89 protein-coding genes are annotated in these 105131 nt (G+C 70.9%); 31 read left to right on the top strand and 58 right to left on the bottom strand.

Annotation, left to right across the window (positions count from 1 at the left end; all coding sequences use genetic code 11):
* On the bottom strand, positions 1-152 hold a 152-nt coding region (locus H180DRAFT_RS22640), incomplete at its 3' end, for an IS110 family transposase (protein ID WP_139151427.1).
* 206 nt (positions 153-358) lie between these two features.
* Between H180DRAFT_RS22640 and H180DRAFT_RS30830 the strand changes: the two genes are divergently transcribed.
* From H180DRAFT_RS30830 to H180DRAFT_RS22600, 9 genes are all read left to right on the top strand, one after another.
* On the top strand, positions 359-481 hold the full coding sequence (locus H180DRAFT_RS30830) for a hypothetical protein (protein ID WP_302622451.1): 123 nt from the start codon (positions 359-361) through the stop codon (positions 479-481).
* 12 nt (positions 482-493) lie between these two features.
* Complete coding sequence (locus H180DRAFT_RS22635) at positions 494-1510, top strand: pyridoxal-phosphate dependent enzyme (protein WP_055487947.1); 1017 nt, start codon at positions 494-496, stop codon at positions 1508-1510.
* 95 nt (positions 1511-1605) lie between these two features.
* Positions 1606-2451 (top strand): Rossmann-like domain-containing protein, encoded by an 846-nt coding sequence (locus tag H180DRAFT_RS22630; RefSeq protein ID WP_055487946.1) that lies wholly within the window; start codon positions 1606-1608, stop codon positions 2449-2451.
* Entirely contained in the window at positions 2448-3761 is a 1314-nt protein-coding gene (locus H180DRAFT_RS22625; protein ID WP_055487945.1) for an MFS transporter, read from the top strand. The genes H180DRAFT_RS22630 and H180DRAFT_RS22625 overlap by 4 nt, the downstream gene beginning before the upstream one ends.
* 50 nt (positions 3762-3811) lie before the next feature.
* A complete protein-coding gene (locus H180DRAFT_RS22620) occupies positions 3812-4948 on the top strand; it encodes a FecCD family ABC transporter permease (RefSeq protein ID WP_079100325.1) in 1137 nt (378 codons plus the stop codon).
* Entirely contained in the window at positions 4948-5760 is an 813-nt protein-coding gene (locus tag H180DRAFT_RS22615) for an ABC transporter ATP-binding protein (protein WP_055487944.1), read from the top strand. The genes H180DRAFT_RS22620 and H180DRAFT_RS22615 overlap by 1 nt, the downstream gene beginning before the upstream one ends.
* Complete coding sequence (locus H180DRAFT_RS22610; protein WP_055487943.1) at positions 5739-6746, top strand: ABC transporter substrate-binding protein; 1008 nt, start codon at positions 5739-5741, stop codon at positions 6744-6746. The genes H180DRAFT_RS22615 and H180DRAFT_RS22610 overlap by 22 nt, the downstream gene beginning before the upstream one ends.
* A gap of 201 nt (positions 6747-6947) precedes the next feature.
* Positions 6948-8384, top strand: coding sequence for a PepSY-associated TM helix domain-containing protein (locus H180DRAFT_RS22605; protein ID WP_055487942.1), 1437 nt, complete (start codon positions 6948-6950; stop codon positions 8382-8384).
* Positions 8385-8836: 452 nt separating this feature from the next.
* Positions 8837-9505 (top strand): PE-PGRS family protein, encoded by a 669-nt coding sequence (locus tag H180DRAFT_RS22600; protein WP_254666148.1) that lies wholly within the window; start codon positions 8837-8839, stop codon positions 9503-9505.
* A 181-nt stretch (positions 9506-9686) separates the two neighbouring features.
* On the opposite strand, the gene H180DRAFT_RS22595 is transcribed toward H180DRAFT_RS22600, so the two are convergent.
* On the bottom strand, positions 9687-9974 hold the full coding sequence (locus tag H180DRAFT_RS22595; protein WP_055487940.1) for a zf-HC2 domain-containing protein: 288 nt from the start codon (positions 9972-9974) through the stop codon (positions 9687-9689).
* Positions 9975-10023: 49 nt separating this feature from the next.
* Between H180DRAFT_RS22595 and H180DRAFT_RS22590 the strand changes: the two genes are divergently transcribed.
* The gene (locus H180DRAFT_RS22590; RefSeq protein WP_254666147.1) at positions 10024-10686 is read left to right on the top strand and encodes a sigma-70 family RNA polymerase sigma factor; all 663 of its coding nucleotides are present in this window, start codon (positions 10024-10026) and stop codon (positions 10684-10686) included.
* 108 nt (positions 10687-10794) lie between these two features.
* On the opposite strand, the gene H180DRAFT_RS22585 is transcribed toward H180DRAFT_RS22590, so the two are convergent.
* The 4 genes from H180DRAFT_RS22585 to H180DRAFT_RS22570 all read right to left on the bottom strand — a co-directional run bounded on the left by H180DRAFT_RS22585 (position 10795) and on the right by H180DRAFT_RS22570 (position 15406).
* Positions 10795-11238 carry a PIN domain-containing protein gene (locus tag H180DRAFT_RS22585; RefSeq protein WP_055487938.1) on the bottom strand — a complete coding sequence of 148 codons (444 nt, stop codon included), beginning with the start codon at positions 11236-11238 and terminating at the stop codon, positions 10795-10797.
* Entirely contained in the window at positions 11235-11495 is a 261-nt protein-coding gene (locus H180DRAFT_RS22580) for a ribbon-helix-helix domain-containing protein (protein WP_055487937.1), read from the bottom strand. The genes H180DRAFT_RS22585 and H180DRAFT_RS22580 overlap by 4 nt, the downstream gene beginning before the upstream one ends.
* Positions 11496-11776: 281 nt before the next feature.
* Positions 11777-13126 (bottom strand): class I SAM-dependent RNA methyltransferase, encoded by a 1350-nt coding sequence (locus H180DRAFT_RS22575; RefSeq protein WP_055487936.1) that lies wholly within the window; start codon positions 13124-13126, stop codon positions 11777-11779.
* Positions 13127-13312: 186 nt separating this feature from the next.
* Positions 13313-15406, bottom strand: a complete 2094-nt coding sequence (locus H180DRAFT_RS22570) for an APC family permease (RefSeq protein ID WP_055487935.1) — start codon at positions 15404-15406, stop codon at positions 13313-13315.
* Between the two features lie 78 nt (positions 15407-15484).
* Here H180DRAFT_RS22570 and H180DRAFT_RS22565 point away from each other — a divergent pair, with 78 nt between their 5' ends.
* Positions 15485-16153: a potassium channel family protein gene (locus H180DRAFT_RS22565; protein WP_055487934.1), complete on the top strand. Its 669-nt coding sequence runs from the start codon at positions 15485-15487 to the stop codon at positions 16151-16153.
* Positions 16154-16187: 34 nt separating this feature from the next.
* Positions 16188-16856, top strand: a complete 669-nt coding sequence (locus H180DRAFT_RS22560; RefSeq protein ID WP_074466938.1) for a potassium channel family protein — start codon at positions 16188-16190, stop codon at positions 16854-16856.
* Positions 16857-16916: 60 nt separating this feature from the next.
* On the opposite strand, the gene H180DRAFT_RS22555 is transcribed toward H180DRAFT_RS22560, so the two are convergent.
* The 5 genes from H180DRAFT_RS22555 to H180DRAFT_RS22535 all read right to left on the bottom strand — a co-directional run bounded on the left by H180DRAFT_RS22555 (position 16917) and on the right by H180DRAFT_RS22535 (position 20387).
* The gene (locus H180DRAFT_RS22555; protein ID WP_055487932.1) at positions 16917-17834 is read right to left on the bottom strand and encodes a DUF3159 domain-containing protein; all 918 of its coding nucleotides are present in this window, start codon (positions 17832-17834) and stop codon (positions 16917-16919) included.
* 3 nt (positions 17835-17837) lie between these two features.
* Complete coding sequence (locus tag H180DRAFT_RS22550; protein WP_055487931.1) at positions 17838-18248, bottom strand: OB-fold nucleic acid binding domain-containing protein; 411 nt, start codon at positions 18246-18248, stop codon at positions 17838-17840.
* 219 nt (positions 18249-18467) lie between these two features.
* A complete protein-coding gene (locus tag H180DRAFT_RS22545) occupies positions 18468-19253 on the bottom strand; it encodes a DUF3710 domain-containing protein (protein WP_055487930.1) in 786 nt (261 codons plus the stop codon).
* Between the two features lies 1 nt (position 19254).
* Positions 19255-19776 (bottom strand): dUTP diphosphatase, encoded by a 522-nt coding sequence (gene dut / locus H180DRAFT_RS22540; RefSeq protein ID WP_079100320.1) that lies wholly within the window; start codon positions 19774-19776, stop codon positions 19255-19257.
* Positions 19773-20387, bottom strand: coding sequence for a PaaI family thioesterase (locus tag H180DRAFT_RS22535; protein ID WP_055487973.1), 615 nt, complete (start codon positions 20385-20387; stop codon positions 19773-19775). Before H180DRAFT_RS22535 ends, dut begins: the two co-directional genes overlap by 4 nt.
* Positions 20388-20497: 110 nt before the next feature.
* Here H180DRAFT_RS22535 and H180DRAFT_RS22530 point away from each other — a divergent pair, with 110 nt between their 5' ends.
* Positions 20498-20977: a DUF3093 domain-containing protein gene (locus tag H180DRAFT_RS22530; RefSeq protein WP_055487929.1), complete on the top strand. Its 480-nt coding sequence runs from the start codon at positions 20498-20500 to the stop codon at positions 20975-20977.
* Positions 20978-21043: 66 nt separating this feature from the next.
* Here H180DRAFT_RS22530 and H180DRAFT_RS22525 read toward each other — a convergent pair whose 3' ends face one another.
* The 4 genes from H180DRAFT_RS22525 to H180DRAFT_RS22510 all read right to left on the bottom strand — a co-directional run bounded on the left by H180DRAFT_RS22525 (position 21044) and on the right by H180DRAFT_RS22510 (position 24569).
* The gene (locus tag H180DRAFT_RS22525; protein WP_254666146.1) at positions 21044-21844 is read right to left on the bottom strand and encodes a hypothetical protein; all 801 of its coding nucleotides are present in this window, start codon (positions 21842-21844) and stop codon (positions 21044-21046) included.
* Positions 21845-21875: 31 nt separating this feature from the next.
* A complete protein-coding gene (locus tag H180DRAFT_RS22520; protein ID WP_016470291.1) occupies positions 21876-22175 on the bottom strand; it encodes a DUF4193 domain-containing protein in 300 nt (99 codons plus the stop codon).
* Positions 22176-22626: 451 nt separating this feature from the next.
* Positions 22627-23910 (bottom strand): sensor histidine kinase, encoded by a 1284-nt coding sequence (locus tag H180DRAFT_RS22515; RefSeq protein ID WP_055487928.1) that lies wholly within the window; start codon positions 23908-23910, stop codon positions 22627-22629.
* Between the two features lie 5 nt (positions 23911-23915).
* The gene (locus H180DRAFT_RS22510) at positions 23916-24569 is read right to left on the bottom strand and encodes a response regulator transcription factor (protein WP_055487927.1); all 654 of its coding nucleotides are present in this window, start codon (positions 24567-24569) and stop codon (positions 23916-23918) included.
* Between the two features lie 335 nt (positions 24570-24904).
* Here H180DRAFT_RS22510 and H180DRAFT_RS29945 point away from each other — a divergent pair, with 335 nt between their 5' ends.
* Complete coding sequence (locus H180DRAFT_RS29945; RefSeq protein WP_165434865.1) at positions 24905-25078, top strand: hypothetical protein; 174 nt, start codon at positions 24905-24907, stop codon at positions 25076-25078.
* Positions 25079-25241: 163 nt separating this feature from the next.
* On the opposite strand, the gene H180DRAFT_RS22505 is transcribed toward H180DRAFT_RS29945, so the two are convergent.
* Both H180DRAFT_RS22505 and H180DRAFT_RS22500 read right to left on the bottom strand, forming a co-directional pair.
* On the bottom strand, positions 25242-26051 hold the full coding sequence (locus H180DRAFT_RS22505) for an inositol monophosphatase family protein (RefSeq protein WP_055487926.1): 810 nt from the start codon (positions 26049-26051) through the stop codon (positions 25242-25244).
* A 77-nt stretch (positions 26052-26128) separates the two neighbouring features.
* A complete protein-coding gene (locus H180DRAFT_RS22500; protein WP_055487925.1) occupies positions 26129-27292 on the bottom strand; it encodes a ferrochelatase in 1164 nt (387 codons plus the stop codon).
* Positions 27293-27456: 164 nt separating this feature from the next.
* Here H180DRAFT_RS22500 and H180DRAFT_RS22495 point away from each other — a divergent pair, with 164 nt between their 5' ends.
* Positions 27457-28815, top strand: a complete 1359-nt coding sequence (locus H180DRAFT_RS22495; protein WP_055487972.1) for a D-arabinono-1,4-lactone oxidase — start codon at positions 27457-27459, stop codon at positions 28813-28815.
* Positions 28816-29430: 615 nt separating this feature from the next.
* Positions 29431-30495: a septation protein SepH gene (sepH, locus tag H180DRAFT_RS22490; RefSeq protein ID WP_055487971.1), complete on the top strand. Its 1065-nt coding sequence runs from the start codon at positions 29431-29433 to the stop codon at positions 30493-30495.
* Between the two features lie 133 nt (positions 30496-30628).
* Here sepH and H180DRAFT_RS22485 read toward each other — a convergent pair whose 3' ends face one another.
* Complete coding sequence (locus tag H180DRAFT_RS22485; protein WP_055487924.1) at positions 30629-31471, bottom strand: sulfurtransferase; 843 nt, start codon at positions 31469-31471, stop codon at positions 30629-30631.
* A gap of 191 nt (positions 31472-31662) precedes the next feature.
* Here H180DRAFT_RS22485 and H180DRAFT_RS22480 point away from each other — a divergent pair, with 191 nt between their 5' ends.
* Positions 31663-32496: a VOC family protein gene (locus H180DRAFT_RS22480; protein WP_055487923.1), complete on the top strand. Its 834-nt coding sequence runs from the start codon at positions 31663-31665 to the stop codon at positions 32494-32496.
* 21 nt (positions 32497-32517) lie between these two features.
* Here H180DRAFT_RS22480 and H180DRAFT_RS22475 read toward each other — a convergent pair whose 3' ends face one another.
* From H180DRAFT_RS22475 to H180DRAFT_RS22460, 4 genes are all read right to left on the bottom strand, one after another.
* On the bottom strand, positions 32518-33186 hold the full coding sequence (locus H180DRAFT_RS22475) for a thymidine kinase (RefSeq protein WP_055487922.1): 669 nt from the start codon (positions 33184-33186) through the stop codon (positions 32518-32520).
* An 82-nt stretch (positions 33187-33268) separates the two neighbouring features.
* The gene (locus H180DRAFT_RS22470) at positions 33269-34462 is read right to left on the bottom strand and encodes an alkaline phosphatase family protein (RefSeq protein ID WP_055487921.1); all 1194 of its coding nucleotides are present in this window, start codon (positions 34460-34462) and stop codon (positions 33269-33271) included.
* Positions 34462-35046, bottom strand: coding sequence for a DUF5998 family protein (locus H180DRAFT_RS22465; protein WP_055487970.1), 585 nt, complete (start codon positions 35044-35046; stop codon positions 34462-34464). Before H180DRAFT_RS22465 ends, H180DRAFT_RS22470 begins: the two co-directional genes overlap by 1 nt.
* A 28-nt stretch (positions 35047-35074) precedes the next feature.
* Positions 35075-38137 (bottom strand): bifunctional acetate--CoA ligase family protein/GNAT family N-acetyltransferase, encoded by a 3063-nt coding sequence (locus tag H180DRAFT_RS22460; RefSeq protein WP_055487920.1) that lies wholly within the window; start codon positions 38135-38137, stop codon positions 35075-35077.
* A 136-nt stretch (positions 38138-38273) separates the two neighbouring features.
* Between H180DRAFT_RS22460 and H180DRAFT_RS22455 the strand changes: the two genes are divergently transcribed.
* A complete protein-coding gene (locus H180DRAFT_RS22455; protein WP_055487919.1) occupies positions 38274-38558 on the top strand; it encodes an HPr family phosphocarrier protein in 285 nt (94 codons plus the stop codon).
* 286 nt (positions 38559-38844) lie between these two features.
* Here H180DRAFT_RS22455 and H180DRAFT_RS22450 read toward each other — a convergent pair whose 3' ends face one another.
* The 3 genes from H180DRAFT_RS22450 to H180DRAFT_RS22440 all read right to left on the bottom strand — a co-directional run bounded on the left by H180DRAFT_RS22450 (position 38845) and on the right by H180DRAFT_RS22440 (position 43051).
* Complete coding sequence (locus tag H180DRAFT_RS22450; protein ID WP_055487969.1) at positions 38845-39663, bottom strand: M23 family metallopeptidase; 819 nt, start codon at positions 39661-39663, stop codon at positions 38845-38847.
* Between the two features lie 611 nt (positions 39664-40274).
* Positions 40275-41645 carry a M16 family metallopeptidase gene (locus H180DRAFT_RS22445; RefSeq protein ID WP_055487968.1) on the bottom strand — a complete coding sequence of 457 codons (1371 nt, stop codon included), beginning with the start codon at positions 41643-41645 and terminating at the stop codon, positions 40275-40277.
* Positions 41646-41704: 59 nt separating this feature from the next.
* Positions 41705-43051 carry a M16 family metallopeptidase gene (locus H180DRAFT_RS22440; protein WP_055487918.1) on the bottom strand — a complete coding sequence of 449 codons (1347 nt, stop codon included), beginning with the start codon at positions 43049-43051 and terminating at the stop codon, positions 41705-41707.
* A gap of 296 nt (positions 43052-43347) precedes the next feature.
* Here H180DRAFT_RS22440 and H180DRAFT_RS22435 point away from each other — a divergent pair, with 296 nt between their 5' ends.
* Positions 43348-45792: a DNA gyrase/topoisomerase IV subunit A gene (locus tag H180DRAFT_RS22435; protein WP_055487917.1), complete on the top strand. Its 2445-nt coding sequence runs from the start codon at positions 43348-43350 to the stop codon at positions 45790-45792.
* A gap of 104 nt (positions 45793-45896) precedes the next feature.
* On the opposite strand, the gene H180DRAFT_RS22430 is transcribed toward H180DRAFT_RS22435, so the two are convergent.
* Positions 45897-47144 (bottom strand): CobW family GTP-binding protein, encoded by a 1248-nt coding sequence (locus H180DRAFT_RS22430; protein ID WP_074466937.1) that lies wholly within the window; start codon positions 47142-47144, stop codon positions 45897-45899.
* 406 nt (positions 47145-47550) lie between these two features.
* On the opposite strand from H180DRAFT_RS22430, the gene H180DRAFT_RS22425 reads away from it, so the two are divergent.
* The gene (locus tag H180DRAFT_RS22425) at positions 47551-49230 is read left to right on the top strand and encodes an ATP-binding protein (protein WP_055487967.1); all 1680 of its coding nucleotides are present in this window, start codon (positions 47551-47553) and stop codon (positions 49228-49230) included.
* A gap of 73 nt (positions 49231-49303) precedes the next feature.
* Here H180DRAFT_RS22425 and H180DRAFT_RS22420 read toward each other — a convergent pair whose 3' ends face one another.
* The 4 genes from H180DRAFT_RS22420 to H180DRAFT_RS22405 all read right to left on the bottom strand — a co-directional run bounded on the left by H180DRAFT_RS22420 (position 49304) and on the right by H180DRAFT_RS22405 (position 54879).
* On the bottom strand, positions 49304-50164 hold the full coding sequence (locus H180DRAFT_RS22420) for a glycoside hydrolase family 16 protein (RefSeq protein WP_055487916.1): 861 nt from the start codon (positions 50162-50164) through the stop codon (positions 49304-49306).
* Between the two features lie 289 nt (positions 50165-50453).
* Positions 50454-52040 carry a solute symporter family protein gene (locus H180DRAFT_RS22415; RefSeq protein ID WP_055487915.1) on the bottom strand — a complete coding sequence of 529 codons (1587 nt, stop codon included), beginning with the start codon at positions 52038-52040 and terminating at the stop codon, positions 50454-50456.
* The gene (locus tag H180DRAFT_RS22410; protein ID WP_055487914.1) at positions 52037-52585 is read right to left on the bottom strand and encodes a DUF485 domain-containing protein; all 549 of its coding nucleotides are present in this window, start codon (positions 52583-52585) and stop codon (positions 52037-52039) included. The genes H180DRAFT_RS22415 and H180DRAFT_RS22410 overlap by 4 nt, the downstream gene beginning before the upstream one ends.
* Before the next feature lie 146 nt (positions 52586-52731).
* Entirely contained in the window at positions 52732-54879 is a 2148-nt protein-coding gene (locus tag H180DRAFT_RS22405; protein ID WP_055487913.1) for a DNA gyrase/topoisomerase IV subunit B, read from the bottom strand.
* 425 nt (positions 54880-55304) lie between these two features.
* Between H180DRAFT_RS22405 and H180DRAFT_RS22400 the strand changes: the two genes are divergently transcribed.
* Positions 55305-55532, top strand: a complete 228-nt coding sequence (locus H180DRAFT_RS22400) for a DUF7455 domain-containing protein (RefSeq protein ID WP_055487912.1) — start codon at positions 55305-55307, stop codon at positions 55530-55532.
* Positions 55533-55749: 217 nt separating this feature from the next.
* On the opposite strand, the gene H180DRAFT_RS22395 is transcribed toward H180DRAFT_RS22400, so the two are convergent.
* From H180DRAFT_RS22395 to H180DRAFT_RS22365, 7 genes are all read right to left on the bottom strand, one after another.
* Positions 55750-56583 carry a S1 family peptidase gene (locus H180DRAFT_RS22395; RefSeq protein WP_079100317.1) on the bottom strand — a complete coding sequence of 278 codons (834 nt, stop codon included), beginning with the start codon at positions 56581-56583 and terminating at the stop codon, positions 55750-55752.
* A 170-nt stretch (positions 56584-56753) separates the two neighbouring features.
* Positions 56754-58376 (bottom strand): RNA polymerase sigma factor, encoded by a 1623-nt coding sequence (locus H180DRAFT_RS22390; protein WP_175437810.1) that lies wholly within the window; start codon positions 58374-58376, stop codon positions 56754-56756.
* A 403-nt stretch (positions 58377-58779) separates the two neighbouring features.
* The gene (locus tag H180DRAFT_RS22385) at positions 58780-59772 is read right to left on the bottom strand and encodes a FadR/GntR family transcriptional regulator (protein WP_074466936.1); all 993 of its coding nucleotides are present in this window, start codon (positions 59770-59772) and stop codon (positions 58780-58782) included.
* A 133-nt stretch (positions 59773-59905) separates the two neighbouring features.
* On the bottom strand, positions 59906-62677 hold the full coding sequence (locus H180DRAFT_RS30975) for an ABC transporter ATP-binding protein (protein ID WP_055487909.1): 2772 nt from the start codon (positions 62675-62677) through the stop codon (positions 59906-59908).
* Between the two features lie 122 nt (positions 62678-62799).
* Positions 62800-63552, bottom strand: coding sequence for an NUDIX hydrolase (locus H180DRAFT_RS22375; RefSeq protein WP_055487908.1), 753 nt, complete (start codon positions 63550-63552; stop codon positions 62800-62802).
* A 105-nt stretch (positions 63553-63657) separates the two neighbouring features.
* Positions 63658-65652, bottom strand: coding sequence for a glycogen debranching N-terminal domain-containing protein (locus H180DRAFT_RS22370; protein WP_254666145.1), 1995 nt, complete (start codon positions 65650-65652; stop codon positions 63658-63660).
* 293 nt (positions 65653-65945) lie between these two features.
* Complete coding sequence (locus H180DRAFT_RS22365) at positions 65946-67196, bottom strand: DUF4192 domain-containing protein (RefSeq protein WP_079100323.1); 1251 nt, start codon at positions 67194-67196, stop codon at positions 65946-65948.
* A 140-nt stretch (positions 67197-67336) separates the two neighbouring features.
* On the opposite strand from H180DRAFT_RS22365, the gene H180DRAFT_RS22360 reads away from it, so the two are divergent.
* Positions 67337-69529: a RecQ family ATP-dependent DNA helicase gene (locus tag H180DRAFT_RS22360; RefSeq protein ID WP_055487907.1), complete on the top strand. Its 2193-nt coding sequence runs from the start codon at positions 67337-67339 to the stop codon at positions 69527-69529.
* A gap of 71 nt (positions 69530-69600) precedes the next feature.
* Here H180DRAFT_RS22360 and H180DRAFT_RS22355 read toward each other — a convergent pair whose 3' ends face one another.
* The 5 genes from H180DRAFT_RS22355 to H180DRAFT_RS22335 all read right to left on the bottom strand — a co-directional run bounded on the left by H180DRAFT_RS22355 (position 69601) and on the right by H180DRAFT_RS22335 (position 73513).
* On the bottom strand, positions 69601-70023 hold the full coding sequence (locus H180DRAFT_RS22355; protein ID WP_368073140.1) for a hypothetical protein: 423 nt from the start codon (positions 70021-70023) through the stop codon (positions 69601-69603).
* 276 nt (positions 70024-70299) lie between these two features.
* Positions 70300-70995 (bottom strand): ribonuclease HII, encoded by a 696-nt coding sequence (locus tag H180DRAFT_RS22350; protein ID WP_055487906.1) that lies wholly within the window; start codon positions 70993-70995, stop codon positions 70300-70302.
* A 279-nt stretch (positions 70996-71274) separates the two neighbouring features.
* Positions 71275-71928 (bottom strand): histidine phosphatase family protein, encoded by a 654-nt coding sequence (locus H180DRAFT_RS22345; RefSeq protein WP_055487905.1) that lies wholly within the window; start codon positions 71926-71928, stop codon positions 71275-71277.
* A 28-nt stretch (positions 71929-71956) separates the two neighbouring features.
* Positions 71957-72565 carry a YdbC family protein gene (locus H180DRAFT_RS22340; protein WP_074466933.1) on the bottom strand — a complete coding sequence of 203 codons (609 nt, stop codon included), beginning with the start codon at positions 72563-72565 and terminating at the stop codon, positions 71957-71959.
* 84 nt (positions 72566-72649) lie between these two features.
* A complete protein-coding gene (locus tag H180DRAFT_RS22335; RefSeq protein WP_254666144.1) occupies positions 72650-73513 on the bottom strand; it encodes an SDR family oxidoreductase in 864 nt (287 codons plus the stop codon).
* Between the two features lie 264 nt (positions 73514-73777).
* On the opposite strand from H180DRAFT_RS22335, the gene H180DRAFT_RS22330 reads away from it, so the two are divergent.
* On the top strand, positions 73778-74260 hold the full coding sequence (locus H180DRAFT_RS22330) for an HIT family protein (protein WP_055487903.1): 483 nt from the start codon (positions 73778-73780) through the stop codon (positions 74258-74260).
* 290 nt (positions 74261-74550) lie between these two features.
* On the opposite strand, the gene H180DRAFT_RS22325 is transcribed toward H180DRAFT_RS22330, so the two are convergent.
* Positions 74551-77439 carry a vitamin B12-dependent ribonucleotide reductase gene (locus tag H180DRAFT_RS22325; protein WP_055487902.1) on the bottom strand — a complete coding sequence of 963 codons (2889 nt, stop codon included), beginning with the start codon at positions 77437-77439 and terminating at the stop codon, positions 74551-74553.
* Between the two features lie 139 nt (positions 77440-77578).
* Positions 77579-78190: a transcriptional regulator NrdR gene (nrdR, locus tag H180DRAFT_RS22320; protein WP_055487901.1), complete on the bottom strand. Its 612-nt coding sequence runs from the start codon at positions 78188-78190 to the stop codon at positions 77579-77581.
* 436 nt (positions 78191-78626) lie between these two features.
* Between nrdR and lexA the strand changes: the two genes are divergently transcribed.
* Positions 78627-79439 carry a transcriptional repressor LexA gene (lexA, locus tag H180DRAFT_RS22315; RefSeq protein ID WP_055487900.1) on the top strand — a complete coding sequence of 271 codons (813 nt, stop codon included), beginning with the start codon at positions 78627-78629 and terminating at the stop codon, positions 79437-79439.
* Positions 79440-79536: 97 nt separating this feature from the next.
* Here the strand turns inward: lexA and H180DRAFT_RS22310 are convergent, their stop codons facing one another.
* From H180DRAFT_RS22310 to H180DRAFT_RS22295, 4 genes are all read right to left on the bottom strand, one after another.
* Positions 79537-81588, bottom strand: coding sequence for an ATP-dependent DNA helicase (locus H180DRAFT_RS22310; protein WP_055487899.1), 2052 nt, complete (start codon positions 81586-81588; stop codon positions 79537-79539).
* A gap of 52 nt (positions 81589-81640) precedes the next feature.
* A complete protein-coding gene (locus H180DRAFT_RS22305) occupies positions 81641-83485 on the bottom strand; it encodes an IucA/IucC family protein (protein ID WP_055487962.1) in 1845 nt (614 codons plus the stop codon).
* A gap of 241 nt (positions 83486-83726) precedes the next feature.
* On the bottom strand, positions 83727-84344 hold the full coding sequence (locus H180DRAFT_RS22300; protein ID WP_254666151.1) for a GNAT family N-acetyltransferase: 618 nt from the start codon (positions 84342-84344) through the stop codon (positions 83727-83729).
* Between the two features lie 250 nt (positions 84345-84594).
* On the bottom strand, positions 84595-86856 hold the full coding sequence (locus H180DRAFT_RS22295; protein WP_254666143.1) for an IucA/IucC family protein: 2262 nt from the start codon (positions 86854-86856) through the stop codon (positions 84595-84597).
* Between the two features lie 315 nt (positions 86857-87171).
* Between H180DRAFT_RS22295 and H180DRAFT_RS22290 the strand changes: the two genes are divergently transcribed.
* Together H180DRAFT_RS22290 and H180DRAFT_RS22285 are read left to right on the top strand one after the other, a co-directional pair.
* Complete coding sequence (locus H180DRAFT_RS22290) at positions 87172-88392, top strand: trypsin-like serine peptidase (RefSeq protein ID WP_079100315.1); 1221 nt, start codon at positions 87172-87174, stop codon at positions 88390-88392.
* A 187-nt stretch (positions 88393-88579) separates the two neighbouring features.
* Positions 88580-89773 carry a trypsin-like serine peptidase gene (locus H180DRAFT_RS22285; RefSeq protein WP_055487898.1) on the top strand — a complete coding sequence of 398 codons (1194 nt, stop codon included), beginning with the start codon at positions 88580-88582 and terminating at the stop codon, positions 89771-89773.
* A 138-nt stretch (positions 89774-89911) separates the two neighbouring features.
* Here H180DRAFT_RS22285 and hflX read toward each other — a convergent pair whose 3' ends face one another.
* The 5 genes from hflX to H180DRAFT_RS22260 form a co-directional block, all read right to left on the bottom strand.
* Positions 89912-91423, bottom strand: coding sequence for a GTPase HflX (gene hflX, locus H180DRAFT_RS22280; protein ID WP_055487897.1), 1512 nt, complete (start codon positions 91421-91423; stop codon positions 89912-89914).
* A gap of 258 nt (positions 91424-91681) precedes the next feature.
* Positions 91682-93178, bottom strand: coding sequence for a M1 family metallopeptidase (locus H180DRAFT_RS22275; protein WP_079100314.1), 1497 nt, complete (start codon positions 93176-93178; stop codon positions 91682-91684).
* Between the two features lie 110 nt (positions 93179-93288).
* Positions 93289-95523, bottom strand: coding sequence for a RelA/SpoT family protein (locus tag H180DRAFT_RS22270; protein ID WP_055487896.1), 2235 nt, complete (start codon positions 95521-95523; stop codon positions 93289-93291).
* Between the two features lie 210 nt (positions 95524-95733).
* The gene (dapF, locus tag H180DRAFT_RS22265; RefSeq protein WP_055487957.1) at positions 95734-96603 is read right to left on the bottom strand and encodes a diaminopimelate epimerase; all 870 of its coding nucleotides are present in this window, start codon (positions 96601-96603) and stop codon (positions 95734-95736) included.
* Positions 96604-96651: 48 nt separating this feature from the next.
* Positions 96652-97032 (bottom strand): hypothetical protein, encoded by a 381-nt coding sequence (locus H180DRAFT_RS22260; RefSeq protein WP_055487956.1) that lies wholly within the window; start codon positions 97030-97032, stop codon positions 96652-96654.
* 598 nt (positions 97033-97630) lie between these two features.
* On the opposite strand from H180DRAFT_RS22260, the gene H180DRAFT_RS22255 reads away from it, so the two are divergent.
* Positions 97631-97909, top strand: coding sequence for an ANTAR domain-containing protein (locus H180DRAFT_RS22255; protein ID WP_254666142.1), 279 nt, complete (start codon positions 97631-97633; stop codon positions 97907-97909).
* Positions 97910-98117: 208 nt separating this feature from the next.
* Here H180DRAFT_RS22255 and H180DRAFT_RS30595 read toward each other — a convergent pair whose 3' ends face one another.
* Complete coding sequence (locus tag H180DRAFT_RS30595) at positions 98118-98246, bottom strand: LPFR motif small protein (RefSeq protein ID WP_254666141.1); 129 nt, start codon at positions 98244-98246, stop codon at positions 98118-98120.
* A gap of 179 nt (positions 98247-98425) precedes the next feature.
* On the opposite strand from H180DRAFT_RS30595, the gene H180DRAFT_RS30825 reads away from it, so the two are divergent.
* Positions 98426-98557: a hypothetical protein gene (locus H180DRAFT_RS30825; RefSeq protein ID WP_302622453.1), complete on the top strand. Its 132-nt coding sequence runs from the start codon at positions 98426-98428 to the stop codon at positions 98555-98557.
* A 449-nt stretch (positions 98558-99006) separates the two neighbouring features.
* Positions 99007-100239 (top strand): phospholipase D-like domain-containing protein, encoded by a 1233-nt coding sequence (locus tag H180DRAFT_RS22250; RefSeq protein ID WP_055487894.1) that lies wholly within the window; start codon positions 99007-99009, stop codon positions 100237-100239.
* A 90-nt stretch (positions 100240-100329) separates the two neighbouring features.
* Here the strand turns inward: H180DRAFT_RS22250 and H180DRAFT_RS29290 are convergent, their stop codons facing one another.
* Positions 100330-100770, bottom strand: a complete 441-nt coding sequence (locus H180DRAFT_RS29290) for an ANTAR domain-containing protein (protein ID WP_107097735.1) — start codon at positions 100768-100770, stop codon at positions 100330-100332.
* Positions 100771-100932: 162 nt separating this feature from the next.
* The gene (miaA, locus tag H180DRAFT_RS22240; RefSeq protein WP_055487955.1) at positions 100933-101880 is read right to left on the bottom strand and encodes a tRNA (adenosine(37)-N6)-dimethylallyltransferase MiaA; all 948 of its coding nucleotides are present in this window, start codon (positions 101878-101880) and stop codon (positions 100933-100935) included.
* Between the two features lie 243 nt (positions 101881-102123).
* Here miaA and H180DRAFT_RS22235 point away from each other — a divergent pair, with 243 nt between their 5' ends.
* Positions 102124-102348, top strand: a complete 225-nt coding sequence (locus H180DRAFT_RS22235) for a hypothetical protein (RefSeq protein ID WP_055487892.1) — start codon at positions 102124-102126, stop codon at positions 102346-102348.
* A 41-nt stretch (positions 102349-102389) separates the two neighbouring features.
* Positions 102390-102614 (top strand): antitoxin, encoded by a 225-nt coding sequence (locus H180DRAFT_RS22230; RefSeq protein ID WP_055487891.1) that lies wholly within the window; start codon positions 102390-102392, stop codon positions 102612-102614.
* Between the two features lie 122 nt (positions 102615-102736).
* Here H180DRAFT_RS22230 and H180DRAFT_RS22225 read toward each other — a convergent pair whose 3' ends face one another.
* The gene (locus tag H180DRAFT_RS22225; protein ID WP_055487890.1) at positions 102737-103453 is read right to left on the bottom strand and encodes a class III extradiol dioxygenase subunit B-like domain-containing protein; all 717 of its coding nucleotides are present in this window, start codon (positions 103451-103453) and stop codon (positions 102737-102739) included.
* Positions 103454-103537: 84 nt separating this feature from the next.
* Positions 103538-105052: a tRNA (N6-isopentenyl adenosine(37)-C2)-methylthiotransferase MiaB gene (miaB, locus tag H180DRAFT_RS22220; RefSeq protein ID WP_055487889.1), complete on the bottom strand. Its 1515-nt coding sequence runs from the start codon at positions 105050-105052 to the stop codon at positions 103538-103540.
* Positions 105053-105131: the final 79 nt, after the last annotated feature.

Here is a 105131-nt window from a genome sequence, read left to right as displayed (position 1 = left end):
AGGATTTCGCCGAGCGCGGTCAGGACCGCCGACTCGTCGTTGTCGATCTTCTTCGACCACAGCGTCGCACCGGTCTCGTCGACTACCGCCGCCCAGTGATGCCCTTTGCCTGCATCGATGCCGGCCCAGACCTGGGCCCGTCGCCCGTTCACTCGCCCCTCCTCAGTTCCAACAGCACACCGTTGGCCCGAGGAACACCCCGCTGTCATCTCCGTAATCAGCGACCGAAACACACATCTCAATCAGCAGCCAGGGCGCCCGGGAGGACCGGGCGGCCACTCCTGCGAAGCCACTGAAGGCAAGAAGCCATAAGCCACACCCGGCCCTCCTGGGCCGCCCAACAACTTACGGAGGAGCCATGCGGGAGCAAGGCCGCACGAAGACAGCACTCTCCGCCGGCGACCCGGCCGGGACCAGGGCATGGGCTCTCCAGGAGGTGCCGCCGTTCCTGTCCGGGCTGCGCCGGAACGCAGCGGTCTGACAGGGCCTGCGGATGCATCCACACATTGCGGAAGCGATGAAGCAGCCCGATCTGATCCGCGTGCAACAGGATCTGATCTGCCTGCGTTTCGAGACGATGAAGATCTATTCGGCTCTGGGGGCGGTTCGCCATCTGCTCGACTCCGGGGCCGTGAAGCAGGGCGACACGCTCATCGACAGCTCCAGCGGCATCTACGCGCAGGCGCTGGCACTCGCCTGCCACCGCTACGGGCTCAAGTGCCACATCGTGGGCTCCACGACCGTGGACCGGACGCTCCGGGTGCAACTGGAGATTCTCGGCGCCACCCTGGAACAGGTCGAGCCGTCGAAGAACCTGAGACTGGACCAGGAGCTTCGGGTACGCCGCATCGCAGAGATCCTCGAGGACAACCCGACCTACCACTGGATGCGCCAGTATCACGACGCAGTCCACTACTACGGCTACCGCGACGTCGCCGAGGTCATGGACGGGGAAATCCCGCCGGGCGCGGTCACGTTGGTCGGCGGCGTCGGCTCCGGGGCATCGACGGGCGCCCTCGCCACGTACCTCAGAGAGGCCGGCCGGGATGTGTCCGTGGTGGGCGTACAGCCCTTCGGCAGCGTCACGTTCGGGTCGGAGAACGTCTCGGACCCGGACATGATCATCGCAGGCATAGGCAGCGCCATAGAGTTCCGGAACGTCCGGCACGAGCTGTACGACCGCATTCACTGGGTCAACTTCGAATGCGCCCTGTCCGGTTCTGTCGAACTGCTGCGAAGCACCGGAATATTCGCCGGGCTGTCAGCCGGTGCGGCATACCTGACCACTCTGTGGGAGCGGAAACGTTGCCGCAGAAACGGCTCGCCGACCTACGTGTTCATCGCGGCGGACACAGGTCACCGCTATGTCGACAGTGCCTTCGCCCAGCACCGCAGGGCCCAGGACATCGACACCCTCGCACCCCACGAGATCACGTCCCTCGACGAGCTGAGGCATCCGTGGTCGACGGCCTCGTGGACCGGTATCTCCGCTTCGCAGCACGGCAGTTGACGCGTTCGCGCACAGCACCTGGCGTCTGCCGGGAACGACCGGCTCCTGCTCGGAGGACAGAGCATCCACCCACCACTCGACGAGAGAACCGAGAAATGCCGAACCCGAAGCCGCACACCGTCACGGAACTGACCGAGGGAGTACTGGAGGGCGCTTACGGTCCCGATCCGAAGAATGTGACCGTCACCAGCGCATTCTGGCTCTACCACACCACGCGCCTGGCGGGCGGCGAGGTCACGTACCACAACCACTATCTCCTGCTGCGCGCCGGTGAGAGCTTCGGCGCCTGCTCCTTCGAAGCGGGTGAACTGAGCCCCGATTTCTGCGAGAACGCCTCCGGTTTCCCACTGGAGAGACTGCTGCGCAGCGAGACGACGCCGGTGCGTATCGCCGCACTGGATGCCTACCTGTCCAACGTGCGACCGCACCGGGACGCCGCCGATGCCGAGCCGCTCATCCTGCCGACCGGAACCCCGGAACTGAGGGCACGGGCGCGCGACGCCGCCATCGCCGGGCTCCTCGACGTCGAACCGGGCGCCAAGGTGGCTCTGATCGGTGTGGTGAATCCGCTGATCGAAGCGATACGGGAGCGGGGCGGCGTCTGCCTGCCCTGCGACCTGAACCTTCGCACCACGCAGTGGGGCGAGCCGGTATCGGACGACATGACCGAGGTCCTGGGGCGAGCTGATGCCGTGGTGGCCACCGGCATGACGCTCAGCAACGGCACGTTCGACCTGATCCTCGAACACTGCAGGCTGCACGACATCCCGCTCGTGGTCTACGCGCAGACCGGCAGCGCCGTCGCCCGCGCGTTCCTTACCGGCGGCGTCACCGCCCTGTCAGCCGAGGCCTTCCCGTTCTCGCAGTTCAGCGCCGACGCGACCGTCCTGTACCGCTACCGGGCCGACAGCTCCGCGCCGGCACTCGAGGAGGCATCGTGAGCGCCGGCGCCGGGACTTCACACATGAGGCGCGAGGAGTCCGGAGCGGGTGAGCACCTTCCGAGCGACCTGAACATGACGCGTGCGCTGTGGCCGATCCTGCTGGCCTCGGCGGTCGGGCTGCTGCCGTTCACCGTCTTCAGCACCTATCTCGTCCCGATCGCGGACGAGTCCGGGAGCAGCGTCGCGGCGATGGGCGGGCTCCGCGGACTCGGCGGGCTCGCGGCGCTGCTGGTGGGTACGGCACTGGCACCGCTGATCGACCGCGTTCCGAAGGAGTGGGCGGCTGCCGGCGGGCTCGGAGTGCTTGCGGTCTCGACCGCGCTCGGCGCGAGTGGCGAGTACCTGCTTCTCGTGGCGTTCTGCCTGCTCGTGGGGGCGGGGACGGCCGTACTCAACCCGGCTCTGACAGCGGCGGCGGCCGACCGGTTCGGTTCCGGGAAGGCGGCCGGCAGAGCGGCGACGCTGGTCACGGCGACCCAGTCGATGACGGCGATGCTGGCGGCGCCCCTGATCGCGCTTCCGGCGGTCTTCTGGGGGTGGGAGGGAGACCTCCTGGCGGTCACGGTCGCCTCGCTGCTGCTCGCGGCGATCCTGCTCTCCCGGCGCAGCCGCTCCCACGTCGAGGAGGAGGAAGAGGCCGACGGCGGGGGGAAGTTGAGCTACCTCGCCTCCTTCAGGGCCCTCGCTGCGGTGCGGGGCGCGGTGCCCCTGCTGCTGATCTCCTTGCTCCGCACGGCCGTGTTCATGGGGTATCTGGCCTACCTGGCCGCGTACTACGACAGCCGCTTCCAACTCGGCCCCGGTCTTTTCTCGTTGGTCTGGACGCTCAGCGGTGCCTCGTTCTTCGTGAGCAATCTCCTCACGGGACGGCTCACGAACTCGGCCCGGCCGCGGGTGCGTACGGAGCACTTGCTCATCCTCGGCCTCGTCGTGGCTCTGGCCTCCGTCGTCGGGTTCTACTTCACACGCCGGCTTCCGTCCGCTCTCGTCCTCACCTCGCTCCACGCGGCGAGTCACGCGGTCGTCGCCGCCTGCGCCGTGAGTCTGCTCGTGCGGCGCTGCGGGGCGCTGCGCGGTTCCGCGCTGAGCATCAACGCCGCGGGGATGAGCCTGGGCGTCTTCGCGGGGGCGTCCCTCGGCGGCGTCGGTCTGGGTCTCGCCGGTTATCCCGGGGTCGCTCTGGTCTTCGGCGCGCTCGTGACGGCCGCGCTGGGTGCCGCGTTCCTGGTCTCCCGTCTGCCCGGCGAACACATCGGCGCGGACGGCGGGGAGAACGCCGGTTCGTCCGGTACGTCAGGAGCCTCGTGACCGGCTCACTCCCCATGAACACGGCCTCTGTGTTCCGGAAAGGACTGCGCATGCACCCGTCCGCCCCCTCCGCGCCGCCGGGGAGCAGTGGCGCACACACGGACGAGAGCGCGCGCGGCGCTGCGGGCGCCCCTGGTCCGGGGCCGTCGTCCCCGCGACGGGGTCTGACCGCGGCCTGCGTCGCTCTGTTCGTGGTGCTGCTGGTCTCCGTCGTGGTGGCGATCGGTCTCGGGTCTGCGGTGATCCGGCCGGGCGAGACGGCCCGCTACCTTTGGGCGGCCCTCAGCGGCGGGCAGATCGGCGCGAGCGAGGCGACGACCTATCAGATCGTCTGGGAGATCCGCACTCCCCGAGTGCTGCTGGCCGCGCTGGTCGGGGCCGGTCTGAGCACCGCGGGTGTGGCCATCCAGGCGATGGTGCGCAACGCGCTGGCCGACCCGTACGTGCTGGGCGTCTCCTCAGGGGCGTCCGTCGGCGCGGTGGGCGTCACCGTCACCGGCGGGCTCGCCGGTCTGGGGGTCCACGCCATGTCGGCCGGTGCCTTTCTGGGAGCGCTCGCGGCTTCGGCCCTCGTGTACGGAGCAGCGGCGAGCCGGGGCGGGCTCTCGCCGCTGCGGCTCGTCCTGACCGGCGTCGCCATGGCACTCGGCTTCCAGGCCGTCATGAGTCTGATCATCTACTTGGTCCCCAACAGCGAGGCCACCAGCACGGTCCTGTACTGGACGATGGGCAGCTTCGGCGCCGCCACGTGGGCCGCCCTGCCCGTCGTGGCCGCGGCGGTGCTGCTCGGGGTGGTCGTGCTGAGGCGCTTCAGCCGCGCGCTGGACGTGATGGCGCTCGGCGACGAGACCGCGGCGAGCCTGGGTGTCGACCCCGACCGGCACCGCAAGGGGCTCCTGGTCCTCGTCTCGCTCGTCACCGGCGCGATGGTCGCCGTGAGCGGTGCCATCGGCTTCGTCGGTCTGGTCATGCCTCACCTGGTCCGCATGGTCGTCGGAGCCACCCACGCACGCGTACTCGCGGTCGCTCCTCTCGTGGGAGCGGTCTTCATGGTTTGGGTGGATCTGGTGGCCCGGACTCTCGTCGCCCCGCGGGAACTTCCCCTCGGCGTCATCACCGCGCTGGTCGGCGTCCCGGTGTTCGTCTCCTTGATGCGCCGCAGGGCCTACATGTTCGGAGGCCGCTGATGGACCTGACACTCGACCGGCTCTCGGTCGTCACCGACGGCAGGAAACTCGTGCACGACCTCTCCCTGGACGTGACGGACGGGCGGTGCGTCGGTCTCGTCGGACCGAACGGAAGCGGCAAGTCCACCGCGCTGAAGTGCATCTACCGGGCGCTGCGCCCCAGTTCCGGGACGGTGTGGATCGGTGAGCAGGAGCTGTCGTCGCTGAGCATGCGGCGAAGTGCCCGGCTCGTCGCCGCCCTCGCCCAGGACGGGGAGGTCGAACTCGACTTCACCGTCGAGGAGATCGTCGCGCTGGGCCGTACACCCCACATGCGGGGCAACCAGGTGCTCGGCGACAGGGAGCGGGAGCTGTGCGAGCGGGCCATGGAACAGCTCGGCATCGCTCACCTGGCCGGGCGCGGCGTCATGACGCTCTCCGGCGGCGAGCGGCAGCGCGTTCTCGTCGCCCGTGCTCTCGTCCAGGAGCCTGCGGTCCTCGTCCTCGACGAGCCGACCAACCATCTCGACGTGCGGCATCAGGTGGAGTTGCTGTCGCTGCTGCGCGGCACGGGCCTGACCACGTTGATCGTGCTGCACGACCTGAACCTGGCCGCCGCCGCATGCGACCGCATCGGTGTCCTCTCCGAGGGACGTCTGGTCTCCACCGGAACTCCGGAGAAGGTCCTGACCCCCCGGCTGGTTCACGACGTCTTCGGCGTCCGCACCACCCTCGTCAGCCACCCGCTGACCGGAGATCCGCAACTGCTGTATTCCCTCAGCCCTTCATCACCGAATGGAAGTGACACGTCATGCCCGTCATCCGGCCACTGAACAACGCGCGGCGGCACGCCGTCATCGGATCGACCGCCGCCGCACTCCTCCTCAGCGGTTGCGGCGCCGACGTCGCGACCGGCGGGAAGAATTCGGAGAAGGTCACCGTCAAAAGGTGCGGAGAGCCGGTCGAATACACCGTCCCGAAGCGCGCTGTCGCCTACGAGGGAGGAAGCGCCGACAAACTCTTCAGTCTCGGGCTGACGAAGCACGTCCACGGCTACGTGATGCCACCGGCGAACCCTCCCGTGAGCGAGTCGCCATGGGCGTCCGAATACGCCGAGGTGAAGAAGCTCAGCGAAGATCTCCTCAACAAGGAACTCGTCGCCGACGCCAAGTCGGACTTCGTGGTCGCCGGCTGGAACTCCGGCTTCAGCGACCAGCGCGGTATCACCCCACAGATCCTGGACAAGCTCGGGATCCAGAGCTTCATGCACACCGAGAGCTGCTACAACTACCCCGGTTTTCCCGAGAAGAAGAAGCCGTTCGAAGCCCTCTACACAGACCTGGAGCGGCTCGGGAAGATATTCAGGGTGGAGGAGAAGGCGAAGAAGGTCGTCGACGAGCTGCGGGAGCGGGAGAAGGCCGTGGCTTCGAAGGCACCGAAGGGCGACCCCGCCCCCGTCTTCCTCTACGACTCGGGTACCGACCAGCCCTTCACGGCAGGCAACCAGGTCCCGCCCGACGACATCATCAAGAAGGCCGGCGGGAAGAACATCTTCTCCGACCTCGACGAGCGCTGGACACAGGTGAACTGGGAGAGCGTCACCAAGGCCCGGCCGGAGGTCATCATCATCCTCGACTACGGTGACAAACCCGCCGAGAAGAAGATCGAGTTCCTCAGGAAATCGCCGCAGACCAAGGAGTTGCCCGCCGTGAAGAAGAACAACTTCTTCATCCTCGACTACAACGAGGGCATCAGCGGCCCGCGCAACATCGACGGCCTGGAGAAGTTCGGCGAATACATGCGGAACCTGGAACGCTGACTCCACGAACCCCTCCCCCTCGTTCCGCATTTCTTCGCGGTTCCGTGGCCGCGAAGATGCGGACGGCGGCGCCGGGGCCGGCAGCGCGTGCGAGGGGTCACATCCTTCGAGCAGGCCGCGCGGGAACCGGGCCGTCGCTCCCGCCGACTACCTGCCCGCACCCCCGCACCGGGGGCCGACAGGAGCAGGGAGAGGAAGACCATGGTGAGCAGCACGGCTACTTCGCCGCGGGTGGAGGAGTCACCTTCCGGGGCGCCGGCAACAGACACGGCGGGCACATGGGCGGGAATACGGGCGCTGTTGCTGCGCCTGCACTTCTTCGCTGGAGTCTTCATCGGTCCGTTCCTGCTTGTCGCGGCCGTGACCGGTCTTCTCTACACGGCGACACCCCAGTTGGAGAGGGCGCTGTACCAGCACGAGTTGAAGGTGGCCCCGCGAGGTGAACCGGACTCGCTGAAGGTTCAGGTGGCCGCGGCGAAGAAGGCCGTACCGGACGGCACCCTGGTCTCCGTGACGACCGGGCCGGGCCCCGATGACAGTACGCGGGTCGTCTTCGAGGAGCCGGGGCTGGAGGAGGGGTACACGCGGACCGCCTTCGTCGATCCCTACGACCACTCGGTGCTGGGCACGCTGGAGACCTTCGGGCAGTGGCTTCCGGCGCGCGCCTGGTTCGACGATCTGCACCGCAACCTCCACCTGGGCGATCTCGGACGCAACTACAGCGAGATCGCGGCGAGTTGGCTGTGGGTGGAGGTCGCCGGCGGGCTGGTGCTGTGGATCGGGGCGCGGCGCTCGCGCCGCAGGCTGCGCCGCACGCTGCTTCCCGAGCAGTCGGCGCCCGCGGGACGACGGCGGGTGAGGTCATGGCACGGAGCGGTCGGACTCTGGGCGGCCGCAGGCCTGTTGGGGCTGTCGGCGACGGGTCTGACGTGGTCCGCATACGCGGGAGCCAACATCACACAGCTCCGGGAGCAGCTGAACAGCCCTACGCCGACGGTCGCGGCCGGCGTGCCGAAAGCGCAAGAACACGACCACGGCCACGGCCACGGAGCGGGAGCGGGAGAGGCGGGCGGCCGGGACATCGGCATCGACGGCGCCGTACGAGCGGCGCGCGAAGCCGGGCTCGGCGGCGTCCTGGACATCACGCCCCCTGCCGGCAACGGCAGTGCGTACGTCGTGAAGGAGAACACCCGCTCCTGGCCGGAGCGGCAGGATTCGGTCGCGGTGGCACCGGACTCCGGCGAGATCACCGCGACTCTCCGCTTCGACGACTACCCCCTGCTGGCGAAGCTGTCCCGCTGGGGCGTGGACGCGCACATGGGCCTGCTGTTCGGTCTGGTCAACCAGATCGTGCTGGCCGTGCTCGCCCTCGCGCTGATCGGAATGATCTTCTGGGGCTACCGGATGTGGTGGCTGCGACGGCCCATGCGCAGCAGCGCTTCCTCCGGGCGGCTGCCGCGAGCGGGACGTGCTCCGGCGCGCGGAGCGTGGCGCCGGCTCCCGGGAAGGGTGCTTGCCCCCGCCGTCGCCGTGACCGCGCTCGTGGCGTACTGGCTCCCGTGGTTCGGCATCCCGCTGCTGCTGTTCCTGGCCGTGGATCTCCTGGTTGGGCGGGTGCGCCGCGACCGGGAGGCGTGATGCGCGCCCGGTCTGCGCCGGGTACTCACCGGCGCGCCGACGATCCTGGCGGGTCCACGCGCCGTGGCGGGCCGGCAAGCCAATATCCGTACTCCTCACCTGAGTTGCCGGGGTGGGGCACGGTCGGACCCGCCACGCTGCGTCCCGTCGCATCCCGTCCCTTCCCCGGCGATCAGCGTGAACGCCGAGGACGTCGGGGTCATGTTCCGTCACAACAGCCGGTCATCGGGTGCGGCGGAATGCGGGACACGGAACGAGACGCGCCAGGGGACGGCCGCCGGCCGCGCGTTCACAGCTTCTGTCCGTGAGTGAGCGGTTTTCGGCCGTCCATGTCCGGCCCGCTGAGCGGGTGCGACGATGGGCGGACCATGCATGCGGGAAGCGTCCTCAGAGTGCTGCGCGCCGGAGCGTTCGCGGCTGTCTGTGCGGTGCTCGCGGCGACCGGACATGCGATGACGTCCGGACATACGGTGCCGGCCTGGATGCTCGCCGTCGGCTGGGCCGGCACCGCCGGCGTCGCCTGGTTCCTGACGGGCAGGGAGCGCGGGCCTCTGCTCGTCGGCGCCCTGACGGTCTTCACGCAGTTCTTCCTGCACACGGCTTTCTCGCTGGGCCAAGCCACGACGCCTCAAGGGGCCCCTTCGTCCGCACATGCCGCACCCCCCGGGTTGCACGCAACGCGCGGGACGGGCGGGACGCACGGGTCGCACGGCATGCACGCGACGGACGGACAACTGGCCGGTCACGCCCACGACATGAGCCCGCACATGCAGCACGGGACGGCGAGTCACGCGCCGCCGGCAACGCCCGGTTCCGGAGGGGACGTTCCGGCCCCGCTCCACGGCGGACACGGCGACTCGACCGGTATGCTCGCCGCCCACCTCCTCGTGGCGCTGCTCAGCGCCTGGTGGATGTGGGGCGGAGAGCGGGCGGTCTTCCAGCTTCTGCGTGTGGCGTCCGCGAAGTTCTTCGGGCCGCTCCTGACCACTCCCGCACTTTCCCTGCCGGCGCCGATTCCCGTACTGCGGCCGGGCCGCCCGGAACGGCGGCGCGCTCCGCGGCAGTTCTTCCTGAGTCACGTCATCTGGTTGAGAGGTCCGCCGGGCGGCCGGGCTGTCTGACGACAGCACGGCCGTAAGCCCGGCCGGCGCCTGCCCGCAGGCGCCGGGCGCGGGATCGTTCACCGGCTGACCGGACACGGCAGCCGGATCACCCGAAGGACGTCAGACGATGACCCCTGTGCGCACGCGGGCGCCCGGACCCCCCGGGACCCCGCCAGACACCACTCGGAAACAGCTCCGTTCAGCAGGCCCGCCGGCCAGGACTCCCCGAAGCCGGACCGGGACCGTCGAAGCTGCCTCCCGGCGACCCCGGGTGCGGGGCCTGTCCCCCGCACCCGGAGCTCCCTGTGACGTCACCCGGCACGTCGCCGGTGACGTCCCGTCGCAGCCGGAGCGCCTTGACCTCCCACGCCCGGCAGTCGGCGCATCCCGTCAGGTGCTCCTCCAGTCTCCGCCCGGTGACACCGGGAGGCAGGTCCTCCTCGTCGAGCCGGGCGGAGAGGGCGGTGCGGGCGCGGGAGCAGAGCATGCGCCCATCCTCCTCGGTCCGCTCCGGTGGCGGGGAGGGGAGCCGTACGGTGGCTGACGACACGGAAGCGACGGCGTGGGCGCTGGCCGCCCGCTCCGGAGACGAGGAGGCGGCGCAGGAGTTCGTCCGGGCCACGCAACTCGATGTCCGCCGGTTCGTCACTCACCTCAGCGGCGACGCCCAGGCCGCGGACGATCTCGTCCAGGAGACCTATCTGCGCGCGCTGCGGAGTCTGCCGGGGTTCGAGGGAAGGTCCTCGGCCCGTACCTGGCTGCTCACCATCGCCCGCCGGGCTGTGGCCGACCGCATCCGCGCCGGCTCGTGCCGTCCCCGGCTCTCGGCCTCGGACGACTGGGAGACGGCGGTGGAGAAGGCTCAGCCGCGCGGGCTGCCCGGATTCGAGGAGGGAGTGGCGCTGAGCGAACTGCTGGCAGTCATCGACGGCCGGCGCCGCGAAGCGTTCGTCCTCACCCAACTCCTCGGACTCTCCTACGCGCAGGCCGCAGCGGTGATCGGCTGCCCGCTGGGCACGGTGCGCTCACGCGTCGCGCGGGCGCGCGAGAGCCTGATCTCCCTTCTGGAAGAGGCGGAGGCGGACCGCCCGGCCGGGGACGCCACCGTCACCGGCCGGCCCGCAGGGCACGCGGAACCGGGTGACGGCCGGGTCGAACCGGGTGACGGCCGGGTCGCCCTGGCGGGTTCGGCGGCTTGACGGGATGCGGCGGCCCTTGAAGGCGCATCGTTGCGCGTCCGGGGCCGCCGCCTCTGCATCCCCGGCGCCTGCCGCTCTCCGCGGCCGACCCGGAACTGGACGGTCCGCTCAAAGGGGCAGATCGTCGGGCAGCAGTCGGAACGCCTTGTGACGACCGAGGGGGCGCACGGCGCGGAAGTCTCGGCGATCGAGGGTGAGGACGGCGTCGGTGTCGTAGTCGGCGGCGAGGGCCACGTTCACGGCGTCCGCCAGGTCCAGGTCGAGACTGCTGTAGCGGGCGCGTACGGACTGAGCGGCCCCGAGGTGATCTTCGGTGATCTCGGGAACGACGACGCGACCACGACGCATCCAGTGCCGGATGTCATCGACCGCGCTGAGTGCCGCCTCCCTGCCGAGTTCGCGAGTGGCGACGTGATCGATCTCGGCGAGCAGCAGTGGAGACATCACCAGCAGACCCGCAGCCATGATCGCCTCGCCGGCCGGCCGACGCTCCGGATGGGTCGAGTCGAGCGCGGCCAGCAGCCCGGACGTGTCCGCGATGACGATGATCACGCGGCTGATCCGGCCTCGCTCTCACGGACAGCGGCGTCGGCGACGGCGTTGCGCACGTCGCGCTTCGTGGGCGTACGGCCGGATCCCTCGAACGTACGGGAGAAAAGCGGCTCGTCCCAGACGCGGTTCGCCATGGCCGCGAGGTGGATGCCCTGGCGGATGATCTCGGCCTCGCTGATCCCCCGCCGCTTCGCCGCCTCCTTGATGATGGCGAGGTCTTCCGGGTCGGCGTAGACGTTGGTTCGCTTCATGGACATGTACCAAGCCTAGCGCATGTACCACGCTGATGTATGTCGCCGGAAGCGACCCCACTGCCTCTCACGCAAGCTCGGCAGGGGGCGCGCCGACGCCCCTGCGGACGCACCTTCACCGGCTGCGGCCATCCGGCTCCCCAGCGAGAGCCGCGGTGACACCGCTGTCCGCCCGGTCATTTCGTCAACACAGAACTGCAGGTCACATCGATTTCGTAGATGGACCGCCATCCGCCCGTCGAGCTTCCGGAACCAGGCCGCCGGCACACAGACCGCGAACCCGCAGTTCACGCGCCCTTCCCCAGCGGCTCCAGGATCGCCACACACTCCATGTGGTGCGTCATCGGGAAGAGGTCGAAGGCGCGCAGGAAGCGCGGCACGTAGCCGGCGTCCCTGAAGTAGGCCAAGTCCCTCGCCAGCGCTGCCGGATCACATGCCACGTAGCCGATCCTCCGCGGCCCCAGGCCGGCGATGTGGCGCACGGTCTGCCTGCCCGCGCCCGCACGCGGCGGATCCAGCACGACCAGGTCGGCCTCCGTGATTCCCGTGCGCGGCAGCACGGACTCGACCTTGCCCTGCTCGATCCGGACCCGGGGGAAGTCCGCCAGGTTGTGCCGGGCGTCCTCCACGGCGCGCTTGGACGACTCGATGCCGAGGACGGCGCCGCTCTCACCGATGCGGTCGGCGATCGCGCCCGCGAAGAGGCCGACGCCGCAGTACAGGTCGAGCGCCATCTCGCCCTTGCGCGGGGTCAGTCCGCGCATCAGGGCGTCCACCAGCAGCTCCGCGGCCTGCGGGTGCACCTGCCAGAAACCGCCGGCGCCGATGCGCCACGTGCGGTGGTCGGCCCGCTCGCGCACGAAGTCGCGGCCGTGCACGCGGTGCAGGCGTCCCTTGTCGCTTCCCTTCTCCCCCACCCTCAACACCGAGACGGGACGGTCCAGTTCGACGATGGGGAGCCGGCCGCCGGGCTTCGGCGTGAGGACCACCTGCCGGTCCTGCGAGCCGGTGGCGGCGGTCGCCTCGATGCCCGCGATCTGCGGCCACTCGCGCCGCTCGACGCCGAGTTCCTCGACTCCGGGGGCGGCGATCAGGCAGTGGTCGACGGGCTCGACCTCGTGAGAGCGGTGCCGGCGCAGCCCCACGCGTCCTTCGCCGTCCACGGCGAACTGCACGCGGGTCCGCCACCCCGGCACCTCGCCCGCGGGAACCTTGTCCCCGGGCGCCGGTTCGACGGTGCCGTCCCACGAGACGTCCTCCGGCGTCAACTGGGCCAGCCGCCACAGCTGTTCGGTCAGCACCTCGCCCTTCAGGCGCCGCTGCGCCCCGGGCTTCACGTGCTGCCAGTCGCAGCCGCCGCAGCGCCCCGGACCGGAGAAGGGGCAGGGTGCGGGGATGCGGTCCTTCGCGGCCTCCAGCACGCGCACGGCGTCCGCGCGCAGGAAGCGGGAATCCTCCCGGCCCTCGGTGACGCGGGCGACGACGCGCTCTCCGGGCAGTGTGTGCCGTACGAACAGCACCCGCCCCGCCTCCGTACGGGCCACGCAGTGGCCGCCGTGTGCGACGGGGCCGATCTCGACCTCGTACTCCTCACCGACCAGCGTGGGAGCGGGAGCGTCTGCGGGGGCATCGGGCATGGCGGGTGAACTCCAGAGGTGCGGAATCGCGGCGGCTGGCAGCGGATCGTGTGGTCGGTACGTCGGGGCGGTCGGGGATTCCGTGCGGGCACGGCCCGAGCGGTGGTTGCGCCGCATCGTGGGCGGAGCGGTCCTCGGCAGGCCCTCGGCCGAGGCCGGCAGCCTGTCCGGTGCCGACCGTGCAGTCTACTTCCCGTTCCCGCCCGGCTTCCCGGCGCGCGGGCCCCCGCCGCCACCGTTCCTGCCCCTGCCGCCGCGGCTCCCTCCCGGCCGCGCCGCCGGCCCCCTCCGCACGGCGCCCGGTGCGCTCCACTCGGCTCGCTTCCTGAGGCGCTTGCGCGCCAGTTCGGACGACTCCAGCTGCCAGGGCACGGAGGTCACCATGACTCCGGGTGTGTAGAGCAGCCGGCCCTTCAGGCGCAACGCGCTCTGGTTGTGCAGCAGTTGCTCGTACCAGCGGCCGACGACGTACTCCGGGATGTAGACGCTGACGAGGTCCCGGGGGTTCTCGGTGCGCAGCCGCTTCACATAGTCGACGACGGGCCTCGTGATCTCGCGGTAGGGCGAGTCGAGGATCTTCAGCGGGACGTCGATGCCGGCGTCCTCCCACTCCTTGCGAAGCGCTGCCGTCTCCTGCGCGTCCACGCTGATGGTGAGGGCCTCGAGGGTGTCCGAGCGCATCAGCTTCGCGTACGCGAGTGCGCGCAGCGTCGGCTTGTGCGTCTTGGAGACGAGCACGATGGAGTGCACGCGGGAGGGCCGGACACGCTCCTCCTTGGGATCGTCTGCCGCGAGTTCCTGGCCGACGAGGTCGTAGTGGCGGCGGATGGCGGTCATCACGCCGTAGAAAAGCAGCATCCCCAGCAGCGAGACCCAGGCGCCGTGCGAGAACTTCGTCACCAGCACGACGACCAGGACGAGCCCGGTGAAGAAGGCCCCGAACGCGTTGATGCCGCGGGCGCGGTGCATGCGTCGGCGCGCTGCCGGGTCGGTCTCCTCGGCCAGCAGCCGGTTCCAGTGCCGCACCATGCCGGTCTGGCTGAGCGTGAAGGAGACGAAGACGCCGACGATGTAGAGCTGGATGAGGCGGGTGGAGTCGGCGTCGTAGATCACGACGAGTATGGCTGCGGCGCCCGCCAGCATCACGATGCCGTTGGAGAAGGCGAGGCGGTCGCCGCGGGTGTGCAACTGCCGTGGCAGATAACGGTCCTGGGCGAGGATCGAACCGAGCAGCGGGAAACCGTTGTACGCGGTGTTGGCGGCCAGGAAGAGCACGAGGGCCGTCGCGGCGGCGAGGAAGACGAACGGCAAGGTACCGCTCCCGAAGACCGCGGCCGCCACTTGCGTGATGACGGGGTCCTGGTTGTAATCCGAGCCCGCCGGGCTGCCGTTGATGAGCAGGTCCGACGCCGGGTTCTCCGCCATCTTCACGTCGGTGGCCAGCGCCAGGGCGATGATGCCGGCGAACATCACGGCCGCGATGAGGCCCATCATGGCGAGGGTGTTGGCAGCATTGCGTGACTTGGGCCTGCGGAAGGCCGGTACGCCGTTGCTGATCGCCTCGACCCCCGTGAGGGCCGCACAGCCGGAGGAGAAAGCGCGCAGCAGCAGGAAGGCGAGGGCGAACCCCGCGAGCCCGCCGGGCTCTTCGGTCCTGATCTCGAAGTCGGCCGTGGGCGCCCGCATCTCATGGTCCAGCACGGCCCCGCGTATGACGCCCCAGACGATCATCCCGATCACGCCGGCCACGAAACAGTAGGTGGGGACGGCGAAGAGCTTGCCCGACTCCCGTACGCCGCGCAGGTTCATCAGCGTCAGCAACACGATGGTGAGCACGGCGACGAGGGTCTTGTGCTCGACGACGAACGGCACCGCGGAGCCGAGGTTCTCCACCCCGGAGGAGATCGACACGGCGACGGTCAGCACGTAGTCGACGAGCAGGGCACTCGCAACGGTGAGGCCGGCCCGGCGCCCCAGGTTCGTCGTGGCGACCTCGTAGTCACCGCCTCCGGACGGGTAGGCCCGGACGTTCTGCCGGTACGAGGCGACGACCGTGAACAGCAGGATCACCACGGCCAGGGCGATCCACGGGCTGAAGTGGTACGCGGAGATCCCCGCCACCGAAAGCACGAGGAGAACCTCTCCAGGTGCATAGGCCACCGACGACAGCGGGTCGGAGGCGAACACGGGCAGCGCGATCCGCTTCGGCAGCAGTGTCTGCGCGAGCCGGTCACTGCGAAGCGCACGCCCGAGCAGAAGCCGCTTCGGTAGATGGGTCATCCTTGGCACGGGGAGGATCGTATGCGGTCAGCCGTGCGATCCTGAGACGGCCCGCTGTATGTGACGAGAGGGACGGGCGTGCATGTTGTGATCATGGGCTGCGGCCGGGTTGGCGCCGAGCTCGCGCAGGCGCTGGAGCAGCAGGGCCACACCGTCGCGGTAGTGGACCAGGACCCGACAGCCTTCCGCCGGCTGGGCTCGGGCTTCGGCGGGCGCAGAGTCTCCGGGGTCGGCTTCGACCAGGACACCCTGCGCGAGGCCGGGATCGAGGAGGCAGGGGCGTTCGCCGCGGTCAGCAGCGGTGACAACTCCAACATCATCGCCGCGCGGGTGGCGCGGGAGATGTTCGGCATCGAGCACGTCGCGGCGCGCATCTACGACCCGAAGCGGGCCGAGGTCTACCAGCGCCTCGGCATCCCCACCGTGGCCACGGTGCGCTGGACGGCCGACCAGATGCTGCGCCGGCTGCTCCCCTCCGGTGCGGAGCCGCTGTGGCGGGATCCCAGCGGCGGTGTCCAGCTCGCGGAGGTGCACACGTCCCCGGACTGGGTGGGCCACCGGGTCAGCAGACTCCAGGAGGAGGCGGGGGTCCGCGTCGCCTTCCTCACCAGGGTGGGTGAAGCGATGCTGCCGACCTCGCAGACGGTGCTGCAGGAAGGCGATCTGGTGCATGTGATGATGCGCTGCGATCAGATCGACGAGGTGGAGGCCGTCTTCGGGACAGGCCCCGAGGAGGGGCGCTCGTGACCGGCGTACGCACATCGAACAGGGGACTCGGCCGATGAGGGTAGCTATTGCGGGGGCCGGTGCCGTGGGCCGCTCGATCGCGGGCGAGCTGCTGGAGAACGGCCACGAGGTGCTGCTCATCGACAAGGCGCCGACGGCGATCTCGGTGGAGCGCGTGCCGCAGGCGGAGTGGCTGCTGGCCGACGCCTGCGAGATCACCTCGCTCGACGAGGCCGCGCTGGAGCGCTGCAACGTGGTGATCGCGGCCACCGGTGACGACAAGGTCAACCTGGTGGTCTCGCTCCTCGCCAAGACGGAGTACGGCGTTCCGAGGGTCGTCTCGCGGGTCAACAACCCGAAGAACGAATGGCTGTTCAACGAGTCGTGGGGTGTCGACGTAGCCGTCTCGACGCCGCGTCTGATGTCGGCCCTCGTCGAGGAGGCCGTGAGCGTCGGCGACCTGGTGCGGCTGCTGCGCTTCTCGCAGGGCGACGCGAACCTGGTGGAACTGACGCTGCCGCCCGAGGCGGCGCTGGCCGGGACACGTGTGGGCGATGTGACGTGGCCCGAGGACACCGCTCTGGTCACCATCATCCGGGGCAACCGGGTGCTGGTGCCGGACGGCGACGACGCGCTGGAAGTGGGCGACGAGCTGCTGTTCGTGGCGGCTCCGGCACGCGAGGAACAGCTGGAGGACCTGCTCTCGATGCGTGTCGGCGGGTAGCCGCCGCGCGACGGAGCGCCGCGCGGCGGACTTCCGCAGCGGAGGACGCCGCGAGTCGCCTCAGCGGCGGTGCCGTCCGGCCTGGCCGGGGCGGCGGCCGTCGGTGCCGGAGGGGTCGTCACGGAGCCGTTCGGAGTCCGCGAGCAGCGCGCGTGACGCGTCATCGGCGAACTCCCCGCCGGTCGTGCCGAGCGTGCTCCGCTGGGCCTGTTCCCGCTCGCCCCGCTGCTCGCGTTCCTGCTCGGCCTTCTCCTCCGCCTCCATCTCCGCGATGACGTTGATGGGGGCGGGCGCCTTGGCGAGGAAGATCCACGTCAGATAGACGGCGAGCAGGAACGGCGGGATCTTCAGCGCCATCGTCACCCAGCCGAACTTCGTCGTGTCCCCCCACAGATACAGCGGGAAGAGGACGGCGCACTTGCCGAGCAGGATGAGGCCCCATGCGTAACTGGCCTTCGTGTACGCCTTCTTGCGGCCCGGATTCCGCTTGCGCCAGGAGAGGTTCTCCTTGAAGACCGGCCCCAGCACCAGGCCCAGCAGGGGCACACCGGCCGCGGCCGTGACGAGGTAGGCGACCGCCAGCCCGAGCGTGTAGAACATGCCCGGCAGATAGAAGTCCTTGGCGTTGCCGGTCATCATCGCGAAGAGCACGCCGAAGGCGACGCCGAAGACTCCGCTGAAGGCGTGCTTGACCGTGTCACGACGGACCAGCCGCGTCACGCCCAGCACGGCCGAGATCGCCAGGGCCGTCAGCGCCGCGGCGTGGATGTCCTTGTTGACCGTGTAGATCGTGATGAAGACCAGACCCGGAAGGGTCGTCTCCACCAGTCCGCGGAATCCGCCGAAGGCTTCGAAGAGCGCTGCTTCGGTGACGGCGCGCGAGGCAACCGCCTCTCCGTCGGCCCCGGTTCCGGAATCGGGACCTGTTCCGGTCCCTGCTCCGGTTCCGTCCGCGGTCGGCTTGTCGAGAGGGGTCACCCACTACTCCTGTCCGATGGGTCGCAGCTCGTACTTGGGGTTGAACATCACCGGCCGGCCGTGGTTCATCGAGATCCGCCCCCATGCGGTGAGGCCGCGGCCGGGTTCGATGCCGGCGATGGCACGGCGGCCCAGCCAGACCACGTCGAGAGGCGCGGACCCGTCGAACAGCTCCGCCTCCAGCGTCGGCACCCCGGCCCGTGGGCGCAGGGTGACGGTGCGCAGCGTACCTGTCACGCGCACGATCTGACGGTCCCCGCAGGCAGCGATGCGGGTGCAGCCCGTGCTGTCGGCCTCCTGCTGCAACTCCTGCGAGTGCAGTTCCTCCTCGGAGGAGGACAGCCGTTCCAGAAAACGCTTGAACCGCCCGCCTCCACCGCGCTGTGCCTTGTCTGCTCGGGTGGCGCCAGTCATGTTGCCAGCGTACCGGTGCGGGCACCCTGCGACAGCGGCTGATCCAGTACGGCGAAGACCGGCAGGGCTCCGCGGAGACGGGCCGGGCGCGCGTCGAGCCCGTCGGGCCGGAACAGCAACGCCCGGGGTCCGGGAAGACGCCACGTGCGCGACGAGCCGCCGGCGGCCCGCTCTCGGCGGGCACGCACGGCGGCTCGTCCACGTCTGCGAATCGTGGGGTCAGCGCACCTCGGTGATCTCGGGGCCGCGCTGCAGCTTGTCGAGGCCGCCCGCGAAGCGCGAGCCCTCCTCGACGGTCTCCTGCTGGACCCCGTCCGGCACCATCTGCGCGTCCTCGGGGAGCTTGAGGACGATCGGGTCGCGGGGAGCCATCGGGGACTCGCCGCGGACGATGACCGTGTCCCGGAAGACCTGCTCCAGCAGTCCGCCCATCTGCGGCTGCACCGCGCCCTGGCCGGAGATCACCCCGCGCAGGAACCAGCGCGGGCCGTCGACGCCGACGAAGCGCACGACCTGCACTCCGTTCGTCCCGTCCGGCAGCTGCACCGGGACCTGGGCGCGCAGCTCCCAGCCCAGCGGGCCCTCGACCTCGTCGATCACACCGCCCTGCTTGGTGATGCCGGTCGCGATCTCCTCGCGTACCTCTTCCCACAGCCCCTCGCGCTTGGGAGCGGCGAAGGCCTGCAGCTGGAGGGCGCTGTCCTGGACGACGAGCGTGGCCGCGACGATCGACTCTCCCGCGACCTCGACCCGGAGTTCCATGCCCTCCACGCCCGGCACGTACATGCCGCCGAGGTTGACCCGGCCGTTGCCGGGGTCGGAGACCTCGCTCACGTCCCAGGGGCCGTCGGGACGTGGCGCCGGCGGCAGCTTCACACGCGTCGCTTCGGCGTCCGCGACCGCATCGGCGGGAAGGGGCTCCTCTCCGTCCTGCGGGTACGAGCCGAAGTCGTCGGAGGTGCCCGTCTCAGGCTCTTCGCTCTTGTTGCGACGACGTCGGAACACGTCACTGTCCTCTCAGGTCGGAATGCCGGTCGGCTCCGACCGGAACGTTGTCATTCTGATGTGCGGCGGCCTGGCTGTGACCGCCTGTGGAGCCGAATCCCCCCGCGGCCCGCGCCGAGCCCGGCAACTCCGCCACCTCGTGGAAACGCACCTTCTCCACCTGCTGGACGACGAGTTGGGCAATGCGGTCGAGACGCTCGAACCGCACGGTCTCGCGCGGATCAAGATTGGCCACGATCACCTTGATCTCTCCACGGTACCCGGCGTCGACCGTTCCGGGTGCATTGACCAAGGAGATGCCCCGGCGAGCTGCGAGGCCCGAGCGCGGGTGCACGAACGCCGCGTAGCCCTCGGGCAGAGCGATGGAGATCCCCGTGGGCAGCACGGCGCGCTCCCCCGGCGCCAGCTCGGCCGCTTCGGTGGTCACCAGGTCGCAGCCCGCGTCTCCGGGATGGGCGTACGCGGGGACCGGGACGCCGGGGTCCAGACGCCGCAGCATGACGTCGACGGGCGGGCGGCTCACGGGTTCACCTCGAACGCCCGGGCCCGCCGTACCTGGTCGGGGTCGGCCATGGCGGCCTGGATCTCCTCGTCGCGCCCGTGGTCGGTGAAGTGCTCCACCTGCACCTTGACGAAGAGGGCCTCGGCACGGACGGCGACGGGGCCTTCGGGGCCGCCGATCCTGCCCGTCGCCGTGGTGAAGACCTTCCGGCCCTGCACCGCGGCGGCGGACGCGCTGAGATGGAGCACGGTGCCGACCGGGACCGGGCGGACGAAGTCCGTCTCCAGGCGTCCCGTCACCATGATCGTGTGCATGAGCCAGCCGAGCGAGCCCATCGTCTCGTCGAGGGCCGTGGACAGGACGCCGCCGTGCGCAAGGCCGGGAGCGCCCTGGTGCACGGGACGGACTGTGAACTCGGCGGTGACGTCGACGCCTTCGCCCGCTCTGGCCTCCAGGTGGAGGCCGTGCGCCTGTTCGGCGCCGCAGCCGAAACAGTGCCCGTAGTGGGAGCCCAGCAGCTCCCCGGGCGCCGGTGCGTCGGGGTGTCGTACCGCTGCGCCGGCCTCGGGCGGCGGCGTCAGCGATGTCTTCGGCGGATCGGGCCTGCCCGGGGTCCCGGGGGCGTTCCGCAGTGGGGCTGTACTCACGTGTGCAGACCTTACCGCCGAGTTGCGCCCGGGTGACGCCGAAGAGACGCGGATCCCCGGCCCGGTGCCCGCATCGCCCGTGACAGGCTTGGCACATGGTTGCTCAGGATCGGCCCTACGACGAACGCCTCACAGCTCCCCGCTCCTGGTGGCTCATCGCCGGCCTCTTCGGCCTCGGGGGCGCGCTGACGATGCTTCCCCTGGGAGTTCTGCCGATGCTCGGCGGGCTGGCGGTGGCGGGCGTTCTCGCGGCGGTGGCGGTCAGTTCGTACGGCTCCGCGCGCATCCGCGTCGTCGCGGATTCGCTGGTCGCGGGCGACGCACGCGTGCCGCTCTCCGCACTGGGGACCGCGCACGTGCTGGACGAGGAGGAGGCCTTCGCCTGGCGCACGCACAAGTCGGACCCGCGCGCCCACATGCTGCTGCGCAGCTACATCAGGACCGCGGTGCGTGTGGAGGTGACGGACCCGGCCGATCCGACGCCGTACCTCTATCTCTCGACTCGCACCCCGCGGAAGCTGGCCGACGCGCTCGCGGCGGCCACCGCGGGACCGCGGCAGACCGCACCCGAGTGAGGATTCCGCCGGCGCGGCGGACGGGCGGGAGGACGGCTCGATGTGAGCACGGCCCGGTGGGACGGTTCAGCGGGGGGACGGGGGCAGTGCGGTCCAGCCGCCCGGTCCCAGGCCGTCGGGGTCTTCTCCGGCGCCGGGCGGCAGCGCTTCCCAGCCGTTTCCGGCGGCGCGCAGGTCGGCGCGGATCTTCTCGGCGATCTTTCGGGTGTCCCGGCTGTTCATCACGGCGCCGACGGCCGCGCCGACCATGAAGGGCGTCAGGTTCGGCAGATTGCGTACGGTCCGCTTGAGCAGCTGCTGCCTCAGCTCACGCTTCATCTGGCCGCCGAGGGCGGCGTTGAACGTGGTGGGCCTGGTGATGTCGATACCGCGCTCGGACGTCCACGCTCCGATGCAGGCCGCCGCCCGCTGCTTGACGTTGCCGGGCAGGCGGTGTCCGTACACCTCGTGGAGCTCCGCGATGAGCTTCAGTTCGACGGAGGCGACGCCGACGATCTCGGCGGCCAGCTCGGCGGGCATCGCCGGCGGCACCGGCAGCATCGCCGCGGCGCCGACTCCGGCACCGACGGTCGCCGAGCTGCGCGCGGCCCCGGCGACCAGCTTGTCCGCGATCTCTTCCGGCCCGAGGCCGGGAAACTGCTTTCGCAGAGTCTCCAGATCGCGCACCGGAATACGGGGCGCGACGTCGATGACACGGTCGGCGACGAGCCCGAGGAAGGCCCGCACCTTGCCGCGCTGCTCCGCGTCGTCTCCCGCGTCGCCGCCCCCCTTGCGCGGCCACGGGAGACGGGGCCGCTGACGGGACTTCGCGGGTACAGGCACGAGCGAGGTCCGCTGGTCAGGCTCGCCTCGCTCGTCGTCACGCATGTGGTCCGCCACTACGGCAGCCCCGCCCCACTCACGCCGCGCAGTCGCGGCAGATCGGCTGGCCGTTCTTCTCGGCGGCCAGCTGGGACCGGTGGTGGACGAGGAAGCAGCTCATGCACGTGAACTCGTCGGCCTGACGCGGCAGGACGCGTACGGACAGCTCCTCGTTGGAGAGGTCCGCGCCGGGCAGCTCCAGGCCTTCGGCCTGCTCGAACTCGTCCACGTCCACGTTGGACGCCGACTTGTCGTTCCGCCGGGCCTTCAGTTCCTCGATGCTGTCTTCGTTGACGTCGTCATCGGTCTTGCGTGGGGTGTCGTAGTCCGTAGCCATTTCGCTCTCCCCCTCTGGGTTTCTGTGGTGTCTCAGCGCTCGTAACGCATGAGAGGCCGGAGATGTGCCCGACCTGAGGCGGAGATTTTGCCTCACATCAAGGTCTGTTACTCAATCGACACCCAACCGCGCCCCTGAAGAGGTGATCGCGTCAGTTGCCGAGGAGACCTTAAACGGTCCCCTGCTCGCGCTGCGCGCACGCACCCCGGGTACTGCCCACGATTCCCACCTGCGGAAACCCGGATTTTCCGGTAATTCTTCCCTTTCGAGGTCACCCAGGGTGGGCCCCGGGAAAATCGCGTGTGTGATCGATCACAGACAGGGCTGGTGCGCGCCACGGGACAAAATTCCGCATACGGCGAACCCGGGCGGTTACCCTCCCGGATCCGGCCCCGGTCTGCGCCGGTACGGAACTCCGTCGCGCCTCCGGAGTGCCCCGGAGGACCGCCCCTCACACGGGGAGCACGACGCGCAGCGCAAGACCGCCCTCCTCCCGCCGCTCCGCCGTCACCGTGCCCCCGTGGGCCCGGGCCACGGACCGCACGATCGAGAGGCCGAGGCCCACCCCCTTGTCGCTGCCCGTACGGTCGCTGCGCAGGCGCCGGAAGGGCTCGAAGAGGTTGTCGATCTCGTAGGCCGGCACGGCCGGGCCCGTGTTCTCGACGAGCAGCATCCCGTGACCGGGCAGCGCCTCGGTCGCGACGGAGACCCAGCCGCCCTCCTGCTGGTTGTAGCGCACCGCGTTCTGCACGAGGTTCAGGGCGACGCGTTCGAGGAGCACGCCGTTGCCCTGCACGTACACCGGGTGCCGCACCCCGCGCAGCTCCACGCCCTTGTCCTCCGCCTCGGCACGCACCTGCTCCACGGCGTGAGCGGCGACCTCGGAGAGATCGACGGGCTTGCGGTCGACGATCTCGTTCTCGCTGCGTGCGAGCAGCAGCAGCCCCTCCACCAGCTGTTCGCTGCGCTCGTTGGTGGCCAGCAGGGTCTTGCCGAGCTGCTGCAGCTCCGGCGACGCCTCCGGGTCGGAGAGCTGGACCTCCAGCAGCGTGCGGTTGATCGCGAGCGGGGTGCGCAGCTCGTGGGAGGCGTTCGCGACGAAGCGCTGCTGGGCGGTGAACGCCCGGTCGAGCCTGTCCAGCATGTCGTCGAAGGTGTCCGAGAGCTCCTTCAGCTCGTCGTCGGGGCCCTCCAGCTCGATCCGCTTGTGCAGGTCGGAGCTCGCGACCTGGCGGGCGGTGCGGGTGATGCGCCCCAGCGGCGAGAGCACCCGCCCCGCCATCACGTACCCGAAGGCGAAGGCGGCCACCGCAAGGCCGAGCAGAGCCATCAGCGAACGCTGGAGCAGCTCGTCCAGCGCGACCGCACGCTGCGCGTCGGTGCACTCGCCGAGCCGCTGCATGAACTGCTCGCTCGGCAGCGTGCCCGTCAGGCCGGGGCAGCTGTCGGAGGTGAGCTGGGCGTTGGCGTTGAGGATGCGGAAGGGCAGCTTGCTGCCCTCGTGAAGAGCCTGGGCGGCGAGCAGATAGATCAGCGTGAGCAGCACCATGCCCGCGATGAGGAACATGCCGCCGTACAGCAGCGTCAGCCGTATCCGGATCGTCGGACGCAGCCACGGGTACGGGCGCGAGGGCTCGCCCGGATCCCACGTGGGCTTCGGCGGCGCGGGGGCGGGGGCCCCGGGCGGCTGCCGGCGGGGCTCGGCCGGGTCGGAGGGGGTCGTCGAGGCGGCCATCGCGATCAGATCCGGTATCCGGCGCCGGGGACCGTGAGGATCACCGGGGGCTCGCCGAGCTTCCGGCGCAGCGTCATCACGGTGACCCGCACCACATTGGTGAAGGGGTCGGTGTTCTCGTCCCAGGCCTTCTCCAGCAGCTGCTCCGCGGAGACCACGGTGCCCTCGCCGCGCATCAGCACCTCGAGAACGGCGAACTCCTTCGGGGCAAGCTGGATCTGCGCACCGTTGCGGAAGACCTCCCGGCGGTTCGGGTCGAGCCTGATGCCGGCGCGCTCGAGCACGGGCGGCAGCGGGGAGGTGGCGCGGCGGCCCAGGGCCCGTACGCGCGCCACGAGTTCGGTGAAGGCGAACGGCTTGGGCAGATAGTCGTCCGCGCCGATCTCCAGGCCCTCGACGCGGTCGCTGACGTCGCCCGACGCGGTGAGCATCAACACCCTCGTGGGCAGTCCGAGATCGACGATGTTGCGGCAGACGTCGTCGCCGTGGACGAGGGGCAGGTCGCGGTCGAGGACGACGACGTCGTAGTCGTTGACGTCGATGCGCTCCTGGGCCGCCGCTCCGTCGTAGACCACGTCGACGGCCATGGCCTCCCGGCGCAGCCCGGTCGCGACGGCATCGGCGAGCAGCTGCTCGTCCTCGACGACGAGTACCCGCACGGCACCCTTCCTTCCTGGTACTGAACCCGTCCGCGATCGTGCCGCGGTGGGCCGGCTTGTTGCTGCAATCCTGCCGCGTACCTCGGTAAATCGTCGGTAAGAGCCGCTTCGCGGAGGGCCCGTGAGATTTTTCCGGCCTTGAGGTTTCTCTGAGGTTGCAGAGGGGGAGGACGAGGGGCACACCCCGCGATCACGCCCTGTAGGCGGCTAGCCACCCGACCGGAGACCCGGACGCCCGGCTGCCGACCGTCCAGCCAGGGAGCACGTCGTGATCATGATCGACAGAACCCTCGGCACACATCCCCGTGCCACTGACCCATGACGAGGGGGCGCACATGGACGCGTTCACTGCCGGACTTCTGCAGCGCATACAGAACACCGAGACCGACCTCAGCCGCGCTCGTGAGTCGGGCGACGACTTCCTCGTGGACGTCGAGCAGTCGGAACTGGAAGACCTCCACCGCATCGCCGCCGAGCACGGTGTGCAGATCGGCGCCAGCACGGTCTGAGCGCCCCGGGTCGCGCGGAGAGCGATACGCCCGCTCCAGGCCGCCGGCCGGATCCCGACCACGGAACTGACGGAACTGTTGTGAGCCCCGGGGCCCCGCCCCGGGGCTCACTCGTGTGCTGCCCGCACCTCGCGCGCCGGCGGGGCGGGGCCGCGGCGGACCGTCAGTCGTGCCAGGCGCCGAGGCGGTCGAGCAGCGGCTGGAGGATCTCGAAGACGCCGGGAGAAGCCGCGACGGCCAGTTCACCGTCCGGCGGCAGTCCGGGGCGTCCTCCCGTGCGCGCTCCGGCCTCCCGCGCGATGAGGTCGCCCGCGGCCAGGTCCCAGGCGTGCAGGCCGCGCTCGTAGAAGGCGTCGAGCCGCCCGGCCGCGACGTCGCACAGGTCGACGGCGGCGGAACCGGAACGGCGGATGTCGCGCACGCGCGGGATCAGCCGGCGCACCAGGTCGGCCTGCGCCGCGCGCCGTTCGGCCACGTAGTTGAAGCCGGTGGCGACCAGCGCCTGGTCGAGCGGCGGCGCGGGACGGCACCGGAGGGGCCGGGCGTTGCAGAAGGCGCCGTGACCGAGCGCCGCACGGAAGGTCTCGCGGCGCGGCGGCGACTCGACGACGCCGACAACGGTCTCGCCCTCGAACTCCGCGGCGATGGAGACGGCCCAGCCGGGCAGCCCGTACAGGTAGTTGACGGTGCCGTCGAGGGGGTCGACGATCCAGCGGACACCGCTGGTGCCCGGCGAGGACGCGCCCTCCTCACCGAGGAACCCGTCGTCGGGGCGGCGTTCCGAGAGGTACCCGGTGATCAGCTTCTCGGAGGCCAGGTCCATTTCCGTGACGACGTCGACGGAGCTGGACTTCGTCGCCGAGACCTCGAGGTCGGCAGGGCGTCCGTCGTTGAGGAGGGCACCGGCCCGGTGTGCGGCCTCCAGGGCGAGTTCGAGGAGTTCGGCCTTGAGCTGGTCGACCTGGGCGCTCACGTTTCTCCTTGCCTCGGGGGCTCTCGTCTGCTTCGTCGCATGTCTCCACCGGTGCTTCTGCTCGCGGGGTGCGGGCCCTACGCGTAGGGGCTGTCCGCGCCCGCCGCGGCGGGCTTGGCCGTCCTGCCGCGGCAGCAGTCCACGGGGCACACGTCGTGGCTGGGCCCCAGACTGCCGACGGCACACCGTTCGGGCCGCTCACCACGCTCGGTCGCTGCCCGCTCCAGGACCAGTTCCCGTACTGCCGCCGTGAAACGGGGGTCCGCACCGACGGTCGCGGAGCGGGCCACGGGAAGCCCCAGCGAAGCGGCCTTGGCGGTGGCCTCGGTGTCGAGGTCGTAGAGGACCTCCATGTGGTCGGAGACGAAGCCGATCGGCACCATCACGGCGGCGGGCGCGCCGTCCGCGTGGAGGGTCTCCAGGTGGTCGCAGATGTCCGGCTCCAGCCACGGCACCCGGGGCGGGCCGCTGCGGGACTGGTACACGAGCTGCCAGGGGCGGTCGGCGCCGGTCCGCTCCGCCACGTCCGCGGCCACGAGGCGGGCGACCTCCAGGTGCTGCGCGACGTACGCGCCTCCCGGGCCGTGGTCCTGGGGCGGCCCGGAGGTGTCGGCGGCGGCGGTCGGAATGGAGTGGGTGGTGAAGGCGAGGTGCGCGCCCTCGCGCACCTGGGCGGGGAGCGTCTCCAGCGCGGCGACGACGCCGTCGGCCATGGGCTCGATGAAGCCCGGATGGTTGAAGAAGTGGCGCAGCTTGTCGACGCGGGGCGGCCGTAGCCCTTCCCCTTCGAGGGCGGCGATCGCCTCGGCAAGGTTCTCGCGGTACTGGCGGCAGCCCGAGTACGAGGCGTAGGCGCTGGTCGCGAACGTCAGCACGCGGCGGCGGCCGTCGCGCGTCATCTCGCGCAGGGTGTCGGTCAGGTACGGCGCCCAGTTGCGGTTGCCCCAGTAGACGGGGAGGTCAACCCCTTGCTCTGCGAAGTCCTTGCGGAGGGCGTCCAGCAGGGTGCGGCACTGGGCGTTGATGGGGCTCACGCCGCCGAAGAGGAAGTAGTGCTCGCCGACCTCGGCGAGGCGTTCGCGCGGGATGCCGCGCCCCCTGGTGACGTTCTCCAGGAACGGAACGACGTCGTCGGGCCCTTCCGGACCTCCGAACGACAGCAGCAGCAGGGCGTCGTAGGGGCGGGCGTCGGCGGGACGGGCGGAGCCGGCCGGGTCTGCGGCATCGAGCGCTTCGGACATGTCCCGATCCTCCCATCCGGGGAGTGCCGGGGGCCGTCCCGGCTCCCTCGCCCCCGGGTGGAGGCACAAAGTTCCGGCCGGCGGGCACGGGCGGGCGCCCCCGGAGGAACGGGCCGCGAACCGTGAGTATGATCCGATGTCACTGCGAGAGGGGGCACGGCCTGATGAGCGCGCAGCCGACGAGCAGCGGCCGGGGCGGCCGGACGGCACACACGGACCGGGGCACCCGCACGACGTGGCGCAACTGGGCGGGGAACGTCGCCATGGCTCCCGCCCGCACCGTCGCCCCCTCCACCACCGAGGCGCTGGCGGAAGCGGTGCGCCGCGCCGCCGAGGACGGCCTGCGGGTCAAGGCCGCAGGCACGGGGCACTCCTTCACCGCCGCGGCCGTCACCGACGGGATGCTCATCCGGCCCGAACGCCTCGTCGGCATCCGCGGGTTGGACCGTGACGCCGGCACGGTGACGGTGGCCGCCGGCACCAGCCTCAAGCACCTCAACGAGACGCTGGCCGCGGCCGGGCTGTCGCTGACCAACATGGGCGACATCATGCAGCAGACGGTCTCCGGCGCCGTCAGCACGGGAACCCACGGCACCGGCCGCACATCGGCCTCGCTGGCGGCACAGGTCACCGGGCTGGAGATGGTGTGCGCCGACGGCTCGGTGCTGCGCTGCTCGGAAGAGGAGAACGCGGAGGTCTTCGCCGCGGCCCGGCTCGGGCTCGGTGCGCTCGGAGTGATCAGTGAGCTGACCTTCTCCGTGGAACCGGAGTTCCTGCTCACCGCGCGTGAGGAACCGATGTCCTTCGAGAAGGTGACGAGCGAGTTCGATCAACTCGTCGCCGAGAACGAGCACTTCGAGTTCTACTGGTTCCCTCACACGGACAACTGCAACACCAAGTGCAACAACCGCAGCGACGGTCCGGTGCGGCCGCTGCCCCGCGTGCGCGGATGGATCGACGACGAACTGCTCTCCAACGGCGTCTTCCAGGGCATCTGTTCTCTGGGGGCCGCCGCGCCCGTGGTCGTCCCGTCCATCGCCCGCGTCTCCAGCAAGGCGCTCTCGGCGCGTACTTACACCGACATTCCCTACCGGGTCTTCACCAGCCCGCGGCGTGTGCGCTTCATCGAGATGGAGTACGCGCTGCCGCGCGAGGCGCTCGTGCCGGCCCTCTGGGAGCTGAAGCAGCTCGTCGAGCGTTCGCGCCTTCACATCAGCTTCCCCGTCGAGGTGCGCACGGCCCCCGCGGACGGCATCCCGCTCTCCACGGCTCAGGGGCGTGAGACGGGATACATCGCAGTGCACATGTACCGGGGTTCGCCGCACGAGGCTTATTTCACGGAGGCCGAGCGGATCATGACCGCCCACGGCGGACGCCCGCACTGGGGCAAGCTGCACTCGCGGGACGCCTCGTATCTCGCCGCGTCATATCCGCGTTTCGGGGAATTCACCCGCGTCCGCGACAGGCTCGACCCGGACCGCGTCTTCGGGAACGACTATCTGCGGCGGGTGCTCGGCGAGTGACGCTGCCCGGTGCGGGGGCCCGGCCGGGGGCGCGGAAGACGGCGGTCCTGTTCGGGAGGGGGAGCACGGCCCGCTCCCGTTCGCCGGTGCTCTGCCTCTGTCCGCCCCCGGCGCACCCCCGCGCAAAGAGGGGCCTCGCCGATGCGTCCGAAGTCGTCGCCGGTACGGGGGACTTGCTGTGCTGACCTGTCAATATGCGGCGCTGCGCGATTCGTTCATAAGGCGCGCCCAAGTGGGCAATATACGAAGGGAATGGCTCCGCTCCGGGCGGTTCTGTGACTCTTGCCACCCGCGGACGGCCTTTCCTGGCTTGTCCGGACCTTCAAATCCCCTTCCCCGCGAGCAATTTGAACGGCGCGCCGGTCCACCCCCGTGGCCCTAATGGAGTAGTGTGACGAGCCCTGGCCTCGGCTCAGACCCGGCTCAGGCAGCACAGGTGACGAGGACGGTCACTATGCGTTGCGAAGTGATAACCGTGCCGCAGGCGGCTCCGGGAAGGTCCCGGTCGTCGGACAGGTCGGCAAGGTTGTGGCAGGCCGCACACGGGCAGGCCACATTCGTCCAGCGGGAGCAGCGACGCACGTGATGTCGGCAGGCACCACCCGGGAGGTTCACATGCCCGAACTGCGTGTCGTGGCCGTCAGCAACGACGGCACACGTCTGGTGCTCAAAGCTGCCGACAGCACGGAATACACGCTTCCGATTGACGAGCGGCTGCGGGCGGCCGTACGCAACGACCGCGCACGCCTCGGCCAGATCGAGATCGAGGTCGAGAGCCACCTGCGGCCCCGTGACATCCAGGCGCGCATACGGGCCGGTGCCTCCGCTGAGGAGGTCGCTCAGCTCGCCGGGATCCCCGTCGACCGGGTGCGCCGTTTCGAGGGCCCCGTGCTCGCCGAGCGTGCGTTCATGGCGGAACGCGCACGCAAGACGCCGGTGCGCCGCCCCGGGGAGAACGCCGGTCCGCAGCTCGGAGAGGCCGTGGCCGAGCGGCTGCTGCTGCGCGGCGCCGACAAGGACGCGGTGCACTGGGATTCCTGGAGACGCGACGACGGCACGTGGGAAGTGCTGCTCGCCTACCGCGTGGCCGGCCAGCCGCACTCCGCGACGTGGACCTACGACCCGCCGCGGCGCCTTGTGCAGGCCGTCGACGACGAGGCGCGCTCGCTCATCGGCGAGACCGACGACACCCCGGAGCCCAGCACTCCCTTCGTGCCGCGGATCGCGAGGCTGCCCAGGGAGCGGAGCGACAAGAGCGACCGCGTGGACACCGACACCGGCGCCTTCGCCGGCGATGCCGACGCGGACGGCGAACCGGACTCCCTGACAAGCCTGTTGGAGGCCGTGCCCAACTTCCGCGGCGACCTGGTCGTGCCGGAGCAGCAGAGTGCGCCGGCGTCCGCCGTCCACGGCTCGTCCACGTCGGAGACGGACAACGCCTCCGACGACGACCGCGAGACCGACGAAGAGGAAGAGCCTGTCGAGCCTCCGGCCACGGCCGCCGGCGCCGGCTCGGCGTACGCGGACGTGCTGATGCCGCGTTCGGTCAGCGCGCACCGGGACCGGCTGAAGGGGAACACCGACCGTCAGGCCGAGGCGGACGGTGTGCGTCCCGGCCGCCGTGCCGCGGTGCCCAGTTGGGACGAGATCGTCTTCGGCACCCGCCGCAAGAAGGACTGACGCGCACGGCGCACCGGAGCGCCCGGTCAGCGGCCGCCGCACTCGGCGGCCCCTGTCGGGCGCTCCGGCCGTTCCGCCCGCCCCACCCGTTCACGCCCCGCCTTCACCGGGCCGTCGTCAACAGGTCCGCGGTTCAGCCCGGTTCGGCGCCCGTGGCGACCGGGCGGGCCGGGTCCGCGGACCATTCGCTCCACGAACCCGGGTACAGAGCCGCGTCGATTCCCGCCACGGCCAGCGCGAGGATCTGGTGTGCGGCCGAGACGCCGGAACCGCAGTAGACGCCGGTCTCGGTTGCGTCCGTGACACCCAACTCACGGAAGCGGCTGCGCAGTTCCCCGGAGTCACGCAGCAGCGGGGCACCCTTCTCCCCTGCCTCCGTCACGTTCTGCGACGTCGGCGCCGACACGGCACCGGGGATGTGCCCGGCGACCGGGTCGACCGGCTCCACCTCGCCGCGGTACCGCTCGGCGGCACGGGCGTCCAGGAGCACCCCGCGCCGCGCCAGTGCCGCCGCCCCGTCGGCGTCCAGCACTCGCAGTGCTCCGGGGCGCGGGACGAAGTCGCCCTGCTCCGGTGTCACTTCGCCCCTCTCCAGCGGCCCGTCCCACGCGGCGAGGCCGCCGTCCAGCACGCGGACGTCCCCGTGCCCGGCCCAGCGCAGCAACCACCACGCACGGGCCGCGGCCCAGCCCGTTCCACCGTCGTAGACGACGACGGGACGGGTACCCGACACACCGGCACGCCGCATGACCGCCCCGAACACCTCGGGTTCCGGGAGCGGATGGCGGCCGGAACCGCCGGGCGGGCCGGCCAGTTCGGAGTCCAGGTCGACGTAGGCCGCTCCGGGCAGGTGGCCCGCCTCGTAGTCCGGCCTGCCGTTCGGGCCGCCGAGCTGCCAGCGCACGTCGAGGAGCACAGGAGGTTCGTCGCCGGTGAGTTCGTGCGCGAGAGCTGATGCGGAAGTGATCGCTGTCATCCCGCCATTTTCACTCACGCGTGCGGAACAGACCGCTGCGAAAGGGGAATTACCGGCGGTGTCGGGGACGATGACGCCACAGGTGATGGGAGCATCGGTAAGCGGCACGGAAGGGTACGGAATCCGAAGCGTTACATCGCAGCCAATACACGACGTGGCCACATCGACGATGGTCATGAGGGAGACAGCGCATGACGGAATCAGTCACTCGGCACACACAGCCGAGACAGATGCCCGGCACACCATGCTGGGCCAGTCTGCTGGTGCAGGAGCTGGCCAGGAGCCAGGAGTTCTACCACCGGCTGTTCGGATGGGAGTTCTACTCCGGGCCGCGCCAACCAGGGCCCTACGTACGGGCGTTGGCGGACGGCCACGAAGTCGCGGGCCTCGGGGAGATCGTGCCCGGACGGCGGCTGAACGTCGCCTGGCTGCCGTACATGGCGAGCGACGACGCCGACGTGACCGCCGGTCTGATCCGCGAACGGGGCGGCACGGTGGCCGTCGGACCGCTGGACGCGGACGACGCGGGCCGCATGGCGATCGCGGCCGACACCGCGGGGGCGAGCTTCGGCGTGTGGCAGCAGGCCTCGCAGCCGGACAGTCTGGCCCCGGCCGCCACGGACGTGACGGGAGCACCCGTCTGGTACGAGCTGATCACCCGTGAGTCCTCGGCGGCCGGCAGCTTCTATCCGGCCGTCTTCGGATACGAGCCCGCCGGCGGCGGCTCGGGGAACGGCGACGGCGACGGCGATGGGCCGCACGACCCGGACGGCCGGGACTACGTGACGCTCCATGTGAACGGGGAGCCCGTGGCGGGCATCCACGGCGTCGGGCAGGCGCTCCCCCGCGACCGCGGACCGTACTGGAAGACCTACTTCGCCGTTGCCGACGCCGACGCCACCGCTCGGCGCGTCGTCGAACTCGGAGGCTCCGTCGTGCACTTGCCGGCCGACACCCCGCACGGCCGCGTCGCCACCGCGGCCGACCGGGAAGGCGCGCAGTTCAGCGTGATCGCGCACCCCTGACGGCCGGGGTGGGGGCGGCCCCTAGGTGACGTGCGGCGTGGCGGGGGCGTCGATGGGAAGCACGTCCGGGGACAGCGCCCCCGCCCCCGCCGCGGCGGCGGTGAGCCGGCGGCGGTGGTGACGGCGGCACAGGACCTCGTAGCCGACCTCGCCCGTGGGATCGCCCACGTCGCCGACGACGACCTGCGCGCCCTCGACGACCATCTTCCCCCCGACCGTACGGGCGTTGTGGGTAGCCCGGGCTCCGCACCAGCACAGCGCCTCGACCTGAAGCACCTCGATGCGGTCGGCGAGTTCCATCAGCCGCTGCGAGCCGGGGAAGAGCCTGGTGCGGAAGTCCGTCGCGATGCCGAAGGCGAAGACGTCCATGCCCAAGTCGTCGACGATGCGGGCCAGTTGGTCGATCTGGTCGGGGGTGAGGAACTGCGCCTCGTCCACGATGACGTAGTCGGTGCGGCCGCCGGCGGTCAGATGCTTCACGAGATGGACGTGGAAGTCGAAGCCGTCCCTCGCCTCCACGGCGTCGGTGACGAGCCCCAGCCGGGACGAGAGGCGCCCCTCCCCCGCACGGTCGTTGCGGGTGAAGATCATGCCCTGAAGGCCGCGAGTGGAACGGTTGTGCTCGATCTGGAGAGCCAGTGTCGACTTGCCGCAGTCCATGGTTCCGGAGAAGAACACCAGCTCTGGCATGGAGACGTCGGCCTTTCTGCTCGGGCGGGCAGGTCGGTGTGTGCTCGTACGGGGCCGGGAGCGGGCGTACGGGCGGCTTGGGTCACGTACGGACTTCGAGGAGCGGGACGAGCTGTTCGGCAGGGGTGGCGGAGCCGTGCATCCCGATGAGCGCGGACTCCTTCGGCTCGCGCTCGGTGGCCACGACGGCGGAGTGCCCGCTCATCGCGGCCACGACGTCGCCGATGCGGGCGTGCACCCGATCGTCGATCCGCGGCCCGAACCACCCCAGTTCCACGGCCTCTTCACGGGTGGCGACCCACGCGTGCCCCGCGAGCACCTCGCGCCAGACCGACGCCACGTCGCGTGCGGCTCCGGGCACGGCGTAGAGGTGGCGCATTCTGCCCTCCCCGCCGAGCTCGGCGACGCCGGCGCTCAGCTCCCAGTCGTCGTCGACGTCGAACCGCGCCTGCGCAGTGAGCGGGACGTCGACCATGCCGTGGTCGGCGGTGACGTACAGCACGGAACGGGGCGGCAGTTGCTCGGCGAGCCGCTGGGCGAGCCTGTCCACGTACATCAGCTGGCCGCGCCAGGCGTCGGAGTCGATGCCGTAGCGGTGGCCGTGACCGTCGAGTTCGGCGTAGTAGGTGTAGACGAGCGTGCGGTCCGCGGCGGCCAGGCGCTCGGCCGCCCGGTCCATGCGTTCCTCTGCGCTGAGCACGCCGAGGAACGTGCCGCCCGACAGCGCGACGCGAGTGAGCGGCGTCTGCTCGAAGTGGGGTGCGGAGACCTGGCTCGCGGTGATCCCGCCGGCATCGGCGAGCTGGAAGACCGTCGGGTACGGCTGCCAGGCGTGCGGGTCCGTCCAGGGCTGCCAGCGCAGCTGGTTCATCAGTCGGCCCGTGTCGGGGTCGAGCGCCGTGTAACCGGGCAGGCCGTGCACACCGGGCGGCAGACCGGTGCCGACGGAGGCCAGCGAGGTGGCGGTCGTGGAGGGGAACCCGGCGGTCAGCGCGGACCCGGTGCCCCCGAGGGATGTGTGCAGCAGGGAGGTGAGGAACGGCGCCTCCTCGGGATGCGCACGCAGCACGTCCCAGCCGAGACCGTCGACGAGGAACACGCAGGCACGGTCGGCCGGTTCGAGCCGCAGCCCCGTCTCCAGGCCCTCCAGGCCCTGTGCGGTGACGATGGCGGGCAGCAGATCCGACAGCGACGCCAGACCGTAACGCGGCACGGGTGCGGTGCGCGGGTCCAGCGGCAGTGGTTCCTGCGGGTTCTCGGTGGCGGCCTGTGCCATCAGGAGGGTGTCACCGTCGCCTCTGAGAGCGCCTGGGCGAAGGCGAGGGTCTGCCGCACGGTGTCGGGCCCGTCCGCCGCCTCGCTCACCCGGAGCGAGAGATCGTCTGCGGTGGAGGAGCCCGTGTAGCCGTGATCCGCCTCGCAGTTGGGGTCTCCGCAGGTGGCGGGCTCCATGTCGAGCCGGGAGACGGCGCCCCAGCCGATGGTCAGCACCACCTCGCGCGGCAGCGTCCCGGGCTTGTAGGACTCCGGGTCGGCGACGACACGGGAGAGCACGACGGACGAGATGCGCTGGATCTTCACGGACTCCGTGGACGTCGTCGCGTACGGGGACGAGGACGTGCCGTCCGCGGGCTGCTCGTCGGTGTGGCTGACGAGGAACCTCGTACCGGTGAGGACGAGGACCGTGACATGGCGGCGCACCTCGTTGGAGTCGAACGTCGTCTCCTGGTGCACGAGGTAGGAAGTGACGGGCTCGCCGCCCACCGCCGCCTCGACGGCCTCGGCCACGAGGGTCGGGTAGTAGCCGCTGCGCTCGATCGCCTCACGCAGCCCCTGGGTCGTCGTACCGGTCTTCGCCATGCGGGCCATCCTACGGGCCGGTGGAGTGTCAGTAAGCGGGCAGGCTGCGGCGGCCCAGGTCGGCCCTGGGCGAGGGCTCGGCGACCCGCACGGTCGCACCGAGCACCGTGTGCCCCCGGGACGCGACGACGACGGGCTCCAGGTCCACCGCGACGACCCCGGGATGGTCATGGAGCAGACGCGACACCCTCAGCAGCAGCTCCTCCAGGGACGCGACGTCGACGGGCTGCGCGCCGCGCCACCCGAAGAGGATCGGAGCACTGCGGATGGCCCGCACCAGTTCGGCGGCGTCCTTGTCGGTGACGGGGACGAGGCGGTGGGCCACGTCTTCGAGCAGCTCCGACGGCGTCCCCGCGAGGCCGAAGGAGAGCACCGCGCCGATGGTCGGATCGAAGGCCGCGCGGACGACGGTGTCGACGCCGCGCGGCGCCATGGTCTGCACGACGGGACGCATCCCGCCGGAGTCGCCGAAGGCCTCCGTCAACTCGGCGTGCGCACGGCGCAGTTCACTCTCCGAGGAGATGTCGAGGCGCACGCCGCCGAGGTCGGCGCGGTGGCGCAGGTGCGGTGCGGTGGTCTTGAGGGCCACGGGGTAGCCGAGACGTGCTGCCGCGGCCGCGGCCTCCTCCGGTCCGGGTGCCGGGATCGTGGGCTGGACGACGATGCCGTAGCAGGCGAGCAGCGCGGCGGTGTCCTCGGCGCCCAGCGTGACTCCCGGGCTCCTGTCCGAAGCGGGACGGGGGACGGGAGAGGTGGTGGAGGCTGTGGCGGCGACAGGGGTGACCGCGCCGGCAGCCGTCCCGGAGGGGCCTCCGGGCGCGTGGCCGGAGGTCTCCTCGGTCCGAGAGGTCTCCTCGGTCCCGGTGCCCTCGGCGCCGGTGCCCTCGGCGCCGGTGCCCTCGGTCCCGGAGGTCTCCCCGGTCCCGGTGCCCTCGGCCTCGCCGTCCCCGGCGGCGGATTCCCCGCGCCGGGCGGCGGAGACGTCCGCGGTCCGGGCGGGTCCGGGCGGCGCGGCCGCCTCACCGCCCCCGGCAGCCGTGGCCGGCTCTGCCGCCTCCGCATCCGCCTTCCCGGTCGTGTCCGGGGCACCCGCACCTGCCGCGTCCGCCGCCGCACGGGCGAGCAGTTCCGAGGCCGCGGCCTCGTCGGCCTCGAACTCCGGTACGCGTCCCGGGTTTTCCGCCTCGCGGCGCCAGCGCGCGTAGCGGGAGGCCTCCGAGAGGGCGCGCACCGCGCGCTCGGGCGCGGGGTAGGAAGGGATGCCGTGCCCGGCGAGAGCTGCGTCCAGGCCCTCGATGGCCAGATGCACGACGGTGACCGGCTTGTCGGCTCCCTCGGAGGCCTCGCGCAGCGCGTCCGCCAGCTCCGCCACAGGGGTGTCGCCGACCCAGGGGATGACGGTGACGACGACCGCGTCGGTCTCCGGGTCCTCGAGCGCGTCGCGCAGTGCCTGCCGGTACTCGCCGGGCGTCGCTGACGTCCCGAGGTCGCGCACGGGCTGCGGACGCAGCTCCCCCGCGAGCGCCGCGTCGTACGAGAGCAGCCCGAGGGACTCCGCGTTCCCGAGGATCGCCGTGCGGGGCCCGGCCGGAAGCGGCTGCGAGACGAGCAGGGCGCCCGCGTCGAGCAGTTCGGTGACCGTGTCGACCATGACGACACCGGCCTGCCTGAGCAGCGTGGTGACGGTGGCGACCGGCGTGGTGGAGACCGGTGCCGCATGCCCCGGCGGGGGCGCACTGCCGCTGTGCCGCGCGCCCTTGACCACGACGACCGGTTTGCGTGCGGCGATGCGCCTGGCGAGCCGGGTGAACTTCCGCGGGTTGCCGATCGATTCGAGGTAGAGGAGCGCGACGTCAGTGTCGGGATCGTCGTCCCAGTGCTGGAGGACGTCGTTGCCGGAGACGTCCGCCCGGTTCCCCGCGGAGACGAAGCTGGACAGCCCGATGCCGCGCTGATGCAGACCGGCGAGCAGGGCGATGCCGATGGCGCCGGACTGGGTGAACAGGCCGACCCTGCCGCGCGCGGGCATCTCCGGAGAGAGCGTCGCGTTGAGACGCACTTCCGGCGCCGTGTTCATCAGCCCGAAGGCGTTCGGACCGATGACGCGGGTGCCGTAGGAGCGTGCCAGCCGGACGAGTTCACGCTGCTCGTCACGGCTGAAGTCCGCGGTGAGCACGACGAGTCCCTGCACGCCCGCCTCACCGCACTCCCGCGCGAGCGCATGCACCTGGCTCGCCGGGACGGCCACCACGGCCAGGTCGAGGTCTTCCGGCACGTCCTTGACGGAACGGTGCGCGGGCACACCGCCGATTTCCCGCTCTCCACCGGGAAGCTCGCGATTGACCGCGTACACCCGACCCGTGAATCCGCAGGAGCGCAGGCTCTCCAGGACCCTGCGGCCGGCGCCTCGGGGCGAGCGGCTCGCACCGATCACGGCGACCGAGCCGGGCGCGAGCAACCGGCGCACGGAGCGGCCCTCGGCCCGCTGTTCACGTGCGCTCATGACGGCCAGGGACCGCTCGGTCGGTTCGAGATCGAAGGTGAGGTGGACGGAGCCGTCCTCGAAGCTGCGGTGCTGCGAGTAACCCGCGTCCGTGAACACCTTGATCATCTTGTTGTTGGCGGGCATCACTTCGGCGATGAACCGCTGGATGCCGCGTTCCCGCGCCACCGCGGCGATGTGCTCGAGGAGCGCGGAGGCCACGCCACGGCCCTGGTGGTCGTCCCGTACCAGGAAGGCCACCTCGGCCTGCGCGGAGCCGCCCGCGCCGGAGTCGGCGGCCGCGCGTCCGGTTTCGTCGACCCTGTCGTAGCGGACGGTGGCGATGAACTCGCCCCCCACGGTCGCGGCGAGGCCCACCCGGTCGACGTAGTCGTGATGTGTGAAGCGCCGCACGTCACGGTCGGACAGACGCGGGTAGGGGGCGAAGAAGCGGTAGTACTTCGACTCGTCGGACACGAGTTCGTAGAAGGCGACAAGTCGCTCGGCATCGTCCGGGGTGATGGGCCTGATCAGTGCGGTGCCGCCGTCCCGGAGCACCACGTCGGCCTCCCAGTGCGCCGGGTACGCACGCTCCCGAGGGGTACGCATGGGACACAGGGTAAGGCCGTACGGGCAACTCCGGCCCCGGACATCCGGCAGCGCACGTCGAGGGGTGCGGCCGACAGCCGAGAGAGCCGTGCGAGACTTGTTCCCGGCCGAAAGCACGACTTGAAGGGCAACAACCATGGTAGAGCGCCGCGTCACCGTCGGGTGGGCCGAGGGTCTGCATGCCCGTCCCGCTTCGATCTTCTGCCGCGCGGCCGCTGCGGCCGGCGTCCCCGTCACGGTCAGGAAGGGCGACGACGGCGCCCCCGTCAACGCAGCGTCCATGCTCGGTGTCCTCGGTCTGGGCGCCGAAGCGGGCGAGGAGATCGTGCTGGCGTCCGACTCGGTGGACGCGGAGGGCGCGCTGGAGCGTCTGGCCACGCTGGTCTCCGAGGGCCTGGAAGAACTGCCCGAGACCGTCTGACCGGCCGGCCGGGCGGTCAGCACTTCCGGACCAGGGCTGCCCCTTGCGCCCGTTTCGGCGTCCGCGGGCGCGAAGGCGGGCTCTCGCCCTCTCTCCGCCCAGGCCGTCGCGTCCGAATCACCGAAGAGTCCGATGCGCAGTCCACGGCGGCGCTTCCGCCGTGCGCAGAGCCCCCGGTCGCATGTCGGCGGCCGGGGGCTCCGTCGTGCATGCGCCCGGACGGCCCGGACGGGGACAGGCGTACGGGTACGCATGCCCCGTCGTCGGGCAGTCGCGCGCGGAACGGTCAGAGAGCCACGCCGTGCTGCCTCAGGTAGGCGACCGGGTCCATGTCCGAGCCGTACTCGGAACTCGTGCGGGCCTCGAAGTGCAGGTGCGGACCCGTGGTGTTGCCCGTGGAGCCCGACAGCGCGATCTTCTGACCCGGCTTGACCTGCTGGCCCGCCGAGACGGCGACCGACGACAGATGGCCGTACTGGGTGTAGGTGCCGTCGCGGTGCTTGATGACGACGCTGTTGCCGAACGAACCGTCGGCGCCTGCCTCGACGACCTCCCCGGCGGCGACGGAACGGACCTCGGTCCCCTCGTCCGCCTGGAAGTCGATGCCGGTGTGGGCACCGGAGGACCACAGTCCGCCGGAGCTCTGGTACGACACGGAGACCGACGCGCCCTCGACAGGGGCGACGTAGGCGTTGAGCTTCTTCCGCTCGGCCGCCCTCGCGGCCTTCTCCCTGGCCTCACGCTCGCGCTTCGCCTTCTCGGCGGCGGCCTTGCGCTCGGCCTCCTTGGCGGCCTTGGCCTGTGCGGCCGCGGCTTCCTGGAGCCGGGCCTGGTCGCTGACGGTGTCGGCGATCGCGTCGCCGAATCCGACGGCGTGGTGCAGGGTGGTCCTGGGAGTGTCCTGGCCGGTTCCGCCAGAGGTCTCCTCAACGGTTTTGTCGGCCCCGCTGCTCGCCGCCTGCGGCTGTCCGCCGGTCTCGGCCAGGGCGGGCGACGCGAGCGATCCGACCACGCCGAAGGTCAGCCCGGCTATGCCTGCTGCCTTCGCGCGCCGGCTCATGGGGCGGGTACGGCGGTGCGTCCCGGTGGCACGGATGAACGCCATGCTGCGGCGTGACTCCTTTCCCTCCTTCTCGCCTACCGGGTCTGCCTTCTGCCTGTCTCGTTCCACGCGCGAGCGCGCTCGGGGCTCCGTGCACGGTGGCAGCGGAACGCCCGGCGGGATCCTGCGTGAATCCGGGCAGAAGGGGCCCCCAGTCGGTTCGGAGCAGGAAGGTCTCCTACGGTCCGCTGGGCGGTCGGACCGATTCACCCCACCCCTCCTGCGCCTCGCCGTTTCCGGCTCGGACGGGGAGGGACCCCCTGCGCCTGGCGGCGCCGAGAGGGAAGGGCCCCCGGTTCTCCATGTGTACGTCGTCGTACGGGAGACTCGGCGATGCCGATCGTCGGCCGCGGTCGCGGTCACTTCTGACGAACAGCCGGATCGACGCTAAATGGGGCATCTGGCAACAGCCAAACCAGACCGGCGATTTGTCACGCACACCACATCGCAGAACATGACAGAAATGCCAATTCGGGCACTGCTCTCGCTCGGCGAGGTCGGCTCCGGAGGTCGAACAGTACAAAAAGCGGCGGTCCCGGTGGACTTCTGCCGTCCACCGGGACCGCCCGCGCGTTGTCCTCGTCTCTGCCGGCGGATGTCCGCCGCGCGGCTCCTCAGCCGCCGCTCACCACCTTGACCTCGCCGATCCCCAACTCCCGTACGGGCTCGGCGATCTGGGAGGCGTCGCCGACGAGAATCGTCACCAGCCGGTCCGGCGGGAAGGCCGCCACCACCGCGGCGGTCGCCTCGACCGTGCCGGTGCGCGCCAGCTCCGCGTAGACGCTCGCCTGGTAGTCGTCGGGGAGTTGCTGCTCGACCTGTTCCGCGAGGGTGTCCGCGACGGCTGCCGCCGTCTCGTACTTCAGCGGCGCGACCCCGACCAGGTTCTGCACGGCCACGTCGCGTTCCTCGTCCGTGAGCCCCTCGGCCGCCAGGGTGCGCAGCACCTCCCACAGGTCGGCGAGGGCCGGGCCCGTGACGTCCGTGGCGACCGAGCCGGAGACGGCCAGCAGCGCCGCGCCGGTGCCGTCCGTGCTGGAGCGCAGCACCTGGCCGAAGGCGCGCACACCGTAGGTGTAGCCCTTCTCCTCGCGCAGCACACGGTCCAGCCGCGAGGTGAGCGTGCCGCCGAGGCAGTACGTGCCCAGCACCTGGGCCGGCCAGACGCGGTCGTGCCTGTCGGGGCCGATGCGGCCGATCAGCAACTGCGTCTGCACGGCGCCGGGGCGGTCGACGATGACGACACGTCCGGAGTCGTCGGCGGTGATGGGCGGCGCCGTGCGCGGCTGCGTCGCGGCCCCGGTCCAGACGCCGAGCGTTTCCTCCAGGACGGCGTCGAGGTCGACGCCTTCGAGGTCGCCGACCACGACGGCCGTTGCCGCAGAGGGTCGTACGTGCCTGTCGTAGAAGGCGCGGACGGCGGCCGCGTCGATGCGGGAGACCGTCTCCTCGGTGCCCTGCCGGGGACGGGACATGCGGGCCGACGCCGGGTACAGCTCCTTGGCCAGTTCCTTCGCGGCGCGGCGCGTGGGGTTGGCCAGCTCGTGCGGGATCTCGTCCAGGCGGTTGCCCACCAGCCGCTCGATCTCGCTCTCCGGGAAGGCCGGCGCGCGCAGCGCGTCGGCGAGCAGCCCGAGCGCCTTGCGCAGACGGGAGGCGGGCACCTCCAGCGAGACGCGCACGGCCGCGTGGTCGGCGTACGCGTCGATCGAGGCGCCGCAGCTCTCCAGCTCGTCGGCGAACTGCTCCGCGTCGAGCTTGTCCGTGCCCTCGGAGAAGGCCCGGGCCATGATCGTCGCGACGCCGTCGAGCCCCGCCGGCTCGGCGTCCAGCGGCGCCTGCAGGGTGACTTCGACGGCCACGACCTGCTGGCCCGGACGGTTGCAGCGCAGCACGGTGAGGCCGTTGCCGAGCACGCCGCGGTCCGGCGCGGGGAAGGCCCAGGGCCTGGGCTGTCCGCCGCGCGGCTGGGGGTGGAAGTCCATCTGCTTGCCCTGCGCCTGTGACGTACCTGCCGCGGCGGTCTGTGGGTTCGGGGCGTCGCTCACTGGCCGGGCTCCTCGGTCTCGTCGTTCTCGCCGTCTGCGGCGGCCTGTTCGGTGGGCTCGTAGACGAGCACTGCACGGTTGTCCGCACGGAGCCGTGCGGCGGCCACCGCCCGCACCTCTTCGGCGGTGATGTCGAGGACCCGCTGAACGGCCGTCAGCGCGAGCTGCGGGTCGCCGAACAGCACGGCGTAGCGGCACAGTTCGTCCGCGCGGCCGCCCACGGTGGCGAGCCTGTCGAGCCACTCGCGCTCCAGCTGGGCCTGCGCGCGCTCCATCTCCTCAGGTGTGGGGCCCTCTTCCGCGAAGCGCCGCAGCTCCTCGTCGATGGCCTCCTCGATCTGCGGCACCTCGACGCCGCCGGACGCCTTGACGTCCAGCCAGCCCAGGGACGGCGCGCCCGCGAGCCGCAGCAGCCCGAACCCGGCGCCGACCGCGAGCCGGTCGCGGCGCACCAGGCGCTTGTTGAGGCGCGAGGACTCGCCTCCGCCGAGCGCGGTGAGCGCCAGGTCCGCGGCGTCGCACTCACGGGTGCCGTCGTGCGGGAGCCGGTAGGCGGCCATCAACGCGCGTGAGGGCACCTCCTCTTCGAGGACCTGGCGCTGCTCGGCGCCGATGACGTCCGGCAACGTCCCGTCCCGCGGCGGCTTCTTGCCCTCGTGACCGGGTACGGAGCCGAAGTACTTCTCGATCCAGCCGAGCGTCTGTTCCGGATCGATGTCGCCGACGACGGTCAGCACCGCGTTGTTCGGCGCGTAGTACGTGCGGAAGAACTCGCGGGCGTCCTCGAGGGAAGCCGCGTCCAGGTCGGCCATCGATCCGATCGGGGTGTGGTGGTACGGGTGGCCCTCCGGGTAGGCCATGGCGGTCAGCTTCTCGAACGCCGTTCCGTAGGGCACGTTGTCGTAGCGCTGGCGCCGCTCGTTCTTGACGACGTCGCGCTGGTTCTCCATGGACTCGTCGTCCAGAGCGACCAGCAGGGAGCCCATGCGGTCCGCCTCCAGCCAGAGCGCGAGCTCCAACTCGTGGGCGGGCATGGTCTCGTAGTAGTTCGTGCGCTCGAAACTGGTCGAGCCGTTGAGCGATCCGCCCGCACCCTGGATCAGTTCGAAGTGGCCGTTGCCCTGTACCTGCGCGGAACCCTGGAACATCAGGTGCTCGAAGAGGTGGGCGAGGCCGGTGCGGCCCGCGACCTCGTGGCGGGAACCGACGTCGTACCAGAGACAGACCGCGGCGACCGGCGTGAGATGGTCCTCGGAGAGCACCACGCGCAGGCCGTTGGCCAGCCGGTGCTCGGTCGCTGTCAGCCCGCCGGTGGCCGGCGGGGGCGTGGCAGTGTGACCCATGGGCATGGAGTCCCTTCGATCGCGTCAGTTGCGTGTACGTACGCAAGCGGTCCTGTCACCCTATGCAACCGAGCCGAGAGCGTGCGGAGTTCCCGTACCGTACGCCCCGGAACCGGGCTCGTCCCGTGGCGTTCACCGCACGAGCGGCGGCGAGCACGGTGACGACATCCCCGACCGCCGGGTCGGGCGACCGGTTGTCAGCGGCGCGGTCCACAATGGTCCGCGTCAGACCCGCCTCCGCACAGGCCGGCCGACCGGCCGCCCGCACGGTAAGCACAGAAGGAGCCGCAGCCGCGATGGCCCCCCGCAGTACGAAGACACAGCCGGACGATTTCGAGGAACGCATCCTCGACGTCGACGTCGTGGACGAGATGCAGGGCTCCTACCTGGAGTACGCGTACTCGGTCATCTACTCGAGGGCGCTGCCCGACGCGCGGGACGGGATGAAGCCCGTGCAGCGGCGCATCCTCTACCAGATGCACGAGATGGGTCTGCGTCCCGAGCGCAGCCATGTGAAGTGCGCCCGCGTCGTCGGTGAGGTGATGGGTAAGCTCCACCCCCACGGCGACTCGGCGATCTACGACACGCTGGTGCGCATGGCCCAGCCGTTCACGATGCGGCTCCCGCTCGTCGACGGACACGGCAACTTCGGCTCGCTGGGCAACGACGACCCGCCCGCCGCCATGCGGTACACGGAATGCCGGGCGACGCCCGCTGCGAACCTGATGGTCGAGTCGATCGACGAGGAGACGGTCGACTTCGCCTCCAACTACGACGGCAGCGAGCAGGAACCGGGCACCCTCCCGGCCGCGTACCCCAACCTGCTGGTCAACGGCTCGTCCGGCATCGCCGTCGGCATGGCGACGAACATGCCCCCGCACAACCTGGCCGAAGTCATCGCCGCCGCCCGGCACTTGATCAAGCACCCCGGCGCCGACCTCGAGACGCTGATGCGCCATGTGCCCGGCCCCGACCTGCCCACGGGCGGACGGATCGTCGGCCTGGACGGCATCAAGGACGCCTACGCGAACGGCCGCGGGACCTTCAAGACGCGCGCGACGGTCACAGTCGAGCAGGTCACCGCCCGCCGCAAGGGCCTTGTGGTGACGGAGCTGCCGTTCTCGGTCGGTCCGGAGAAGGTCATCTCCAAGATCAAGGACCTGGTCAACTCCAAGCGCCTGCAAGGGATCGCAGACGTGAAGGACCTCACCGACCGGGCGAACGGCCTGCGTCTGGTCATCGAGGTGAAGAACGGGTTCAACCCGGAGGCCGTCCTGGAGCAGCTCTACAAGCTGACGCCCATGGAGGAGTCCTTCGGGATCAACAACGTGGCGCTGGTGGACGGTCAGCCGCTGACGCTGGGCCTCAAGGAGCTGCTGGAGGTCTACGTCGACCACCGGTTCACGGTGGTGCGCAGGCGCAGCGAGTTCCGGCGCGGCAAGCGGCAGGACCGGCTGCACCTGGTCGAGGGGCTGCTCGTGGCCCTCGTCGACATCGACGAGGTCATCAGGATCATCAGGTCGAGTGAGAACGCCGCGCAGGCCAAGGAGTCGCTCATCGCGCGGTTCGGCCTCAGCGACGTGCAGACGCAGTACATCCTCGACACGCCGCTGCGCCGGCTGACGAAGTTCGACCGGATCGAGCTGGAGAGCGAACGCGACCGCCTGCGCGGGGAGATCGAGGAGCTGACCCGGATCCTCGATTCCGACGCGGAGCTGCGCAAGCTCGTCTCGAGCGAGCTCGCCCAGGTCGCGAAGAAGCACGGCACCCCGCGCCGCACCGAGCTGCTGGAGTCGACGGGCGCCCCCCTCGCGGCCGTTCCGCTCGAGGTCTCCGACGATCCGTGCCGGGTGCTGATGTCCTCGACGGGGCTGCTCGCCCGTACGGCCAACGGCGAGCCCGTCTTCGACCAGGAGGCCAAGCGCGCCAAGCACGACGTGATCGTCTCCGCCGTGCCCGCGACGACGCGCGGCGAGATCGGCGCCGTCACCTCGGCGGGCCGGCTGCTGCGCCTGTCCGTGGTGGATCTGCCGCAGCTGCCCGAGTCGGCGACGGCGCCGAACCTTTCGGGCGGCGCCCAGATCTCGGAGTTCCTGACCCTGGAGGACGACGAGAGCGTGGTCTGCCTGACCACGCTGGACGAGTCCTCCCCCGGCCTGGCGCTGGGCACCGAGGCGGGCGTCGTCAAGCGGGTCGTCCCCGACTACCCGTCGCACAAGGAGGAGTTGGAGGTCATCTCCCTGCGCGAGGGCGACCGTGTCGTGGGCGGCGCCGAGCTGCGCACGGGTGAGGAGGACCTCGTCTTCATCACGAGCGAGGCGCAGTTGCTGCGCTACGCCGCGAGTCAGGTCAGGCCGCAGGGACGTGCGGCCGGTGGCATGACAGGGATCAAACTGGCGGAGGAGGCCAAGGTGATCTCCTTCACCGCCGTCGATCCCGCTGTGGACGCGGTGGTCTTCACGCTCTCCGGTTCGCACGGAACGCTGGACGATTCGATCAGTACCGCCAAACTCACGCCGTTCGACCAGTTCCCCAGGAAGGGCAGGGCGACGGGCGGCGTCCGGTGCCAGCGGTTCCTGAAGGGTGAGGACTCACTGGCGATGGCGTGGGCGGGGCCCGCTCCCGCGAAGGCCGCCTCGAAGAACGGCACTCCGGCGGAGCTGCCCGAGCTGGATCCGCGCAGGGACGGATCGGGCGTCCCCCTGAAGAAGCCCGTCGCGGTGGTCGCGGGGCCCGTATAGCGGTTCTGCCCACGGCGGTCGACGCCGGGCCGGGCCGCTCCGCCAGCGGGGCGGCCCGGCAGGGCCCGCGTCACCGGGCCCGAGGCGGGAGCCTTACGCGCGGCTCAGTAGTCCGTGCCGGGGTCGAATGTGAAGTCCTGGCCCTCGGCGGGTACTCGGGGACCGTTCCCGTAGTGGAGGCCGTCCGCGGCGCCGTCGGCGACGGGCTCCCCGGCCTCCTCGGCCGCCCCGTGTTCGTCGTCCTCGACGTGCGCCGCGTATTCGTCGGTCCCGTCGTCCTCGACATAACGCAGTACGCCCCACATGGCCTGTGGGTCCGGCGGGACCGAGGCGTCGGCGACGCACGCCGCAAGCTCCTTGCGCAGCGCATCGCCGTCGGTGCCGGCGCCGATCATCACCAGCTGCGTGGGCGCCGCCTCGCCCGTCTCGCCCGTCTCGCCCGCCTCGCCAGTCTTGCGGCGGGAGGGTGCGAAGCGGAGGAACCCGCCGACTGCGTGCACGGAGTAGCTGTTGACGGGGTCGGCCGCGCCGAAGTCCACGAAGCCCTTGATCCGGTAGAGGCCGGGCGGACGGCTGTCGAGGAAGGCGAGGAAACGCCTGGGGTCCAGTGCCGTGGCCGAGGTGAACTCGACGCTCTCGTACGCCGCGTGGAGATGACCGGTGTGGTCCTCGTCCGCTCCCCCGCCGGCGTCCTCGGCCTCGTCGCGCAACAGCGCGTCGAAGGAGAGCTGTTCGACGGGCGGGCGCGGCCGGTGCACCGGGTCGAACAGCAGCGCGGGGTCGATGCGGCCGTGCTCGGCCGGCACCACCGGAATTCCGGGGGCGGTCTCCTCCAGCGTCTCGCGCAGCCGCCGCAGCTCCGTCTCCCCCACGCGGTCCGACTTGTTGAGCACCACGAGATCGGCGGCCCGCACGTGGCGGTCCAGCTCGGGATGACGCACCCGCACGGTCTCGAACTCGGCGCCGTCGACGACCTCGACGAGTCCGCCGTAGACGCTGTGCCTGCTCCCGGAGGCGAGAATCATGCGGATCACGGTCTCCGGCTCGGCCAGTCCGCTGGCCTCCACGATGATCACGTCCATCCCCGCCGACGGGCGGGCGAGCCTTTCCAGCACACCGTCCATGTCGCTCGTGTCCACGGCACAGCACAGACAGCCGTCGCCGAGCGGGACCATCGAGTCCACCTGTCCGGCCACCGTCATCGCGTCGATCTCGATGCTGCCGAAGTCGTTCACGATCGCGCCGATGCGGGTGCCGCCGCTGTTCCGCAGCAGATAGTTGAGCAGGGTGGTCTTGCCCGAGCCGAGGAATCCGGCGAGGACGATGACCGGTACGCGTCGTGGTCGCTCCACGAGTGCTTCCTCCGGAATGTGCGGGCCCGCGGGACTGATGTCGCACGCGGGATCTGCGGGTGCGGCGGCTGACGATCGTACGCGGCGATGCCGCATGTCACAGCGCGAGGCCGCGTACAGCGGCTACGGTCCTTCCACGCCTTTCCCGGCCCTTTGTCCCGTCAGCGGCCGGCCCCGTCCTGCGGCCTGCCCCGGCGGCCCGCGGTGCAGGCCGCCGCCACCGTTTCCCGGCCCGTTCCCCGATCCGTCCGAGGTCCACGTGACCGCTCCATTCACCGCGTCCGGCTCCGAGCCCGTCAGGGGTGCGGCAGCGACTCGGCAGCCGATGACCGTGCCACCGCCGCAGACACCGCCGCAGACACCGCCGGAAGCGCCCACCGGCAGGCGCCGCCTGTCCGCGTCACTGATGCGCCCGCGCTGGCCGCAGCGGGTCTTCGCCCAGGTTCTGCTGATGCAGCTGGCGATCGCGACCGGCGTCACGGCCCTGGTCACCGGCCTCTTCCTCGCACCGCTCAGCGGCGAGCTGGACGAGCGGGCGATGGACCGGGCCCTGGCCATCGCGCAGACGACCGCCGTACAACCCGAGTTCGCCCGCCATCTCGCCGCCGGCGGGCCCGGCCCGTCCGCTCACGGTCCGGTACAGCGGCAGGCCGAGCGGATACGCAGGTCCACCGGAGCCGGCTTCGTCGTGGTGATGGACACCCGCGGAATCCGCTGGTCACATCCCGAACCGCGCCGAGTCGGCCGCCACGTCTCCACCGACCCCAGCGCAGCCCTCGCCGGGCACGAGGTGCGTCACATCGACGAGGGAACCCTGGGACGCTCCGCCCGTGGCAAGGTGCCGCTGCGCGACGAACACGGCGAGGTGATCGGTGCCGTCTCCGTCGGCATCGCCTACGAGGGCGTGCGGGACAAGTTCCTCGGTGCCGTCCCCGAACTGCTCGCCTACGCAGGCGGGGCGCTCGCCGTCGGCGTCCTCGCCTCCGTGCTCGTCTCGCGGCGGCTCCAGCGGCAGACCCACGACCTGGCCTTCTCCGACATCTCCTCGCTGCTGGACGAGCGTGAGGCGATGCTGCACGGCATCCGCGAGGGAGTCGTCGCGCTCGACGCGGAGGGCCGGATCAGACTCGTCAACGACGAGGCACAGCGGCTGCTGGAACTGCGGCCCGAGGACACCGGCCGTCCCCTGGCGCAGGTGCTGGGGCCGGGCCGCACGGCGGACGTCCTCTGCGGCGACGTCACCGGGACGGATCTGCTCGCCGTCAGCGGCGGCAGGGTGCTCGTCGCCAACCGCATGCCCACGGGCGACGGCGGAGCGGTGGCCACCTTCCGCGACCGTACGGAGCTGGAGCTGCTGGGCCGCGAACTCGACGGCTCACGCGGCCTGATCGACGCCCTGCGCGCGCAGGACCACGAACACGCCAACCGGATGCACCTCCTGCTGGGGCTTCTGCAACTGGGACAGCACGAGGAGGCCGTCGCCTATCTCAGCGAAGCCGTCGGTGTGCACAGGGCCACGGCGGAACAGATCGCGGAACGCGTCGAGGACCCGCTGCTCGCCGCGCTGCTGGTGGGGAAGGCGACGGTCGCGGCCGAGCGGGGGGTCGCGCTGCGTCTCACCCCCGACACACACCTGCCGGACCGGTTGGTCGACCCGCGCGAGCTGGCCACGGTGCTGGGCAACCTCGTCGACAACGCGCTGGACGCGGCTGCGGGCTCGGCCGATGCGCTGGTGGAGGTGGAGGTGCACACGGGCAGCCGCACGCGGGAAGGCGGTGACGCGGACGGCGCGGGGGCGCAGGGACTCCGGGACGGCGCGCTCACGGGGGACGGCTCCGGCGTCGTCCTCCAGGTGACCGACAGCGGCCCGGGAGTCCCCGGCGAGCTGCGTGAACAGGTCTTTTCCGAAGGCTGGTCCACGAAGGACCCGCCTGCGCACCGTCAGCGCGGCCTGGGCCTTGCGCTGGTGCGCCGGCTGGCGGAGCGTCACGGCGGCTCCGCGCGGGTGGGCGAAGGGGCCCGCGGAGGCGCCGAGTTCACAGTGGTGCTGCCGCAGGCGCTGCACCCGGGGGATTCCTCGGGCTGAAGCACCGGCGGCGTCCGGACCGGCGCCCGGCAACGCCGGTCCGGACGGTTCGTGGGACGGCCGGGGAGGGCCGTCAGTTGCCGCCCGTCACACGGACGTAGTCGACCACGAGCTGCTGGGGGAAGCTGGTGCTCCCGTCCGGGTCGCCCGGCCAGTCGCCGCCGACGGCGAGGTTGAGGATCATGAAGAAGGGGTGGTCGAAGACCCAGCGGTCGCCGCCCAGATCGGCGGGAGTACGGGTCTGGTACTCGTTGCCGTCGACCGACCAGACGATCTTATCCGGTGACCAGTCGACCGCGAAGGTGTGGAAGTCGTCCGCGAACTTCTGCCCGTCCGGGAGGGAGTAGCCGGAACCGATGCCCTCGCCACCGGAGTATCCGGGCCCGTGGATGGTGCCGTGCACGGTACTCGGCTCGGATCCGATGTTCTCCATGACGTCGATCTCACCGCATGCGGGCCATCCTGCACTGCCGATGTCCTCACCGAGCATCCAGAACGCCGGCCACATGCCCTGCCCCTGGGGCACCTTCATGCGGGCTTCTGCATGCCCGTAGGTGGTGGTGAAGGTGCTCGCGGTGTTCAGCCGCGCCGAGGTGTACTCACACGGGCCGTACCAGCAGCTGTAGTTGCCCGGGTTCTCCTTCTTGGCGGTGATGACGAGGTTGCCGTTGCCGTCCAGCGCTGCGTTGTCGGTCCCCGATGTGTAGTACTGGCGCTCGTGGTTGCTGACGTTGTCGCCCGTCTCCAGTTTCCACTTGGAACCGTCCACGGGGCTGCCGGCCGGTCCGTCGAAGTCGTCGGTGAACTGCGCTGCCTTGGCGGCGTCCCGGTCCGCGGCCTGTGTTCCGGCGCTCGCCGGCACCGAGAGCAGCGGGGTCATCGCGAGGGCGGCGGCGGCCAGCAGCCCAGCCGTCAGCGAGGTCTTCGGTCTCATCGAGCGGTGCCTTCCTGTGGGGAGGACCGCCTGTGCGGCCCAGAAGGTCCCGGCCGCGTGGCGCGGCCGGGTTCGCGCTCCGGCAGTCCGGCGGACGGGCCCGCACTTCGGGTGAACAGGTGTGGGGCGCACGGCAGTTCACTCGGCACGGACCGACCGCATCGACGGGCATGCCGTCATCTCTTGAAGACAATTTCCGGCGCCGAGACAGCGATGTCAATAGGTCTGGACCTAACTCTTCACAATGTGACCGCCGCCGGTGTGGGCACCATGCTCCGCACGCGGCCCGTCAGACCGCCCCCGCACCCGTGAGCGAACGCACCTCCGTCTCCGCGTGCTTGGCGTCGTCGGGCACCTCACGCGAGGTGACGGTGCCCAGCCAGCCGAAGAGGAAGCCGAGTGGAATCGCGACCACGCCGGGGTTCTCCAACGGGAAGACGGCGAAGTCGAACCGGGGGAAGAGCGCACCGGGCGCGCCCGAGACGACCGGCGAGAGCAGCACGAGCACGATCGCCGGCACCAGCCCGCCGTAGACCGACCACACCGCCCCCCTCGTGGTGAACCGGCGCCAGAACAGGGCGTAGAGCAGCACCGGCAGGTTGGCGGCAGCCGCCACCGCGAACGCCAGACCTACGAGGAAGGCGACATTGAGATGCTGCGCGAGAAGCCCGAGTCCGATCGCGGTGGCGCCGACCCCTACCGCCGCGACACGGGCGACGCCCACCTCACCCCGCGCGCCGCGCCTGCTCAGCGACGCGTACAGATCGTGAGCGACCGACGCCGACGACGCGAGGGTGATCCCCGCGACCACCGCGAGAATCGTCGCGAAGGCGACCGCCGCGACGACCGCGAACAGTACGGAGCCCCCGGTCGATCCGGCTCCTCCGCCCAGTTCCAGGGAGAGCAGGGGCACCGCCGTGTTCCCGGCGGGATCGGAGGCGCGCACCGTCCCGCTGCCCAGCAGCGCAGCGGCCCCGAACCCGAGGACGATCGTCATCAGGTAGAACGCGCCGATCAGACCGATCGACCAGACGACCGAGCGGCGCGCGGCCCGCGCGGTGGGCACCGTGTAGAAGCGCGACAGGATGTGCGGCAGCCCGGCAGTTCCCAGTACGAGCGCCAGGCCGAGGCTGATGAAGTCCAGCCGGTGTGTCCACTCGCCCCCGTAGCGCAGGCCGGGAGCGAGGAAGTCCCGCCCGTGGCCGCTGCGTTCGGCGGCAGCGCCGAGCAGTGCACCGAGATCGCCGCCGAAGCGCATCAGCACGAGCACTGTCAGCGTGACGGCCCCGCCCAGCAGAAGCACCGCCTTCACGATCTGAATCCACGTCGTCGCACGCATTCCGCCGCAGGAGACGTAAACGATCATGAGGGCCCCGACGCCGATCACCGTCCAGGAGCGCGCCGCCCCGCTCGCACTCCCCAGCAGGAGCGCCACGAGACTGCCGGCACCGACCATCTGCGCGACGAGATACAGCACCGAGACGGTCACGGACGAGACGCCCGAGGCGATGCGGACCGGGCGCGCACGCAGCCTTGCGGTGACGACGTCCGCCAGCGTGAACCGCCCGCAGTTGCGCACGAGTTCGGCGACGAGAAGCAGCACCACCAGCCAGGCCGCGAGGAATCCGACGGAGTAGAGGATGCCGTCGTAGCCGTACAGGGCGATGACGCCGGCGATCCCGAGGAAGGAGGCCGCCGACATGTAGTCGCCCGCGATGGCGAATCCGTTCTCCATAGGACTGAAGAGACGGCCGCCCGCGTAGAACTCCTCGGGTGAGCCGCGCCGTCTGCGGCTGGCCAGCGTGGTGATGACCAGGGTGGCGGCGATGACGGCGCTGAAGAGCACCAGAGTCAGCGTCTGATGGTTGCCGGTCAACGCATGCTCTCCATGGCCGTACGGGGGGCTGGGGCGGTGTACGCGCGGGCCATGTCCTCGGTCTCCCAGCGCAGGTCGAGTGCGAGTCCGTCCCGGCGCAGCCGCGCGTGGCGCACGTACGCCCACGTCAGCAGGAAGGTGCTGGCGAACTGCGCGAGACCGGCGGCCATGGCGACGTTGAACACTCCGGCGAGCGGACGGGACATCAGCTCCGGTGCCGCGGTCGCGGTGACGAGGTAGGCGAGATACCAGGCCAGGAAGGCGACGCTGACGGGCGCGACGAAGCGCCGGTAGCGCCGCCGCACCTGCTGGAAGGCCTCACTCCGCTGGACGGCGACGTATACCGCGGCGGCATGCGCCTCGCGGGTCTCCGGACCGTCCTCGCAGTTCGCGGGCTGCCCGTCACCGGTGCGCGCACCCTCACCGGCCCCGGTGCGCGCGTCGTCGCTGCGAGGAGGCAGGGTCGCGGCCGTCGCCGCGGGCGGGGCGTCGTGATCGCCCGGACCGGAGGCCAGGGCGTCGTACCAGGGATCGTCGGTGCGCATGCCCAAAGAATGGACAAGCACAGAAGATCACGGATGGGGCATCCGGGACTGTTCACCTTTTCAGGTGACGTACCGGTCCAGCGGTCATCACCGCTGGACCGGCCCCTGGCCGGCGCCCTGTGCACGGCGCCGGCCAGGGGCTGCGACTAGACGTCGATCCGCGAACGGTCCAGGGTCGCCGCGGAGGAGCTGATGAACTCCCTGCGCGGGGCCACATCGCTGCCCATGAGCAGGTCGAAGGCCGCCTCCGCCGCCTCCAGGTCACTGATGTTGATCCTGCGCAGGGTGCGGTGACGCGGGTCCATCGTGGTCTCGGCGAGCTGGCCGGCGTCCATCTCACCGAGGCCCTTGTAACGCTGGATCGAATCCTTGTATCGCACCTTGCCGCGCTCCAGCTCCATGAGCGTCTGCCGCAGCTCGTTGTCGGAGTAGGTGTAGATGTACTTCTCCTGCCCCTTCTTGGGGTTGACCAGCTCGATCCGGTGCAGCGGAGGCACCGCGGAGAAGACCCGGCCCTCTTCGACCATGGGCCTCATGTAGCGCTGGAAGAGCGTCAGCAGCAGGCACCGGATGTGAGCGCCGTCGACGTCGGCGTCGGCGAGGAAGATGACCTTGCCGTACCGCGCCTGGTCGATGTCGAAGGTCCGCCCGGACCCGGCTCCTATCACCTGGATGATCGAGCCGCACTCGGCGTTCTTGAGCATGTCGGCGACGGAGGACTTCTGAACATTGAGGATCTTGCCCCGGATCGGCAGCAGCGCCTGGAATTCGGAGTTCCGGGCCAGCTTCGCGGTACCGAGCGCCGAATCCCCCTCGACGATGAACAGTTCGCTGCGGTCGACGTCGTCACTACGGCAATCGGCGAGTTTGGCGGGCAGCGAGGACGATTCCAGTGCAGTCTTCCGCCGCTGCGCCTCCTTGTGCTGCCGGGCGGCGATGCGCGTGCGGGCAGCCGCGGCGATCTTCTCCAGCACGGCCCGTGCCTGCTGCTTGGCGTCTCGCTTGGTCGAGGTGAGGAACGACTTGAGCTCCTTGGCCACGACCTGTCCGACGATGCGGGAGGCCGCCGAGGTGCCGAGGACCTCCTTCGTCTGCCCCTCGAACTGCGGTTCGGCGAGCCGCACCGTCACCACGGCGGTGAGGCCTTCCATCGCGTCGTCCTTGGCGATGTCGTCCTCGGCCACGCGAAGGATCTTCGTGGAGCGCAACGCCTCGTTGACGGTCTTGGTGACGGCCCGCTCGAATCCCGAGACGTGTGTGCCCCCCTTGGGGGTGGCGATGATGTTGACGAAGGACTTCAGCGTCGAGTCGTAGCCCGTGCCCCAGCGGAGCGCGATGTCGACACCCAGCTCGCGCTGCACCTCCGTGGGGATCATGTGACCCCGGTCGTCGAGGACCGGCACCGTCTCCTTGAACTGGCCCTTGCCCTGCAGGCGCACCACGTCGCTGACCGGCTTGTCCTGCGCCAGGTACTCGCAGAACTCGCTGATCCCGCCGTCGTAGCGGAAGACCTCCTCGGAGACCTCCTGTCCGTCCAGTCCACGCTCGTCGCGCACGACCAGCGTGAGCCCGGGCACGAGGAAGGCGGTCTGCCGGGCGCGGGCGTGCAGCGTCTCCAGCGAGAGTCGGGCGTCCTTGAGGAAGATCTGCCGGTCCGCCCAGTAGCGCACGCGGGTACCGGTGCGGTTCTTGGGCAGCTTCTTGCCCTTGCGCAGCCCGCTCCCGGGATCGAAGGGCGCATCCGGACCGGACTCCGTGAAGATGCCGGGAACGCCGCGGCGGAAGCTGATCGAATGCGTGCGGCTGCTGCGGTCGACCTCGATGTCGAGCCGGGAGGAGAGCGCATTGACGACGGAGGCGCCGACGCCGTGCAGGCCGCCCGACGCCGCGTACGAGCCGCCGCCGAACTTGCCGCCGGCGTGCAGCTTGGTCATCACGACCTCGATGCCGGACAGACCGGTCTTGGGCTCGACGTCGACCGGGATTCCGCGGCCGTTGTCGCGGATCTCGACGGAGCCGTCCTGGTACAGGACGACCTCGATGTGGTCGCAGTGACCGCCGAGGGCCTCGTCGACGGAGTTGTCGATGATCTCCCACAGACAGTGCATCAGGCCCCGGCTGTCGGTGGAGCCGATGTACATGCCGGGGCGCTTGCGCACCGCTTCGAGCCCCTCCAGGACGAGCAGGTGCCGCGCGGTGTAGTTGGCGCCGCCGTCCCTGTCTGTCCCGCTGAGCAACGCGGTGGACGGCTTGGTGTTCCCCCTGCCGGAGGCCAGGGAAGAGTCGGCGGTCACGCGGTTCGCTCCTCGCTGAATTCTGCTTGTGGTGGCTGGTTGCCGCGTCAGAGGGTACCGAGAGTGCAGGAGAGGGCGTGGCTCGCCACCCGGGAAGGGATTCATGGTAGCCGATGATCGTTCGTACGTTCGATAACTCGATGGGGTGACGCACACATCACGTTCCCTTTGGCGCATGAACCATTTAGGCTCCGGGCACGTCCCCTTCAACACGGGAACACTGCAGAGACAAACAACTGGACAACAGCCACCAAGCATCGTGATCACGAAGCAACCCACGCAATACGGCTCATTCGCCGCCACCCGGCAACATGCAGCCGCCCCCGGGGAGAAATCTTCGAGGAATCGCCGAGAGCGGGAACGTTTTCGGCCTGGTTGGATGTTGACCCTGGTACGACAGCTCGTCGAGCTAGAGAAGAGGCGACGTGACTACAGTTCTGACCCCCGCGACTCCGTTGACGGCCGCCGACCGCTGTGACCGCTGCAACGCTCAGGCCTATCTGCGCGTCGTACTGCTCAGCGGCGGAGAGCTGCTGTTCTGCGCACACCACGGGCGTAAGTTCGAGCCGGAGCTCAAGAAGATCGCCGCGGAGATACAGGACGAGACGGAGAAGCTCACTGCTCCTGCCGGCACAGAGGCGGGAGAGGGCTGAGCTGCCCTACTGACCAGACGTCCCGAGAACCGACGAGCTCGGACCGGCAACAGGCCGGAATCGAAGGGCGGTCATCCGGTACCACCGGATGACCGCCCTTCCGCGTCCCGGGCCGGCCGCCTCCCGCGCTGAGCGGGCTCCAGGGGCAAGCCGTCCCCGGGTTCCGCTGCGGGCGAACAGCCGCCCGGGCGTCGGCCTTCCCCGCCCTTACCTCTTGTCACTCGCTGTGCTCACGGACGAGACCCGCCACGGAGGAGACCCGCGTGTACACGCCGGGTCTGCCTTCCTCCCCGCAGCCCGCCCCCCACGAGACCAGCCCGACGACCCTCCCGTTCACCACCAGCGGCCCGCCGCTGTCGCCCTGGCACGCGTCACGACCGCCCTCCGCCACCCCCGCACACACCATGGAGGCCGCGTCGAAGACACCCTCGGATCCACTGGGGTAGGCGCGGGCACAGGCGGAGTCGTCCATCATGTCGACCTCGGCGACGCGCAACCGGGGGCCGTAGTCCCCGTTCCCGCTCATGTCGCCCCAGCCGTAGACCTCCGCAGCGGAACCCGCGGTGTAACCGGTGTCGCTGCCGGAGGCCATCGGGATCGTGGAGCCCGCGGGCAGCGGCTCGCTGAGCGTGAGGACCGCGATGTCGCCCGCGTTCGTCGCCGCGTCGTACCCGGGGTTGATCCACTTCTTGCGGACCTTCACCTCACGTCCGGTGCTCGTACCGAGGTCGTTCCTGCCGGATATGACGTGCAGGTCGTCGACGTCTCCGTGTGCCACGCCCAGCACCTCCCGGCTCAGACAGTGCGCAGCCGTGATCACAGTTCGGGCACCCACGAGCGCTCCCCCGCAGAACTGGCCGGAGCGGCTGTTCCCGAAGCGGTCCCGGCTGGAGAGGGCCACGACCCACGGATGCTCGGCAGCCTCCACCGGACGCCCGCCCACCACTGCCCGGTCCCGCGCGTGGGCCTGCGGCGCCGGCACGAGGGCCAGCACGACACCGAGCAGCACGGGTATCAGCGAGGGCAGCGGGAGCGCACGCAGCGGACGCATACAGCCTCCTGGCGGTGAGAGGGCCTTGGGAAAGGCCTTCCGGACCATCAACAGTGAGCCGGATGGAGCAGCTCCGCATCCGGAGGCGACGCTGCATACTCACGGCAAGGGCCGGTGACCCTTGGTAGGGTCACCGGCCCTTGCCGTGAGAGCTGCCGCGGCGGCGCCGATCAGTCCAGGTAGTCGCGCAGAACCTGGGAGCGGGATGGGTGGCGCAGCTTCGACATGGTCTTGGACTCGATCTGACGGATCCGCTCACGCGTGACGCCGTAGACCTTGCCGATCTCGTCGAGGGTCTTGGGCTGACCGTCCGTCAGGCCGAACCGCATGGACACCACACCCGCCTCGCGCTCGCTGAGCGTGTCCAGAACCGAGTGCAGCTGCTCCTGGAGAAGCGTGAAGCTGACCGCGTCGGCGGGGACGACGGCTTCCGAGTCCTCGATGAGGTCACCGAACTCGCTGTCGCCGTCCTCGCCCAGAGGCGTGTGCAGAGAGATCGGCTCACGCCCGTACTTCTGGACCTCGACGACCTTTTCCGGCGTCATGTCCAGCTCCTTGGCCAGCTCCTCCGGGGAGGGCTCGCGGCCCAGGTCCTGGAGCATCTGCCGCTGCACACGCGCGAGTTTGTTGATGACCTCGACCATGTGCACCGGAATGCGGATGGTGCGCGCCTGGTCGGCCATTGCACGTGTGATGGCCTGCCGGATCCACCACGTCGCGTACGTCGAGAATTTGTAGCCCTTGGTGTAGTCGAACTTCTCGACCGCACGGATCAGGCCGAGGTTGCCCTCCTGGATCAGGTCCAGGAAGAGCATGCCGCGACCCGTGTAGCGCTTGGCCAGCGAGACCACGAGGCGGAGGTTGGCCTCGAGCAGGTGGTTCTTGGCCCGGCGGCCGTCCTCGGCGATGATCTCCAGCTCACGCTTCAGCTTGGGCGCGAGCTTGTCCTCGGCGGCGAGCTTGTCCTCGGCGAACAGCCCCGCCTCGATCCGCTTGGCGAGCTCCACCTCCTGCTCGGCGTTGAGCAGAGGAACCTTGCCGATCTGCTTGAGGTAGTCCTTGACCGGGTCCGCGGTGGCACCTGCGGCGGCGACCTGCTGGGCCGGCGCGTCGTCCTCGTCGTCGTCGGAGAGAACGAAGCCCTCGTTCTCGTTCTTCACCTCGGCCGTGGGGCCGTCGTTGGCACCCGGCTTGTTCAGAGGCTTGGCCGGTGCCTCGTCGGTCGCCTCGTCGGCGTCCTCGAGGATCTCGTCGACCACGGACTTCTTGGTTGCGGACTTCTTCGCCGTGGCCTTCTTCGCCATGGCCGCCTTCTTGGCGGTCTTCTTCGCCGTGGCCGCCTTCTTGGCGGTCTTCTTCACCGGCTCGGCAGCCGGCTCGGCGACGGCCACCTCGACGGGATCCACATCGACGACACCCTCGGGCACCGCGGCGTCGAGCTCCGCCGAAGCCGGCTCCGGCTTGGCTGCCGCCTTCTTCGTGGCAGCGGACCTGGCCGGGACGGTCTTCGTGGCGGTGCGCTTGGCGGAAGTCTTGGCCGCAACACTCTTACGGGTGCGCTTGGGGGCCTCTGCGGCACTCACCATCAGCGTCACACCCTCCTCGTCGAGGATCTGGTTGAGGCTGCGCAGTACGTTCTTCCACTGGGTTGGCGGAATCTGGTCAGCTTCGAAGGCCCGACGCACGTCGTCGCCGCCGATCTGCCCCTCAGCCTTTCCCCGCTCGATGAGCGCCACCACAGACTCGGATTCGGCGATCTCCGCAGGGAGCGTACGGGATGTGCTGGCCGACACGAACAACCTCTCGGAACGATGGAAACGGCAAACCGCCGGTGGGAATGAACCGACGGCGCGGGCTGAGCTGTGGGAGGAATACAGCGCCTGTACGAGCACCGGGCTCCTGGCCAGTATTCCCTCCGCGGCTGTCACCTCTTGAGTCATCGCGCTGCGACGCGAAGCGTTACGGGCAATACGCGTGGCCCGGGTCACATCCTTACTCGATGTATTCCGGAAGGATGCTGACGAAAAGGACATCACTCTGAGAAGTTGCCCCGTATGTACAAGGGCACACACGGCTGCGCCGCCCGGATTCCGGCGGTACAGCCGTGTGTGCCACGAGACGGGACATCCCCGGCCGCCGACAGGGCCCGAGCCGGTGCCCGCGAGCGCGGCACCCGACTCCCGGCGCCCGCGCCGGTCAGTGCTCGCGGGGCGGGGGCACCACGTGGTCGGAGCCGCCGGCACCGCTCGCGCCGGTCTGGGGGACGGCGGCAGTCGCGTCGGGGCGACCGCCGAGCACCTGTCGCATCGCCGCTTCCGCGGCGCCGCCCTCGCCGGCGGTGAGCGCATCCACCACCCGCTGATGGCGGGCGACGGATGCCTCCGTGGCGACCTCGCATCCCGTGCCGGTGCCACCGGACACCTGGAGGGCCGCGGAGACGATGCCCGAGAGGTGCTCGAGCATGCGGTTCCCGGCTGCCTGCAGCAGCTGCCCGTGAAACTCGGCGTCCGCGCGCGAGAAGGTCAGGGTGTCTCCCTGACCCACGGCGTGCGTCATGATCTCGACCATGTCCGACAGGCGCTGCCGCACCTCCTCACGCACCTGACCGGCTGCGAGGCGCGCGGCCAACGGCTCGATGGTGCTGCGCAGTTCACGCAGCTCCCGGCGCTGGTCCTCGCGCTGCGGCCCGAAGGCCCGCCACTCGATGATGTCCGGGTCGAGCAGATTCCAGTCGCTGACGGGCCGTACCCGCGTACCCACATTGGGCCGGGCGCTGACCAACCCCTTGGCTTCCAGGACGCGGAGAGACTCACGTACGACGGTGCGGGATACCTCGAAGCGGTGACCGATCTCTTCGGGGACGAGAGGCCGGTCGGCCCCGAGATCCCCGGAGACGATCATCTGGCCGAGCTGCTGGACGAGTTGGCCGTGCAGTCCTCGCCCGCGGCTGCCGGCAGCCCGCCGCCCTGGTCGGTTGATGTCGGCCTCGGAGCCTTGCCAGGCAGGGACGTTGCTGGAAGTACGTGCGGAGCCGGAGGACTCGGCGTATGCGTAGCGGTCTAGTTCGCCCGGGCCGACCTGTCCCGAGTCGGCTGAGCGAGCGGCGGTCATCATGGAGTGCGCAAGGGTAGTCACGCATCCTTTGTCGGCGGCGCTCCGGGCCGCCTTGAGGGCTTTGGTGAAAAGCACACGAAAGGGTGATCACTGACTTCCTGTCAATTGACGCCTTATCGGAAAGAAAGCGTTGTGACGTCATCTGCCCGTTTTTCAGGGCATGTTGACGCTTCGGAAAGCCGGAGCGACGAGCAGGACAGGCCCGTGACTACCCTGCTCTGCTGTTCAGTGTGGAGACGAGATAGCCGGCCAACAGCGCCCCCACCGTCAACGCCAGCGCGAAGCCGACAGGTTGTGAGGCCAGTTCGATCAGTGCAGCCGCCCAGCGTTCGGTCCCCGGCGGCCAGGGCATGAGCAGCGCCGCTTCCAGCCGCCCGGGGAGCCCCTCGGTCGTATGCAGGCCGTCGCCGAGAAACGTCCGTACGAGCGGAGCGAGCAACAACGGGACCGCCACCACCACTGCCGTGCCGACCGCACCTGACCGGAAGACGCCCGCAGCCAGAACTCCCGCCCAGGCGCAGCCGACAGCGAGGACGAACACTCCCGCGACATGCATCTGCCACGGCCCGTCAGTGGCGGAAGTGACGTCGGAGGGAAGGAAGAGAGCTCCGGCACCGAAGAACAGCGTCACGCCCGCTGCGTTGACGACGGCGACCGTGATGCCGAGCAGCACCGTCAGAGTCGCCGAGACGGCCAGTTTGGCTGCAAGAAGGCTGATGCGGCGCGGTACCGGTGAGCGGGCGGGGGCGAGAGCGGGATAGCGGAACTCCTCGCCGAACGCGAAGGCTCCCAGCAGGCCCGCCGCCACGGCGACCGGGGGCAGGATGCTGAGATCGCCCGAAGGCCAGCCGGTCAGGAGACGCACCACAGGTGTCAGTGAGTTGTCCGCTGCGGGGGGAAGTCCCAGACCGGTTCGTGCCATCACGAGCGAGACGCAGAACGCCACGCCCACGGTGACCGCCACGGCGATCCAGGTACTGCGGACGCTGGCCAGGCGGCACACCTCGTAGCGCAGGGGCGCGGCCGGGCCGGGCCGGGCGAGGGCGTGCAGTTGCGGCGGCAGTTCGGCGGGCGCCCGTGCGGGAGCGCGCTTCGGGGCCCAGAGGGGCTTGATCCTGCGAGGGGCGTCCGGGTCGACCAGCAGCTTCATCAGGACGGGACGGGTCGCAGAGGCTTCACCGGGGTCGCTCCCGGGGTCTGTGGAGGAGGCGGTGGCGTCGGCGGTGGTGTCGGCGGAAGCAGGAGCCGCGGACGAGCCGGTGGGCTCGTCGGAGCCTGCGAAGCGGGCGGATTCGGTGGGGGCGGCAGATTCGGCGGAGGGATCCACGAGAGGGCCCTCGCCGAGCTGAAGTGTCGGTTCCTCTGCGGAAGTTGCCGCCGCGTGAACGCTCCGGTCCGGTGCGGGACCGGTTGCGGCGTCTGTTCCGGGACCGCCCTCGGCGTCCGGCGCTGTGACGGATTCCTCTTCCGGGGACGTGCGTTCTGCGTGATCCGATCCGGCCACGAGGGCCGGTGAGTTGCCGGTGACCGCCCGGACCGACGAGGTGGCCCCGTAGGCGAAGCGTGTGGGCGAAGCGGCCGAAGTCGTCACGAGCACGGGCTCGTGGGCGGAGGGGCGTTCCGAGCGCCGCTCGGACTCGGCCCCGGAATGCGGATCGGAGTGCGTATCGGAGTACGGGTCGGCGTGCGGGTCGGCGTGCGGGTCGGCGTGCGGGTCGGCATCGTCGTCCGGGGCCGCATCGGATACCGCATCGGATGCGGCACTGTGCGGCTCTGCGGATACGGACGATGACTTCGGAGCCGAACTCGCCACGGTGGAGCGGGATTCCGTAGTACTGATGTGCTCGGAGTCGCCGGGATCGGACGAGGCCCCGGCCGCCTCGCCCGGGGGGTCGTCGATCTCTGCGAGTTCCACCTCCAGCGCCAGGGGCACCGGTTCGTCTCCGGGCTCGGAGCCGGTGGTGCCCACATGTGCGGGTCGTGTCCCCTCCGCCTCCGAACTCGGCGTGATGGTCTGGGGATCGGCGCTGCCTTCCCGTGGTGGGCGGCGGCCGTCGGCACGGTCGAGCGGACCCGGAGGATGAGCGTCTCCCGCGACCCCGCGCTCGTCGGTGAGTTGATGGACGAGAATGCCGTTGCGGTGGGCGTGCTCCCCGACTTCCGCGCAGCTGCTGCCGTACACCGAAACCTTGGTGCCGCCTTCACGCACGACTTTGATCGGGCCGCTGACCCGGTCCTTGCCCGCTTTCCGTGCCTCCTGGGTGAGTACGGCGACGAGGCGGTCGACGTGCGGCGTCCGGACGGCGACACGGGGACGCAGACGGGTGCGCACGAAGTCGGCAGCATGCTGGTCGGCAACGAGGCGGCCCGATTCGATACTGACGACGCGGTCGCCGAGTTCGGCCGCCTCGTCGGAGATGTGCGACGTGACCAGGACGGTGCCGCCCTGATGCGCAAAGCCGCGTAGCAGTGAGTACAGCCACGCGGTCTCACGTGGGGACAGCCCGTGGGCAGGCTCGTCGAGGACCAGGGTGTGCGGGTCTCCCAGCAAGGCGCACGCCATGGCGAGGCGTCGGTCCATACCCCGGGAATACGTGCTCATCCGCTGGTCGGCCAACCCGCTGAGGCCGACGACGTCGAGCACGTCGTCGGCTCTGGTGTGCGGAACGCCGGCAGCGGCGGAGAGCATCCGCAGATGACTGCGGGCGGTGCGCCCCGGGTGACCGTTCACTTCGCCCAGCAGCACACCGACTTCGCGCGCAAGGTGCTGGATCCGGTGGACCGCACGTCCGCGGAAGAGCGCCGTCCCGCGCCCTGCCTGAAGCTGGAGCATGAGGCGCAGGGCAGTTGTCTTGCCCGAGCCTTCCGTTCCGAGAAGCACGGTGACGCGGCCGGGACGTGCCTCGAAGGTGAGGTCGTCGACAGCGGGCGTGAGTTGGTGGCGGCGAGGCAGACTGGTCAGCCCGATTGCCTGGATCATCGCTTCTCCCGCGTGACGCATGGAGGATGCACCCACGCAAGATAACGCGACATGTCGTGCTTTCACCGGCAATGCGTCTCGGCCGGGCAAGTGCGTTGCGGACGAGCGTGCCCTGGCAGGGGTCAGACTTCGGGGCGCAGCATCGGCGGGTTGAGCAGGTTGGCGCCCCCGGCGCGGAACAACTGTGCGGGACGGCCGCCCTGCCGTGTCGTCGTGCCGCCGCTCGGCACCAGGAAGCCGGGCGTCCCCGTCACCTTGCGATGGAAGTTGCGCGGGTCGAGCGCCACACCCCAGACCGCCTCATAGACCCTGCGCAGCTCGCCGACAGTGAACTCGGCCGGGCAGAAGGCAGTGGCGAGGGAGGAGTACTCGATCTTGGAACGGGCGCGTTCCACCCCCGCCGCGAGAATCTGTTCGTGGTCGAAGGCGAGGGTCTTCTCGCCTTCGACCGACGGCCGGAGAGAGCCGTCGCCGGCCCCGAGCAAGTCCTCAACAGGTGCCCAGCGGGCACCTCGAGCGTCCCCTCCCGGCGTCGGCGACGGCAGATCCGGCGCGAGCGCGAGATGGGCGACGCTGACCACCCGCATCCGCGGATCACGGTCGGGGTCGCCGTACGTCGCGAGTTGTTCGAGGTGGGCACCGGGGCTGTCCGTGCCGTGCGCACGCAGAGCCGTCTCTTCCGCGAGCTCGCGTGCCGCGGCCGAGGCGAGGTCCTCGTCGGCCCGGACGAAGCCCCCGGGAAGCGCCCACTTCCCCTCGTACGGCGCCTCACCCCGGCGCACCACCAGCGCGCAGAGCGCGTCTCTGCGCACCGTGAGCACCACGAGGTCGACGGTGACGGCGAAGGGAGGGAAGGCCGACGGATCGTAGGGCATGAGGTGATCATAGTCGTCTGCCTGACGATAAACAGGCGGTCGCCAAGCGCCCTCCGCAGCGGCTTTCGTGCCCCCGGGCTCCCGCTGTTGCCGCCCCAACTCCGCTCAGTCGAGGGTGACTCGCAATCCGTCTGCCACCTCCTCCACCTCTGTCTCACCGGCGCCGCTCGCCCTGATCGAGAAAGGCCGGCCCGCGATGCGGAGTCCGGCGATCCGCACGGCGCCGAACGGCGCCTCACTGAGCGGCCGGACGGAAACCGTTCCCGCCGGAACATCCGGACGTACCCCCACGAGCGTGGTGACCAGATGCACGGCACCGGCCGCGGCCACCGCCGCGGGACGGCACGCGGCAGGATGCGGCAGTGGCACCCCGCCGTCGGCACGCTGCTGGGCCGCGTACATGTCCGGGAGGCGGAGGCCGAACGACGACGCCGCATCGAGCAGGCCGCGCAGCAGTGAACCTGCCTCACCTCCGTGACCCGCAGCGGCGAACCCCGCGACCGCCGCGACGGACTCCTGGACCCGGACGACGCCACCACGGTGTCCGAACGGGTTGTGCCGCGGATCGTCTCGGCCGAGGCTGCGCAGGCCCCACCCGGAATCGAGAGCCGGGTTCCGCAGGTGCCGGCAGAGCTGCTCCGTCTGCTCCGCGGTCAGCATTCCGGTGGCGGGCCGTCCCCCGCCGGCCAGCCCCGTGTCGAGCAACTCGGCCGCCGCTGCGCCGGAATGGGCAAGGGTGCCCCCGGAAACTCCGCCCCGGGTGCGGACCATCACGGGCCCGGCCCCGGTTTTCTCCTCCACCCAGAACTCATTCCGGAAGCAGCGGCCCAGCTCCTGCGCCCACTCCCGCAGCTCCGCTCCACCACCGCGGCCGCAGGCGTCGAGCAACTCGGCACCGAGCAGGGCCGCGCGGTGCGCGCTCGCCTGGACCTCACACCGGTGGGGGCCGTCGGGCGCGGGATCGGGGACGAAGCCTCCTCTCGGGGCGACGCCGACCATCCAGTTGAGGCAGCGCTCGGCGGCCGGCAGAAGCTGCTCGATCTCGCATTCGGGCAGGCCCCACCGGCGTGCTTCTGCGAGGACTGCGGGAAACAGCAGCGTGGCTTCCGTCCCGCTGCAGCTCGGCGGAGCGTACGGCCCGGAATGGCGCAGCGAGCCGGGCAGCCTGCCCTCCTCGGGGCCCGGTGCGGTGAGCTGGCTGCGGGCGAGTGTGCGCAGGGTGCCTGCCGCAAGGCGGGTTCCGAGGGGCAGGAGGAGCCGGGCCGCCCGGAGGGACTCGGCCGGCGCGAACGCGCATCGCCATGGGGCGCCTGCGGCGAGATGGAGGTCGGACGGCGCTGCCGGATCGCTGAGCAGCAGCGCGTTGGCGTCATCGAGGCCGGCGCGGAAGAGCGCAGCGATTCTTCTGTCGTCAGCGTTCGCGTCGGCTCCCCGCCAGAGCCGCGGCGGCCTGGCGGGGCGGGAAGTGATGACGGAGACCGGGCCGGGGGCACCTTTCCGGGTCTTGCCCCTCCCCTTGCTCTTGGTCTTGTCCTCGCCCTTCCGGGAGCCTGGGCGCCCGGGATCCATGCGGGCCAGGTCGGTCCTGAGCACGACGGTGCGCTGGGCGCCGGGCGCCAGCTCCCAGTCCCACCTGAGCAGTCCGAGACGAGCCCAGCTGGTGCCGGGTTGCGGATCGGCGGCCACGGTGGCTCGCAGGCTGCCCGCAGACCAGGACAGGCCGGAACCGTGAACGGAGGCTGGAAGCTCCTCGCCGGTGCGTCCGACGGCGATGGCCGCGATCTCTGCGAGGTCTGTCCCGAGGTGCAGTTCGAAGGGAAGTCTCAGCGGGCGTCGACCCGTGTTATGGACGGTGATGCGCTCCGTGCCGTCGGCCGACCGCAACCGGTCGAGGAGGATCTCCGGGTCGGGTCCCGTCCCCACCGTGGTCGGTGCCGTCGCTGTGAACCGGGCCTGCCTTGCACCGACCATCCGCCCATGGAGCGGCAGCGGTTCCTTGCCGCCGAGAAGGATGCGGCAGCGGGAGATCACTCGTCTCCCCGCGTAGTAGAAGCCCTCCATGCCCTCACCGTTCATCTGACCGTGCTCGGCGGAAACCACGAGATGCGGTGCAGCGACACAGATCAGTGCGTCGTGGGCCGACTGGTGTTCCGCCGTGGGCGGAGGCCCTGGAGGGACGCGCCCACCAGCCGGAGCCCCTCGTGGCCCGGCGGCACGTGCGGGCGGGGCTGCGCCCGCCGTCTGCCGAGCGGGCGTGTGCGACTGCGGCGAAGCCGGCTGCGACATCGTGGACACGGGCGTCCCTCCGCTTCCGCTTGTTCGTGGTCCGGCGAGGGCCGGTGCTGGAGATGAGCGGCGTCTGCACTGAGATGAACGGCTCACGGCGATGCTGGTCACGGCAGAGGGCACGTCGACGGGCCGGCGGTGCCGTGGTTTTCCTGCGCCTGGCGCAACGCCCGCTCCTTGCGCATGCAGCGACGCAACGGCTCCGGGTCCACCCCGTCGTTGAAGGCGCGGTGGAGCAGCCGGGCGAAGACGTAGTCCGGGTCGCTGCGAAGGGCACGGTCGAGGGCGACCCTGGCCGAGGGCCCGTCGCCAGCTGACCAGGAGACCCATCCCGCCAGCGTCAAGGGGGCAGCGGCATGCTCCTCGTACGGCCCGACGCAGCGCCGGGAGAGGGCTCGCCACAGCCGCACGGCCGGTTCGCAGTCGGCGCCTTCCATCCACTCCGCCGCCCGGTCACGCGTCCTTCGGTCCTGGAGGCCGAGGATCATCGCCGCCGCCTCGTCATGGCTGAGCAGTTCGTCGTCGTGGGCGTCCGCGAGAACGGCGTCGTCCTCTCCCGGGAGGGCGTCGCGGAAGCGGGTGATCAGCGACCATGCCAGCCGGAGCGTCTCGGCTCTCACCGCCGGACATCCGTCGGGGTCCAGGATCCGGGGGACGAGGGCCGAGCTCGCGGAATCGAGAGCCTGTTCCTGAGCCCGGGCCGCATCCTCCCCGATCGCTGTGAGCCGCCGTTCCATCTCCCGGAGGGAGCCGCGCACTTGGATGCCGGCGTACGCGGCAGCTGCGGCCATCGCCGAGGTGCCGGCCTCCTCCTGCGGACGTCCCCCGGGCGGACAGCACTCGGAGTCCGGGCAGCAGTACGAGATGTGGAAGCCGCCGGACAGGCACAACGCCTCGTAGACCGGGATCTCCCGCGCCCCGCACGCTGTGCGCAGCGCCTGGGCCAGCGGACGCAGCCCTTCCATGACCTCCTGCCTTTTCTGACCGGGGCCCGGGTCCTGGCAGAGGAAGACGATGGCCCCCTCGGGCCTGCGGTCGCGGGAGCCGGCCTCGCTCTCCAGGCACGCGGCGACCTGTTCGCAGACCGCGGGCCATTCGCCGCGGTCTGAAGGAATACCGATCCTGATGCGCCCGCCGAAGCGTCCGCGCGGACCGTGCAGGGCGACGACGACGATGGAGTCGTCGGGGTAGAAGCCGAGCAGGTAGGGAAGTGCGTCGGCCAGCTCGGCGGGGCCGCGAAGCGCGATCTCGCTCCGGGAACCGGGCGGCCTGGAAACGGGGGCGGGTACGGTGCCGTCGCTCCGGCGGACGCCGGATTCCTCGTCGTGACCGTGGTGCGGGTTGTCTCGCTGTGTCATGAGGAAACCGTGCAGGGAAGAACTCGACACGTGACCCGGGTTGTCCACAAGCTTCCCGGTTAGTACTTCTGTCGCACCAGTGGTCCGGTTGTCCACAGGCTCGTTGGCCGAATGCGTCCGGCATCCGGTTGCATGGAGCCATGAACAACACGGAGCTTCGCCTCAAGGCCGACGCTGTTCTCGCCCGCCTCGTCGGTGACGCCTCGGGCGAAGCCCGACTGCGCGAGGACCAGTGGCGCGCCATCGAAGCGCTGGTGGCGGAGCGGCGGCGGGCCCTCGTCGTCCAGCGCACCGGCTGGGGCAAGTCGGCGGTCTACTTCGTCGCGACGGCACTGCTGCGGGCCGCCGGGGAGGGGCCCACCGTCATCGTCTCACCGCTGCTGGCCCTGATGCGGAATCAGGTGGCCTCCGCCGAGCAGGCCGGCATCCGCGCAAGCACCATCAACTCCTCCAACACGCATGAGTGGGAAGCCATCCAGGCTGCGATCGCCGATGGCGGCGTGGATGTGCTGCTCGTCAGCCCCGAGCGCCTGAACAACCCGGACTTCCGGGACCAGGTCCTGCCGGAGCTCACCGCTGCCACCGGCCTGCTCGTGGTGGACGAGGCCCACTGCATCTCGGACTGGGGTCACGACTTCCGGCCGGACTACCGCCGCCTGCGCACCATGCTCGCCGAGCTGCCGGCCGGCGTGCCCGTGCTCGCCACCACGGCCACGGCCAACGCGAGGGTGACGGCCGATGTGGCCGAGCAGCTCGGCACACACGCACCCGCCGTGGGCTCCGGCGCGGAGGCCGCCGGTGGTGGCGCGCTGGTGCTGCGCGGGCCGCTGGAGCGGGAGAGCCTCAGCCTCGGCGTGCTCAGGCTGCCCGACGCGGCGAACCGGATGGCCTGGCTGTCGGATCACCTCAAGGAGCTGCCGGGCTCCGGCATCGTGTACACCCTCACCGTCGCCGCCGCGGAGGAGGTGACGGCGTTCCTGCGCAGCCAGGGACACGCCGTTGCCGCGTACACGGGCCGCTCCGAGAACGCCGAACGGGAGGCGGCCGAGGCCGACTTGCTCGAAAACCGGGTCAAGGCCCTGGTTGCCACATCAGCACTGGGCATGGGTTTCGACAAGCCGGACCTGGGCTTCGTCGTCCACCTCGGGTCCCCCTCCTCTCCCATCGCCTACTACCAGCAGGTGGGCCGGGCGGGCCGGGGTGTCGCACACGCGGAGGTGCTTCTCCTGCCGGGCCGGGAGGACGAGGCGATCTGGCGCTACTTCGCCTCCCTGGCCTTCCCCGCCGAGGAGCAGGTTCGCCGAACCCTCGACGTTCTGGCCGCAGCTGACCGCCCGGTGTCGCTTCCGGCGCTGGAACCGCAGGTGGAACTGCGCCGGTCGCGGCTCGAAACCATGCTCAAGGTTCTCGACGTGGACGGAGCGGTGCGGCGGGTGCGGGGCGGCTGGACGGCCACGGGCCAGGCATGGGAGTACGACGCGGAGCGCTACGCCTGGGTCGCGCGCCAGCGTGAGACCGAACAAGAGGCAATGCGGCAGTACGCGGATACGGCGCAATGCCGAATGGAGTTCCTGCGGCGGCAGCTCGACGACGCGGAGGCGGCGGCTTGCGGTCGCTGCGACAACTGCGCCGGCCCCCGGTTCACCCCCGAGGTGTCCGCGGTCACGCTGGAGGCGGCCCGCGGGGAACTCGCCCGGCCGGGAGTCGAGGTGGAACCCCGCAAGATGTGGCCGACGGGGCTGCCTGCCGTCGGTGTCGGACTGAAGGGACGCATCCCGGCCGCTGAGCAGGCAGACACCGGCCGCGCCCTGGGAAGGCTCTCGGACATCGGTTGGGGCAATCGGCTCCGTCCGCTGCTCGCACCCGGCGCGGACGACGCCCCGGTACCCGACGACGTCGTGACGGCGGTGGTGGAAGTACTCGCCGACTGGGCCAAAGCGCCGGGTGGTTGGAGTTCGGGCGCCCCTGACGCCCGGGACCGTCCGGTCGGTGTGGTCACCGTGGACTCGCGCACGCGGCCCCGGCTGGTGCGGTCGCTGGGTGAGCGCATATCGGAGATCGGCCGCATGCCCCTGCTGGGCACTGTCGCCTACGAAGCGGGGGGTCCGCACGGCGCGCCCGCACGCAGCAACGGGGCGCAGCGCCTCCGCGCCCTGCACGGTTCGCTGACGCTGCCCGGGCCGCTGTCGGCGGCGGTCGCGGACGCAGGCGGCCCGGTGCTGCTGGTGGACGACTTCGCCGACACGGGCTGGACGCTTGCGGTGGCGGCCCGGCTGCTGCTGCAGGCAGGGGCGAGCGGAGTCCTCCCGCTGGTCCTCGCAGTGCAGGGATGACCGTGCAGGGGTGACCGCGCCGAGACCTTGCCGCCCTCGGCGCGGGGCCGGTCAGTCTCGGCGCTGCCCGCTCAGAGGAGCTGCCGAAGCCGCTGCGGGTCGCCGCAGACGATCAGGCTGCGCCCTGCCTTCGCAAGCGCGGCCGGCAGGGCCTCGGCAGCCTGCGTGTCCGTACCTCCGTTGACGGCCAGGACGACGACGGCCCGCCGCGTGACGCGTGACGTCGCGGTGGCGTGTACGCAGAAGACGTCCTCGCCGTCGGCCAGTTGACCCCAGTAGGCGTCCTCACCGAAGGAGAGCTCGTGCTGTGCCCACGGATGCTGTTCGCCGGTCGTGATGACAAGAACGTCACCCGGTGGGGTGCCCTCGTCGAGAAGCTTGTCCACGGTCTCGTCTGCCACGTCGACGGCCGTCGTGTCGGTGGCGGAGACCAGTTCGATCGCTGCGGCGGGGCGGCCGGACGCGGCGGCTGTGCGCTGAGAACCCGTGCGCACAGTGCCTGGGCGGCCCGGAGTCGGTCCCTTTCTGTCCGCGCGCGGCGGTGTGGGACGCGAAGTGGCCCGGGGGCCGGGAATGGGTGCTGCTGGGCGGGAAGCCTGCGGAGTCCGGGTCGCTGCCGCCGAGTTGCGGCTGCCCTGGGCGCTCTCCTGAATCTGTGGCTCCTCGGGAGTGAGAGGCATGAGGGATTGTCTATCAAACGCCGGAACGAGCTGCGTAAGCGGGTTCGGCCAGGGATTTCCGAGGTGGGTTCCCGGTCCGGGGAGGCGGGCTCAGAAGAAGCCCATCTGCTCGGCGCGCGGGGTCTCTTCGTCCGGGACGAGGCGCGTCCGCTTGAGGTGCTGCCAGCGCGGCAGGGCATCCATGAACGCCCACGACATCCTGTGGTGCGGAGTCGGGCCGAACGCCTGCAGCGCTGTCTTGTGCACCGGGGAGGGGTAGCCGGCGTTGTCGGCGAACCCGAAGTCCGCGTGGTCTGCTCCGACTTCGGCCATGAGGGCATCCCTGCGCACCTTGGCCAGAACGGAAGCAGCCGCCACGGAGATGCACGACTGGTCGCCCTTGATCACGGTCCGCACCTGCCACGGGCCGCCCAGGTAGTCGTGCTTGCCGTCGAGGATCACCGCGTCCGGGCAAACGGGCAGGGCCTCGAGCGCGCGCGACGCGGCGAGCCGGAGTGCGGCCGTCATGCCCAGCGCGTCGATCTCCTCGGAGGAGGAGTGTCCGAGGGCATGGGCCGAGACCCACTCGTCCAGGAGGCCGGCGAGTTCCGTGCGCCGTTTCGCGGTGAGGAGCTTGGAGTCGGTGAGGCCTTCCGGCGGTCGGCGCAGCCCCGTGACCGCGGCGCACACGGTGACGGGCCCTGCCCAGGCTCCCCTGCCCACCTCGTCGATCCCGGCCACAACTTTGGCACCCGTCTTGGCGCGGATCGACCGCTCGACGCGGTGAGTTGGAGGTGTGATCGGCATGGCCGGATCAGCGTAGCGCCGGTCCGGCGTTCCTTCGCCGACGGGCCCGGCGCAAGAGGCACCGCCTTCCTGGCCATGGTGCGGCGGACCGTCCCACGTGCCCTGCGGCGCCCGGGACTTGCCGTCCGGACGACCAGGGAGATCTCCGGTTGCCGCGTCTTGGGCTTCGTCCTTCATGGTGATGCGTTCACGGTGCGTCGTTCGGTTCTCGTCATCTCGCGCGGTGCCTGGCCCGTCCGACGCCGCCCGCTCGCGGTCGGCCGTGCCGCGGCGTCACGTTCAGGGTCCGTACGAGCGCGGTGTGCACCATTGCTCGAAGGGCCGGTCGAGGTGGTAGCGCCCGTCACTCCCCAGTTCCAGCGTACGGCTCTCCGCGTTGCCGGGGTTCGACAGCGATTCGAACTCCGCCACGGTCCAGTGCAGCCACCGCATGCAGAAGAGCCGCATCGTCAGCCCGTGCGTGACGATCAGGACGTTCGGCGGGTGGTCCGGCCGCTCGAAGCTGCGCCAGAGGCTTTCCAGGAACGCACCGGCCCGGTCGTAGACGTCCGCTCCGGACTCCCCCTGGGCGAAGCGGTAGAAGAAGTGCCCGTAGGCGTCGCGGTACTGCTTCTGCTTCCGTACGTCCTCACGGTCCTGCCAGTTCCCCCAGTCCTGCTCCCGCAGTCGTGGCTCCTCGCGTACACGCAGCAGCGCAGGGTCGAGCGCGAAGGCGGCAAGTGTCTGCAGGGTGCGCCGGTAGGGGGAGACGTAGGCGGAGACACGCTCGTTGCCGAAGAGTTCGCGCAGCTGCTCACCGGTTGCTGCGGCCTGCCGCACGCCCTTCTCCGTCAGTGCGAGGGCATGGTCCGGCACCCGCTCGTAGATGCTGTCGTCGCAGTTCCCCTCCGACTCTCCGTGCCGGACGAGGACGATGCGCCTCGGTCGTGCCATGCGGCCACTCTATGGCGCGGGGCAGAGGTCAGACGGTCCAGGAAGGCTCAAGGTCGATCACATCACCGGCGATTCCGGTCACATCCGCTCCGATCTGGGCGCGCAGTGCGAGCCGTTCCACCCGCTCCGTGCGGTATTTGCCGTGCTCCGCCGCGGAGTCCCACATCGACAGCACCATGAACTCGTCCTCGGTCTGCGACTGCGTGAACACTCCGCGCAGCATCCCCGGCGACCCGGCCATCGCCGGATTCCAGACCTTCTCCTGCATCAGCGTGTAGTGCTCGATGCGGTCACCCCGCACCCGGCAGTGGGCGACGCGCAGCAGGTCGGCGTCGGCGAAGACGGGGCGGAAGCCGGTCTTCACATCGAAGCGGTACTCGAAGAGGCGCACGCGCATGTCCTTGTACGTGCCGACCTGGGCCGCGTGCAGCCTGTCGTGGGAGCGCGCCATGAACGAGTCGTAGAAGGCACGGCTCTCCCAGAAGCCGAACAGGTGCGCCACGTTCTCCCTGGAGCGGCTCCATCCACCGCCTTGCCCCCGGAAACCCGGCTCACCGAGCAGCCCAGCCCACTTCCGCTGCCCCCGCTCGAACCCCCGACGGTCCACGACGGTGCAGCGCATCCACTTGACCAGCACCGCGCCATCGTACGGCCAACCGGGTGACAAGCCGTACGCGCACGGTTCCCCGAACGCCGGCTCGAGCCCTCCGGCACCGGCAGATCACTGCCTGCGACCGCTGTCCCGGGCGGCTGCGGACGCCACCACGTACTCGGTGAAGGTCCTGCGTCCCACGGCGTTCCCGGGGGTGGTGTGATGCCCGGCCCGGTAGCCGCGGGCCGCCTTGCCCGCAAGGGGTACCGCCAGCAGCGGCCGGCGACGCCGGTACGCGTGCAGGGTCAGCCGGGCCAGTTCCCGGGAGGTGCGCACCTCGGGACCGCCCATGTCCGCGACCCGGCCGGAAGGTTCACCCAGGGCGAGATCCGCCAAGCGTTCCGCGACCTCCCCCACCTCGATCGGCTGGAAGGACAGCCCGGCCGGGTAGAGCGTGACGGGCAGCCACCGCTGGGCCGTGGTGAGCCGCGCGATCAGGTCGTGGAACTGGGTGGCGCGGAGGATCGTCCACGGCAGCCCGCTGCCCTGGACGATCCGCTCGGCTTCCGCCTTCGCCCGGTAGTAGAAGAACGGCACAAGGTCGACGCCCACGATGGAGATGTAGATCAGGTGGGGTTCGGCGCCGGACCGGCTGAGCGCCTCGGTCAGCCGTTGCGTCGCCTCGACGTCCTTGCCGGTCCCGGTCGTGGCGCAGTGGACGACGCTTCGCACCCCGGCGACGGCCGCGGCGAGCCCCTCGCCCGAGGCAAGATCGCCCGTCGCCCACTCGGGGTTCTGCCCGCCGCCCGCTGCCCCGGCCACCGCCAGGTGGTGCGGGCGCGGACGGCGGCTGAGCACCCTGACCGCATCTCCGCGCTCCAGCAGTTTCCGTACGACCGCGCGGCCGAGGGTGCCCGTGCCCCCGGTGACCAGGACGGGGCCTCGCGGGTCTCGGCCCGCCGTGCTCATGGGGTCCGTCGTCGGTTCGTCCATGCGGCCATCCTCCGCCCACGGCACGACGTCGCGCAGCCCGCCCGCGCCGACGGTCAGGCGCCCGGTCGGCCTGGCCGGCGATGTCCCGGTCCGTACGGGCAGATGCCGGGCGGGCCGTACTGTCCCGAGTGGTCGACCCTGCCAGGCGTCGCCCGTTGGCGGCCGTTCCTGCTGGTGGAGATCGCCTTTGCGCTGAGCTGCGGTTTTCGGACGGATCGCCGGCCGTGGAGGACTCAGGTGATTCTTGCCCTATAGGTTCCCTCCATGACGGACGACTGGCGCAGGGACCGGATCGGGAGTGCCTTGAGGGGCGAGAACCCCACCGTGCTGCGACGGCTGGAGGCGGGGTTCGCGGTGATCGGGGACACCCAGTTCCTGCCCGGCTATTCGGTACTGCTGATCGACGAGCCGGATGTGCAACGCCTGTCGGATCTGCCGAAGGCGAAGCGGATGTCCTTCCTCTCGGGCATGGACCGGCTCGGGGAAGCGGTCGAACGCGCTTGCCGCCGCCTGGACCCCGCTTTCCGGCGAGTGAATCTGGAAATCCTCGGCAACACCGACAACTTCCTGCACGCCCACGTCTGGCCGCGGTTCGACTGGGAGGCGGGCGAGTTGGTGGGCAAGCCGGTCTGGTTGTACCCGAGTGAGCGATGGACCGATGAGCGGTTCGCCCTCGGTCCGCGGCATGACGCACTGCGGCAGGCGATCGGCGAGGAACTGGACGGGCTGCGCCTCACCGCAAACTGAGCGGGGACGGGTCGTCCTCCGCCGCGCAGTGAGCGGGGTGCGTTGGCCTCAAGCGCGCGACGGCCGCCGGACCGTGGAGGCGGCTCCGTCGGAGCCGGTAAGGATGCGTCCCGCTGAGGCTCTCCGAACGGGCTGGTTGAATCAGCCGGTTGACCGTTGTCCTCCGCGAAACGCACGGTGCTTGAACGCCGCAGAGGGTGCCGGCCGACGGCCGGCACCCTCTCTCAAGCACGGATCAGCTGCTCAGCGGCAGTTGCCCGATGTCGCATCGGACGCCGTTGCGCCCGTACTCAGCTGCACCCGCTGGTCGAGCCGCAGCCCTCGCACAAGTAGCAGCTGCCCGCGCGGCGCATCTTCGTCCCACAGGAGAAGCACAGCGGTGCGTCGGCATTCAGGCCGAGCTGCATCTCCATCAGCTCCGTGGAGTTGTGGGCACCCCCCGGAGCAGGAGCCGGGGCCTGGGACTCGCTGACCCCTTCTGCCTTGGCTTCCTCCTTCGCCTTCTCCTTGGCCTCCCTGACCGTCTCGGCCTTCGGCGCGGACTGCGCGAGGCCCTCCACGTCGAGCTCCTCCTCGGACGGTTCGTACGAGCCCGTCTCCAGGTGGCGCTGACGCTCGCTCGCCGAGTGGATGCCCAGGGCCGAGCGCGTTTCGAAGGGCAGGAAGTCCAGGGCCAGACGCCGGAAGATGTAGTCGACGATCGACTGTGCCATCCGCACATCCGGGTCGTCGGTCATCCCCGCCGGCTCGAAGCGCATGTTCGTGAACTTCGAGACGTACGTCTCCAGCGGCACGCCGTACTGCAGGCCGACGGAGACGGCGATGGAAAAGGCGTCCATCATGCCCGCGAGGGTCGAACCCTGCTTGGACATCTTCAGGAAGACCTCGCCCAGCCCGTCGTCCGGGTAGGAGTTCGCCGTCATGTAGCCCTCGGCGCCGCCCACCGTGAAGGAGGTGGTGATGCCGGGACGGCCCTTGGGCAGGCGCTGCCGCACCGGCCGGTACTCGATGACCTTCTCCGGCTCGGCCTCGGCCTTCTCCTCCTTGCGCTTGGCGGAGAGCGGCTGGCCGACCTTGGAGTTCTCCACGTAGACGGCGAGCGCCTTCGTGCCGAGCTTCCAGCCCTGCAGGTAGATCTCCTCGACGTCCTCGACGGTGGAGGACGCGGGCATGTTCACGGTCTTGGAGATCGCGCCGGAGAGGAACGGCTGGGCAGCGGCCATCATCCGCACATGCCCCATCGGGGAGATGGAACGCTCGCCCATGGCGCAGTCGAAGACGTCGTAGTGCTCCGGGCGCAGACCCGGAGCGTCGACGACGTTGCCGTGCTCCGCGATGTGCTCGACGATCGCCTCGACCTGCTCGGCCGGGTATCCGAGCCGCTTGAGCGCCTTGGGCACCGTGTTGTTGACGATCTGCATGGAGCCGCCGCCGACGAGCTTCTTGAACTTGACGAGGGCCAGGTCGGGTTCGACGCCCGTCGTGTCGCAGTCCATCATCAGGCCGATGGTGCCCGTCGGTGCCAGCACGGAGGCCTGCGCGTTGCGGAAGCCGTGCTTCCTGCCCAGCCGCAGCACGTCCTGCCACGCCTCCGTGGCCGCCGCCCACACGGGGGTGTCCAGGTCGTCGGCGCGCCGCGCCGAGTCGTTGGCGTCGGAGTGCTGCCGCATCACGCGGTTGTGCGCGTCGGAGTTGCGCGCGTAGCCCTCGTACGGACCGACCACCCCGGCCAGTTCGGCGGACCGCCGGTAGGACGTGCCCGTCATCAGCGAGGTAATGCTCCCGGCGAGCGCACGGCCGCCGTCGGAGTCGTAGGCGTGGCCCGTCGCCATGAGCAGCGCGCCCAGGTTGGCGTAGCCGATGCCCAACTGGCGGAAGGCACGGGTCGTCTCCCCGATCTTCTCGGTCGGGAAGTCGGCGAAGCAGATGGAGATGTCCATCGCGGTGATGACGAGTTCGACGACCTTCGCGAAACGTCCGGCGTCGAAGGACTGGTGGCCCTCGTCGTCGTCGCGCAGGAACTTCATCAGGTTCAGCGAGGCCAGGTTGCAGGACGAGTTGTCCAGGTGCATGTACTCGCTGCACGGGTTGGAGGCGGTGATCCTGCCCGACTCCGGCGAGGTGTGCCAGTGGTTGATGGTGTCGTCGTACTGGATGCCCGGGTCGGCGCAGACGTGGGCGGCCTCGGCCATCTTCCGGAAGAGCGCCTTGGCGTCGACCTCGTCGACGACTTCGCCCGTCATGCGCCCGCGCAGCCCGAACTTCGAGCCGGACTCGACCGCCTTCATGAACGCGTCGGTCACACGCACCGAGTTGTTGGCGTTCTGGTACTGGACGGACGTGATGTCGTCGCCGCCGAGATCCATGTCGAAGCCCGCGTCGCGCAGGGCACGGATCTTCTCCTCCTCCTTGACCTTCGTCTCGATGAAGGCCTCGACGTCGGGGTGGTCGACGTCGAGCACGACCATCTTGGCCGCGCGGCGCGTGGCGCCGCCCGACTTGATCGTGCCTGCGGAGGCGTCCGCTCCGCGCATGAAGGAGACGGGCCCGGAGGCGTTGCCTCCGGAGGAGAGCAGCTCCTTGGAGGAACGGATTCGGGAGAGGTTGAGGCCGGCCCCGGAACCGCCCTTGAAGATCATCCCCTCTTCCTTGTACCAGTCGAGGATCGACTCCATGGAGTCGTCCACGGAGAGGATGAAGCAGGCCGAGACCTGCTGCGGCTGGGTCGTGCCCACGTTGAACCAGACCGGGGAGTTGAAGCTGAAGATCTGGTGCAGCACCGCGTGGGCCAGCTCGTGCTCGAAGATCTCCGCATCCGCCGGGGAGGCGAAGTAGCCGTGCTGCTCACCGGCCGCGCGGTAGGTCTTCACGACGCGGTCGATCAGCTGCTTGAGGCTGTTCTCCCGCTGCGGCGTGCCCACCGCGCCGCGGAAGTACTTGCTCGTCACGATGTTTGTAGCGTTCACCGACCAGAAGGCGGGGAATTCGACGCCACGCTGCTCGAAGTTGACCGAGCCGTCGCGCCAGTTGGTCATGACGACGTCACGGCGCTCCCACTCCACCTCGTCGTAGGGATGAATCCCGGGAGTGGTGTGGATGCGCTCGATCCGGAGCCCCTTAGCCACCTTGCCGCCCTTCGCACGGAAGCCGCGTGCCGGGCCGCTCGTCGTCTCTGTCATTCCGCCTCCCTGTACGGGCATAACGCCCCGATGCGCCCCGAATCTTCCCGGGGCACCTTGCTTGTTCCATGGCTCTCGGCGGCATGCGCCACGATGCGCACCCCCGCCGGAGCCCGAGGTCTTCTCGACGCTCCGCCGCTCAGTCGGCGGCAGACGTCCTGACCGGCGCTCCCGGGGTCCCGCCCGCGCCGTCGGCGCCGTTCTCCCCGCGACCCCCGCGGGAGACCGGCACTTCCGGATCTCCCTGGCCCCTCCGGTCCTCCCGGCCCTCGCCGCCTGCGCCGTCGCCGGCGGCCGGTCCGCTCGCGCGGGCCTCCCGCAGCTCCGCCACGGCGTCCTCGAAGTCCTCGAGGGACTCGAAGGCGCGGTAGACGGAGGCGAACCGCAGGTAGGCCACGAGATCCAGGTCCTGGAGCGGGCCGAGTATCGCGAGCCCGACGTCGTGCGTGGACAGCTCGGCACTGCCCGTCGCCCTGGCGGCCTCCTCGACCCGCTGGCCGAGCTGGGCCAGGGCGTCCTCGGTGACCGGACGGCCCTGACACGCTTTGCGCACGCCCGAGATCACCTTGTCCCGGCTGAAGGGCTCCGTGACACCGCTGCGCTTGATCACCATCAAGGACGCGCTTTCCACGGTGGTGAAGCGGCGGGAGCAGTCGGGGCACTGGCGGCGCCGCCTGATGGCGGTGCCGTCGTCGGTGGTGCGGCTGTCGACCACGCGACTGTCGGGGTGCCGGCAGAAGGGACAGTGCATTTCACCCTCCTTGAGCCTGCGAAAGCCCGCCTCGTGCATGCCTGTTACGCCCTCGCACGGCCCCGGCAGGAGCCCGCGAAGTTGCCACCAGCATAGTCCACAAACCCCCAACTGCGAGCAGGGGGACCACAACTTGTGGTGGCGCGCGCCAATCTAACCACTAGATCTGGTGTCTGCACGCGAGTTGCTGGAAAGCGTGTCGAGGTGCGCGACAGCAGACGAGAGTACGCGAGATCGAATGCGCCCCCCGTCGGCGGGGCACGCCTGCGAGACTCTGCGAACCGGCACCGGCGCTCGGCGGGCCCGCGGCGTTTACACCGCGGGCACGCGCCGTGCCAGTCGGTCGCGGGATTTTCACTCGAACGTGTGTTTGGCGCAACCTTTCGAAACCAACTACCGTTGTCCCACTAGGGAGAAACGCTCGAGAGGGGCCGACGTGACCACCACAGCAAACAGCGCCACCATCACGTCCCAGAACCGTTCCGCGCAGTCGCTCGACCACATCCCGCCGGTGACGCCGGTTGACGACGCGGACGGCGCACTGGACGCCGAGGCACAGGACGCGCAGCAGGCGAAGCGCTCGCTGCCGGGGCGACCTCCGGGGATCCGTGCGGACAGTTCGGGGCTCACCGACCGCCAGCGCCGTGTGATCGAAGTGATCCGTGACTCGGTGCAGCGCCGCGGCTACCCGCCGTCCATGAGGGAGATCGGTCAGGCCGTGGGCCTCTCCAGCACCTCCTCCGTGGCGCATCAGCTCATGGCGCTGGAGCGCAAGGGCTTCCTCCGGCGCGACCCGCACCGTCCCCGCGCCTACGAGGTGCGCGGCTCGGACGCTCCGGCGGCCCAGGTCACCACCGACACCACGGGGAAGCCGTCCGCCTCCTACGTGCCGCTGGTCGGCCGGATCGCCGCCGGCGGCCCCATCCTGGCGGAGGAGTCGGTCGAGGACGTCTTCCCGCTGCCGCGTCAACTCGTCGGCGACGGCGAACTGTTCGTGCTCAAGGTGGTCGGCGACTCGATGGTCGAAGCGGCCATCTGCGACGGCGACTGGGTCACCGTGAGGCGGCAGCCGGTCGCCGAGAACGGCGACATCGTCGCGGCCATGCTCGACGGCGAGGCCACCGTCAAGCGCTTCAAGCGCGAGGACGGTCACGTATGGCTGCTGCCCCACAACTCCGCGTATCAGCCCATCCCTGGTGACGACGCGACGATCCTCGGCAAGGTCGTCGCCGTGCTGCGCAGGGTCTGAGTCCCGCGCAAGGCCCGGGCCCCGGGCCCCTCGCGAGTAACGGGCCGCCGGTTCCACTGCGCCGGAACCGGCGGCTCCGCCGTGTCCGCGCAACGCGCTACGCCTTCGCGGCGCTCTTCGCGCCCCCGGTCACGGACTCCTTCGCGGCCAGGGACTCCTTCGCCGCCTTGTCGATGGCGGCAAGTGAACGCCGCGCCTGGTTGCGGTCCGTCGTGTACCAGAAGTCGGGCATCGAGGCCCGCAGAAAGCCCCCGTAGCGCGCCCGCTCGAGCCGCGGGTCCAGCACGGCGACCACGCCCCGGTCCCCCGACGCCCGAACGAGCCGCCCCGAGCCCTGAGCCATCAGCAGCGCCGCGTGTGTGGCCGCGACAGCCATGAACCCGTTGCCGCCGTGCTCCTCGACGGCCTTCTGCCGGGCACTCATCAGCGGATCGTCGGGGCGCGGGAAGGGGATGCGGTCCATCACCACCAACTGGCAGTTCGCACCCGGGACGTCGACGCCCTGCCACAGCGACAGCGTCCCGAACAGGCACGTCTCCGCGTCCTCTGCGAAGCGGCGGATCAGCTCCCCCAGCGTCTCCTCGCCCTGGAGCAGGATCGGCACCTCCATCCTGCCGCGCAGATCCTCGGCGGCCGTCTGAGCGGCCCGCATGGAGGAGAAGAGCCCGAGCGTGCGGCCTCCCGCCGCCCCCACCAGGTCGGCCAGCTCGTCGAGCATGTCGCGCCGCGAGGGCTCACGGCCCGGCGGTGCCAGATGCCGCGCGACGTAGAGGATTCCCTGCTTGCGGTAGTCGAACGGTGAGCCGGCGTCCAGGCCCCGCCACCGCGGGATCTCCTTGTGCGCCGTCCCGCCGTCGCCGTCCGGCGCATCGTCACCCACCACGCGCTCGGGGGCGAGGCCGAGCGAGGCGCCGACCCCGTTGAAGTCGCCGCCGAGCTTGAGCGTCGCCGAGGTCAGGACGACCGAGCGGTCGGTGAACAGCTTCTCCCGCAGGAGCCCGGCGACCGACAGCGGTGCGACGCGCAGAGAGGCACCGTAGCGGTCGTGCCGCTCGTACCAGATCACGTCGAACTCCGAGGATTCCACGACGCGTTCGGCGACATCGTGCACGTTCTCCAGCGACGCCAGGGCCTGTTTGCGCACCGCGTCCTCGTCCTGAACGGACTTGTCGCGGGTGTTGCCCAGCGTCGTGATGCCGGCGCGGGTGGCGTCACGGAGCGCCATGAGGACGTGCGCGAGATCGTCGGGGACGGTTTCGAGCCGCCCGGGCAGGGCCAGCTCCATGACCCGCTCGAACCCCTCGGCGGCTGTCTGGAGCCGGTCGGCGGTCTTCTCGTCGATGAGTTTCGCGGCGCGGCGGACGGCACGGCTGACACCGCCGGGCGACAGATCGCCGGTGGCCACTCCCGTCACGCGCGAGACGAGTTCGTGCGCCTCGTCGACGATCAGCACCTCGTGGGCCGGCAGCACGGATGCGTCCTCGATCGCGTCGATCGCGAGCAGGGCGTGGTTGGTGACGACGACCTCGGCGAGCTTGGCCCGCTCACGCGCGCTCTCGGCGAAGCACTCGGCTCCGTAGGCGCACTTCGTGGCGCCGAGGCACTCGCGCGAGGAGACCGAGACCTGGGACCATGCGCGGTCGGAGACCCCGGGCCGCAGATCGTCCCTGTCGCCCGTGTCGGTCTCGCCCGACCAGTCGCGCAGCCGAAGCAGGTCCTTGCCGAGGGTGGAGGTGGGGGCCGCTGTTTCGAAGGGATCGAAGAGCCCTTCTTCCTCTTCCTGCGGGACGCCCTCGTGAAGCCGGTGCAGGCACAGGTAGTTGGAGCGGCCCTTGAGCATTGCGAACGGGGTGCGACGGCGCAGCAGCGGCTGAAGCGCCTCGACCGTACGGGGCAGGTCGCGCTCCACGAGCTGACGCTGAAGCGCGAGCGTGGCCGTGGCGATCACGACGGGCTCGCCGTGCGCGAGCGCGGGTACGAGGTAGCCGAGGGACTTTCCGGTGCCGGTGCCCGCCTGGATCAGCAGATGGGTGCCGTCGTCGACCGCGTCGGCGACGGCTTCGGCCATGGCCACCTGACCAGGCCGTTCCGTACCGCCGACAGCGGTGACGGCGGCGTGCAGGAGCTCGGTGAGGGCGGGCTTGCTCATAGATCCGACACCCTACGCGGCGCCTGTGACACCTCGTCCGCTCCCGGTCCTCTCACGCCGGGTGGAGGGGGTTGGCGACGGTGCCGTGGACGGCTGCGTGCGGCCGCTCGGAGCTGTCGCGGTAGCCGTCCAGGTGCAGACGGTTCCGGTTGAGGCAGAGCCGTTCGATGCGCGGGGTAAGCAGGTCGAACGCCGCGAAGCGGTCCTTCAGTTCGGGGAAGCGGGCCTGGTGGCGCTCGGTCTCCGCGCGCAGCAGCGACCAGAACTCGCCCTCGGGGACCTGCAGTTGCTCCTCACAGAGCGGCGCGAGGTAGCGGAACACGCCGACGAAGAGACCGGAGTGGATGAACTGCGTGAGGAACCCCGGGGGCTCCGTCAGCAGCACCTCGCGCACCTCGCCGGGCATGTCGTCCAGTTCGGGCACCGGGTCGGCGCTGACGTTGACGTCGTCGACGAAGTCCTTGACCGCCAGCCGTACGGGCACGTCGTCCTCGTCGAAGACGACGATCGCGTTCTCACCGTGCGGTGAGAAGACCGTCCCGTAGCGGTAGAGGAAGTGCAGCAGCGGCGGCAGAACGGCGGCGAAGAGGCGGCGCAGCCACACCCGGGGCGGCAGCCCGGAACGCTCGACGAGTTCCGCGGTGAGCGACCTGTCGCGTGCGTCGGTGTGGATCAGGGAGGCGAGGGTCCGCCCCCGCTCACCGGCTTCGAGCTGCCCGGTGAGCGGTTCGCGCCAGATGCAGCCGAGCAGTTCGCGGTACTGGTACGGCACCTGCGGCAGCCGGTCGTAGAGGGGATGCCGGACGGTGACTGAGGCGACCTCGCCGAGCAGGATCACGCGGCACTCGTCGCGCAGGAACGCGTCACGGTCGCGCAGTCCGTGGATCCACTGCGTCACAGACGGCGCGGCGAGAGTCCGTTCCGTCGGAAGGCCGCGCCAGACAAGGGTGTTGAGCACGGACAGCGGCAGCTTGACCGTGTACCGCTCGGGTCGGCTGGTGTTGAGGAAGGTGCGCACGGACTGCTGGGGCAGGCGCAGGTCGCCGTCGGTGCGCAGCGGGACGATGTCGCCCTTGGCGAGCGCGTCGGCGAAGAGCGGTGCGATGGTCTCGTCCCACTGCCAGGGGTGTACGGGCAGGAAGAGGTAGTCCTCGGCGGGCAGTCCCCGTGAGCGCAGGGTATGGCGGAAGTCCCGGAGGGTCTCGGGCGCGAGTTCGCGCTCGTAGAGCCGGTGGGGCTCGGCGAGCGTGGGGACGCCCCGGTAGTCGGCGAGACCGCTGCGCACGGCCAGCCAGGGGAGGCGCTGTTCGCGGCGCGCCTCGGGCGCCCAGCGGGCCGCGTCCGACGCGGAGAAGCCCAGGCGGCCCTTGTTCGCGACAAGCCAGGGGTGCCCCTTCTGGTGCCCTTCGAGTTCGGCGTAGCCGAGGTCGGCAAGGCGGGCGGCGGGCAGTTCGCGCTCGCTGAGCCGTACGTCGGCGAGGAGCGTGGCGGACAGTTCGCGGATGAGGTGGCCCGTGGTGTCCCCGGTCAGCGCGAGGAGCGTGTCGTGGGCGCGCAGCAGGAAGGCGAAGGGGTCGGTTCCGGCCGGGGTCAGCGAGGCCGGGTCGATGATCCAGTGCCCGTAGGCGCCGCGACGGGCACGGAAGCGGAGCGTGAGGTCGTCGCTGACGCGCAGGCGGTACGGGCGCGTGGCGGGACCGCCGGGAGCGGGTGCGGGTGCGGGTGCGGGTGCGGAGGGCGCTTCCGTGCCGGGCCGGCTCCCGTCGTTCGCGCCGGTTCCGGCCTCGGTGTCCGGGTCCGTGTCGGGCTCCGGCCGGATGATCTCCTCGTATGCGAACTCGCTGATCATCTTCACCAGCAGCCGTCTGCCGGCCCTGCGCCAGCTGTCCGGGTCCATGCCCGGCGGCAGGTGCAGCTCCCCGGGGCGGCGCGCTTCGTCGTCGTGGGTGCCGTCGGAAGCCGGCAGGTGCACTGTGGGACTCCTTGTTCGGGGACAGGGACAGGAGGGCGGGGAGGACAGTGACTCGGGGGCGGCAGCAGGTCTGTGACAGCAGGTCTGTGGCAGCAGGTCTGTGGCAGCAGGTCTGTGGCAGCGGGTCTGTGGCAGGGGGTCTGCGGCAGCGGGCCGGATCAGGCCGTCAGAGCACTTCCCGCAGCGCCCTGTCGCGGACCATGAGCGCGGCCCGCTTCCCCGGCAGGTCGACCTCGGCCGAGAGCCGGAACCCGGCGCTCAGGAACGCCGCGACGGAGGCCACGTTGCGCACGTCCGGCTCGGCCAGCACCCGCCCGCAGCGCGGCCGTCGGTCGAGGACGAGCTCGGAGACGGCGCGCAGCAGCGCGGTTCCGATGCCGCGGCCGCGGTCGGGCACGCCGCCGATCAGCAGGTGCAGCCCGGTGTCGTGAGGTCTGGCGCTGCAGTACCGGGCGATGGGGTCGAGGTCCGCGCGGTAGATCTCCCAGTAGCTCATCGGAACCCCGTCGAGAAGGCCGAGGCAGGGGACGCTGCGCCCGTCGCCGTCGAGTTGGGCCCGCAGGTGCTTCGCCGTCACCTCCTGCGGGCCGGACAGCTCCCAGAAGGCCGCCACCGCAGGGTCGTTCATCCAGGCGGCGACGAGCCGCAGATCGCGGTCCAGGCGGACCGGCAGGAGTCTCATCGTGCCCACCGGCGTCTGCGCGGGCGGCCATTCGCCGACGCGGTCGAGCAGGTCGTCCGGGCCCGGGACCTGTGGTGAGGGGGCGGGACCGTCCGCCGGCAAGTCCCCTGCCGGAGGTCCGGATCCCCGCTGCCGCTCCGGGGAGCCGGGGGCGCCGTACCGCCCGTGTTCGGCAAGCAGCGCCGCCAGATCGCCGGAGCGCCCCAGGTCGAGGGTGTCGTCGCTGTCCGGCGCTCCGGACGGCACGGACTCCCCCGGCGTGCCGGGCCGGCCGGAGGTCTCCGGTCCGCCGGAGGCCGCGGGGTTCGGACGGTTCACCTGAGCGCAGCTCCTCTCGCAACCACGACGACGGTCACCGGCACAGCGGGTTCGTGACGGTGACGTACACGGACTGGGTGTCGACGGGGCCGACGAGTTCGTCCATGCCGTGCAGCCGCGTGAGCAGGTTGGCCTTGCAGCGCAGCGTCGGCGACTCCAGCAGAAGGGCGGGCAGCGCGGAGGCGGGACCGCCCTCGGCCGCACGGGCCCGCATCCGCAGGAACTGTCTCGCCGCGGCGAGCAGCACCGCCTCGTCCGCCAGCCGTTGGACGCCGAAGGCACCGACCAGCCCGAGGATGTTGTTGATTCCGAGGTAGTACGCGAAGCGTTCGTCGGTCACGGCGTCGTCGACGAAGGAGTCGCTGTCCACGCCGAGCCGCGTGCCGGGCAGCCGCTGCTGGAGCGCGTCACGCCGCGACTCGCGGAAGTAGTAGCCCTGGTTGTCGCGGTAGCGCCCGCCGCACGGCCATCCTGCGCCGTCGAGCAGCACCAGCGTGTTCTGCTGATGCGCCTCCAGTGCGATCCCGGCGTGCGCGTCCAGCCACAGGACGGGACGCACCACGGCGTCGAGATAGCGCAGGAACCACTCGGTGGCGACGGTCGTGACGGAGCGGTCCGTTCGGGCGGCGAGGTTTTCCACGACGTCCGCCAGCCGGGACCGCAGCGCTCCGCGCGGGACGCCGGGCCAGGGCTGTTCGGCAGTGAGTCCGGCGACGCAGACGGCGTCGTCCGACGGGCGGAAGGGGTTGTGCCGCACGACGGTGTCCAGGCCGGGCACGGGCATGCCGTCGGGCCCGTCGACGCCGAGCCACGCAGGGTCGCGGACGATGTCGAAGCCGGGGTGCACCGCCCGCCACTGCGCACCCAGGCCGGAGCGCAGCAGCCGGTGCACCTCGAGTCCGCGCAGCAGTTCCTTGCGCAGGTTCTCGCGGCGGGAGTTGGTGATGGGAAGGCCGAGGGAGAGCTTGAGCATCGCCGGCCCGCCGGGCCGCGCCACCGTGCGGACGGAGGACGTTGGGTGCCAGGCGTCACCTGCCTCGCCGACGTGGTGCAGGAGCCCGTCCGCCAGGAGTCGGGCCACGGCGGGCCGGTGCGAGAGGTGGCGGGCCTGCCAGGGGTGCAGGGGCAGCGGCACGGTCCCGGCGGGCAGCCGGGAGACGAGCGCCTCGCCCGCGAGCCGGGCGGCGAGTTGCCGGGCGCCGACAGTGCGGCCGCGTTCCGTCCAGGCCGAGTCGCATGCCACGACGGATTCGTCGACGGCGATCCAGTGCAGCGGGAAGGACGCCCGCATCTCCGGCGAGTAGGCCCGGCACTCCTCGTCGGAGAGACCCTGGCGGCTCTTGGGCGCGGGGTGCAGCGGATGACCGAGGACGAGCGACTGTTCGGCGTCCAGAAACGGGCCGTTGCCCGGCGGGGGTTGGGGCGCCGCACTCCGCTCGGCCAGGAACCCGGTGGCGCGGCGCACGGAGTCGGCGACACGGGCGACGAGGTCGGCTGCGTCGATCGAGGCGGACGTGGGGAGGGAGGCGGGCGCGGAGATGGAGGCGGGCCGGGGAACGGAGGCAGGGCCGGGGGCGGGCGCGGAGGCGTACGCGACGGGCCCTGCCTGTGTGGCGGAAGCGCCGGGTGCAACGGAAGCGCCGGGTGCTGCGGATGCGGCTGGGTCGGCGTCCCGGGCTTCGGCGCCGCTCCGGTTCACGACTTCGCGTGCGATGAGTGCGGCGAGGACCACGGCGTCGAGCGGCGCCGTGCCCATGGGGGCGCCGTCCAGGCGCGGCGGTCCGAAGTCGTGCCGTCCGGTCGGCGACCAGTAGCGCACGGGAACCCGCAGGAGCACACCGGTGGCGTCCATGGGGAGCACGAGGGTGTCCTGGCCCCGGGCCGGGCCGGTGATGTCGTTCTCCCGCACCCAGCAGCACAGCAGGTTGCGGACGGCGGCCTCGTCCGCCGTCCGTGCCGCGACGTCCGGGCCGGCGTCCGCGGACGCCGGCCCGTCCGGCCGGGCAGCGGGCCCGGGGCCCTGCGCCTGCCCGGGCAGGAGTGCGGAGGAGGCAGCGGACGAGGGTACCGAGGACGAGGGAGACGGTGGCCCGGAGGACGACGGGGGCGCGGGAACGGAGGACGACGGGGGCGCGGGAACGGAGGCCGCCGGACCGGACGACGCGGCGGACGGGACAGGTGAGCCGGACGGAGTGGGCGGTACGGGGGCCGTGTGGGGTTTCGGCGCGGGAGCACCGGCCTGCTCGGTGACGAGTTCACGCGGGACTGAACGGTCCGCTCCGGTACGGGCGTTCACAGAGGTCTCCTCCGGTGTCGACTCGGCACGCCGAAGAGCGGGCCGCCTCCCCCGTCCGTACCAACGAAGCCGGAGCGCCCTGATCACGGGCGAAGTGAAGATCTGTGACGTGAACCGGTCGGAACCGTGGACCCTGCCGGGCCCGTCCCCCACCTCACGGGGCATAGTTTCCCCTGGCTCCGCGCCGGTGCGGCGCCGGGCGGCCGCACGGCCGAAGGCTCCGGCCGGCCGCTGCGCAAGGGGCCGTGACACTCGCCGCCCCGCAGGGGCCGTGACAATTCAACAGGCACAAGGACATTCAGGGGGAGTTCATTCATGTCAGCCCACACAGGGCAGGTGCGGCGACGGCGTCCCGCGCCGGCCGTCGCGGCGCTCGTCGCCGCGCTCGCCGTCACGGTCACCGCGTGCGGACCGGAGGACAACGGCGCCGGGGGCGAGCCCGGTGCTTCCGCGTCCGCGTCGGAGCAGGACAAGAAGCGGGACCACCTGGGCCTTCCGGAGAATCTGCCCAAGGATCTCCCCAGCTCCCTCGAGGACCTCGACAAGTGGCGCAACGGCGAGTGGAAGAACTGGGACCGGGACGAATGGCTCCGCAGGGCCAAGGAGTTCATCAACCCGATCATCGACGACCTGTGGGACCCGGACCGGATGAAGGACGCCGACGAGCAGGACCGCAAGGTCGACGACGGCGAGATCGACGACAGTGAGAGCGGCGGCAAGGGCGGCACCGGGGAGGACGAGGGCGTCACCGACCCGGCTCCCGCACGCGTGCCCGCCAAGCAGGTCAAGCTCCCCTACACCAAGTCCAGTCCGCCGGTCGGCAAGGTGTTCATGGACACCCCGCAGGGTCCGACGGTCTGCTCCGGCACCGTGGTCAAGGACCCGCGCAACCCGGGCAAGTCCAACCTGGTCGCCACCGCGGGGCACTGTCTGCACGCGGGCAAGGACGGCGGCTGGTTCCGCAACGTCGTCTTCGTGCCCCGCTACAACCCGAAGGGGCTGTCCGACGCGCAGCTTGCGAAGGCGGACCGGAAGGACGTCGCTCCCGACGGTGTCTGGTGGGCGAAGTACGCACGCACCACCGACCACTGGATCGCCAACGGCGCGAGGACTGGCGGCAAGGGCGCACCCCAGGACTTCGCGGTGATGAAGGTGCGCCCGGAGGACAGGAGGTCGGGCCCCTCCCTGGAGGAGACCGTGGGCAAGGCCGCGAAGGTCAACTTCGGCACGCCCCGGGTCAAGGCCCTTCCGAGTCTGACGCCCCACGGGTACCCGGCCGCGCCCCCGTTCGACGGTACGAAGATGCTCACCTGCACCGGCAAGCCCGGACGTCTGACGCTCGACGCCCGTCAGCCCACGATGTACCGCGTCGGCTGCAGCATGACGGGTGGTTCCTCCGGCGGCGGATGGCTCAGCCCGAGCGGCAGGGAGCTGCTCTCGGTCACGTCCGTCGGGCCCGTCGAGGGCGGCTGGCTCGCCGGTCCGCGCATCGGCAGGGAGGCCAAGAGCATCTTCGACAGCGTCTCCGCCAAGTAGCCGCGGGCAGCGGGGTGTTCAGGGCCTTCGAACGCCTTCGGGCGGACAGAGGCCAGGGCGCCCCGCTCCCGTCGCCCGGCCGACGTCTCCGCGGCGCACGTCTGTTGCGTCCGGGGCGGGTGCCGCAGACCGACACCGGGCCCGTGCCGACTCGGGCCTCCCTTCCACACCCAGGGGGATCGTTCACATGTCACCGATACGCAGGCACGGGCGCCGTCGCAGGACCGCCGCCGCCACCGCGGCGCTGACCGCGCTCGCGCTCGCACTCACCGCCTGCCAGTCCGGCGGCGGCACCGACGCGAGCGCCCGGGCATCCGCGCAGCCGTCGCCGACCCAGGACCTGGGGATTCCGGAGGATTTGCCGGATGACCTGCCCACGTCCCTGAAGGACCTGGAGAAGTGGCGCGACGGCGAATGGAAGAACTGGGACCGCGACCAATGGGTCCGTGAGGGACGCGACTTCGTGAACCCCTACATCAAGGACCACTGGAAACGGGACCGCATGGACGAGGCCGAGGACAACGGCAAGCACGTCCCCGAGGACCTCGAAGCCGCGTCAGGTGCGAGCGCCAGCGGCCCCGAGCCGCGCCCCGTGAAGGCGCGCGGCGTCGACACCCCGTACACGCGGAACGCGGCACCTGCCGGCAAGGTCTTCATGGACACCCCGAAGGGTCCGATGGTCTGCTCCGGCACGGTGGTCAACGACCCGCGCAACCCGGGCAAGTCCAACCTGGTCGCCACCGCGGGGCACTGTGTGCACTCCGGCAGGAACGGCGGCTGGCTGCGCAACATCATGTTCGTGCCCGCCTACAACAACCGCGGACTCCCGCCGTCGCAGGTGCGCAGCGCCCAGCCGCAGGACATCGCCCCGTACGGCCAGTGGTGGGGCGAGTGGGCGCAGACCAGCGACTACTGGATCAAGCAGGGCTCGGCGTCGGGCGGCGGCGGCGCGCAGCAGGACTTCGCGGTCCTGCACGTGAGGCCGGAGCGGCCCGCGGGGAAGTCCCTGGAGGAGACGGTCGGAGCCGCCGTGCGGATCAACTTCGACGCCCCGCGCGCGGAACGCTTCTCCGGGCTCAGCTCGTACGGCTACCCGGCGGCGCCGCCGTTCGACGGAGCCAGGATGTACAGCTGCACCGACAGGCCGGGCGAGCTCACGATCGACCCGTCGCAGCCTGCCCTGTACCGCATCGGCTGCACCATGACGGGCGGCTCCTCCGGCGGCGGCTGGTTCATGAAGGGCGCGGACGGCAAGGCCGAGCTGGTTTCGGTCAATTCGATCGGTCCGCAGCCCGCGGCGTGGCTGGCCGGGCCTCGCCTCGGGCCGACCGCCAAGGGCGTCTTCGACGCGGTCAGCAGGAAGTACGCGGGGAAGAACTGAAAGTCCGTCCGGACGGACATAGCGCAACGGCCGCGGTCCGCCTCCCGGTTGCTCCGGGTGGCGGGACCGCGGCCGTGCCGTCGTGCCGCTCGTGGACGGCTCCGACAGCTCCGGGGCGCCGACGTCCGGTCGGGGCCGCTACAGACCCTGCGCGTCGCCTGCCGGCTGCGGCTCGAACCTGCGCAGTTCCGCGGCCAGTTCGGCATGGACGCGCGCCTTGAGCAGAGTGCCGTCCTCGGTGTGCGTCTCGGAGAGCACCTCGCCCTCGCTGTGCACACGCGAGACCAACTTGCCCTCGGTGTACGGAACCAGTACCTCCAGCTCGACGGAGGGACGCGGCAACTCCTCGTCGATGAGGGCACGCAGCTCCTCGATGCCCTGGCCGGTGCGGGCGGACACCGCGATCGCCCGGCTCTCCGCACGCAACAGCCGCTCCAGCACGAGCGGGTCGGCCGCGTCGGCCTTGTTGACCACGACGATCTCGGGCACGTCGGAGGCTCCCACGTCCCTGATCACGCCGCGGACGGACGCCAGCTGCTCCTCGGGAGCCGGGTGTGCTCCGTCGACCACGTGCACGATGAGGTCGGCGTCGGCCACCTCCTCCATCGTGGAGCGGAAGGCGTCGACCAGGTGGTGCGGCAGATGCCGTACGAAGCCGACGGTGTCGGTCAGCGTGTGCAGCCGGCCGCTCGGCGTCTCGGCCTTGCGCACTGTCGGGTCCAGCGTGGCGAACAGGGAGTTCTCCACCAGGACGCCCGCGCCCGTGAGCCGGTTGAGCAGCGAGGACTTGCCCGCGTTGGTGTATCCGGCGATGGCGGCCGACGGCACCTTGTTGCGGCGACGCTCCTGCCGCTTGATGTCGCGGCTGGTCTTCATCTCCGCGATCTCACGGCGCATCTTGGCCATCTTCTCGCGGATGCGCCGCCGGTCCGTCTCGATCTTCGTCTCACCGGGACCACGCGTGGCCATGCCGCCTCCGGCCGACCCGGAGCCGCCGCCGCCCATCTGCCGCGACAGCGACTGACCCCAGCCGCGCAGCCTCGGGAGCATGTACTGCATCTGCGCCAGTGACACCTGGGCCTTGCCCTCACGGGACTTGGCGTGCTGCGCGAAGATGTCCAGGATCAGGGCCGTACGGTCGACGACCTTGATCTTGACGACGTCCTCGAGATGGATCAGCTGCCCGGGGCTCAGCTCACCGTCGCAGACGACGGTGTCGGCGCCGGTCTCCAGGACGATGTCCCGCAGCTCCTCCGCCTTGCCCGACCCGATGTACGTCGCCGGGTCCGGCTTGTCGCGACGCTGGATGACTCCGTCCAGGACGAGCGCTCCCGCCGTCTCCGCGAGGGCCGCGAGCTCCGCGAGGGAGTTCTCCGCCTCCTGCGCGGTTCCGGAGGTCCACACGCCCACGAGCACCACGCGCTCGAGGCGCAGCTGCCTGTACTCGACCTCGGTGACGTCCTCCAGCTCGGTGGAGAGACCCGCCACGCGTCGCAGGGCCGCCCGTTCGCTGCGGTCGTACTGATCGCCGTCACGCTCGCCGTCGATCCCGTCACTCCAAGCGACGTCCTCTTCCATCAGGGCGTCAGCTCGGCGGTCGGCCTCGGCGACACGTCGGCCGGTGTGTGGAAGAGAAGAGGAGTAGGTCATTTGGTCCTTACGTCGAGGTGAAAGATGCGGGACGGAGAAGTGCAAGGCATCCCGTTACCTGAAGAACGCCCGTCCGGCGGTTTAGATTCCCGCCTCCGGCCCCGCGAAGCGCGTCCGGCGCCGGCAGAAATAGTGGCACGCGCGCTCCGCGCGGTCATCCGGATTTGCACCGCACCCCTCGGCCCCGGGTCCTCGGCGGGCCCGGGGCGGAGGGGGTGCGGGCGATGGGGTGCGGGCGGCGGTCCGGCGGTCCGGCGGTCAGGAGCTCGCACGCCAGTCCGGGTGGCCCGGCATCTGCGGGGTCTTCTCCCCGTACAGCCAGTCCTTGAGGAATTTGCTCAGGTCCTTCTTGGCGACCGCGTTCGCGAGCCGGATGAAGTCGGCGGTGGAGGCGTTCCCGTCGCGGTGCTGCGTGATCCACTCCCGCTCCAGCCGCGCGAAGTCCTCGTTGCCGATCTTCTCCCGCAGCGCGTAGAGCGCGACCGCGGCGCCGTCGTAGACGCTCGGGCGGAAGATGTCCGTCCTGTTGCCCTGCCGGGGCGCGTTCAGCTTCGCCGGAGGCCCGTAACTCCTGCGCCAGCCGTCGGACTTCTCGTACGCCCGGCGCACACGGTCGACCAGCGGCGTACCGCCCTTCTCGGCGCCGTAGAGCCACTCGTACCAGGTCGCGTGCCCCTCGTTCAGCCACAGGTCGTCCCAGCTCTCGGGGGTCACGCTGTTGCCGAGCCACTGGTGCGCGAGTTCATGCACCATGACCCCTTCCGTGAACCAGGTGGGCGTCCGGCCGGCGGTGAAGAACGGCCTCCCGAACAGCGAGAGCGTCTGGGTCTCCATGGCGAATCCGAGGTCGGCGTCCGCCACCAGCAGGCCGTAGTTCTCGAAGGGGTAGGGGCCGAGACGCCGCTCCAGCCACTTCAGCTGGCCGGGGGTCTTCTCCAGCCACGGCCGCAGTCTCTCCCGCTGGTCCCGCGGCACCACGTCCCGCAGCGGCAGTCCGTGGGGGCCCTTCGAGCGGCGTACGTAGGAGTCGCCGATCGAGACCTGGGCGAGCGAAGTCGCCATGGGACGTGCGACGCGGTAGGTCCACCGGGTGTTCTTCCCGCTGCGCACCTTGTCGCGGAGCTTTCCGCCCGCGACCACCGTCAGGCTGCTGGGGGCCGTGACTCGGAAGGTGAAGCGGGCCTTGTCCGAGGGGTGGTCGTTGCCGGGGAAGACGCGGTGTGCGGCGTCGGCCTGGTTGGCCATGACCAGGCCGTCGCGGGTGCGTACCCAGCCTCTGTCCGACGACCCGGCCGTGGGACTCGTGTGACGGACGACGACGCGCATGCGCTCACCCTTGCGCAGCTTTTCGGCAGGCGTCACGACTAGATCCTCGCCGGCACGCTCGTACCGCGCGGGACGTCCGCCCACGCTGACGGAGGACACCTTGCCGGAGCTGAAGTCGAGGTTGAAGCGCGCGAGTCCGTCGCGGGCGGTGACGTCGGCGTCGATGACCGTACGGGCGTCGAGCGGCTCGCTGTTGTGCTTTCCGCAGCGGAGGGAGATGTCGTAGGCGCGCACGTCGTATCCGGGATTTCCCAGGTGGGGGAAGAGCCGGTCGCCCACGCCGAGCGGTTTCGGCGACGGCGCCCCGGCACCGACGAGCGCCAGGACCGCGCAGGCGACCGCCGCGGAGACACGGGCGCGGGATCGGAGGACGGGGCCGGTGACAGGGGTCTGAGCAGGCCTGTTCACTGCGGGGGGGAAGTCGACCATGCATTAGTGCTATCAGCAGCCTGGTCGACCGCCGGGGCGCCACAACAGCGCCCGTCCCCGTCCCACCCGAAAGAACCGCGACGCCCGTGACCGGGCCGGGGACGGCCCTTTCAGCGGGCCGGCAGCGGGCGCGCGGCCCGCGTGACGTCGTAGACGCCGGGGACGCCGCGCATCGCGCGCATCAGGGCGGGCAGCCCGGCGGCGTCCGGGAGTTGCAGCGTGTAGGTGTGCAGTACGCGCTGCTCACGGGGCGGCTCGACCTCGGCGGAGACGACGGTGGCGCCCTGCGCAGCGATGATCTCCGTCAGGTCCGCCAGCAGGTGCGTGCGGCCCAGGGCCTCGGCGCGCAGCGTCACCCGGCATCCGGAAGCGCCCTGCTCCCAGCGCACCGGCACGGGCCGCCGCCCGGTGGCCGTCATGCGGGCCACCGAGTGGCAGTTGTCGCGGTGGACGGTGACGGTTCCGCCGCGCACGGCGAAGCCGGTGACGCTGTCGGGCGGGACGGGCGTGCAGCAGCCCGCCAGCCGCACAAGGGAGTGGGGCTCCTCCACGACGACGGAAGCGGCGGCCTCGGCGGCCGGCGCTCCCCGGCCCCACGCCCTGCGCCGGGCCGTACGCCCGCCCGCACCCCCGTCGGTGTGCGCGTCCTCGGCGGCGCCACCGAGTTCGTACGGGGCACCGCTGCCCCCTCCGGACGCCGAAGGCCCCGCGCCGGCGGAGCTCCAGGGGCGTGTCTCGTCGCCACGTCCCGGCGCCTCGGCGGCGCCCGCCCCGCCCGCCGGGGCCAACTCCGGCTCCTGGGCTGGTGGATGGGCCGCGAGCCACTGCCGGATGGCGATGCGCGCCGCCGGTGTACGCGCGTGGTCCAGCCACTCCGGGGAGGGACCGGACGGCACCGACGCCGCAGCGGGCTCCATGAACAGCTGCACGGCGTCACCGTCCCGCAGGACGGTGCTCAATGCGGTCAGCCGCCCGTTCACGCGGGCGCCGATGCAGCGGTGCGCCGCCTCGCCGTACTGCGCGTAGGCCGCGTCGACGCACGTCGCACCCGCGGGCAGCGGAAGGGCTCCGCCGCCGGCCGCGGGCGGCACCCCGGGGGAGGCGCAGTAGACGGTGATCTCCCCGTCCTGCGCCAGCTCGTCGTGGAGCTCCGCCCAGAAGGTCTCGGTGTCGGTGGCGTGGCTCTGCCACTCCAGCAGCCTCGACAGCCAGCCGGGGCCTCCCGGCTCGGCGCCGCTCTCGCCGTCGCCGCTCTGCGCCGCCGCGCGGTGGGGGTCGCCCAGCGCGATCACACCGGCCTCGGCTACGCGGTGCATCTGCCGTGTGCGTACGAGGACTTCGGCGACACGGCCTTCCTCGTCGGCGAACGCGGTGTGCAGCGAGCGGTACAGGTTGAACTTGGGGGCGGCGATGAAGTCCTTGAACTCTGCGACGAGCGGCGTGAAGCAGGTGTGCAGCTCACCGAGTACCGCGTAGCAGTCGGCGTCCTCCTCGACCAGGATCAGCAGCCTGCCGAAGTCGCACGGGCCCAACTCGCCCCGCTTGAGACGCAGTCGGTGAACGGAGACGGTGTGACGCGGCCGGATCAGAACCTGGGCGGCGATGTCCGCCTCGCGCAGCAGCCGCCGCACGGACGTCGCGACGCCGGTGAGCGGATCGGGCTCCCGGGTGTGCTCCGCGATCAACTCCCGGGCTAAGGCATGCTCTTCGGGATGGAGGATGGCGAAGGTGAGGTCTTCCAGCTCGCTCTTGAGCGCCTGAACGCCGAGCCGTTCGGCGAGCGGAATCAGCACGTCACGGGTGATCTTGGCGATGCGCACCTGCTTCTCGGGGCGCATGACTCCGAGCGTGCGCATGTTGTGCAGCCGGTCGGCAAGCTTGATCGACATCACCCGGACGTCGTTGCCCGTCGCCACGAGCATCTTGCGGAAGGTCTCGGGCTCGGCCGCCGCGCCGTAGTCCACCTTCTCCAGCTTGGTGACGCCGTCGACGAGATAGGCGACCTCCTCGCCGAACTCCTTGCGCACCTGCTCCAGCGTCACGTCCGTGTCCTCGACGGTGTCGTGCAGCAACGAAGCCGTCAACGTGATGGTCTCGGCGCCGAGTTGGGCCAGCAGCAGCGTCACGGCCAGCGGGTGCGTGATGTAGGGCTCGCCGCTCTTGCGCATCTGTCCGCGGTGCGAGGATTCCGCGAGGACGTACGCACGGCGCAGTGCCCCGAGATCGGCACCGGGATGGTGTGCGCGGTGAACCTTGGCGACGTGCTCCATGGCGTCGGGGAGGCCGTCGCGCCGCGGTGCCTGGCCCAGCAGGGCCGCGCGGCTGAGCCGTCGCAGACTCCTCATGGCACCTCCCGCTGTTCGCGTCGAAGCAACGCCCCGTTCAGGCCCGGGCCTGTGATGGTACCGACCCCAGCACACGCCGATGTCCGGGTCCCGCCCAGCGTGAAACGGATCACCCGTCCGAGGGACGTTTGGAGGCTGGCCAGTTGAGGGTGACGCTCCTGAACACCCGTCAGGAGAGCAGCGGAACGGACACAGCCCCCGGCTGCGCGTTCACGCGTGCAGCCACTCCGGGTCGAGGGTGCCCTCGGCGACGATGACCGCCGGCCCCGTCATCTCGATTCCGCCGTCGGCCCGTTCGGTGATCACGAGCCTGCCGCCCGGCACGTCCACCGTGTACGTCGCGTCCTCACCGTCGGCCGCCGGGTCCACCCCGTCACGACGCGCCGCGGCGACCATCACCGCGCACGCCCCGGTGCCGCACGAACGGGTCTCGCCGGAACCGCGCTCGTGCACCCGCATCGCGACGTGCCGCGCCCCGCGGTCCACGACGAACTCGACGTTCCGGCCGTCGGGGTAGGCCGACGCGGGCTGCACGTCCGGGGCGTCCAACAGCCGCCCGGCGTGCGTGAGTTCGCCGACGAAGGCGACCGCGTGCGGATTTCCCGTGTTCACGTGCACAGCGGGCCAGCTGCGGTCCCCCACGCTCACCGTCACATCGCCCCCGGGCAGCACCGCCGCGCCCATGGAGACGGTGACGCCCGAGCCGTCCTCGGCCAGGTGTGTGCGCTTCACGCCCGCACGGGTCGCGACAGCCACCTCCCCCGGCTTGACCAGCCCGGCACGCTCCAGATGGCGGACGAAGACGCGCACGCCGTTGCCGCACATCTCGGCGACCGATCCGTCGGCGTTGCGGTAGTCCATGAACCACTCCGCGTCGTCCGCCATCTCCCGGGCCTCCGGGTGCGCCGCGGAGCGCACGACGTGCAGCAGACCGTCGCCGCCGATCCCGGCCCGCCGGTCGCACAGCCGCGCGACCGTCCCCGCGGACAGCTCGAGGAGCCCGTCGGGGTCGGGGAGGATCACGAAGTCGTTCTCGGTGCCGTGCCCCTTGAGGAACGGCACGGGCTGTGCGCTGCTCATGCTGACGATCGTACGGGAGCGGGGCGCACCCGACCCGGGCACGCCGGGTCAGCGCAGCCTGGCCACCCGCCAGATCGCGAGCGCCACCACGGTCCCCACGACCACGGCGTACAGGGCGACGATCCGCCAGTCCGGGCGCTCGTCCGATTCGGGGGCGGGCAGGCCCGGCCAGGACAGCCCGACACGGCGGGCGGCCACCACGGCCCAGCCGGCGGCGCAGCCGCAGATCAGGAGCCCCAGCATGGAGACGACCGCGCCCGTGCCGCCGTCCGGCTCGAAGGCGAGGGGGAAGGCGAACATCAGCGAGCCGAGGGCGCTCAGCACCACGATGGGGGCGAGCTGCCACACCCGGAACTTGCGCGGGGGACGCAGATCCTGTGCCTCCACGTCGGCGTCCCGGGCCTCGGGGGGTGCGTCGGAGCCGTCCAGGTCGTCGGCGGGATCGGTCCCGTCGTCGAGGTCCAGGTCGTCCGCGAGGCCCGCGTCGGCGCTGTCCGGGCCGTCGCTCACGCCCCGCCCTCCACCTGAGCGGTCGGCCGCGGAGTCACCGTTGCCGAGGGGAGCGCCCCGGGTGCTGCCGTCAAGGCCCGGAAGGTCGTCGATGCGTCCCCCCGCGGACCCGGCGCGCTCAACCTCGTCGACAGCGGTCTCCTCATTGTCACGAGGGCCAGCCTCCATCGCCACCCGCCCTCCCAACTACAACTGCAGGCTCCGAACGATGGTCGATGATGGCACGCCGGAATGGCCACGGCGGACGTCCAGGACGTCCCGATGCCATCACGTGATCAGGCTGTGACCGGGCGTTCAGCGGTTCAGCAGCGATGCGGCAGCTGTGGGGCCGGGTCGCTCCCGCCCCGTTTCGGCAGGTCGTTTCGGGCCTTCCCGGCGGGCACCGTGCCACGGTCCGCAGGGCCCGGGGGCGGCCCTGAGATCGACGCCATACCCATGCCATATGTGCTGTGTATAGGCTTTCGTGACGCTGGGCATCGGTGGATGCGTCGACGGTACGAGAGGAGCGAGGGCGGCCGTGTCTGGTGGGGCGGCGGATGAGTCCGTGGAGCTGGAACAGCTGCGGAGGGCGATGGAGACCCGGCCCGTCATCGATCAGGCCAAGGGCGTACTCATGGCTGCGTACAGCCTCACCCCGGACGATGCGTGGACGGTGCTGGTGACCGTCTCGCAGCACTCCAACACCAAGCTCAACTCGGTTGCGGAGGAGATCGTGGCGAGCACACAGGAAGGCGTCGTGGACGGGCGCCTGCGCTCCGTGATCGAAGCCGCGCTGAAGCAGTTGAGATCCCCGTAGTCCCGGCCCCCGGAGCTCCACGGGCGTGCGGGCCCGGAACCCGGGCTGTGCGCCGGGCGGTCCCGGAGCGGGTCGAGTTGCGCGGCACGGGAGGTGCCACGCCTCGACCGCGGAACCAGCCGCACAGCAGGCCGTGTTGAGCGGAAGGCAGCGGCGGCGGTGACCGGCACCGTTTCCGCCGCCCGACCGCCGGCCCACGGCGGTGTGCTCAGTGCCTGCCGTGGGCGCTGTCGGAAACTCCGCCGAAGAGACGCGCCACAAGGCGGAAGGGGAGCGTGACGACGGTGGCGACGGCGCCGCCGATGGCGCGCAGAACGTCTGCGATTGCCTTGAACATGTCCGGTTCTCCGTTCAGTTGGCCGGTCCGAAGTTCGAAGCCGCACGACAGGCGCCGCGCGGCCGGTGGCTGAGTTGCCCGGAGCGGCCGGACGAAACGTCGCGGGGCGCTCTGTCCGGCGAAGCCGGAGCCGGCGGGGTGCACGGCGACGAAGAGGCGCCTGGACCGAGGGGCTACCGGTGTCCGACCCCGATCAGCCCTACGGGATCCTGACAGCGGAGGCCACGCGGCTGATGGAGGAGTGCCAGTACACCTGCGAGGTGATCCACCAGGTGATCAGCGGCTCGCGCTCCCCGCCCGGGGTCCTGTGACGGGCCGACCCCACCGGCTGCGCTCCGAACCGAGTGGGGTCTTCGCCGTCACCTGGCCCGGGCCACGCAACGACGCACCGGCTGGGTTGCCCGCACACGGCAGTTCACACATGGCTCACGGCTGTCGCCCGGACCGGTCCGTACGGGCGGCTGTGGTTCCGGCGTCGCGAGAGCCGCGGCAACAGGAAGGCCGGTGCGGCCAGGATCACACACACGACCAGGACGACTCCGACGGCCACGGGGCACCCCCGAATCGACCGGCGTACCGCTGCCCATGCCGGGCACCGGCATGCCCGCTCGGGAGAACCGGCAGTGCGGCCGCGGATGAGAGTGGCCCACCTGGGGTACCTCCCGGTATCGCCGCTGGGTACAGTCCGCTCGGCGGAAGCACGCATCGGGCATTTCGGAGCCGTGCCCTCGCCCCCCCCGTTCCTGACCGGCAGGTGACCATGACGACCGCGCAAGACCCGCATCAGCCCCCGCCCCAGCGCGGCCCGCAGCCACCGGAGGCGGCTCCCGCGTCCGGCGAGGAGAAGCGGCAGCGCATACGGCGACGGCTGGAGCGCCTCATCGGCATCGCCGCCACCGAGGGGAACGCACTTGTTCCGCTGCGCAACGGAGACCAGATCTTCGAAGCGATGCTGGCCCGTATCCGGGCCGCGGAGCACACCGTGGACATGATGACCTTCGTCTACTGGCGCGGTGACATCGCGCGGCAGTTCGCCGAGGCGCTGGCGGACCGGGCCCGCAACGGCCTGCGGGTCAGGGTGCTGCTCGACGGCTTCGGCAGCAGACCGATCGAACAGAATCTGCTGGAGATGATGGAGCAGGCCGGCGCCCAAGTGGCGTGGTTCCGCAAGCCGATGTGGTCGTCGCCGTTCAAGCAGAACCACCGCTGCCACCGCAAGGTGCTGGTCGTGGACGAGAGCATCGCCTTCACCGGCGGCGTCGGCATCGCCCAGGAGTGGTGCGGCGACGCCCGCAACGAGAACGAGTGGAGGGACACCCACGCCGAGGTCCGCGGGCCGGCCGTGGACGGGATCGCGGCCGCCTTCGCGCAGAACTGGGCCGAGTGCCACGAGGAACTCTTCGACGAACGCGACCGCTTCATCGAACTGGAGCCCCAGGGCGACGCGGTGATCCAGGTGGTCCGCGGCTCCGCCAGCTTCGGCTGGCAGGACATGCAGACCCTCCTGCGCGTCGTTCTCGAGTCGGCGCAGGAGCGCGTGCGCATCGCGACTGCCTACTTCGCCCCCGACCCGTACTTCATCGGTCTGCTGTGCGACATCGCCCGCCGGGGCGTGGAGGTGGACATCCTGCTTCCCGGCCCGCACTCGGACAAGCGGGTGTCCCGGCTGACCGGCCAGCAGCACTACGAGGAACTCCTCGACTGCGGAGTGCGGATCTGGGAGTACCAGCCGACGATGATGCACGCGAAGGTCATCACGGTCGACCGGGTGGCCTCGCTCCTGGGCTCGACCAATTTCAACCGCCGCTCGCTCGACCACGACGAGGAAGTCATGCTCGCCGTGCTCGAGGAGACCTTCACCGCCCGGCTCGATGAGCACTTCGAGCAGGACCTCGAGGTCAGTGAGCGGATGCAACGAGGCCGCTGGAAGAAGCGCCCTGCCGCGCAGCGGCTGAGGGAAGCTGCGGTCTCGCCCGTCCGCCGTTTCATGTGAACGCGTGAGGAGACGGCACGTCCGCCCGTCCCTGAGCGCGCCGGCCCGGCAGGCGGCACCACGCAATTTCCGGATGCGGCGCGAGGCCCGTCAGGTTCCGGTGTCCATCCGGCGGAATGCGGCGCCGAGTTGACGGCGCTGGTCCGCCGGGAGTGAGTCGACGCTTGACGTGGCCACCAGGGTGGTGGCGACGTCGCGGAGCTTGGTGTTGGTGTTCTGGGAGACCTCGACGAGGACTTGCCATGCCGCTTCGCTGGAGCATGCCCGCAAGCCCATGATGATGCCGCGGGCCTGGTCGATCGCCGCACGGTGCTCCATTGCCTGACGGAGCCGGCCGACCTCCCGCTCCAGCTGCTGCTCCCGCGCCGTCTGCCTCCGGCCGTCGTGCGGCGCGAGCTCCGGGCCTTCCACGCGGGACCGGCGGTGCTGCTGAGTCCGGGCGGCCTCCCGCGGGTGCCGCCCTGCCTGACGGGGTACGGGTGGTGAGCGTTCGCCCGGGTGCTCGGACAGATCCTTCTTGCCGGACAACATGTACTCGACCGTCTCAGAGGCGAGACCGTTCTGTCCACGAACGCCCGGGCCGCCCCGGTCACTTCGCTCCCCACCCCGATTCCCCGGCGCGGCAGCCCCGTTGAACCGCCGGGCGGGCCGGCGCGCAGGCCCCGCCGGGGACGTCCGGAACCGTGCGTGCGGTCAGACCGTGACGGCGCGCTCCAGCAACTCCAGCGCCTTGCCGGTCAGTTCCGGCCTGTCCCCCGCGGCACCGCTGAGCCAGTGCACGCGCGGGTCGCGGCGGAACCAGGAGTCCTGCCGGCGTGCGAAGCGCTTCGTGGCACGCACGGTCTCCTCTCGTGCGTCCTGCTCGCTGCACTCGCCGGCGAGCATCGCGAGGATCTGCTGGTAGCCCAGCGCGCGCGACGCCGTACGCCCCGTGCGCAGCCCGGCCGCCTCCAGTTCGCGCACCTCCTCCACGAGGCCCGCCTCCCACATCCGTCCGACGCGTGCGGTGATCCGCTCGTCGAGCTCGGGGCGGGCCACGTCGACTCCGAGCTGGACCGTCTCGTACACCGCCTCGTGCCCCGGCAGATTCGCGGTGAAGGGACGGCCGGTGATCTCGATGACCTCGAGGGCGCGCACGACACGGCGCCCGTTGCTCGGCAGAATCGCGCGCGCGGCCTGCGGGTCCGCGGCGGCCAGCCGCTCGTGCAGGGCCCCCGAGCCCTCGGCCTCGAGTTCGTCCTCCAGGCGGGCCCGCACGGCCGGGTCGGTGCCGGGGAAGTCCATGGCGTCGATGGCGCCCCGTACGTACAGCCCGGAGCCGCCCACCAGGACCGGGACGCGTCCCGCGGTGCGCAGCCGCTCTATCTCGGTTCGGGCGAGCCTCTGGTACTCGGCGACGCTGGCCGCGACCGTGACGTCCCAGATGTCCAGGAGATGGTGCGGCACTCCGTCGCGCTCGCGCCGCGTCAGCTTGGCCGTGCCGATGTCCATGCCGCGGTAGAGCTGCATCGAGTCCGCGTTGATCACCTCTCCGCCGAGGCGGCGGGCGAGCGCGACGCCGAGGTCGGACTTGCCCGCGGCGGTGGGCCCGACGACTGCGACGACGGGCGGGACGGCGCCGCGGCGGGGCTGAGGGGTCAGGGGCCCGCCGGGTGCGGCTGGGGGGACCGGGGACGGGTCTGCGGCATTCACGCCGCCAGTGTCCCAAACCTCTCGCGCCTCTCCGGACCCGAACGAGCGACGTGACGGCGGCCCCGCGGTTTCGTTGCCTGTTGCGAGGGCCCCAAGCCCTGTTTCCGGCGACGGTTCCGCCGCAGGCGGGGAGCGGCGCTCTTTCCCGGTGCGCCGGATCGCAGCTATGTCAGTAAGGTCAGGAGTAGAGATATGGGCGTCTTTGCACGGCTTCTGCGGCGTTCTTCCGGTCCACCCCGGAAACCGGCCGCCGGCGCCGCCCCCGCTGGGGAAGCCGCAGCGGGTGGGAAGGCGAAGGAACAGGAGGTCTCGGCGGCTGCCGGAGGCGGGGACGAGCCGGACGACGTCGGCATCCCGAAGCAGCAGTCGGCCGAGGGCGCAGCCGACAGCGAAGCCGCGGACGACGCCCGCAACTGAACCGCCGCTGAGGCGCACCGGACGGAAGGAAGGTGGCCGCCATGGGTCTCATGGACAAGGTCAAGGGAATGCTGGGCCAGCACGGCGACAAGGTGTCCAAGGGCATCGACAAGGCCGCGGACATGGCCGACTCCAAGACCAAGGGCAAGTACAGCGAGAAGATCCGGTCCAGCAGCCGGAAGGCGAAGGAGCAGACCGAGAAGTACGGCCGTGAGGGCGGCGGCTCCCAGGGCGGCGGCAGCGAGGGCCCCCGGGGCGGTTCCTGACCGTGCCGGCCCCGGCCCGCCGCCGGTGGTGAGCCGGGCTCGCCGCACCGCGAGCGCGAGATGCGGGCGTGCCCCCGCCGGAGTTCCGGCCGGGGGCACGCCCGCGCCCGTCACGTCACATGTCAGGTCCAGCTCGTGACGAAGTAGCCCACTCCGTAAGGGGCTTCGTCGTACAGCAGCCGCCCGCGCAGCGCACTGCCGCCCCCCGCCGCGCCGGCGAGCACCTGCCAGCAGGAGCGGCCCGCGGCGTTCAGCTCGTACGCGAGTTCCTCGTCCAGCGCCAGCAGGGCGTCGGCGTCCGCGGTGCCCAGGGCACGGGCCGCCTCGGCGTCGAAGGCCGTGGCGCGTTCGTCGAAGTAGCCGGGGGCCTTGACCGTGCGGCAGTTGGTGCCGTCACCCATCACGAGAAGAGCCACCCGTTCGGTACCGGCCGCCAGTTGACGCCCGGTCTCCTCGCAGCGCACGCGGCTGAGCGGTTCGCCGACGCCGAGTCCTTCCACCGGTGCGGCTGTCCATCCCTCGCGGTCCAGCAGCCACGCGCCGACGGCCAGGGACGACGGGAGCGGGCGGGCGTCGGCGGGGGGCTCTCCCTTGCCGAGGGAGACCTCCATGTCCACGCCGAAACCGCGGAAGGAACCCCGTGCTCCCTGCGGGTGTGTGCCGCGCGCGGACTGCTCCGCCGGGCCGACGACGACGAGACGGTCGGGACGTGCCTCTGCGAGGGCGCCGAGAGCCTCGTCGCACGCGGCGCGTGCGGCGTCCATCTCGTGGGCCGCGCCTCCGGCGACCTCGGGGACGAGCAGGGGCGGACTGGGACACGTGGCGGCGGCGACAAGCATGGCGCGCAGCTTAACGGCGTGAGTCGCTCTGCGTAACCGCGCGATGCGACCTCGTGCGCGGTCCGTACGGCACCGCCGGCGGCCTCAGCAGACGCGGCAGCCGCCGCCCCCGGCGTCGGCGGGTTCCGGTTCGGGAGCGCCGACCGTGGGCAGGCCCAGCATCACGCCCTGCTTCCCGGCCGCCGCGTCCGGCGCGGTATTGCGCGACTCCCACGCGTCGCCGGCACGTGTGCGGCGCACGGCGGTGGGCGGAGCCTCGGCCAGCAGGTGGTGGGGGGCCGCGTAGGTCACCTCGACGGTGACCATGTCGCCGGGGCGCACCTGTTCGGCGGGACGGGCGAAGTGCACGAGCCGGTTGTCGGGAGCGCGTCCGGACAGCCGCCTGGTGGCCTCGTCCTTGCGGCCCTCCCCCTCGGCGACGAGGAGTTCGAGGGTGCGTCCGACCTGCTTCTTGTTCTCCTCCCAGGAGATTTGTTCCTGGAGCGCGACGAGGCGTTCGTACCGCTGCTGCACGGTCTTCTTCGGGATCTGCCCGTCCATCTCGGCGGCGGGCGTCCCGGGCCGCTTGCTGTACTGGAAGGTGAAGGCCTGCGCGAAGCGCGCCTCGCGCACGACGTGCATGGTCTCCTCGAAGTCCTCCTCGGTCTCGCCGGGGAAGCCGACGATGATGTCCGTGGAGATCGCCGCGTGCGGCATGGCCGCACGGACCTTCTCGATGATGCTCAGGAAGCGCTCCTGCCGGTAGGAGCGCCGCATGGCCTTCAGCACCCGCGAGGAGCCGGACTGCAGCGGCATGTGGAGTTGCGGCATCACGTTCGGCGTCCCGGCCATCGCCTCGATCACGTCGTCGGTGAAGTCGCGCGGGTGGGGGGAAGTGAAGCGCACGCGCTCCAGGCCCTCGATGCGTCCGCATGCTCGAAGCAGCTTGCTGAACGCTTCGCGGTCGCCGATGTCCGCCCCGTATGCGTTGACGTTCTGGCCGAGCAGCGTGATCTCGGTGACGCCCTCGGAAACCAGCGCCTCGACCTCGGCGAGGATGTCGCCCGGCCTGCGGTCCTTCTCCTTGCCGCGCAGCTGCGGGACGATGCAGAAGGTGCAGGTGTTGTTGCACCCGACGGAGACGGAGACCCAGGCCGCGTACGCGCTCTCGCGGCGCGTGGGCAGCGTCGAGGGGAAGGCCTCCAGCGACTCGGCGATCTCGACCTGCGCCTCCTCCTGGACGCGGGCACGCTCCAGGAGGACAGGCAGCTTGCCGACGTTGTGCGTGCCGAAGACGACGTCGACCCAGGGGGCCTTCTTCACGATCGTCTCGCGGTCCTTCTGCGCCAGGCAGCCGCCGACCGCGATCTGCATGCCGGGCCGCGCGGCCTTCTTCGGGGCGAGCTGACCGAGATTGCCGTAGAGGCGGTTGTCGGCGTTCTCCCGCACCGCGCAGGTGTTGAAGACGACAAGGTCCGCGGCGGCCCCGCCGTCGCCGCCGTCCGCGCCCTCGGGCGCGCGCACATAGCCCGCCTCCTCCAGCAGGCCCGCCATCCGCTCGCTGTCGTGGACGTTCATCTGGCAGCCGAACGTCCGCAGCTCATAAGTCTTCGCAGTCATCTCAGTCGAACAGGGTACGCGCTCGGGCGCTGCGCACGCCCCGCGGCCGGGGCGGCCCGCTCCCCCGCGTACCGCCCCG

This window comes from Streptomyces sp. WMMB 322, from assembly GCF_900090145.1.
In the GTDB taxonomy this organism is placed as follows: domain Bacteria; phylum Actinomycetota; class Actinomycetes; order Streptomycetales; family Streptomycetaceae; genus Streptomyces.
This window is presented reverse-complemented; position numbering and strand designations above follow the sequence as displayed.

Excerpts from the sequence above, each read along its gene's own strand:
- H180DRAFT_RS30830 (WP_302622451.1), top strand. The coding sequence starts at position 359 with ATGCGGGAGCAAGGCCGCACGAAGACAGCACTCTCCGCCGGCGACCCG.
- H180DRAFT_RS22635 (WP_055487947.1), top strand. The coding sequence starts at position 494 with ATGCATCCACACATTGCGGAAGCGATGAAGCAGCCCGATCTGATCCGC.
- H180DRAFT_RS22630 (WP_055487946.1), top strand. The coding sequence starts at position 1,606 with ATGCCGAACCCGAAGCCGCACACCGTCACGGAACTGACCGAGGGAGTA.
- H180DRAFT_RS22620 (WP_079100325.1), top strand. The coding sequence starts at position 3,812 with ATGCACCCGTCCGCCCCCTCCGCGCCGCCGGGGAGCAGTGGCGCACAC.
- H180DRAFT_RS22615 (WP_055487944.1), top strand. The coding sequence starts at position 4,948 with ATGGACCTGACACTCGACCGGCTCTCGGTCGTCACCGACGGCAGGAAA.
- H180DRAFT_RS22610 (WP_055487943.1), top strand. The coding sequence starts at position 5,739 with ATGCCCGTCATCCGGCCACTGAACAACGCGCGGCGGCACGCCGTCATC.
- H180DRAFT_RS22605 (WP_055487942.1), top strand. The coding sequence starts at position 6,948 with ATGGTGAGCAGCACGGCTACTTCGCCGCGGGTGGAGGAGTCACCTTCC.
- H180DRAFT_RS22600 (WP_254666148.1), top strand. The coding sequence starts at position 8,837 with ATGACGTCCGGACATACGGTGCCGGCCTGGATGCTCGCCGTCGGCTGG.
- H180DRAFT_RS22595 (WP_055487940.1), bottom strand. The coding sequence starts at position 9,974 with ATGCTCTGCTCCCGCGCCCGCACCGCCCTCTCCGCCCGGCTCGACGAG.
- H180DRAFT_RS22580 (WP_055487937.1), bottom strand. The coding sequence starts at position 11,495 with ATGTCCATGAAGCGAACCAACGTCTACGCCGACCCGGAAGACCTCGCC.
- H180DRAFT_RS22575 (WP_055487936.1), bottom strand. The coding sequence starts at position 13,126 with ATGCCCGATGCCCCCGCAGACGCTCCCGCTCCCACGCTGGTCGGTGAG.
- H180DRAFT_RS22570 (WP_055487935.1), bottom strand. The coding sequence starts at position 15,406 with ATGACCCATCTACCGAAGCGGCTTCTGCTCGGGCGTGCGCTTCGCAGT.
- H180DRAFT_RS22560 (WP_074466938.1), top strand. The coding sequence starts at position 16,188 with ATGAGGGTAGCTATTGCGGGGGCCGGTGCCGTGGGCCGCTCGATCGCG.
- H180DRAFT_RS22550 (WP_055487931.1), bottom strand. The coding sequence starts at position 18,248 with ATGACTGGCGCCACCCGAGCAGACAAGGCACAGCGCGGTGGAGGCGGG.
- H180DRAFT_RS22530 (WP_055487929.1), top strand. The coding sequence starts at position 20,498 with ATGGTTGCTCAGGATCGGCCCTACGACGAACGCCTCACAGCTCCCCGC.
- H180DRAFT_RS22525 (WP_254666146.1), bottom strand. The coding sequence starts at position 21,844 with ATGCGTGACGACGAGCGAGGCGAGCCTGACCAGCGGACCTCGCTCGTG.
- H180DRAFT_RS22520 (WP_016470291.1), bottom strand. The coding sequence starts at position 22,175 with ATGGCTACGGACTACGACACCCCACGCAAGACCGATGACGACGTCAAC.
- H180DRAFT_RS22515 (WP_055487928.1), bottom strand. The coding sequence starts at position 23,910 with ATGGCCGCCTCGACGACCCCCTCCGACCCGGCCGAGCCCCGCCGGCAG.
- H180DRAFT_RS29945 (WP_165434865.1), top strand. The coding sequence starts at position 24,905 with ATGGACGCGTTCACTGCCGGACTTCTGCAGCGCATACAGAACACCGAG.
- H180DRAFT_RS22500 (WP_055487925.1), bottom strand. The coding sequence starts at position 27,292 with ATGTCCGAAGCGCTCGATGCCGCAGACCCGGCCGGCTCCGCCCGTCCC.
- H180DRAFT_RS22495 (WP_055487972.1), top strand. The coding sequence starts at position 27,457 with ATGAGCGCGCAGCCGACGAGCAGCGGCCGGGGCGGCCGGACGGCACAC.
- sepH (WP_055487971.1), top strand. The coding sequence starts at position 29,431 with ATGCCCGAACTGCGTGTCGTGGCCGTCAGCAACGACGGCACACGTCTG.
- H180DRAFT_RS22485 (WP_055487924.1), bottom strand. The coding sequence starts at position 31,471 with ATGACAGCGATCACTTCCGCATCAGCTCTCGCGCACGAACTCACCGGC.
- H180DRAFT_RS22480 (WP_055487923.1), top strand. The coding sequence starts at position 31,663 with ATGACGGAATCAGTCACTCGGCACACACAGCCGAGACAGATGCCCGGC.
- H180DRAFT_RS22475 (WP_055487922.1), bottom strand. The coding sequence starts at position 33,186 with ATGCCAGAGCTGGTGTTCTTCTCCGGAACCATGGACTGCGGCAAGTCG.
- H180DRAFT_RS22470 (WP_055487921.1), bottom strand. The coding sequence starts at position 34,462 with ATGGCACAGGCCGCCACCGAGAACCCGCAGGAACCACTGCCGCTGGAC.
- H180DRAFT_RS22465 (WP_055487970.1), bottom strand. The coding sequence starts at position 35,046 with ATGGCGAAGACCGGTACGACGACCCAGGGGCTGCGTGAGGCGATCGAG.
- H180DRAFT_RS22460 (WP_055487920.1), bottom strand. The coding sequence starts at position 38,137 with ATGCGTACCCCTCGGGAGCGTGCGTACCCGGCGCACTGGGAGGCCGAC.
- H180DRAFT_RS22455 (WP_055487919.1), top strand. The coding sequence starts at position 38,274 with ATGGTAGAGCGCCGCGTCACCGTCGGGTGGGCCGAGGGTCTGCATGCC.
- H180DRAFT_RS22450 (WP_055487969.1), bottom strand. The coding sequence starts at position 39,663 with ATGGCGTTCATCCGTGCCACCGGGACGCACCGCCGTACCCGCCCCATG.
- H180DRAFT_RS22445 (WP_055487968.1), bottom strand. The coding sequence starts at position 41,645 with ATGGACTTCCACCCCCAGCCGCGCGGCGGACAGCCCAGGCCCTGGGCC.
- H180DRAFT_RS22440 (WP_055487918.1), bottom strand. The coding sequence starts at position 43,051 with ATGGGTCACACTGCCACGCCCCCGCCGGCCACCGGCGGGCTGACAGCG.
- H180DRAFT_RS22435 (WP_055487917.1), top strand. The coding sequence starts at position 43,348 with ATGGCCCCCCGCAGTACGAAGACACAGCCGGACGATTTCGAGGAACGC.
- H180DRAFT_RS22425 (WP_055487967.1), top strand. The coding sequence starts at position 47,551 with ATGCGCCCGCGCTGGCCGCAGCGGGTCTTCGCCCAGGTTCTGCTGATG.
- H180DRAFT_RS22420 (WP_055487916.1), bottom strand. The coding sequence starts at position 50,164 with ATGAGACCGAAGACCTCGCTGACGGCTGGGCTGCTGGCCGCCGCCGCC.
- H180DRAFT_RS22410 (WP_055487914.1), bottom strand. The coding sequence starts at position 52,585 with ATGCGCACCGACGATCCCTGGTACGACGCCCTGGCCTCCGGTCCGGGC.
- H180DRAFT_RS22395 (WP_079100317.1), bottom strand. The coding sequence starts at position 56,583 with ATGCGTCCGCTGCGTGCGCTCCCGCTGCCCTCGCTGATACCCGTGCTG.
- H180DRAFT_RS30975 (WP_055487909.1), bottom strand. The coding sequence starts at position 62,677 with ATGATCCAGGCAATCGGGCTGACCAGTCTGCCTCGCCGCCACCAACTC.
- H180DRAFT_RS22375 (WP_055487908.1), bottom strand. The coding sequence starts at position 63,552 with ATGCCCTACGATCCGTCGGCCTTCCCTCCCTTCGCCGTCACCGTCGAC.
- H180DRAFT_RS22365 (WP_079100323.1), bottom strand. The coding sequence starts at position 67,196 with ATGACACAGCGAGACAACCCGCACCACGGTCACGACGAGGAATCCGGC.
- H180DRAFT_RS22360 (WP_055487907.1), top strand. The coding sequence starts at position 67,337 with ATGAACAACACGGAGCTTCGCCTCAAGGCCGACGCTGTTCTCGCCCGC.
- H180DRAFT_RS22350 (WP_055487906.1), bottom strand. The coding sequence starts at position 70,995 with ATGCCGATCACACCTCCAACTCACCGCGTCGAGCGGTCGATCCGCGCC.
- H180DRAFT_RS22345 (WP_055487905.1), bottom strand. The coding sequence starts at position 71,928 with ATGGCACGACCGAGGCGCATCGTCCTCGTCCGGCACGGAGAGTCGGAG.
- H180DRAFT_RS22335 (WP_254666144.1), bottom strand. The coding sequence starts at position 73,513 with ATGGACGAACCGACGACGGACCCCATGAGCACGGCGGGCCGAGACCCG.
- H180DRAFT_RS22330 (WP_055487903.1), top strand. The coding sequence starts at position 73,778 with ATGACGGACGACTGGCGCAGGGACCGGATCGGGAGTGCCTTGAGGGGC.
- H180DRAFT_RS22325 (WP_055487902.1), bottom strand. The coding sequence starts at position 77,439 with ATGACAGAGACGACGAGCGGCCCGGCACGCGGCTTCCGTGCGAAGGGC.
- nrdR (WP_055487901.1), bottom strand. The coding sequence starts at position 78,190 with ATGCACTGTCCCTTCTGCCGGCACCCCGACAGTCGCGTGGTCGACAGC.
- H180DRAFT_RS22310 (WP_055487899.1), bottom strand. The coding sequence starts at position 81,588 with ATGAGCAAGCCCGCCCTCACCGAGCTCCTGCACGCCGCCGTCACCGCT.
- H180DRAFT_RS22305 (WP_055487962.1), bottom strand. The coding sequence starts at position 83,485 with ATGGACCCGGACAGCTGGCGCAGGGCCGGCAGACGGCTGCTGGTGAAG.
- H180DRAFT_RS22290 (WP_079100315.1), top strand. The coding sequence starts at position 87,172 with ATGTCAGCCCACACAGGGCAGGTGCGGCGACGGCGTCCCGCGCCGGCC.
- H180DRAFT_RS22285 (WP_055487898.1), top strand. The coding sequence starts at position 88,580 with ATGTCACCGATACGCAGGCACGGGCGCCGTCGCAGGACCGCCGCCGCC.
- hflX (WP_055487897.1), bottom strand. The coding sequence starts at position 91,423 with ATGACCTACTCCTCTTCTCTTCCACACACCGGCCGACGTGTCGCCGAG.
- H180DRAFT_RS22275 (WP_079100314.1), bottom strand. The coding sequence starts at position 93,178 with ATGGTCGACTTCCCCCCCGCAGTGAACAGGCCTGCTCAGACCCCTGTC.
- H180DRAFT_RS22270 (WP_055487896.1), bottom strand. The coding sequence starts at position 95,523 with ATGAGGAGTCTGCGACGGCTCAGCCGCGCGGCCCTGCTGGGCCAGGCA.
- dapF (WP_055487957.1), bottom strand. The coding sequence starts at position 96,603 with ATGAGCAGCGCACAGCCCGTGCCGTTCCTCAAGGGGCACGGCACCGAG.
- H180DRAFT_RS30595 (WP_254666141.1), bottom strand. The coding sequence starts at position 98,246 with ATGTTCAAGGCAATCGCAGACGTTCTGCGCGCCATCGGCGGCGCCGTC.
- H180DRAFT_RS22250 (WP_055487894.1), top strand. The coding sequence starts at position 99,007 with ATGACGACCGCGCAAGACCCGCATCAGCCCCCGCCCCAGCGCGGCCCG.
- H180DRAFT_RS29290 (WP_107097735.1), bottom strand. The coding sequence starts at position 100,770 with ATGTTGTCCGGCAAGAAGGATCTGTCCGAGCACCCGGGCGAACGCTCA.
- H180DRAFT_RS22235 (WP_055487892.1), top strand. The coding sequence starts at position 102,124 with ATGGGCGTCTTTGCACGGCTTCTGCGGCGTTCTTCCGGTCCACCCCGG.
- H180DRAFT_RS22230 (WP_055487891.1), top strand. The coding sequence starts at position 102,390 with ATGGGTCTCATGGACAAGGTCAAGGGAATGCTGGGCCAGCACGGCGAC.
- H180DRAFT_RS22225 (WP_055487890.1), bottom strand. The coding sequence starts at position 103,453 with ATGCTTGTCGCCGCCGCCACGTGTCCCAGTCCGCCCCTGCTCGTCCCC.
- miaB (WP_055487889.1), bottom strand. The coding sequence starts at position 105,052 with ATGACTGCGAAGACTTATGAGCTGCGGACGTTCGGCTGCCAGATGAAC.